This window comes from Streptomyces sp. NBC_00078 (assembly GCF_026343335.1).
Classification (GTDB): domain Bacteria; phylum Actinomycetota; class Actinomycetes; order Streptomycetales; family Streptomycetaceae; genus Streptomyces.
In genome coordinates, this window is sequence record NZ_JAPELX010000001.1 from 6,043,739 (window position 1) to 6,158,045 (window position 114,307).

At 70.6% G+C, this 114,307-nt stretch carries 101 protein-coding genes, 2 tRNA genes, 2 pseudogenes and 1 riboswitch; of the genes and pseudogenes, 63 read left to right on the forward strand and 42 right to left on the reverse strand.

All coding sequences use genetic code 11. The features are described from left to right. The first annotated feature begins 34 nt into the window (after window positions 1-34). The gene (locus OOK07_RS28515; protein WP_266799297.1) at window positions 35-619 is read left to right on the forward strand and encodes a suppressor of fused domain protein; all 585 of its coding nucleotides are present in this window, start codon (window positions 35-37) and stop codon (window positions 617-619) included. Window positions 620-731: 112 nt separating this feature from the next. Here the strand turns inward: OOK07_RS28515 and OOK07_RS28520 are convergent. Further along, window positions 732-1,091: pseudogene (locus OOK07_RS28520) on the reverse strand (MFS transporter); the annotation flags it as partial. A gap of 131 nt (window positions 1,092-1,222) precedes the next feature. On the opposite strand from OOK07_RS28520, the gene OOK07_RS28525 reads away from it, so the two are divergent. The 3 genes from OOK07_RS28525 to OOK07_RS28535 all read left to right on the forward strand — a co-directional run bounded on the left by OOK07_RS28525 (window position 1,223) and on the right by OOK07_RS28535 (window position 3,605). After that, a complete protein-coding gene (locus OOK07_RS28525) occupies window positions 1,223-1,864 on the forward strand; it encodes a DUF6758 family protein (protein ID WP_266684544.1) in 642 nt (213 codons plus the stop codon). A gap of 199 nt (window positions 1,865-2,063) precedes the next feature. Then, on the forward strand, window positions 2,064-2,921 hold the full coding sequence (locus tag OOK07_RS28530; protein WP_266684545.1) for a PHP domain-containing protein: 858 nt from the start codon (window positions 2,064-2,066) through the stop codon (window positions 2,919-2,921). A 78-nt stretch (window positions 2,922-2,999) separates the two neighbouring features. Continuing rightward, window positions 3,000-3,605 (forward strand): MarC family protein, encoded by a 606-nt coding sequence (locus OOK07_RS28535; protein WP_266684547.1) that lies wholly within the window; start codon window positions 3,000-3,002, stop codon window positions 3,603-3,605. A gap of 115 nt (window positions 3,606-3,720) precedes the next feature. Here OOK07_RS28535 and OOK07_RS28540 read toward each other — a convergent pair whose 3' ends face one another. Then, the gene (locus OOK07_RS28540) at window positions 3,721-3,873 is read right to left on the reverse strand and encodes a DUF8834 family protein (protein WP_266521137.1); all 153 of its coding nucleotides are present in this window, start codon (window positions 3,871-3,873) and stop codon (window positions 3,721-3,723) included. A gap of 173 nt (window positions 3,874-4,046) precedes the next feature. Here OOK07_RS28540 and OOK07_RS28545 point away from each other — a divergent pair, with 173 nt between their 5' ends. Beyond that, entirely contained in the window at window positions 4,047-4,940 is an 894-nt protein-coding gene (locus OOK07_RS28545; protein ID WP_266684548.1) for an NYN domain-containing protein, read from the forward strand. 58 nt (window positions 4,941-4,998) lie between these two features. On the opposite strand, the gene OOK07_RS28550 is transcribed toward OOK07_RS28545, so the two are convergent. Both OOK07_RS28550 and OOK07_RS28555 read right to left on the reverse strand, forming a co-directional pair. Further along, on the reverse strand, window positions 4,999-5,877 hold the full coding sequence (locus OOK07_RS28550) for an alpha/beta fold hydrolase (RefSeq protein ID WP_266799299.1): 879 nt from the start codon (window positions 5,875-5,877) through the stop codon (window positions 4,999-5,001). A gap of 280 nt (window positions 5,878-6,157) precedes the next feature. Beyond that, the gene (locus tag OOK07_RS28555) at window positions 6,158-8,953 is read right to left on the reverse strand and encodes a DEAD/DEAH box helicase (protein WP_266802054.1); all 2,796 of its coding nucleotides are present in this window, start codon (window positions 8,951-8,953) and stop codon (window positions 6,158-6,160) included. Between the two features lie 472 nt (window positions 8,954-9,425). On the opposite strand from OOK07_RS28555, the gene OOK07_RS28560 reads away from it, so the two are divergent. Then, window positions 9,426-10,163 (forward strand): ferritin-like fold-containing protein, encoded by a 738-nt coding sequence (locus OOK07_RS28560; protein ID WP_266684552.1) that lies wholly within the window; start codon window positions 9,426-9,428, stop codon window positions 10,161-10,163. A gap of 175 nt (window positions 10,164-10,338) precedes the next feature. On the opposite strand, the gene OOK07_RS28565 is transcribed toward OOK07_RS28560, so the two are convergent. From OOK07_RS28565 to OOK07_RS28580, 4 genes are all read right to left on the reverse strand, one after another. Further along, window positions 10,339-10,608, reverse strand: a complete 270-nt coding sequence (locus OOK07_RS28565) for a hypothetical protein (protein ID WP_266802055.1) — start codon at window positions 10,606-10,608, stop codon at window positions 10,339-10,341. Window positions 10,609-10,802: 194 nt separating this feature from the next. Then, the gene (locus OOK07_RS28570) at window positions 10,803-11,030 is read right to left on the reverse strand and encodes a DUF3107 domain-containing protein (protein ID WP_142142321.1); all 228 of its coding nucleotides are present in this window, start codon (window positions 11,028-11,030) and stop codon (window positions 10,803-10,805) included. Between the two features lie 156 nt (window positions 11,031-11,186). Further along, on the reverse strand, window positions 11,187-11,831 hold the full coding sequence (locus OOK07_RS28575; RefSeq protein ID WP_266684554.1) for a TetR/AcrR family transcriptional regulator: 645 nt from the start codon (window positions 11,829-11,831) through the stop codon (window positions 11,187-11,189). Window positions 11,832-12,036: 205 nt separating this feature from the next. Continuing rightward, the gene (locus tag OOK07_RS28580; protein WP_266684556.1) at window positions 12,037-12,261 is read right to left on the reverse strand and encodes a hypothetical protein; all 225 of its coding nucleotides are present in this window, start codon (window positions 12,259-12,261) and stop codon (window positions 12,037-12,039) included. 164 nt (window positions 12,262-12,425) lie between these two features. Between OOK07_RS28580 and OOK07_RS28585 the strand changes: the two genes are divergently transcribed. The 12 genes from OOK07_RS28585 (at window position 12,426) to moeZ (ending at window position 27,316) form a co-directional block, all read left to right on the forward strand. Then, on the forward strand, window positions 12,426-13,493 hold the full coding sequence (locus OOK07_RS28585) for an alpha/beta fold hydrolase (RefSeq protein ID WP_266799301.1): 1,068 nt from the start codon (window positions 12,426-12,428) through the stop codon (window positions 13,491-13,493). Between the two features lie 518 nt (window positions 13,494-14,011). Then, on the forward strand, window positions 14,012-15,169 hold the full coding sequence (locus OOK07_RS28590) for a DUF3152 domain-containing protein (protein WP_406312494.1): 1,158 nt from the start codon (window positions 14,012-14,014) through the stop codon (window positions 15,167-15,169). 56 nt (window positions 15,170-15,225) lie between these two features. Then, window positions 15,226-15,318: an Ms4533A family Cys-rich leader peptide gene (locus tag OOK07_RS43320; RefSeq protein WP_323178133.1), complete on the forward strand. Its 93-nt coding sequence runs from the start codon at window positions 15,226-15,228 to the stop codon at window positions 15,316-15,318. A gap of 185 nt (window positions 15,319-15,503) precedes the next feature. Beyond that, a complete protein-coding gene (locus tag OOK07_RS28595; RefSeq protein ID WP_266799302.1) occupies window positions 15,504-17,231 on the forward strand; it encodes an ABC transporter substrate-binding protein in 1,728 nt (575 codons plus the stop codon). A gap of 4 nt (window positions 17,232-17,235) precedes the next feature. Next, entirely contained in the window at window positions 17,236-18,252 is a 1,017-nt protein-coding gene (locus OOK07_RS28600; RefSeq protein ID WP_266799304.1) for an ABC transporter permease, read from the forward strand. Continuing rightward, on the forward strand, window positions 18,249-19,247 hold the full coding sequence (locus OOK07_RS28605; protein WP_266799305.1) for an ABC transporter permease: 999 nt from the start codon (window positions 18,249-18,251) through the stop codon (window positions 19,245-19,247). The genes OOK07_RS28600 and OOK07_RS28605 overlap by 4 nt, the downstream gene beginning before the upstream one ends. Next, complete coding sequence (locus tag OOK07_RS28610) at window positions 19,244-20,836, forward strand: dipeptide ABC transporter ATP-binding protein (protein WP_266799306.1); 1,593 nt, start codon at window positions 19,244-19,246, stop codon at window positions 20,834-20,836. Before OOK07_RS28605 ends, OOK07_RS28610 begins: the two co-directional genes overlap by 4 nt. Window positions 20,837-21,026: 190 nt before the next feature. Continuing rightward, window positions 21,027-22,760: a DUF3492 domain-containing protein gene (locus OOK07_RS28615; RefSeq protein ID WP_266799307.1), complete on the forward strand. Its 1,734-nt coding sequence runs from the start codon at window positions 21,027-21,029 to the stop codon at window positions 22,758-22,760. Beyond that, entirely contained in the window at window positions 22,757-24,202 is a 1,446-nt protein-coding gene (locus OOK07_RS28620) for a hypothetical protein (protein ID WP_266799309.1), read from the forward strand. The genes OOK07_RS28615 and OOK07_RS28620 overlap by 4 nt, the downstream gene beginning before the upstream one ends. 175 nt (window positions 24,203-24,377) lie before the next feature. After that, window positions 24,378-25,337 carry an NAD-dependent epimerase/dehydratase family protein gene (locus OOK07_RS28625; RefSeq protein WP_266684572.1) on the forward strand — a complete coding sequence of 320 codons (960 nt, stop codon included), beginning with the start codon at window positions 24,378-24,380 and terminating at the stop codon, window positions 25,335-25,337. Beyond that, window positions 25,325-26,074, forward strand: a complete 750-nt coding sequence (locus OOK07_RS28630) for a spherulation-specific family 4 protein (protein ID WP_266799311.1) — start codon at window positions 25,325-25,327, stop codon at window positions 26,072-26,074. Before OOK07_RS28625 ends, OOK07_RS28630 begins: the two co-directional genes overlap by 13 nt. 63 nt (window positions 26,075-26,137) lie before the next feature. Beyond that, the gene (moeZ, locus tag OOK07_RS28635) at window positions 26,138-27,316 is read left to right on the forward strand and encodes an adenylyltransferase/sulfurtransferase MoeZ (protein ID WP_266684576.1); all 1,179 of its coding nucleotides are present in this window, start codon (window positions 26,138-26,140) and stop codon (window positions 27,314-27,316) included. Window positions 27,317-27,426: 110 nt separating this feature from the next. On the opposite strand, the gene OOK07_RS28640 is transcribed toward moeZ, so the two are convergent. From OOK07_RS28640 to OOK07_RS28650, 3 genes are all read right to left on the reverse strand, one after another. Beyond that, on the reverse strand, window positions 27,427-28,986 hold the full coding sequence (locus tag OOK07_RS28640) for an alpha/beta hydrolase (RefSeq protein ID WP_266684578.1): 1,560 nt from the start codon (window positions 28,984-28,986) through the stop codon (window positions 27,427-27,429). 137 nt (window positions 28,987-29,123) lie between these two features. Then, window positions 29,124-30,674: an alpha/beta hydrolase gene (locus OOK07_RS28645; protein WP_266684580.1), complete on the reverse strand. Its 1,551-nt coding sequence runs from the start codon at window positions 30,672-30,674 to the stop codon at window positions 29,124-29,126. Window positions 30,675-30,853: 179 nt separating this feature from the next. Continuing rightward, window positions 30,854-33,622: a lysylphosphatidylglycerol synthase domain-containing protein gene (locus OOK07_RS28650; protein WP_266799313.1), complete on the reverse strand. Its 2,769-nt coding sequence runs from the start codon at window positions 33,620-33,622 to the stop codon at window positions 30,854-30,856. Between the two features lie 198 nt (window positions 33,623-33,820). Here OOK07_RS28650 and OOK07_RS28655 point away from each other — a divergent pair, with 198 nt between their 5' ends. The 5 genes from OOK07_RS28655 (at window position 33,821) to nudC (ending at window position 44,168) form a co-directional block, all read left to right on the forward strand. Further along, window positions 33,821-34,207, forward strand: coding sequence for an MGMT family protein (locus OOK07_RS28655; protein ID WP_266799314.1), 387 nt, complete (start codon window positions 33,821-33,823; stop codon window positions 34,205-34,207). Between the two features lie 257 nt (window positions 34,208-34,464). After that, window positions 34,465-38,034: an ATP-dependent helicase gene (locus OOK07_RS28660; RefSeq protein ID WP_266799316.1), complete on the forward strand. Its 3,570-nt coding sequence runs from the start codon at window positions 34,465-34,467 to the stop codon at window positions 38,032-38,034. Between the two features lie 100 nt (window positions 38,035-38,134). Then, the gene (locus tag OOK07_RS28665; RefSeq protein ID WP_266799317.1) at window positions 38,135-41,641 is read left to right on the forward strand and encodes an ATP-dependent DNA helicase; all 3,507 of its coding nucleotides are present in this window, start codon (window positions 38,135-38,137) and stop codon (window positions 41,639-41,641) included. A gap of 10 nt (window positions 41,642-41,651) precedes the next feature. Beyond that, window positions 41,652-43,064 carry a dipeptidase gene (locus tag OOK07_RS28670; protein WP_266799319.1) on the forward strand — a complete coding sequence of 471 codons (1,413 nt, stop codon included), beginning with the start codon at window positions 41,652-41,654 and terminating at the stop codon, window positions 43,062-43,064. Between the two features lie 159 nt (window positions 43,065-43,223). Next, a complete protein-coding gene (nudC, locus tag OOK07_RS28675; protein ID WP_266521214.1) occupies window positions 43,224-44,168 on the forward strand; it encodes an NAD(+) diphosphatase in 945 nt (314 codons plus the stop codon). A 130-nt stretch (window positions 44,169-44,298) separates the two neighbouring features. Here the strand turns inward: nudC and OOK07_RS28680 are convergent, their stop codons facing one another. Beyond that, window positions 44,299-44,541, reverse strand: a complete 243-nt coding sequence (locus OOK07_RS28680; RefSeq protein WP_266684595.1) for a mycoredoxin — start codon at window positions 44,539-44,541, stop codon at window positions 44,299-44,301. Window positions 44,542-44,724: 183 nt separating this feature from the next. On the opposite strand from OOK07_RS28680, the gene OOK07_RS28685 reads away from it, so the two are divergent. The 5 genes from OOK07_RS28685 to OOK07_RS28705 all read left to right on the forward strand — a co-directional run bounded on the left by OOK07_RS28685 (window position 44,725) and on the right by OOK07_RS28705 (window position 48,641). Beyond that, window positions 44,725-46,947, forward strand: coding sequence for an ATP-dependent DNA helicase UvrD2 (locus OOK07_RS28685; RefSeq protein WP_406312501.1), 2,223 nt, complete (start codon window positions 44,725-44,727; stop codon window positions 46,945-46,947). 165 nt (window positions 46,948-47,112) lie between these two features. Further along, window positions 47,113-47,430 (forward strand): hypothetical protein, encoded by a 318-nt coding sequence (locus tag OOK07_RS28690; RefSeq protein WP_266799321.1) that lies wholly within the window; start codon window positions 47,113-47,115, stop codon window positions 47,428-47,430. Between the two features lie 176 nt (window positions 47,431-47,606). Continuing rightward, a complete protein-coding gene (locus tag OOK07_RS28695; protein WP_020119791.1) occupies window positions 47,607-47,975 on the forward strand; it encodes a WhiB family transcriptional regulator in 369 nt (122 codons plus the stop codon). Beyond that, the gene (locus OOK07_RS28700; RefSeq protein WP_266684599.1) at window positions 47,972-48,295 is read left to right on the forward strand and encodes a putative WhiB-interacting protein; all 324 of its coding nucleotides are present in this window, start codon (window positions 47,972-47,974) and stop codon (window positions 48,293-48,295) included. The genes OOK07_RS28695 and OOK07_RS28700 overlap by 4 nt, the downstream gene beginning before the upstream one ends. Window positions 48,296-48,431: 136 nt before the next feature. Continuing rightward, window positions 48,432-48,641, forward strand: a complete 210-nt coding sequence (locus tag OOK07_RS28705; protein WP_266684601.1) for a hypothetical protein — start codon at window positions 48,432-48,434, stop codon at window positions 48,639-48,641. An 88-nt stretch (window positions 48,642-48,729) separates the two neighbouring features. On the opposite strand, the gene OOK07_RS28710 is transcribed toward OOK07_RS28705, so the two are convergent. Continuing rightward, the gene (locus OOK07_RS28710) at window positions 48,730-50,097 is read right to left on the reverse strand and encodes an ABC1 kinase family protein (RefSeq protein ID WP_266799323.1); all 1,368 of its coding nucleotides are present in this window, start codon (window positions 50,095-50,097) and stop codon (window positions 48,730-48,732) included. Beyond that, entirely contained in the window at window positions 50,090-51,292 is a 1,203-nt protein-coding gene (locus OOK07_RS28715) for a TOMM precursor leader peptide-binding protein (RefSeq protein WP_266799325.1), read from the reverse strand. The genes OOK07_RS28710 and OOK07_RS28715 overlap by 8 nt, the downstream gene beginning before the upstream one ends. 303 nt (window positions 51,293-51,595) lie before the next feature. On the opposite strand from OOK07_RS28715, the gene OOK07_RS28720 reads away from it, so the two are divergent. The 4 genes from OOK07_RS28720 (at window position 51,596) to OOK07_RS28735 (ending at window position 55,458) form a co-directional block, all read left to right on the forward strand. Further along, a complete protein-coding gene (locus tag OOK07_RS28720; protein ID WP_266684606.1) occupies window positions 51,596-52,192 on the forward strand; it encodes a M48 metallopeptidase family protein in 597 nt (198 codons plus the stop codon). A 117-nt stretch (window positions 52,193-52,309) separates the two neighbouring features. Continuing rightward, window positions 52,310-53,992, forward strand: coding sequence for a TerD family protein (locus tag OOK07_RS28725; RefSeq protein ID WP_266799326.1), 1,683 nt, complete (start codon window positions 52,310-52,312; stop codon window positions 53,990-53,992). 11 nt (window positions 53,993-54,003) lie between these two features. Beyond that, on the forward strand, window positions 54,004-54,684 hold the full coding sequence (locus tag OOK07_RS28730; RefSeq protein WP_266684610.1) for an AIM24 family protein: 681 nt from the start codon (window positions 54,004-54,006) through the stop codon (window positions 54,682-54,684). A gap of 18 nt (window positions 54,685-54,702) precedes the next feature. After that, window positions 54,703-55,458, forward strand: coding sequence for an AIM24 family protein (locus OOK07_RS28735; RefSeq protein WP_266521232.1), 756 nt, complete (start codon window positions 54,703-54,705; stop codon window positions 55,456-55,458). Window positions 55,459-55,522: 64 nt separating this feature from the next. Here the strand turns inward: OOK07_RS28735 and OOK07_RS28740 are convergent, their stop codons facing one another. Next, complete coding sequence (locus OOK07_RS28740; RefSeq protein WP_266799328.1) at window positions 55,523-56,044, reverse strand: NUDIX hydrolase; 522 nt, start codon at window positions 56,042-56,044, stop codon at window positions 55,523-55,525. After that, entirely contained in the window at window positions 56,041-57,525 is a 1,485-nt protein-coding gene (locus tag OOK07_RS28745) for a zinc-dependent metalloprotease (protein WP_266684614.1), read from the reverse strand. Before OOK07_RS28745 ends, OOK07_RS28740 begins: the two co-directional genes overlap by 4 nt. 192 nt (window positions 57,526-57,717) lie before the next feature. Between OOK07_RS28745 and OOK07_RS28750 the strand changes: the two genes are divergently transcribed. The 4 genes from OOK07_RS28750 (at window position 57,718) to OOK07_RS28765 (ending at window position 60,887) form a co-directional block, all read left to right on the forward strand. Further along, on the forward strand, window positions 57,718-58,830 hold the full coding sequence (locus OOK07_RS28750) for an SDR family oxidoreductase (RefSeq protein WP_266684616.1): 1,113 nt from the start codon (window positions 57,718-57,720) through the stop codon (window positions 58,828-58,830). A gap of 143 nt (window positions 58,831-58,973) precedes the next feature. Then, window positions 58,974-59,432, forward strand: coding sequence for a molybdenum cofactor biosynthesis protein MoaE (locus tag OOK07_RS28755; RefSeq protein ID WP_266799329.1), 459 nt, complete (start codon window positions 58,974-58,976; stop codon window positions 59,430-59,432). Between the two features lie 139 nt (window positions 59,433-59,571). Then, on the forward strand, window positions 59,572-59,736 hold the full coding sequence (locus tag OOK07_RS28760; RefSeq protein WP_266684619.1) for a hypothetical protein: 165 nt from the start codon (window positions 59,572-59,574) through the stop codon (window positions 59,734-59,736). Between the two features lie 56 nt (window positions 59,737-59,792). After that, on the forward strand, window positions 59,793-60,887 hold the full coding sequence (locus OOK07_RS28765) for a YlbL family protein (RefSeq protein WP_266799331.1): 1,095 nt from the start codon (window positions 59,793-59,795) through the stop codon (window positions 60,885-60,887). A 28-nt stretch (window positions 60,888-60,915) separates the two neighbouring features. Here OOK07_RS28765 and OOK07_RS28770 read toward each other — a convergent pair whose 3' ends face one another. Continuing rightward, a complete protein-coding gene (locus OOK07_RS28770) occupies window positions 60,916-61,458 on the reverse strand; it encodes a PPA1309 family protein (protein WP_266684623.1) in 543 nt (180 codons plus the stop codon). 161 nt (window positions 61,459-61,619) lie between these two features. On the opposite strand from OOK07_RS28770, the gene OOK07_RS28775 reads away from it, so the two are divergent. The 4 genes from OOK07_RS28775 to OOK07_RS28790 all read left to right on the forward strand — a co-directional run bounded on the left by OOK07_RS28775 (window position 61,620) and on the right by OOK07_RS28790 (window position 66,868). Next, window positions 61,620-64,589 (forward strand): UPF0182 family membrane protein, encoded by a 2,970-nt coding sequence (locus tag OOK07_RS28775; protein ID WP_266802058.1) that lies wholly within the window; start codon window positions 61,620-61,622, stop codon window positions 64,587-64,589. A gap of 41 nt (window positions 64,590-64,630) precedes the next feature. Further along, window positions 64,631-64,704, forward strand: a tRNA-Met gene (locus tag OOK07_RS28780). Window positions 64,705-64,908: 204 nt separating this feature from the next. Beyond that, on the forward strand, window positions 64,909-66,729 hold the full coding sequence (locus OOK07_RS28785; protein ID WP_266684625.1) for a tetratricopeptide repeat protein: 1,821 nt from the start codon (window positions 64,909-64,911) through the stop codon (window positions 66,727-66,729). Between the two features lie 65 nt (window positions 66,730-66,794). After that, window positions 66,795-66,868: transfer RNA gene (locus tag OOK07_RS28790), tRNA-Met, on the forward strand. A 147-nt stretch (window positions 66,869-67,015) separates the two neighbouring features. Here OOK07_RS28790 and OOK07_RS28795 read toward each other — a convergent pair. The 3 genes from OOK07_RS28795 to hisN form a co-directional block, all read right to left on the reverse strand. Continuing rightward, window positions 67,016-67,432 (reverse strand): Fur family transcriptional regulator, encoded by a 417-nt coding sequence (locus OOK07_RS28795; RefSeq protein ID WP_266799333.1) that lies wholly within the window; start codon window positions 67,430-67,432, stop codon window positions 67,016-67,018. Between the two features lie 118 nt (window positions 67,433-67,550). Beyond that, a complete protein-coding gene (locus OOK07_RS28800) occupies window positions 67,551-67,943 on the reverse strand; it encodes a CBS domain-containing protein (RefSeq protein ID WP_266684628.1) in 393 nt (130 codons plus the stop codon). Between the two features lie 145 nt (window positions 67,944-68,088). Then, complete coding sequence (gene hisN, locus OOK07_RS28805; protein WP_266684630.1) at window positions 68,089-68,889, reverse strand: histidinol-phosphatase; 801 nt, start codon at window positions 68,887-68,889, stop codon at window positions 68,089-68,091. Window positions 68,890-69,064: 175 nt separating this feature from the next. Between hisN and OOK07_RS28810 the strand changes: the two genes are divergently transcribed. Beyond that, the gene (locus tag OOK07_RS28810; RefSeq protein ID WP_266684632.1) at window positions 69,065-69,676 is read left to right on the forward strand and encodes a TetR/AcrR family transcriptional regulator; all 612 of its coding nucleotides are present in this window, start codon (window positions 69,065-69,067) and stop codon (window positions 69,674-69,676) included. Window positions 69,677-69,680: 4 nt separating this feature from the next. Here OOK07_RS28810 and OOK07_RS28815 read toward each other — a convergent pair whose 3' ends face one another. The 4 genes from OOK07_RS28815 to OOK07_RS28830 all read right to left on the reverse strand — a co-directional run bounded on the left by OOK07_RS28815 (window position 69,681) and on the right by OOK07_RS28830 (window position 73,265). After that, window positions 69,681-70,004, reverse strand: a complete 324-nt coding sequence (locus OOK07_RS28815; protein ID WP_266521263.1) for a DMT family transporter — start codon at window positions 70,002-70,004, stop codon at window positions 69,681-69,683. 76 nt (window positions 70,005-70,080) lie between these two features. Further along, entirely contained in the window at window positions 70,081-71,091 is a 1,011-nt protein-coding gene (gene rsgA / locus OOK07_RS28820) for a ribosome small subunit-dependent GTPase A (RefSeq protein WP_266799335.1), read from the reverse strand. A gap of 11 nt (window positions 71,092-71,102) precedes the next feature. Next, window positions 71,103-72,419, reverse strand: a complete 1,317-nt coding sequence (gene aroA, locus OOK07_RS28825) for a 3-phosphoshikimate 1-carboxyvinyltransferase (protein ID WP_266799336.1) — start codon at window positions 72,417-72,419, stop codon at window positions 71,103-71,105. Window positions 72,420-72,545: 126 nt separating this feature from the next. Then, a complete protein-coding gene (locus tag OOK07_RS28830) occupies window positions 72,546-73,265 on the reverse strand; it encodes a M50 family metallopeptidase (protein WP_266684637.1) in 720 nt (239 codons plus the stop codon). A gap of 104 nt (window positions 73,266-73,369) precedes the next feature. Between OOK07_RS28830 and OOK07_RS28835 the strand changes: the two genes are divergently transcribed. The 10 genes from OOK07_RS28835 to OOK07_RS28880 all read left to right on the forward strand — a co-directional run bounded on the left by OOK07_RS28835 (window position 73,370) and on the right by OOK07_RS28880 (window position 83,387). Beyond that, window positions 73,370-74,185, forward strand: a complete 816-nt coding sequence (locus tag OOK07_RS28835) for an SOS response-associated peptidase (protein WP_266799338.1) — start codon at window positions 73,370-73,372, stop codon at window positions 74,183-74,185. Window position 74,186: 1 nt separating this feature from the next. Then, window positions 74,187-74,816, forward strand: a complete 630-nt coding sequence (locus OOK07_RS28840) for an alpha/beta hydrolase family protein (RefSeq protein ID WP_266799340.1) — start codon at window positions 74,187-74,189, stop codon at window positions 74,814-74,816. A 258-nt stretch (window positions 74,817-75,074) separates the two neighbouring features. Further along, entirely contained in the window at window positions 75,075-75,758 is a 684-nt protein-coding gene (sigR, locus tag OOK07_RS28845; protein WP_266684643.1) for an RNA polymerase sigma factor SigR, read from the forward strand. After that, window positions 75,755-76,057: a mycothiol system anti-sigma-R factor gene (rsrA, locus tag OOK07_RS28850; RefSeq protein ID WP_266684645.1), complete on the forward strand. Its 303-nt coding sequence runs from the start codon at window positions 75,755-75,757 to the stop codon at window positions 76,055-76,057. The genes sigR and rsrA overlap by 4 nt, the downstream gene beginning before the upstream one ends. A gap of 131 nt (window positions 76,058-76,188) precedes the next feature. Further along, window positions 76,189-77,499: an HD-GYP domain-containing protein gene (locus OOK07_RS28855; RefSeq protein WP_266684647.1), complete on the forward strand. Its 1,311-nt coding sequence runs from the start codon at window positions 76,189-76,191 to the stop codon at window positions 77,497-77,499. After that, window positions 77,496-78,785, forward strand: a complete 1,290-nt coding sequence (locus OOK07_RS28860; protein WP_266684649.1) for an HD-GYP domain-containing protein — start codon at window positions 77,496-77,498, stop codon at window positions 78,783-78,785. Before OOK07_RS28855 ends, OOK07_RS28860 begins: the two co-directional genes overlap by 4 nt. Before the next feature lie 143 nt (window positions 78,786-78,928). Next, entirely contained in the window at window positions 78,929-79,909 is a 981-nt protein-coding gene (locus OOK07_RS28865; RefSeq protein WP_266684651.1) for a tetratricopeptide repeat protein, read from the forward strand. Window positions 79,910-79,984: 75 nt separating this feature from the next. Next, window positions 79,985-80,635: a peptide deformylase gene (gene def, locus OOK07_RS28870; protein ID WP_266684652.1), complete on the forward strand. Its 651-nt coding sequence runs from the start codon at window positions 79,985-79,987 to the stop codon at window positions 80,633-80,635. A gap of 299 nt (window positions 80,636-80,934) precedes the next feature. Beyond that, window positions 80,935-82,014, forward strand: coding sequence for an epi-isozizaene synthase (gene cyc1, locus OOK07_RS28875; RefSeq protein ID WP_406313375.1), 1,080 nt, complete (start codon window positions 80,935-80,937; stop codon window positions 82,012-82,014). After that, complete coding sequence (locus OOK07_RS28880; RefSeq protein WP_266799342.1) at window positions 82,011-83,387, forward strand: bifunctional albaflavenone monooxygenase/terpene synthase; 1,377 nt, start codon at window positions 82,011-82,013, stop codon at window positions 83,385-83,387. The genes cyc1 and OOK07_RS28880 overlap by 4 nt, the downstream gene beginning before the upstream one ends. Window positions 83,388-83,390: 3 nt before the next feature. Here OOK07_RS28880 and OOK07_RS28885 read toward each other — a convergent pair whose 3' ends face one another. After that, a complete protein-coding gene (locus OOK07_RS28885) occupies window positions 83,391-84,353 on the reverse strand; it encodes a GlxA family transcriptional regulator (RefSeq protein WP_266799344.1) in 963 nt (320 codons plus the stop codon). A 93-nt stretch (window positions 84,354-84,446) separates the two neighbouring features. Here OOK07_RS28885 and OOK07_RS28890 point away from each other — a divergent pair, with 93 nt between their 5' ends. Then, window positions 84,447-84,671: a hypothetical protein gene (locus OOK07_RS28890; protein ID WP_266684658.1), complete on the forward strand. Its 225-nt coding sequence runs from the start codon at window positions 84,447-84,449 to the stop codon at window positions 84,669-84,671. On the opposite strand, the gene OOK07_RS28895 is transcribed toward OOK07_RS28890, so the two are convergent. The 8 genes and pseudogenes from OOK07_RS28895 to OOK07_RS28930 form a co-directional block, all read right to left on the reverse strand. Beyond that, on the reverse strand, window positions 84,638-85,120 hold the full coding sequence (locus tag OOK07_RS28895) for a hypothetical protein (protein WP_266684660.1): 483 nt from the start codon (window positions 85,118-85,120) through the stop codon (window positions 84,638-84,640). The two genes, OOK07_RS28890 and OOK07_RS28895, sit on opposite strands and share 34 nt — an antisense overlap. A 160-nt stretch (window positions 85,121-85,280) precedes the next feature. After that, window positions 85,281-85,484: pseudogene (locus OOK07_RS28900) on the reverse strand (nucleotidyltransferase family protein); the annotation flags it as partial. A gap of 28 nt (window positions 85,485-85,512) precedes the next feature. Further along, entirely contained in the window at window positions 85,513-86,469 is a 957-nt protein-coding gene (locus tag OOK07_RS28905) for a ribonucleotide-diphosphate reductase subunit beta (RefSeq protein WP_405673768.1), read from the reverse strand. A gap of 59 nt (window positions 86,470-86,528) precedes the next feature. Then, window positions 86,529-88,910, reverse strand: coding sequence for a ribonucleoside-diphosphate reductase subunit alpha (locus OOK07_RS28910; protein ID WP_266799346.1), 2,382 nt, complete (start codon window positions 88,908-88,910; stop codon window positions 86,529-86,531). A gap of 120 nt (window positions 88,911-89,030) precedes the next feature. Next, window positions 89,031-89,159: riboswitch (cobalamin riboswitch) on the reverse strand. 62 nt (window positions 89,160-89,221) lie between these two features. Then, window positions 89,222-89,728, reverse strand: a complete 507-nt coding sequence (locus OOK07_RS28915) for a GNAT family N-acetyltransferase (protein WP_266684664.1) — start codon at window positions 89,726-89,728, stop codon at window positions 89,222-89,224. A gap of 126 nt (window positions 89,729-89,854) precedes the next feature. Next, window positions 89,855-91,480: a monocarboxylate uptake permease MctP gene (gene mctP, locus OOK07_RS28920; protein WP_266799348.1), complete on the reverse strand. Its 1,626-nt coding sequence runs from the start codon at window positions 91,478-91,480 to the stop codon at window positions 89,855-89,857. Next, window positions 91,477-91,740: a DUF3311 domain-containing protein gene (locus OOK07_RS28925; RefSeq protein WP_266684668.1), complete on the reverse strand. Its 264-nt coding sequence runs from the start codon at window positions 91,738-91,740 to the stop codon at window positions 91,477-91,479. Before OOK07_RS28925 ends, mctP begins: the two co-directional genes overlap by 4 nt. 226 nt (window positions 91,741-91,966) lie before the next feature. Beyond that, on the reverse strand, window positions 91,967-92,731 hold the full coding sequence (locus OOK07_RS28930; protein WP_266799350.1) for a GntR family transcriptional regulator: 765 nt from the start codon (window positions 92,729-92,731) through the stop codon (window positions 91,967-91,969). A 304-nt stretch (window positions 92,732-93,035) separates the two neighbouring features. Between OOK07_RS28930 and OOK07_RS28935 the strand changes: the two genes are divergently transcribed. From OOK07_RS28935 to OOK07_RS28950, 4 genes are all read left to right on the forward strand, one after another. Next, entirely contained in the window at window positions 93,036-94,319 is a 1,284-nt protein-coding gene (locus OOK07_RS28935; RefSeq protein ID WP_266799351.1) for an extracellular solute-binding protein, read from the forward strand. Window positions 94,320-94,420: 101 nt separating this feature from the next. After that, window positions 94,421-95,410: a carbohydrate ABC transporter permease gene (locus tag OOK07_RS28940; RefSeq protein ID WP_266799353.1), complete on the forward strand. Its 990-nt coding sequence runs from the start codon at window positions 94,421-94,423 to the stop codon at window positions 95,408-95,410. A gap of 5 nt (window positions 95,411-95,415) precedes the next feature. After that, window positions 95,416-96,294: a carbohydrate ABC transporter permease gene (locus OOK07_RS28945; protein ID WP_266802060.1), complete on the forward strand. Its 879-nt coding sequence runs from the start codon at window positions 95,416-95,418 to the stop codon at window positions 96,292-96,294. 9 nt (window positions 96,295-96,303) lie between these two features. Then, the gene (locus OOK07_RS28950; protein ID WP_266799355.1) at window positions 96,304-97,812 is read left to right on the forward strand and encodes a glycoside hydrolase family 3 protein; all 1,509 of its coding nucleotides are present in this window, start codon (window positions 96,304-96,306) and stop codon (window positions 97,810-97,812) included. Window positions 97,813-98,131: 319 nt separating this feature from the next. Here the strand turns inward: OOK07_RS28950 and nagB are convergent, their stop codons facing one another. Beyond that, window positions 98,132-98,917, reverse strand: a complete 786-nt coding sequence (gene nagB / locus OOK07_RS28955) for a glucosamine-6-phosphate deaminase (protein WP_266684674.1) — start codon at window positions 98,915-98,917, stop codon at window positions 98,132-98,134. 295 nt (window positions 98,918-99,212) lie between these two features. Here nagB and OOK07_RS28960 point away from each other — a divergent pair, with 295 nt between their 5' ends. Then, window positions 99,213-100,235 carry an SIS domain-containing protein gene (locus OOK07_RS28960; protein ID WP_266802061.1) on the forward strand — a complete coding sequence of 341 codons (1,023 nt, stop codon included), beginning with the start codon at window positions 99,213-99,215 and terminating at the stop codon, window positions 100,233-100,235. Window positions 100,236-100,271: 36 nt separating this feature from the next. Here the strand turns inward: OOK07_RS28960 and OOK07_RS28965 are convergent, their stop codons facing one another. Beyond that, entirely contained in the window at window positions 100,272-101,024 is a 753-nt protein-coding gene (locus OOK07_RS28965; RefSeq protein ID WP_266799356.1) for an SDR family oxidoreductase, read from the reverse strand. Window positions 101,025-101,121: 97 nt separating this feature from the next. Here OOK07_RS28965 and OOK07_RS28970 point away from each other — a divergent pair, with 97 nt between their 5' ends. Both OOK07_RS28970 and OOK07_RS28975 read left to right on the forward strand, forming a co-directional pair. Beyond that, on the forward strand, window positions 101,122-101,754 hold the full coding sequence (locus tag OOK07_RS28970) for a TetR/AcrR family transcriptional regulator (protein ID WP_266799358.1): 633 nt from the start codon (window positions 101,122-101,124) through the stop codon (window positions 101,752-101,754). Window positions 101,755-102,188: 434 nt separating this feature from the next. After that, window positions 102,189-103,655 carry a sensor histidine kinase gene (locus OOK07_RS28975; RefSeq protein WP_266802062.1) on the forward strand — a complete coding sequence of 489 codons (1,467 nt, stop codon included), beginning with the start codon at window positions 102,189-102,191 and terminating at the stop codon, window positions 103,653-103,655. A 168-nt stretch (window positions 103,656-103,823) separates the two neighbouring features. On the opposite strand, the gene OOK07_RS28980 is transcribed toward OOK07_RS28975, so the two are convergent. Both OOK07_RS28980 and OOK07_RS28985 read right to left on the reverse strand, forming a co-directional pair. Beyond that, on the reverse strand, window positions 103,824-104,081 hold the full coding sequence (locus OOK07_RS28980; RefSeq protein WP_006142322.1) for a WhiB family transcriptional regulator: 258 nt from the start codon (window positions 104,079-104,081) through the stop codon (window positions 103,824-103,826). A gap of 320 nt (window positions 104,082-104,401) precedes the next feature. Then, window positions 104,402-105,370, reverse strand: coding sequence for a diacylglycerol/lipid kinase family protein (locus OOK07_RS28985; protein WP_266799360.1), 969 nt, complete (start codon window positions 105,368-105,370; stop codon window positions 104,402-104,404). Window positions 105,371-105,509: 139 nt separating this feature from the next. On the opposite strand from OOK07_RS28985, the gene OOK07_RS28990 reads away from it, so the two are divergent. Next, window positions 105,510-105,959 carry a hypothetical protein gene (locus OOK07_RS28990; protein ID WP_266799362.1) on the forward strand — a complete coding sequence of 150 codons (450 nt, stop codon included), beginning with the start codon at window positions 105,510-105,512 and terminating at the stop codon, window positions 105,957-105,959. 36 nt (window positions 105,960-105,995) lie between these two features. Here the strand turns inward: OOK07_RS28990 and OOK07_RS28995 are convergent, their stop codons facing one another. The 3 genes from OOK07_RS28995 to OOK07_RS29005 all read right to left on the reverse strand — a co-directional run bounded on the left by OOK07_RS28995 (window position 105,996) and on the right by OOK07_RS29005 (window position 108,054). After that, window positions 105,996-107,114: an RNA polymerase sigma factor SigF gene (locus tag OOK07_RS28995; protein WP_266799363.1), complete on the reverse strand. Its 1,119-nt coding sequence runs from the start codon at window positions 107,112-107,114 to the stop codon at window positions 105,996-105,998. Further along, window positions 107,111-107,524, reverse strand: coding sequence for an ATP-binding protein (locus tag OOK07_RS29000; protein WP_019058277.1), 414 nt, complete (start codon window positions 107,522-107,524; stop codon window positions 107,111-107,113). The genes OOK07_RS28995 and OOK07_RS29000 overlap by 4 nt, the downstream gene beginning before the upstream one ends. A 269-nt stretch (window positions 107,525-107,793) precedes the next feature. Further along, a complete protein-coding gene (locus OOK07_RS29005) occupies window positions 107,794-108,054 on the reverse strand; it encodes a UBP-type zinc finger domain-containing protein (protein WP_266684684.1) in 261 nt (86 codons plus the stop codon). Window positions 108,055-108,115: 61 nt separating this feature from the next. Between OOK07_RS29005 and OOK07_RS29010 the strand changes: the two genes are divergently transcribed. Beyond that, complete coding sequence (locus tag OOK07_RS29010; RefSeq protein WP_266684686.1) at window positions 108,116-109,711, forward strand: Na+/H+ antiporter; 1,596 nt, start codon at window positions 108,116-108,118, stop codon at window positions 109,709-109,711. A 25-nt stretch (window positions 109,712-109,736) separates the two neighbouring features. Here OOK07_RS29010 and OOK07_RS29015 read toward each other — a convergent pair whose 3' ends face one another. After that, on the reverse strand, window positions 109,737-110,630 hold the full coding sequence (locus OOK07_RS29015; protein WP_266684687.1) for a 1-aminocyclopropane-1-carboxylate deaminase/D-cysteine desulfhydrase: 894 nt from the start codon (window positions 110,628-110,630) through the stop codon (window positions 109,737-109,739). Between the two features lie 22 nt (window positions 110,631-110,652). Beyond that, on the reverse strand, window positions 110,653-111,243 hold the full coding sequence (locus OOK07_RS29020) for an N-acetylmuramoyl-L-alanine amidase (protein ID WP_266799364.1): 591 nt from the start codon (window positions 111,241-111,243) through the stop codon (window positions 110,653-110,655). A 294-nt stretch (window positions 111,244-111,537) separates the two neighbouring features. Here OOK07_RS29020 and OOK07_RS29025 point away from each other — a divergent pair, with 294 nt between their 5' ends. Beyond that, window positions 111,538-112,944: a family 2B encapsulin nanocompartment shell protein gene (locus OOK07_RS29025; protein ID WP_266684690.1), complete on the forward strand. Its 1,407-nt coding sequence runs from the start codon at window positions 111,538-111,540 to the stop codon at window positions 112,942-112,944. Between the two features lie 113 nt (window positions 112,945-113,057). After that, window positions 113,058-114,143: a family 2 encapsulin nanocompartment cargo protein polyprenyl transferase gene (locus OOK07_RS29030; RefSeq protein ID WP_266799366.1), complete on the forward strand. Its 1,086-nt coding sequence runs from the start codon at window positions 113,058-113,060 to the stop codon at window positions 114,141-114,143. Window positions 114,144-114,307: the final 164 nt, after the last annotated feature.

Sequence of the window (114,307 nt, forward strand, 5' to 3'; positions counted from 1 at the left end):
TTTGCCCGGCGCTGACGAGTTCTATGCTCACCGCATGGTTGATGTTCTCCCTCTGGTCGAGGCCCGGTTGCGCACCGTGCTGGGTGAACCGGATGCCCGCGCGGCGGTCACGTTCCTGGGCACGGACCGCATCGAGGTACTGCGTTTCCAGCAGGGCGACATCGTCCGCTACGCCACGCTCGGCATGTCCGCCCAGCCGATGAGCGATCCCTCCTCGGCGCTCGCCGACCCGGTCAAGGGTCCGCGAGCCGAGCTGATCCTCTCGGTGCGCGGCGGCCTCGCCGACACGGACAAGGTCCTTCGCCCGCTCGCCGTACTCGCCGCGTCCCCGCAGGTCGAAGGTGTCATCGTGGCCCCGGGAGCCTCGCTCGACGTCGGCGAACCCCTGTGGCCCGGCGCCCCGTTCAGCTCGGTACTGGTCGCCGAACCGGGCGGCCTGGCCGAGGACCTCGACCTCGACGAGCCCCTGGACCCCGTGCGGTTCCTGCCCCTGCTCCCCATGACGGCGAACGAGGCCGCCTGGAAGCGCGTGCACGGCGCCCAGGCCCTCCAGGAGCGCTGGCTGACGAACGGGACGGACCTGAGGGACCCCTCCCGCAGGTCCGTCCCGCTGGACTGACCGCGCCGAGTGAGCAAGCTCACCAACACGCCGCTGGAACAGGTCAGTTGGCGCCCTGGCCGAGCGCCTTGACGGGGTCGAGCAGTGAGGTCTTCCCGGCCGGCTTCGGCTACTCCTTCAGGAACGTCGTGATGCCCAGGAAGCCGACTGCCATCAGGAACGCGGTGCCGAAGAAGGGGTGGCGCCAGCTCTGGTTGCCGAGCAGCGCGCCCAGCAGTGGGCCGCACGCCATGCCGAGGCCGAGGGCGGACTCGTACAGCAGGATCGCGGCGGCACTCCCGCCCGTGGCCGCGCCGACGACGACCGCGAGGGCCGTCGAGACGGAAAGGGCGTTGCCGAGGCTCCGGCCGGCGCGGAAGCCGACGACTTCGCCGGCCGAGTTCGAGGTGCCCGCCAGGACCGCGAAGACCATGACGAACGCGAGGCCGAGCAGCAGGGTCTTCGTGCCGCCGATGCGGCTGGAGCCGAAGCCCTAGTGAGTTAGCAAAGCTAATTAATGCAAATAGCATCCACTTTCGCCTGGTGAGGGTTCCGGTGAAGGGTTCCGTCCGGACGGGTGATCGTCCTTGACGTGGGGGAGCGAGGGTAGGACCGTGGGGCCCTATGAGGGGCGAACCCAGTTGCCCGAAGTGTGGTGGCCGGGTCAGGGCTCCCGGACTCTTCGCCGATTCGTGGCAGTGCGATGAGCACGGCACCGTGCATCCGGTGCAGCCTGTGGTCCCGCCCAGCGTCGAGGCCCTCAGTGTCGTGGTGCACCGCACGCAGGTGCCGGTGTGGATGCCGTGGCCCCTGCCGGTCGGCTGGCTGTTCACGGGCGTGGCCTGCGCGGGCGACGACCGCCACGGCGGCCGGGCCACCGCGGTGGCCTGCTCGGGGCCGGGGCCGCTCGGTGGCATGGGGGAGCTGATCCTGGTCGCCGAGGAACTCGGTGTCGGGCTCGGTGCCCGGTACGCGGGTGTCGACGGTCCGGATCCGGGGCCGTATCTGAACGTCGAGAAGCCGCCCGAGGCCAAGGTGCTGGCCGGCGGTCGGCCCACTCCGCTCTGGCATGTCTCCGGCGGCCCGGACGACCGTGCCGTGTTCGCGGGTGAGGCGCGCGGTCTGTGGCTTTGGGCGGTTGTGTGGCCCGAGCAGTCGGGGTTGTTGATGTACGACGAGCTGGTGCTGACCGACTTGCGCGATGCGGGGGCCGAGGTGGAGCTGGTGCCCTGTGGGGCGCTGTCGCCGCGCTTGCTTGAGCCGTAACGCCTGCGCAGTGGCGTGTCCTGGTCTGTGGGCGGCTGTGGGCGGCTGCGGGTGCAGGGGGTCGGCCGCACGGTTCCGCGCACCCCGGGGCGGGCTGGTGTAAAGGTCGCTCACTGGCTGCGGGTGTGACGAGGTGGTGCGAAAAGCTGGTTATCCTTGAGCGTTCCCTTCCGTCCCGTCATCGCCTGGAGTTCGCGTAGTGCGTATCGATCTGCACGCCCACTCCACCGCTTCCGACGGTACGGACACGCCGGCCGGGCTGGTGCGCAACGCCGCCGCGGCCGGGCTGGACGTCGTCGCCCTGACCGACCATGACACGACCCGTGGATACGCCGAGGCGATCGGCGCGCTGCCCGAAGGGCTCACGCTGGTCACCGGTGCGGAGCTGTCCTGTCGTGTCGGCGGTGTCTCCATGCACATGCTCGCCTACCTCTTCGATCCCGAGGAGCCGGCGCTGTTCGCCGAGCGCGAGCTGGTGCGGGACGACCGGGTGCCGCGGGCCCAGGGCATGGTCGCCAAGCTGAACGGGCTGGGCGTGCCGGTCACCTGGGAGCAGGTCGCGCGGATCGCCGGTGACGGTTCGGTCGGGCGCCCGCACGTCGCCACCGCGCTCGTCGAGCTCGGCGTCGTGCCGACCGTGAGCGACGCGTTCACCCCGGACTGGCTGGCCGACGGAGGCCGGGCCTTCGTCGAGAAGCACGAGACGGACCCCTTCGAGGCGATCCGCCTGGTCAAGGCCGCGGGCGGGGTCACCGTCTTCGCGCATCCGGGCGCCAGCAAGCGCGGTCGGACGGTGCCGGAGTCCGCGATCGCCGAGATGGCCGCCGCCGGGCTCGACGGCGTCGAGGTCGACCACATGGACCACGACGAGGAGACGCGGGCACGACTGCGCGGGCTGGCGAAGGAACTGGGGCTGCTGGCCACCGGCTCCAGCGACTACCACGGCAGCCGCAAGACGTGCGTGCTCGGCGAGTACGTCACGGATCCCGAGGTGTACGGGGAGATCACGCGGCGGGCGACAGGGGCGTTCCCGGTGCCGGGGACCGGCGGGGCCTGAGCACGATCCCCTCCCACTCCCGTTCACGCTCACGTCTGTTCCTCACCGTCCCTCTCCTGCAAGGCCAGTAACTCACCCATGTTCGACGTCGCCGTCTTCGGCTCTCTCTTCCTGACCCTTTTTGTCATCATGGATCCCCCCGGGATCACCCCGATCTTCCTCGCGCTGACCGCCGGACGCCCCGGCAAGGTGCAGAAGCGGATGGCCTTCCAGGCCGTCTGTGTCGCCGGCGGCGTGATCACCGTCTTCGGGCTGCTCGGGCATCAGATCCTCGACTATCTGCACGTCTCCGTGCCCGCGCTGATGATCGCGGGTGGACTGCTGCTCCTGCTCATCGCCCTCGACCTGCTGACCGGCAAGACCGACGAGCCGAAGCAGACCAAGGACGTCAACGTGGCGCTCGTACCGCTCGGCATGCCGCTGCTGGCGGGTCCGGGCGCGATCGTCTCGGTGATCCTCGCCGTGCAGAAGGCCGGCAGTGTGGCCACGCAGGTGTCGGTGTGGTGCGCGATCCTCGCCATCCATGTCGTGCTGTGGCTGGTGATGCGGTACTCGCTGCTGATCATCCGGGTCATCAAGGACGGCGGCGTGGTCCTGGTGACGCGGCTCGCGGGCATGATGCTCTCCGCCATCGCCGTGCAGCAGATCATCAACGGCGTCACGCAGGTGATCAAGGGCGCGTGAGCCCGCCCCGCCCTTCGCCGCGACCGGACCGCTCCTTGCCCCGCTGTGCGCAGAGCCCCCGTACGGCATCGACGCCGTACGGGGGCTCTGAAGATTCAGCGGTGATCCGCGTCTGTTACACGGCCGAACTCTCGGCCGGCCGGATCCAGAGCCGCTGCCCGATGGCTGCAGCCTGCTGAACGATCCGGTTGACGGAGGCGGCGTCCACGACAGTGCTGTCCACGGTCGTGCCGTTGACCTCGTCGAGTCGCATGATTTCGAAGCGCATGGCCTCTCCCTTCGTCTCGCTGTGTTCGTAGGAGTCAACGGGCTGCGTGTTACAAACATTCCCTACGCTAAAGAAATTTTTCGAACGGCTAACTACTAGGCGGTAAGCCATCGCGGGGGAGACCGACCGGGACCGGTTGTGTTCGCAGCGTGACCGCCGGGACAATAGAGGCGATGAACGACGACCCCGTGGCCCTCAGCGCCCGCATCGACCGTACGAACGAGCTACTGCAGCGCATGCTCGCCGAGGTGGCGAAGACACCCTCGACGCATGCGATCTTCGTCGACGCGGGATACCTGTACGCGGCCGCGGGCCGGCTGGTGGCGGGCACGGAGGACCGGCGCGCCTTCGACCTGGACGCGGAGGGCCTGATCGAGGCACTCATCGACAAGGCCCGCACGATCTTCGCGGACAGCCGGCTGCTCCGCGTCTACTGGTACGACGGTGCGAGACGCCGTATCCACACCGCCGAGCAGCAGTCGATCGCAGAGCTCCCGGACGTGAAGGTCCGGCTGGGCAATCTCAATGCCAACAACCAGCAGAAGGGCGTCGATTCGCTGATCAGGTCGGATCTGGAGTCCCTGGCCAGACACCGCGCGATCAGCGACGCTGCCCTGCTGGGCGGCGACGAGGACCTGGTGTCGGCGGTCGAGGCGGCGCAGGGGTACGGGGCGCGCGTCCACCTGTGGGGCATCGAAGCCCCTGAGGGACGCAACCAGGCGGAGCCCCTGCTCTGGGAGGTCGACAGTCAGCGCACCCTCGACCTCGACTTCTTCAAGCCGTACGTCGCCCGGCGCACGGCGGCCGCCTACGAGTCCACCGCGGTCCGGCCCACCCGTGAGGGCGTCCGCTTCGTGGGCGCGCAGATCGCGGCGAAGTGGCTGGCCGCGCGGGGCAGGGAGTCCCTGGTGGAACTGCTGCCCGGACACCCCTACCTGCCGGGCTCGGTGGACCAGGACCTGCTGGTGGAGGCGGAGGGCCTGCTGCAGTACTCACTGCGCGGCCAGGCGGATCTGCGGCGCGCGCTGCGGGACGGGTTCTGGGAGCACCTGCAGGCGCAGTACTAGCCGGTGTCCTGCGCCTGAAATCCGTCGGTGGGCATTTCCCCGTTGCGGTGCGGGAGCCCTAGCGGGCCTCTGCCCGGTCCCAGAAGTCCGCGAAAGCGCGGGCCGTTTCGAGTGGGTTGTCCGTGTTCGGTGAGTGTTCGGCGTTCTGGACGATGGTGCGGTGCGCGCGCAGCCGTAGCGCCATGTCGTCGAGCAGGGACACCGCCCAGGTGTCGTCGCGGGAACCCGACAGGACGTGGAACGGCAGTGGCACGGCGGCCAGATCCGCCACCCGGTCCGGTTCGACGCACAACTGGAGGCCCGTGGCCATGAGCTGGGCGGGCTTGTTGCCGAGCCAGCGCCGGCGCAGGTCGTCCTGGTCGTCGAGCCCCGCGTCCAGGTCGCCGGTGTCGGTCTCCTCTGGCGGCTCCATGGCCTGGATCGCTTCCCACACGTCGGCCATGCTCATCACGGCGAGCGCGTCCCGGAGCAGTTTGACGCGCTGCTGCTGGGAGACGGAGATCTGGGCCGGGCCGGAGGCCATGAGCGTGAGCGACAGGAAGGGAGCGCGGTCCAGCAGGACGGCGGCCCGCGCGATCTGGCCGCCCAGGGAGTGGCCGACGAGGTGCACGGGGGCGCCGAGGGCGGCGGCCTGGGCGAGCACGTCCTGCGCCAACTCGGCCTGGGCGTAAGCCGATTCGTCGTCCTGGGGCCCGTCGGACTCGTACTGCCCCCGCCCGTCCACCGCGACGGTCCGGTAACCGCGCGCCGAAAGTGCCTCCTGCAGCGGGTTGAAGTCCTCCTTGCTGCCGGTGAAGCCGGGCAGCAACAGCGCGGTCCCCTTGGGCACGACTCCGTCCGCCACGGGGGAGTCGACGACGGCGAACTCTCCGCGCGCGGTACGCAGCGAGTACGCGCGGGCGCCGGGGGGCGGGGTGAAGCTCGGGGGCCTGCTCATGAGGTGAGGTTATCGGGCGACGGTGACGAGGAAGGGGACGGGCTGGGGCATCCGGGGTGGCTTGCGACTGTCGTGGAGGGGAGTGAGGCGGTCTGTCAGGCGGTCTGTCAGGCGGTCTGTCCGGGCGGCGTCGTGGGAGGGGGACGGCGGTCTGCCCGGGAGGGTGGGGCCACGACCGCCCTCACCGTGAGGCTGGGCCGGGGGCACGTGTGAAGGCAGGTGCCGGAACGCCGACGGCCCGGTCCACACGAGGTGGACCGGGCCGTCGGGGAGGGAGGGATCAGCTCTCCGCGGGCTCCGCTGCGGCCGTGGCCTTCCGCGGACGGCGCGTCCTGGGCTTGACCTCGGCCACGTCCGCGTTGGCCTCGGCGGATGCCGTGGCCTTGCGGGCGCGGGTGCGGGGCTTGGCCTCGGGCTCCTCCGCGGCCTGCGCCGGGATCGCGGCTACGGCGGCGGCAGCCTTGCGGGTGCGGCGCGGCTTGGCCTCGGTGGCCTCGGCCGTGTCGACCGCGGAGGCCGCTGCCTTCCGCGTGCGGCGAGGCTTGGTCTCCTCGGCGGTGTCCGAGGCGGCAGCCGCCGTCGCCTTGCGCGTACGGGTACGCGGCTTGGCTTCCGTGGCCTCGGCCGCGTCCACCGGGGTCTCGGTGGCGGCGGCCGTCTTGCGGGTGCGGGTACGGGGCTTCGCCTCGACCGCTTCGGCGGTGTCGACCGCGGCTTCCGCCGCAGCCGCCGCCTTGCGCGTCCGGCGCGGCTTGGCCTCGGTGGCCTCCGGCGCCGCAGCGACGTCGGCGGACTCGGCGACCTTGCGCGTACGCCGACGGGGAGCTGCTGCCTCGGTGGTTTCCGAGGCGGCCTCAGCCGTCTTGCGGGTGCGGGTGCGCGGCTTGGCCTCGGTGGCCTCGGCCGTGTCGACCGCGGCCTCCGCCGCAGCCGTGGCCTTGCGGGTCCGGGTGCGCGGCTTGGCCACGGGCTCCTCGGCGGCCTGCGCCGGGATCTCGGCGACGGCTGCCGCCTTGCGTGTCCGGGTACGGGGCTTCGCCTCGACCGCTTCGGCGGTGTCGACGGCGGCCTCGGCGGCAGCCGTCGTCTTGCGCGTACGGGTACGGGGCCCGGCTTCCGTGGCCTCGGCCGTGTCGACCGGGGTCTCGGTGGCGGCGGCCGTCTTGCGGGTGCGGGTGCGCGGCTTGGCCTGCGTGGCCTCGGCCGTGTCGACCGTGGCCTCCGCCGCTGCCGTCGCCTTGCGGGTGCGGCGGCGCGGTGTGGTCTCGGCCGGCTCCGGGGCGGACTCGGTCGTTCCCTCGGCCGTGTCGACCGCGGCCTGGGCGGCAGTCGTCGCCTTGCGGGTACGGCGGCGCGGGGTGGCGGCGGGAGCCTCGGGCTCGGAGGCCGCCACGGCTGCCGGAGCTTCCGTGACCGACGGCGTCTCCTGGACGACCGGCTCCGCTGCCGTCGTCTCCGCGGACTTGCGGGTGCGGCGGCGACGCGAAGTCACCGGGGCCTCGGGGGCGGCGTCCAGGGCAGGGCCTTCCGCCGTCGTGACGGCGGCTTCCGCGGCCTCGGGCGCCGCGGCTGCGGCCACCACCGGCTGCGACCCCGAACCGCTGCGGGTGCGGCGACGGCGACGCAGGGTGCGGGGGCCGGAGGCCTCCTCGGGCGCCGAGACCTCCGTGGAGACCTCGGCAGAGATCTCAGGAGCGGCCGTCGCGTCCGCGGTCGACCCGCCGCGCGTACGGCGGCGACGACGCGGCGTACGATCCGGGCGCTCACGCTCGGCGGACCGGGACTCACCCCGGCCCCCTCGCTCGTCCCGGCCACCGCGCTCGTCCCGGCCACCGCGCTCGTCCCGGCCACCGCGACCGCGGCCACCGCGTGCGCCGCGGCCGCCGGTCTCGCCCAGGTCTTCGAGCTCCTCCGCGTCGAGCCCCGCGCGAGTGCGGTCGGCACGCGGCAGGACACCCTTGGTGCCCGTGGGGATGCTCAGCTCCTCGTAGAGGTGCGGGGAGGTGGAGTACGTCTCCGGCGGGTCGTTGAAGCCCAGGTCCAGCGCCTTGTTGATGAGCTGCCAGCGCGGGATGTCGTCCCAGTCGACGAGCGTGATCGCGATGCCCTTCGCACCCGCGCGGCCCGTACGGCCGATGCGGTGCAGGTACGTCTTCTCGTCTTCCGGCGACTGGTAGTTGACGACGTGCGTCACGCCCTCGACGTCGATGCCGCGGGCGGCGACGTCGGTGCAGACGAGGACGTCCACCTTGCCGTTGCGGAAGGCGCGCAGCGCCTGCTCGCGGGCACCCTGGCCGAGGTCGCCGTGGACCGCGCCGGCCGCGAAACCGCGCTGCTTGAGCTGGTCGGCGAGGTCGGCCGCGGTGCGCTTCGTACGGCAGAAGACCATGGCCAGGCCCCGGCCGTCGGCCTGCAGTATGCGGGCGACCAGCTCGGGCTTGTCCATGTTGTGCGCACGGTAGATGTGCTGCTTGGTGTTCGCGACCGTCGCGCCCTCGTCGTCCGGCGAGGTGGCGCGGATGTGCGTGGGCTGCGACATGTAGCGGCGCGCGAGACCGATGACCGCACCCGGCATGGTCGCCGAGAACAGCATCGTCTGGCGGCGGGGCGGCAGCATGTTGATGATCTTCTCGACGTCGGGCAGGAAGCCCAGGTCGAGCATCTCGTCGGCCTCGTCGAGGACGAGTGCCTTGATGTGCTTGAGGTTGAGCTTCTTCTGGCCCGCGAGGTCCAGAAGGCGGCCCGGGGTGCCGACGATCACGTCGACGCCTCGCTTGAGGGCCTCCACCTGGGGCTCGTAGGCCCGGCCGCCGTAGATGGCGAGAACGCGTACGTTGCGCACCTTGCCCGCGGTCAGCAGGTCGTTGGTGACCTGCGTGCACAGCTCGCGGGTGGGGACGACGACGAGCGCCTGCGGGGCGTCGGTGAGGTCGTCGGGCTTCGCGCGGCCCGCCTCCACGTCCGCGGGGACGGTGACGCGCTCCAGGAGCGGAAGACCGAAGCCCAGCGTCTTGCCGGTGCCGGTCTTGGCCTGGCCGATGACGTCCGTGCCCGAGAGGGCGACGGGGAGGGTCATCTCCTGGATGGGGAAGGGGTTGATGATGCCGACGGCTTCGAGGGCCTCGGCGGTCTCGGGAAGGATGCCGAGATCTCTGAACGTGGTAGTCAGGGTGCTGCCTCTTCTGTGTGCGCGGTGCGAGGCGAGCGCGGGGGTCTTTGACGGACCGTGCCGGGGGACGTCGGCTGCCTTACGGGACTTGCCGTAACGCACGGGACCACTGCCGACGCTCTAGCGCTCGTACCGCTGAGGGATGTCCCTCCGGGCGCCGTACGCGATGTGCCGTACGACAAGGAGGGCTGTCGGGTCGGAGCCGATCGGGCCACCGACCGGGCATCCTCATACGTGCGGCCCGTCGAGTAGTCGGCAGGCGCATTACCACCATACCCCGGAATCTCGCACATGCGGTGGCCGATTTGGTCACGTAGCCGCCATCACACTGATTGACCAGGGACTTCCGCGGCCCGGCAAGCGGACTATTGTGCGCTTCATGACGACGCCTGACAACACCTCTGACGCACCCGCCGAGCACACCGCAGTGGCCGCCCAGGACTGGGACCGGTCGTCCGCGGACCCCCAGTACCGCGCCGCGGTCGTCGACCTGCTCGGTGCGCTCGCGTACGGCGAACTCGCGGCATTCGAGCGGCTCGCGGAGGACGCCAAGCTGGCGCCGACGCTGGCCGACAAGGCGGAGCTGGCGAAGATGGCGTCGGCCGAGTTCCACCACTTCGAGAGGCTGCGCGACCGGCTCGCGGAGATCGGCGAGGAGCCCACGCAGGCGATGGAGCCGTTCGTCGCCGCGCTGGACGGCTTCCACAAGCAGACGGCGCCCTCGGACTGGCTGGAGGGGCTGGTCAAGGCGTACGTCGGCGACTCGATCGCCAGTGACTTCTACCGGGAGGTCGCGGCCCGGCTCGACTCGGACTCGCGTGAGCTCGTGCTGGCCGTTCTGGACGACACCGGGCACGCCGGCTTCGCCGTGGAGAAGGTGCGGGCCGCCATCGACGCCGATCCGCGCGTGGGCGGCCGGCTCGCGCTGTGGGCGCGGCGGCTGATGGGCGAGGCACTGTCGCAGTCCCAGCGGGTGGTCGCGGACCGGGACGCGCTGTCGACGATGCTGGTCGGTGGTGTGGCCGACGGGTTCGATCTCGCCGAGGTGGGCCGGATGTTCTCGCGGATCACCGAGGCGCACACGAAGCGGATGGCTGCGCTGGGCCTGGCCGCGTAGCCCCGCGGCGGCTCGGCCGGGTGCGCGGCCGCGGTGGGCGAGGGCCGCGGCGGGGTGAGTGAGGGCTGCGGCGGGATGGTGGCCGGCGCAGCCCCTGCGGCGCAGCCACAGATCGATACAGCCCCGCGCCCCTAGGGGCGTCGTCCACGCCGTCGCTCGAACCGGCGCCGTGTGCCTACGCCGGTGCCGAGCGGCGGCGGAGTCTTCCCGCCGGGCGCAGCAGCAGTGACAGGGAGGCGGTCGAGACGATCGCCGCGCCGATCACGACGAGCAGCGGGTAACCGGGGTCGAAGGCGCTCTCGGTGACGAAGGCACCGAAGAGGGCTCCGGTGACACCCGTCGCCAGCACGAGCGAACGGGCGGGCAGACGGTGGGAGAGACGGCGGTCCGCGCCCCAGGCCAGCACGAGGCCGAGCAGGGCGGAGCCGAGCGCTTCGAACAACATCATGAGGGTCCCTCCCACGGCCACACTGCGCGTCACGGTGCGTATCACGGTCGTAGCCCGTCATACCCGTGACCTGCGGAATGCAATCCTCCCCTGTGCGCGAGTTGTGCTCCAGATGTGGAGAAAAAAACTTGCGGACATCGAGAAGGGGTCCGGCAGCCGATGGCCGCCGGACCCCCTCTCGCGATGTGTGCCTACAGCGCTCCGAAGCCCACCTTGCGCGGGGCCGGCTCGCCGAGCTCGACGTAGGCGAGGCGCTCGGCCGGGACGAGGACCTTGCGGCCGTGCTCGTCCACGAGGGTCAGCAGCTGCGACTTCCCGGCAAGTGCCTCGGCCACGATCCGCTCGACCTCCTCGGCACTCTGACCGCTCTCCAGAACGATCTCGCGGGGCGCGTGCTGCACGCCGATCTTGACCTCCACGGCTAAGTCCCTCCGACGGTCGGTGAAGTGCGCGACCTTTACGCGCCGTACCCAGCACACATTAGCCCGGTGAGGGGACGTACACGCTCCGCCCCGGAACGCCAAGAGCGAACAGGTGACGGGAACAAACGCCCGGCGGAGGGGACCGCCGCGCCGTCAGTGGTGCTGATCGGTGCCGTGCAGCGGGAAGCCCGCGATTCCGCGCCAGGCCAGTGAGGTCAGCAACTGCACCGCCTGGTCGCGCGGCACGCTGCGGTCGCTGTGCAGCCACGAACGGGCCACCACCTGGGCGAGACCGCCGAGGCCGGAGGCCAGCAGCATCGACTCCGCGCGCGAGAGGCCGGTGTCCTCGGCGATGACCTCGCAGATCGCCTCCGCGCACTCGGTCGTGACCTTGTCGACGCGCTCGCGCACTGCGGGCTCGTTCGTCAGGTCCGACTCGAAGACCAGGCGGAAGGCGCCGCCGTCGTCCTCGACGTACGCGAAATAGGCGTCCATCGTCGCCCGTACGCGCTGCTTGTTGTCGGTCGTCGACGCGAGCGCTTCGCGTACCGCCCCGATCAATGACTCGCAGTGCTGGTCCAGCAGGGCGAGATAGAGGTCGAGCTTGCCCGGGAAGTGCTGGTAGAGCACCGGCTTGCTGACGCCGGCGCGCTCGGCGATGTCGTCCATGGCGGCCGCGTGGTAGCCCTGCGCCACGAAGACTTCCTGGGCGGCGCCCAGCAGTTGGTTCCGTCGGGCACGGCGCGGCAGGCGCGTGCCTCGCGGGCGTGCTGCCTCTGTCTGCTCGATGGCTGTCACGCCGCCTCCCAAATTCGTCCACATGCGGTGTGCGCCGCGCCGCCATCGTACTTTTCGGTAACCCTGGTGTGCGCGGTGCGAGCGCAGAATTTCACGGACCGGACGGTGGCGAAAGCAGCGCAGACGGTTTCAAACCGGATCGAAACGGGCAACACGCCGCCTCGTTCCAGCTCAGTGGCGCCCTCCGGCGCTTCCGTATCCCTCGTCAGCGGTAATCGTCCTCGTCGATCGAGACGACGCGGCGCTGCTCGACGATGTCGGCCTCGTTCGCCTTGGCCGGATCCACGTCCTCAAGAGGGTCGTCGCGCTCCGATGTCAGGCCCGCAAGCTGTTCCGCGGTGTCGTTCTCCGGGGCCTCGACGTCGATCTCCTTGGCTTCCTGCGTGTCGTCGACCTCGAACGTCTCGGGATCGGTGGGGTCTACGGCCATGGTTGGGCTCCCTTCCTACGAATGTCCCTGAAAGAAGCAGGGGCCACAGCGGGTGCCCTCAATACGAGCCTAGGAGACACGGCATTCGGACGCTATGCGGTGTGCGCGCGATCTGTGACGGCGAACACACGAGCCACTGCGTGATCGTCTCGTAACATTGCCGCATGTCTTCGACCGAGCTGCCGTCCGTGCCGGCAACCAATGTGCTCCCGAAGGTGGCGCCCGTCAGGGTCGCGGAGGGCGAGCGGCTCAGGTCGGTCGGACTGCCGGGGATCACGCTGACGGTGCGGTCGAGACCACCGACGCGCGAGGGGCTGCCGCCCGCGTTGTACGTCCACGGGCTCGGCGGTTCCTCGCAGAACTGGTCGGCGCTGATGGAGCAGCTGGAGGGGGTCGTCGACGGCGAGGCCGTCGACCTGCCCGGATTCGGCGACTCCCCGCCGCCGGACGACGGCGACTACTCGGTCTCCGGGCACGCGCGCGCGGTGATCCGCTTCCTCGACGCGTCCGGCCGTGGGCCGGTGCACCTCTTCGGCAACTCGCTCGGTGGCGCCGTCACCACCCGCGTCGCGGCACTGCGCCCCGACCTCGTACGGACGCTCACGCTCGTGTCGCCGGCACTGCCGGAGATCCTCGTCCAGCGGACGGCGGTACCGACGGCGCTGCTCGCGCTGCCCGGGGTCACCGGCCTGTTCACCCGGCTCACCAGGGAGTGGACCGCGGAGCAGCGGGTCCACGGGGTGACGGCGCTGTGTTACGGCGACCCGGGACGGGTATCGCCGGAGGGTTTCAGCAACGCCGTGGAGGAGATGGAGCGGCGCCTTCAACTGCCGTACTTCTGGGACGCGATGACACGTTCCGCGCGCGGGATCGTGAACGCGTACACGCTGGGCGGCCAGCACGGGCTGTGGCGCCAGGCCGAGCGCGTCCTCGCCCCGACCCTGCTCGTGTACGGCGGCCGGGACCAGCTCGTCGGCTTCCGCATGGCCCGGAGGGCGGCTCGCACCTTCCGCGACTCCCGCCTGCTCACCCTGCCGGAGGCGGGGCACGTGGCGATGATGGAGTACCCGGAGACGGTGGCCCGGGCCTTCTACGAACTTCTCCGCGATGCAGGCGAGTTGGCGGCGGGCCTTCCATCCGGGGAGCCGGCCGTCAAGGGCTCGGCCTCCGCCGACGGCGGTGACGCGGTCGTCGGCGACGGCGAGACCGCTGCCGAGAGCACGGGGAGCTGAGGGCCGACGTGGGACGCCACAGCCGCCGCGGAGGCCCGGCCTCCGCGAAGAGCGCCGGGGACATGGGCGAGGGGCGGGAAACCGGGGGCTCCGGGGCGCCCGAGGCCGCTGCGGGTCCCGGGAGGGACGGGGCTTCCGCCGGTTCTGCGGGATACGCGGCTCCTGCGGGGCCTGGGGGAGCCGGAGCTTCTACGGCGCCCCGGGCTGCCGGGGGGCGTCGTGACGCCCGGGACTCGGAAGGGCCGGTGCCGCAGGGGCAGGGGCAGGGGCCGCAGGGCGGTGCCGGTGGGCGCCGGGTACCCGGGCCGCCGTCCGGGCAGCAGCCCCCGGCGTACGGGGCGCCGGGGAGGGCGGGGGGCACGCCCGGCCGTGGGGCCCCGCGGCCGGCGGACGGGACGCCGGCACATGGGGTGCCGCGGTTTGCGGACGGGACGCCGGCACATGGGGTGCCGCGGTTTGCGGACGGGACGCCGGCACATGGGGTGCCGCGGTTTGCGGACGGTACGCCCGCGCGTGGGGTGCCGCTTCTTCCTGACGGCACACCCGCACGTGGCGTTCCCCGGCTCGCCGACGGCACCCCCGCCCGTGGCACGCCCCAAGTCCGTGGTGGTCACCCCGAGCAGCGTGAAGGCGGCGGCGGGTGGGGCGAGCTGAGGCAGTCAGGCGTCTCCATACCGCGGCAGCGGCAGGCGCCGCCCGGGGGGCCGCGGCAGGACTACGTCGACGCCTTCGGCGAGGACGACGACGTCTTCGCGCCTCGCAACGCCGCCTCCGCACACGCCTCCCACCCGTACGCCTCCGTCACCGACCGGGATCCCGGCGCCGGTGTCGGTGTATCCGCCGAGACCGACGACGACCCGCCGACCGGCGTGCCGGCGCAGGCCAAGGGCGGCAAGGGGCGGACGTTCACCGGAATCGCGGCCGCCGCCGTCACCACGGTGCTCGCCGTGATCGTCGCCGGGCAGGTCGCGAACGGACGCGAAGACGACGCCGGAGGAACGCGGTCGGCCACCGACCAGGCGCGGGACGCCCGGGGCTCGGACTCGCGGCCGTCCTCGTCGCCGAGCGTGGCGACGTTGACCTATGCGCAGGCGATGGGGGAGAAGTACCCGCTCGGCGCGACGCTCAAGGGGCCGGGGAGGTTCGACGCGGTCCCCGGGTTCGACAAGGCGCCGGGCACGGGACAGAAGTACACCTACCGCGTGGACGTGGAGCAGGGGCTCGGGCTCGACGGCGAACTGTTCGCCCAGGCCGTGCAGAAGACGCTCAACGACAAGCGGAGCTGGGCCCACAACGGCGCCCGCACCTTCGAGCGCATCCATACCGGCAAGCCCGACTTCGTGATCACACTCGCCAGCCCCGGGACCACGGCGAAGTGGTGCGCAAAGTCCGGCCTCGACACCACCGAGGACAACGTCTCGTGCGACTCGGCCTCCACCGAGCGCGTGATGATCAACGCCTACCGATGGGCGCAGGGATCCAAGACCTATGGTGATCAAATTCACGCCTACCGGCAGATGCTGATCAATCACGAGGTCGGTCACCGGCTCGGCCACGGCCATGTCACCTGCAGCAAGAACGGCCAGCTCGCGCCGGTCATGCAGCAGCAGACCAAGTTCCTCGACCATGACGGAATCCACTGTCTGCCCAACCCCTGGCCGTATCCCGGGAGTTGACGGACGCCTCATATGTCACGTTGACATGCGCAGAAAGTTCGTAGATATTTCTGGGCATGTCGACCCCCTACGCCTCCGCACGCGCAGCCATCGAGCTGGCGCTGATCGGCGTGACCCCGCTCTGCGTGGCCGACATCCTCTGTCGCTGACGTTCGCCCTCAGGCGTTCGCGTCGCGATCTTCTTCCTCCTCCGTGACCCGGTCACGGTTTTCGACGACCTGACGCCCGGGCAGACGTCTGTTCACTTTCGTCTCACTCCTCGTCAATCCGTCTCATCATTCGAGCAAGCCCGGTTTCACCGTAGCTCGGACCACTTCGAGAGGTCGTCCATCCGATGCGTCAACCGTCCGTCAGAGTGCGCCGCGTGGCCGCGGCATCCGTAGGCCTGGTTCTGGCGGCGGGTGCCGCCGCCTGCGGGCCGAAGGACAACGATGCCAAGGGCACCGGTGGCGACTCCACCCCCCACAAGGGCGGCACGCTCACGGTCCTGAACTCCGAGGCCCAGACGGACTTCGACCCCGCGCGTCTGTACACCTCCGGCGGCGGCAACGTCCCGTCCCTGGTCTTCCGTACGCTCACCACCCGCAACCGCGAGAACGGCGCGGCCGGCGCCAAGGTCGTCCCGGACCTCGCCACTGACACCGGGCGCCCCAACAAGGACGCGACCGTGTGGACGTACACCCTGAAGAAGGGCCTCAAGTACGAGGACGGCACGCCGATCACCTCCGCCGACATCAAGTACGGCATCGAGCGCTCCTTCGCGCCCGAACTGTCCGGTGGCGCCCCCTACTTGAGGGACTGGCTGGTCGGCGCGGCCGGCTACGAGGGCCCGTACAAGGACAAGAAGGACACGAAGGGCCTGAAGGCGATCGAGACGCCGGACAGCCGGACCGTCGTCTTCCACCTGAACAAGCCCGAGGGCGAGTTCCCGTACCTGGCCACGCAGACGCAGTTCACACCCGTACCCAAGGCCAAGGACACGGGTACGAAGTACGAGGAGCACCCGATCTCGTCCGGCCCGTACAAGGTCGTCAAGAACGAGAACGACGGTGAGCACCTCGTCCTGGAGCGCAACGCGTACTGGTCCACGGCCGTGGACGACGAGCGCAAGGCCTACCCCGACAAGGTCGACGTGCGGTCCGGTCTGGACTCGTCCGTGATCAACCAGCGGCTGTCCGCGTCCCAGGGTGCGGACGCGTCCGCCGTCACGACGGACACCAACCTCGGTCCGGCCGAGCTCGCCAAGGTGTCGGGCGACAAGGCCCTGGCCGCGCGCGTCGGCACGGGCCACTTCGGCTACACGAACTACATAGCGTTCAACCCGACCGTCAAGCCGTTCAACAACGTCAAGGTGCGGCAGGCGATCTCCTACGCCATCGACCGGTCGTCGGTGATCAACGCGGCCGGCGGTTCCGCGCTCGCCGAGGCGGCCACCACCTACCTGCCGAACCAGAAGTCCTTCGGCTACACGCCGTACGACCTCTTCCCTGCGGGCCCGGCCGGCAACGCCGCGAAGGCCAAGCAGCTGCTGGCCCAGGCGGGTTACAGGAACGGGCTCACGATCACCCTGAGCCACTCCAACGCCAAGGACTTCGAGACCAGCCCGGAGATCGCGACCTCGATCCAGGACGCGCTCAAGAAGGCCGGCATCACGGTCAAGCTGCAGGGCCTGGAGGACAACGACTACCGGGACAAGATCCACAACGTGAAGACCGAGCCCGGCTTCTTCCTCGCCCGCTGGGGTGCCGACTGGCCCTCCGGAGGCCCCTTCCTCGCCCCGATCTTCGACGGCCGGCAGATCGTCAAGGACGGCTCGAACTTCAACAACGGCCTGTTGAACGACAAGTCGGTCAATGACGAGATTGACGCGATCAACAAGTTGACCGATCTTGACGCGGCCGCCAAGAGGTGGGGTGCACTGGACAAGAAGATCGGTGAGCAGGCCCTGACCGTGCCGCTGTTCCACCCCGTCTACAAGCGCCTGGTCGGCAGCGACATCAAGAACGTCGTGATCAGTGACTGGACCGGCGTGCTGGACATCTCGCAGGTCGCGGTGAAGTAGCGCCGTGAGCGAGGCACTTGTCGCCACCCAGGTCCCCGAGGTGTCCCCCTCGGGGACCTCGGGGGCCCGTCAGTTCTGGCGGCGGCTGCGTACGCAGCGCGCCGCCCTCGTCGCGGCGGCCGTCGTCGCGCTGCTGGTCCTGCTCGCGCTCGCCGCGCCGCTGCTCACCGCGATCGAGGGGCAGGACCCGACCACGTACCATCCCTCCCTGGTGGACTCCGCGCGCGGTGGCGTGCCGATCGGATCCTTCGGAGGGATGAGCGGGGACCACTGGCTCGGCGTCGAACCGCAGACCGGACGCGACCTGTTCGCGCGGCTGGTCTACGGCGCCAGGGTCTCCCTGGGCGTCGCGCTCGCCGCCACCGCCGTGCAGGTCTTCCTCGGTGTCGTCGTCGGCGTCGCGGCCGCGCTCGGCAGCCGATGGGTTGATCAACTGTTGAGCCGGCTCGCGGACATCATCGTCGCCCTGCCATTGATGATCATGGCGTTGGCTCTGCTGGCCATCGTGCCCAGCAGCTTCCCGAGGCCGGTGCTGGTCGCGCTCATCATCGGCTTCGTCGCCTGGGGCACCATCGCCAAGATCGCGCGCGCCGCGACGCTCAGCCTGAAGGAACTCGACTACGTCTCCGCCGCCCGGCTCAGCGGCTGGAGCACCTGGCGGATCGCCCGCCGGGAACTGCTGCCCGGGCTCGCCGCGCCCGTCATCACCTACGCCGCGCTCATGGTCCCGGCCAACATCGCCATCGAGGCCTCGCTGTCCTTCCTCGGCGTCGGTGTGAAGCCTCCGACGCCGTCCTGGGGACAGATGCTCACCTCCGCCAACGTCTGGTACCAGGCCGCCCCGCAGTACCTGCTGCTGCCGGCAGGCGCGCTGTTCGTGACCGTGCTCGCGCTCACCGTCCTCGGCGACGGCATCCGCACCGCCCTGGACCCGCGCGCGGCCTCCCGCCTGCGCGTGGGCACGGGCCGCAAGCAGGAGGCCAAGGCGGACACGAGCGCCGGGCAGGAGGCGCGCTCATGAGCGGCTTCGCCGGTTTCGCGCTGCGCCGGACCGTGGGCAGCGTGATCACCCTGCTCGTCATCTCGGTGATCATCTACGTCGTCTTCTACGCCACTCCCGGCAACGTCGCCCAGATCACCTGCGGCCCGCGCTGCTCACCGGAACAGGTCCACCAGGTCGCCCAGCAGCTCAAGCTCGGCGATCCGCTGTACCTGCGCTACTGGCACTTCCTGGAAGGCATCGTCGTCGGCCAGGACTACTCGACCGGCACGTCCGTCGAACACTGCTCGGCACCCTGCCTGGGGCTCTCGTACCAGACCGACCAGCAGGTCACCCGGATCATCCTGACGAAGCTGCCCGTCAGCCTGTCACTGGTGGTCGGAGCGATGGTCCTCTGGCTCCTGCTGGGCGTCGGCACCGGGGTGCTCTCCGCCTGGCGGCGCGGCCGGTTCACCGAGCGTGCCCTGACCGGAATCACCCTCGCGGGCATCTCCACACCCGTCTTCGTCATCGGCCTCGTCCTGATGATCGTGGTCTGCGGGCAACTGGAGCTGCTGCCCTTCCCGGAGTACGTCTCCTTCTCCGGCGACCCCGAGCAGTGGGCCTGGGGCCTGCTGCTGCCCTGGTTCACCCTCGCCCTCAGCGAGTCGGCCTACTTCGCCCGGCTCACCCGGGCGTCGATGCTGGAGACGCTCGCCGAGGACCACATCCGCACCTTCCGCGCCTACGGGGTGGGCGAGCGGTCCATCGTGGGCCGGCACGCCCTGCGGGGCGCCATGGCACCGATCATCGCCCTGAACGCCAACGACTTCGGCAGTGCGGTGGGCGGCGCCGTGCTCATCGAGTCGCTCTTCGGGCTGCCCGGCATCGGCCAGGAACTGGTGCATGCCGTGACCGTCGTGGACCTCCCGGTCGTCGTCGGCATGGTCCTGGTGATCGGCTTCTTCGTGGTCCTCGCCAACGCCGTCGCCGACGTGCTGTACGCGGTGGCCGACCGACGGGTGGTACTGACGTGAGTCTCGTCCAAGTCACGGATCTGTCCGTCGAGTTCGGGGACCTCAGGGCCGTCGACGGCCTCTCCTTCAGCCTGGAACAGGGCGGCGCCCTGGCCCTGGTCGGCGAGTCCGGCTCCGGCAAGTCCACGGTCGCCTCGGCCCTGCTGGGGCTGCACCGCGGGACCGGCGCGCGGGTCGGCGGCTCGATCGAGGTCGCGGGCGTCGACGTACAGCAGGCGTCCGAGGACGGCCTGCGGCGGCTGCGCGGCGCGAAGGCGGCCATGGTCTTCCAGGACCCGCTGTCGTCCCTCGACCCGTACTACGCGATCGGCGACCAGATCGCCGAGGTGTACCGCGTGCACACGCGCGTGTCGCGACGAGCGGCACGCGCGCGTGCGACGGAAGTACTGGACCGGGTGGGAATTCCGGACGCACGGCGCCGGTCGCGGTCCCGTCCGAACGAGTTCAGCGGCGGCATGCGGCAGCGCGCGCTCATCGCCATGGCGCTGGCCTGCGAGCCCGGCCTGCTGATCGCCGACGAGCCGACCACCGCGCTCGACGTGACCGTCCAGGCCCAGATCCTCGACCTGCTGCACACACTGCGCGAGGAGACCGGCATGGGGCTGCTGCTCGTCACGCACGACGTGGGCGTGGCCGCCGAGAGCGTCGACGAGGTGCTCGTCATGCGGCACGGGCGCGTGGTCGAACACGGGCCGGTCGGCACCGTACTGGGATCGCCCGCCCAGGCGTACACCCGCGAACTCCTCGGTGCCGTCCCGCGCGTGGACGCGCCGCGCGCGCCCTCGCAGGCGTCCGACGAGGTCGCCCTGGAGGCGAAGGGCCTCAGGCGCGAGTTCGGGCGCGGCAAGCGGGCGTTCGCGGCCGTGGACGACGTGTCGCTGACCATCCACCGGGGCGAGACCCTCGGCGTCGTCGGCGAGAGCGGCAGCGGCAAGACGACCCTGGGGCGCATGCTGGTCGGGCTGCTGGAGCCGACCGCGGGGGCGGTCCGCTACGACGGGCACGCGCGCGTGGGCGTGAACCCGGCCGTGCAGATGGTCTTCCAGGACCCCGTCTCCTCCCTCAACCCCCGCCGCAGCGTGGGCGAGTCGATCGCCGACCCGCTCCGCGCACGTCGGGAGCGGGACGAGAAGCGGATCAGGGGGCGCGTGACGGAACTGCTGGAGCGCGTGGGGCTCGACGGGGCGCACTACGACCGCTACCCGCACGAGTTCAGCGGTGGCCAACGCCAGCGTGTGGGCATCGCGCGGGCGCTCGCGGCCGACCCGCGCGTCATCGTCTGCGACGAGCCCGTCTCCGCGCTGGACGTGACGACGCAGGCCCAGGTCGTCGCCCTCCTCGGTGAACTCCAGCGAGAACTCGGGCTCGCGCTCGTCTTCGTCGCGCACGACCTCGCCGTCGTCCGTCAGGTCAGCGACCGGGTCATGGTGATGCGCGGCGGCCGGATCGTCGAGTCCGGACCCGCCGACGAGGTGTACGACAACCCCCAGGACCCGTACACCAAGCAGCTCCTGGCCGCCGTGCCGGCACTCGACCCCCAGGTCGCGGCCCGGCGCAGGGCGGCACGGCGGGATCTGGCCGCAGCTTGACGTAACGTAACTGCTTGATCTCTTAGCGCGATCGAACGCGGCCCGCACGGGAAAGTTACGAGCGTTCACCCCTTCTGGTGGTGCGACGGACAACCGTCCGCCGCACCACCGCCTTGTCCGCATACGTTCTTCCCGCTGCGAGCCGCCGGGTCAACGGCGGCTCTCCAAACGGGAGATCGGGGGTGCGCTCGTGCGCATCGGACTGCTTACGGAGGGTGGCTATCCGTATGTGAGCGGTGACGCCAGGCTCTGGTGCGACCGGCTCGTGCGCGGGCTCGGGCAGCACGAATTCGACCTCTACGCGCTCAGCCGCACCGAGCGTCAGGAGGACGAGGGCTGGATCCCGCTGCCGCCGCAGGTCAGCCGCGTGCGTACGGCGCCGCTGTGGACGGCCGACGACGACGGGGTCCGGTACGGGCGGCGGGCGCGCCGACGGTTCGCCGAGTGCTACGGCGAGTTGGCGACCGCGCTGTGCGCGGGGAGCGCCGGGGATCCTTCCGAGGCGTCCGGGAAGGCCCCCGCCGCTGAGGCGGACCGTTTCGGCAGCGCGCTGTACGGGCTCGCCGAACTCGCCCGCGACGAAGGCGGGCTGGTGAGAGCACTCCGCTCCGAGACCGCCGTACACGCCCTGGAACGCGCGTGTCGTGCGCCCGGAGCCCTGAGGGCGGCGCGCGAGGCGCGCGTACCGGATCTGCTTGCCGTCGCCGCACATCTCGAACTCGCCCTGCGCCCCCTCTCGCTCGACTGGTACAAGGACGACGGGCTCGGCTCGGTCGACCTGTGCCATGCGACGTCCGGCGGCCCCGCGGCCCTGCCCGGCCTGCTCGCCGGCCACTTCCACGGCGTACCCCTGCTGGTGACCGAGTACGGTGTCCGGCTGCGCACGCACTACCTGGCCGCCACGGACGCTCCGCCCGCCGTACGGTCCCTGCTCGCCTCCTTCCACGGCAGGCTCGCCGCCGAGATCTACGACCGGGCCGAGGTCGTCACGCCCGGCAACGCGCACGCCCGCCGCTGGCAGGAGCGCTGCGGTGCCGACCGCGCGAAGCTCCGCACCGTCTACCCGGGCATGGAGGCCTCCCGTTTCGCGGAGGTGGGCGAGTCCCCGGACTGCGCGGACCCCTTCACCCTGGTCTGGGTCGGCCGCGTCGAACCCGCCAAGGACCTGGTCTCGTTGCTGCACGCCTTCGCGGAGATCCGCAAGGAGGAGCCGAAGGCCCGGCTGCGGATCGTCGGCACACCGGCCGGCGCCGAGGGCGAGGCCTATCTCGGGCACTGCCGGGTGCTGGCCGCGCAGCTCTTCCCCGACGAGGCCGAAGGGCTGCACTCCGTCGGAGACAACCCCGTCTCCTTCCAGGAGGTCGGCGGCCCGGAACTCCCGGACCTCACCGACGCGTACGCCGCCGGCGCCGTCACCGTCCTGTCCAGCGTCGTCGAGGGATTCCCGATCAGCCTGGTCGAGGCCATGTTCTGCGGCCGCGCGACGGTCTCCACGGACGTCGGCGCGGTCGTGGAGATCATCGGAGGCACGGGGCTCGTCGTACCGCCGCGCAACCCGCGGGCGCTCGCCGAGGCGTGCCTGGCGCTCCTGCGCGACCCCGAGCGCCGTGAGCGCCTGGGTGCCGCCGCACGCGCGCGTGCGCTCGAACTGTTCACCGTCGAGCAGAACACCACGGCATTTCACGGCATTTACCTGGAGATCGTCTCGCACGCGCCGGTGCGCCGCGTCGTCCTCGACGCCGCCGGCGAGCCCCTGCCCTTCGCCGCCCCCGCCGAGGCCCATGTGCCCGGCCGCTGGACCGACCCGGCAGCACGTGTCGTGGCCCGCGGCGGACCCGGCTGGGCGGCGGCGGACGCGCCGGGACGCGCGACGCCGCCGACGCCGGCCAGGCCCGCGATGCCGGCCACGGGGGGTGCGCGATGAGCGACTTGGGGGCACTGGACTGTCCCGGCGTGCCGGACAGCCCCGGAGCCTGGCACGAACGGTCGCAGGGGTGGCTCGCCGAGGAGACCTCCACCGTGGAGGGCGCCGGCGGCGAAGCGGCGCCGGGTCTGCCCTACGGCGATGGGACACCGGCGCGCGGGGGCGGCGAGGCGGAGGCCCCGGTGCGCGGGGGCGGGGACGTGGAGACGCCGGTGCGCGTGGGCGCCGGCACCGAAGCGCCCGTACGCACGCGTGCCGACGCCGACGCCGATACCGACGCTCCGGCACTCGCGCGCGCCGATGCCGACGCCCAGGCCGCCCGGCGGCAATCCGCGCCCCGGCGGGCCGGCGCCGACCCGGTGAAGGCGTTGATGCACCGTCACCGTGAGCTGTGCGAGCGGGCGGTGGACTCCTTGGAGATCGCAGCGGGTCTCGAAGCCCACGGCGTCACGGACCGGACCGCCACGCGCTTCCGACACCGGGACGTCTTCTCCCTGGCGGAGGAGATGTACGCGCGCGCGGGCCGCGACGACGCCCCCGCCTACCCCGCACCCCTCAACGCTCCCCGGGCGCGCGCCGACTGGGCCCTGCTCACCCTCCTGCCCGGAGCACTGTGCGCCGCGACCGTGGCCGCCCTGCACCTCACCCACGGACAGTCCCGAGCGATCGCGGCCGGCGTCGGCGTCCTCGCCGTGGCCCTCGCCCTGCGCACCGCGCTCTCCCGCGGCCCCCTCGGCGCCGCGAACCGCACGCCCCCGGGATCCGCCCTGCACGGGTCCGGCAGCCGAGTGTGGACGTACTGTCTCGTCGCCTACGCCGTCCTCGGAGACGGCCTCCTGCGCGCGGCCCTCGCCGGAGGCCCCGACGGCCCGCCCACCGGCAGCGCCGACGGCCCCTGGCCCGTCACCACGGCCCCCGTCCTGGCCCTCACCCTGTCCTGCGCTCCCGCCGCCTGGTGCGCCCACCTGTTCGCCGCACGCGCCCGTCGCAGACTGACCGCGAGCCGCGGCCTGGAGGAGTTCGCCGCCTCCGTACGGCCACTGCTGCTCGGCACGTTCGCCCTGTTCCTGTGCGCCCTGACGGCCCTGCTCGCCCTGTGCGGCACAGCCCTGGGCGAGAGTGCGGCCTACGCCCAGACCGTCACCCTGGGCGCCCTGCTGCTCCTCGCCCGCCTCCTCACCACACACGGCTTCGCCCATGTTCCGGCGCTCGCCCTCACCGCCACGGCCACGGCCGAGGCGACCGCCCTGGCCACGGTCTTCACCGGCCGCCTGCCCGGGTGCGGCTTCCTCGCCGTCCCCGTGGAAACCGTGTCCGACGCCTGGGGCCCCGGCAGCGTCCCCGCGCTCGCCTGCGGGGCGGCCGCCCTGGCCCTGCTGATCCACTCGGCCGGCACCCTTGCCCGGGCTTCGGCCCACGCCCCCGAGGACCGGCCGTGCTGACGCGCCGGACAACCCCGGAGTACCTCCACGAGTCGCCCCCAGCCCGGCGAGCTTCGGTCCGCACCATGCCGCAGCCGCCCGGTCCCGCCGCCCGAGGCAACCGCACCACCCCCTCCGAAGGAGAAGCCCAGATGATCACCTCCCGACCCGACGCCTCGGCCCCGGGAGCCGCCCGATGAGAGTCCTGTTGATCGGAGCCAACGGCTACCTCGGCCGCTTCGTCGCCGACCGTCTGCTCGCCGACCCGGCCGTCCAGCTCACCGCACTCGGCCGCGGGGACGACGCCGACGTCCGCTTCGACCTCGCGTCCGGCAGCCCCGGTGCCCTCACCCGCTTCCTCGACGCGGTCCACCCCGGAGTCGTCGTCAACTGCGCCGGCGCCACCCGGGGCGGCGCCCGCGATCTCACCCGCCACAACACCGTCGCCGTCGCCACCGTCTGCGAAGCCCTGCGGCGCAGCGGCTGCGGCGCCCGCCTGGTGCAGATCGGCTGCGGCGCCGAGTACGGGCCGAGCCAAGCGGGCTCCTCCACGGCCGAGGACGCCGTGCCGCGCCCCGGCGGCCCGTACGGCGTGAGCAAGCTCGCCGCCACCGAACTGGTCCTCGGCTCGGGCCTGGACGCGGTCGTCCTGCGGGTATTCTCACCGGCCGGCCCCGGCACCCCCGCCGGCTCGCCGCTCGGCCGCCTCGCCGAGGCCATGCGCCGCGCCATGCAGTCCGGCGACGGCGAGCTGAAGCTCGGTGGCCTCGGCGTCCAGCGCGACTTCATCGACGTACGGGACGTGGCCCGCGCCGTGCACGCAGCCTCGCTCTCGGCCGCCCAGGGCGTCATCAACATCGGCTCGGGCCGCGCCATCCGCCTGCGCGATGCCGCCGCCGTGCTCGCCCGCGTGGCCGGATACGGCGGCGCCCTCCACGAACTGGACGGCCCGCCCGGCGCCCTGCGGCCGACCATCGGCCACCCGCGCCCCGAACCCGACCACGCCGCCCCGGCGGCGTACCCGTACCCGGACGGCTGCGGCAGCTGGCAGCAGGCAGACGTGCGTACGGCACGCGACCGGCTCGGCTGGCGTCCCAGGATCAACCTCGAAGAGTCCCTCGCCGACATCTGGATGGAGGCGGCATGCCGTATCTGACCAGCACCAGAGCGGGCACCGCGAGCACCGACGTCCGCACCGGCTTCGGCATCCCCGGCTACGCACACCCCCTCGTCGCCCCCACCGAGTGGGCCGAACTCACCCGCCCCAATACACCCTTGCACTGGGTCGTCCTCAACGTGGCCGACGGCCCCGGCTCCCGCCCCGATCCACACTGTCTTGAGGCAGCCGGCCGCCTGCGCAACGCGGGCGTCCGGGTCCTCGGTCATCTCGACTGCGCGTACGGGGCCCGGGCCTTCGGCGAGGTGATCTCCGACGCGTACCGCCACATCGACTGGTACCAGGTCGACGGCTTCCTCCTGGACCGCTGCCCGAGCGAACGCGCCTCGCTCGCCGAGATCCGCCGCACCGTCGGCACGCTGCGCACGATCCGTGACGGTGCCCACATCGTCCTGGGCCACGGCACTCACCCGTACCCCGGCTATGCGGACAGCGCCGACCAGATGGTCACCTTCCGCGGCCCCTGGAGCGACTACCGCTGGTCGCAGGTGGCCGAGTGGACGGCCGGCCATCCGCCCGAGCGCTTCTGCCACTTCGTGCACGGGGTGCCCCGCCCGCATCTGGAGGAGGCACTGCGCATCGCGCGCTGGCAGGGCGCCTCGACCATCTACTTCACCGATCACACCGACCGTGGTGGCCGCAGCGACCCCTGGGCGACCATGCCCGGCTACTGGGACGAAATCGTCTCGCGGATCGGAACGGGTGTCTCGGAATGAAGAAGGCCGTGGCAGTGTTACGGGGAGAACAACTGTAGTGATTGACCGACCAACGGAGTCCCCGTGTCGCTGCCACCCCTGGTCGAGCCCGCTTCTGAGCTCACCGTAGACGAGGTCCGCAGGTACTCCCGCCACCTGATCATCCCCGACGTGGGGATGGACGGGCAGAAGCGGCTGAAGAACGCCAAGGTGCTCTGTGTGGGCGCCGGCGGCCTGGGCTCGCCGGCGCTGATGTACCTGGCCGCCGCGGGCGTCGGCACGCTCGGCATCGTGGAGTTCGACGAGGTCGACGAGTCGAACCTGCAGCGCCAGATCATCCACAGCCAGGCCGACATCGGCCGCTCCAAGGCAGAGTCCGCGCGCGACTCCGTCCTGGGCATCAACCCGTACGTGAACGTGGTCCTTCACGAGGAGCGGCTCGAGGCCGACAACGTGCTGGACATCTTCAGCCAGTACGACCTGATCGTCGACGGCACGGACAACTTCGCGACCCGCTACCTGGTCAACGACGCGGCCGTGCTGCTCAACAAGCCGTACGTGTGGGGTTCGATCTACCGCTTCGACGGCCAGGCCTCCGTCTTCTGGTCCGAGCACGGCCCCTGCTACCGCTGCCTCTACCCGGAGCCCCCGCCGCCGGGCATGGTCCCCTCCTGCGCCGAGGGCGGCGTCCTGGGCGTGCTGTGCGCGTCCATCGGCTCCATCCAGGTCACCGAGGCCATCAAGCTCCTCGCGGGCATCGGCGAACCCCTGGTGGGCCGCCTGATGATCTACGACGCCCTGGAGATGCAGTACCGCCAGGTCAAGGTCCGCAAGGACCCCGACTGCGCGGTCTGCGGCCCGAACGCGACCGTCACCGAACTCATCGACTACGAGGCCTTCTGCGGCGTCGTCTCCGAGGAGGCCCAGGAGGCCGCCGCCGGTTCGACGATCACTCCCAAGCAGCTCAAGGAGTGGATCGACGACGGCGAGAACATCGAGATCATCGACGTCCGCGAGATCAACGAGTACGAGATCGTCGCGATCCCCGGCGCCAAGCTGATCCCGAAGAACGAGTTCCTTATGGGCACCGCCCTGGAGAGCCTCCCGCAGGACAAGAAGATCGTCCTGCACTGCAAGACGGGTGTCCGCAGTGCGGAAGTCCTCGCGGTCCTGAAGTCCGCGGGCTTCTCCGACGCCGTGCACGTCGGCGGCGGCGTGATCGGCTGGGTCAACCAGATCGAGCCCGGCAAGCCGGTGTACTAGCCCGACCAGCCGGCGTACTGGTCGGCGCATCGGGCGCACGCCTTCTCGGCAGGGGCCCGGCACCACGCGTGCCGGGCCCCTCTCCGTTTCCCGGGTCAGGAGCGCCCGGGCTACGAGGCGCAGACCTTGCCGTCCTTGGGCACCGTCCCCTGCAGCAGATACGCGTTCACCGTCGAGTCGACGCAGTCGCTCCCGCTGCCGTACGCGCCGTGTCCCTCGCCCTTCCAGGTCAGCTCCACGCCGACGCCCCTGCCCAGTTCGTCGGCCATCTTCCGGGCGCCCTCGTACGGAGTCGCCGGGTCGCCGGTGTTGCCGACCACCAGGATCGGTGCCGCACCGGGCGCGCTCACCTCCGGGGTGTCGTACTGGCCGGCCACCGGCCAGTCGTGGCACCAGCCGGCCGTGTCCCAGCCGAGGAAGGCCCCGAACACGGGTGAGATCTTCTCGAACGCCGGCAGCAGCTTCTTCGTCTCCTCGGAGGTCGGCCGCTGCTTGTCGTCCAGGCACGATATGACTCGTTGCGAGTGGGTCGCCGTGCCGTAGTGCCCCGATGTGTCGCGGTCGTTGTAACCGTCGGCGAGCGCCAGCAGCTCCGAACCGTCGCCCTGTTCCGCCGAGTTCAGAGCGCTGGTCAGCGTGGGCCAGCCGGCCTTGCTGTACAGCGGCATGACGATGCCGGTCACGGCGAGCGTCTGCGTCAGTTTCCGCCGGGACGAGGTGGGCAGCGGGTTCGTGTCGAGCCGCTTCACCAGGTTCGCGATCTTCTGGGTGCCCTGCTTCGGGTCCTGGCCGGTCGACTTGAGGTAGTCGTCCAGGGCGCGCTGGAAGCCCTTGGTCTGGTTCTCGGCGTGGCCCACGGTGTCGGCGCTCGGGTCGACGACCGCGTCGAGCGTCAGCCGCCCCACGTGCTGGGGGAACAAGTGGGCGTAGACACCGCCGAGTTCGGTGCCGTACGAGATGCCGAAGTAGTGCATCTTCGTGTCGCCCAGCACCTGGCGCATCAGATCCATGTCCCGGGCCGTGTCTGTCGTCGACACGTGCGCCATCAGCTTTCCGGCGGCCTTGTGGCAGCCTTTGCCGAAGTCGACGGCGTCCTGGAAGTACGCCTTCTCCTCGGCCGGAGTGTCCGGGGTGGCATCCACGCCCTCGGCGGCCTGGATGTTCCTGTCGCTGCGGCAGCGCACGCCCTCGCTGGCGGCGACCCCGCGGGGGTCCCAGCTCACCAGGTCGTACCGCTCGCGGAGCACGGACACCGTGGGGGCGTACGAGGGCATCATGGACACGCCCGAGCCGCCGGGGCCGCCGAAGTTGAACAGGAGTGAGCCGATGCGCTTTCCTCCGCGGGCCTTGGCCCGGATGAGCGCGAGGCCGATCGTGCCGCCCTGGGGCCTGGACCAGTCCAGCGGGGCGTTCAGCGTCGCACACTGCCAGTCGTTGCCCGGTGCGGGGGAGCCCGCGGTGCCGTCACAGCGCCCCCAGGCGAGCTTCTGCCCGGTCAGTGAAGAGGGCAACGCGGCGCTCGTATCGGCGGGGGAGCCGGACGACGGCGAGGCGGCCACGCTCGTCCTGTCACCACCCTTGCCGCCGTCGGACGACGAACCGCTGCTGCAGCCGCCCACCAGGAGCGCCGCGGCGGCCCCCAGCGCGGTGAACCGCACCCATCGCGCCATGTCCCTTCCCCCCTCGCAGGCCGTCCGCGTCGGGCAGCAGACGGCGGTCAGGCCATGGTAGGCGGATCAAGTCACATCTGCCCGAGCCTGTGGATAACCTTCTGACCTGCATGTTTACCCAGAATCTGCCGTGTGCTTCAGGCGCAGACGATTCCGGCCGGCGGCACTTTCCCGTCCAGTAGATAGCCGTTCACCGCAGCCTGCACGCACTTGTTCTTGCTGTCGTAGGCGCCGTGCCCCTGGCCCTTGTACGTCAGCTCGACGCCGACGCCCCTGCCCAGCGCGTCCACCATCTTCTTCGCGCCCTCGTACGGCGTGGCCGGGTCGCCGGTGTTGCCCACGACGAGGATCGGTGCGGCCCCCGGCGCGCTCACGTCGGGATGGTCGGCGGCGCCCGCCACCGCCCAGTCGGTGCAGCCGGCCATGCTCCAGGCCAGGAAGTCACCGAACAGGGGCGAGGCGGACCGGAACTCGGGCAGTTTCTGCTGCACGTAGCCGGTGCTGTAGCGGGGCTTGTCGTCTGCGCAGTTGATCGCGATGTTGGCGGCGGTGATGTTGCTGTACTCGCCGTTCTCGCTGCGCCCGTTCAGCGAGTCGGACAGCGCCATGAGGACCTTGCCGTCGCCGTCGTACGCCTGCTGCAGGCCCTCGGTGAGGTACTGCCAGAAGTCCTTCGAGTACAGCGCCTGTGCGATGCCGTTGGTTGCGGCGGTCTGGGTCAGCCGGCGGGGGAAGATACCGGAGATCGGCTTGCTGTCGAGGTCATTCAGCAGTGTGGCGATACGGTCCTTCACGTCCTGGGCGGTGTCGCCGATGGGGCACTCCGTGGTCTTCGACGTGCAGTCCTCGGCGAAGTTGTCGAGCGCGAGCTGGAAGCCCTTGGCCTGTCCGAGCGAGCCCTGTTCGGAGTTCTGCGTGGGGTCGACGACCGCGTCGAAGACGGCACGGCCCACGTGCTTGGGGAACAAGTGGGCGTAGACACCGCCGAGTTCGGTGCCGTAGGAGATGCCGAAGTAGTACAGCTTGTCGTCACCGAGGACCTGGCGCATCAGGTCCATGTCCCGGGCCGCGTCGGTGGTGCGCACATGGGGCAGCACCTTCTTGGAGTTCTTCTCGCAGGCCGAGTTGAACTGCTTGGTGCTGTCCAGGAAATCGGCGCGCTCGGCGGCGTCGTCGGGGGTCGCGTCCTGCTGGAAGTACGCGTCGAGCTGCTGGTCGCTCTCGCACTTCACGGGGGCGCTGCGGCCGACTCCGCGCGGGTCGAAGCTGACCAGGTCGTAGCGGGTGCGCAGTTTCGCGTAATCCTGGCCGAAGGAGGGCAGTGTGGTGACGCCCGAGCCGCCGGGTCCGCCGAAGTTGAAGACGAGTGAGCCGATGCGCCTGCTCTTCTGGCCGCTCGCCTTCGCACGGATCAGCGCGATGCCGATCGTGTCGCCCTTGGGTTCGGCCCAGTCGAGGGGCGCCTTCATCGTGGCGCACTGCCACTGGCCGCCGTTCGGCAGGGCGGAGGGGGCGTCGCCGCCTCCTTCGGCGGCGGACGGGGCCGGGCAGTTCGTCCAGTCCAGCTTCTGGGCCGACAGGTCCTCGTCCTTGGAGTCGCCGCTGCTGCTGCATCCCGCCAGCACGGCGGACAGCAGCACGACGGTGGCGGTCAGAGCGGCGGCGCGCAGGCGGGGAGGATTCGGCATGGTTCCATCCTGCGGTCGCGTCGGCGGGGACGCTCGGGGCGCGCGCCGTAAGAGGTACCGAGAGGCCCGAGAGGTACGCCGTCCACGGTCGTCGTACTACGGCCTTCGCAGTACGGCTTTCGCTGTACCGCCATCGCACTGCAGCCTTGGCACTACGGCCCTCGCTCACAGCCTTCCTGCTACAGCGCGCCCTTGCGTGAGAGTTGGTTGAAGGCCAGCCAGCCCGGCAGCACCGGCAGCCACAGCGTCAGCAGACGGAACAGCAGGACGGCCGGGGCGGCCACCTCCTTGGGCAGGCCCACGGCGATCAGACCGACTGTCAGGGTCGCCTCGACCGCGCCCACACCGCCGGGGGTCGGGGCGGCGGACCCGAGCGCGTTGCCGGCGAGGAAGACGACTGCGACGCTGGCGATGCTGAGGGAGGTGCCCTGGCTGCCGAAGGCACGGATCGAGGCGTCCAGGCACATCACGAAGCAGGCGGTCAGCAGCAGCATGCCGCCGATGCCGGTGACGAGCTTCTGCGGCCGCTGCAGCACGTCCAGCATGCGCGGCACGACACCGGCGAAAAGCGACCGCACGCGCGTGGCGACGAATTTCCGCAGGAAGGGCACCGAGGTGACCACGAGGACGAGCACCGCCACCGTCAGCAGACCCGCGATGACCGTCCGGGACGGCGACAGCGAGGGCGTTTTCTCGGTGCCTGTGAGGTAGCCGAAGGACAGCAGCATCAGGATGTGGCAGCCGAGCCCGAACAGCTGTGAGGCGCCCACGCTCGCCACCGCGAGTCCCGGACGCACCCCCGAGCGCTGCAGGAAGCGGGTGTTGAGGGCGACGCCGCCCACCGCGGCCGGAGCGACGATCTTGACGAACGACCCGGCGACCTGCGCCGCCACGGCCCGAATGAACGGCACCCGTTCGGGCACGAACCCCAGCAGCGCCATCGCCGCCGCGAAGTAGCTGGCCGCCGAGAACGCCGCGGCCGCCAGGACCCAGCCCCACTGCGCGTTCGCGACCAGGGGGCCGAGTTCGATGTGGGTGAGCTGCGTCAGCAGGAAATAGGCACCGATGGCGCCGGCGATGAAACTGATCAGCGTGCGTGGCCGCACCCGCTCCAGGCGGGCCGGTTCCACGGGCGCCTGCGGCCTGATCAACAGCACCTGGTGACGGATCTGCGTGAGCAGATCCTCCTCGCGAGCCTCGTCCAGGGCCTCGTCGATGGCCCTCTTCTCGGCCCGCTGCTCGGCGCGCACGGCCTTCTTGTCGGGCTTTTCGAGTACGAGGGGCCCGGTGTGGTCCGAGGCCTCTTCCAGCCGGGCCTGCTTGGCCTGACGGGACGCCTCCAGGACCGCCTCGCGCTCGCGCTGGGCGCGCTCCCGGGCCAGCTTGCGCAGGGTCGCGCGGGAGGTGCGGCTGAGGGCGATGGGCTGCAGCATCGGCAGACAGTCCGCCACGTCGTCCGGGCCGAGCACACCCACCGCCGACGCCACCGCACGCTCGGCGCCCACCCTCAGTCCGAGCGTCACCAGGAGCTGCGAGATGTCCATGCGCAGCAGCAGGTCGCCGGCCGCGATCTCGCCGACACGCAGATCGGTCAGGATCACCGTGCCGGAACGATCCACCAGAATCGCCTCGCCCACCAGCCTGCGGTGCGCGATGCGCCGGGACTGCAGCGCCCGGACCTGGTGCCAGGTGTCGTGCAGCAGCTCGTCGGTGATCTCGTCGTCTGCCAGGGCGTCGAGCGTGCGCCCGCCCGTGTGCTCGTAGACGAGTATCACGGCGTCCGGGCCGAGCTCCGAGGTCGCGATCAGCTTGGGTGCGTTGGCGCCGGCCGCGATGGCCGCGTAGGCGAGCAGCGCCTCCTGCTCCAGCGCCTGCCGCAGCGACTGGAGGCTGCTGCGCGTGGCGAAGCCGCGCAGCGTCAGATTGCGCCACGCACGGTAGAAGAACCCCTGAGCCTGCTGCTCCCGGTCGACCACCGTCACGTCCAGCGGCGGTCCGTCCTCCAGCGTGACGAAGTAGCGCCGGCCCCGGTCCCCGGCCTCCGGGTTGTCCGAGACCTCCTCGCGGGCAGCGCTCACCGGACGGAAACCGACGTGCCTGAGGCCCGCCATCAGGGTCCGCCCGGTGGGACGGACATTGGGCGAGCCGACCGCGTACAGCGTCCCGTAGGCCACGGTCCAGCCGATCAGCACCGTCAGGATGATCGAGAACGGTGTCGTGTAGCCGGTGACCAGCATCGAGAAGGCATCGAGGAGCAGCACGATCCACAGCACCGCGCGCCAGCGTGGCCGCCGGGACATGCCGACGGCGGTCATGTACGCGATGACCGGCGCGAGATAGCCGTGCACCGGGTCGGTCAGGGCGTGGATGTCGCCGGGGGAGGGCTGGGTGAGCGCCTCCTGGATGGAGTCGGGTGCGGCCTTGGCGACCCACAGGTCTGTGGCCAGAGTCACTCCGTGTGCGAGGACCGCGGCGAGCACACCGTCGGCGATGCGCAGCCCGTCGCGCTTGATCAGCCGCTCGATCGCGAACGCGACCGGCACCAGGAGGATCGCGATGCTGGACGCCAGACCCGCGATCTTGATGAGCAGATCGGGCGCCTGCCCGGTGCCCTTGTTGATGTCCTGTTCGAGGCCCGAGGTGGTGCCGTGGGCGAACGCGGCGATCGCCAGCAGCACGATGACGGCGAGTACGCCCACCAGGAGGCGCATCAGGTCGGACGGACGGTGCACGCGCGCGGGGAGCAGCGGCTCGTCGCCCTCGACCTCGTCGATGTGGGCCTCGTCGCAGAACTCGTCCTCGCCGCTGTCCACGTGGGAAGGAGTGTCCTTACCGCTCGTACCGGCACTGGAACCGGCGTCGGAGTCGGTGCCGGAACCGGTGTGGGGGCGCGGCGAAGAGGCAGAGGTGCTCTCCGCGTCCTCTGGGTGCGCACCCTGCTGCTTCATCTTCTCTTCTTGATCTCGTATCACCGGTCACCGCCCGCATGATGGTGGCATGCCCCACCGACACGCGGGGGTGTCAGGGTGCACATGCGGGGGCGCACAGTCTGCCGGAAGCGCCGCCCGGGGGCGAGGGAGAGGCACAGCCGCACGCACAGTCGCGGGCCCGGCACACTGTCGGAGGCGTGGGGCAGGATGGGCCGGATGAGCGAGGAGAGCCTTCCGCACGACGACCGCCCGGAGCCCCCGGACGCGCTGCCGGAGTACGCCGAGCGCGTCCTGGACGTCGCCGAACTGATCCCGCCCGGGCATGTCATGACATACGGCGACGTTGCCGAATGGCTGGAGGAGGGCGGTCCCCGCCAGGTCGGCCGCGTGATGGCGCTCTACGGGGGAGCCGCCCCCTGGTGGCGCGTCGTGCGCGCGGACGGCGTCCTCCTCCCGGGCCACGAACTGCGCGCCCTCGACCACTACCGCGTCGAGGGCACCCCCCTGAAGGAGGCGAGCAGAGCCACCGAAGGCCACCTGCCGCGCCTCGACATGAAGCGGGCGCGGTGGGACGGCGGCGAACACGCGGACGGTCACACCTGACAGCTTCCGCCATACGAAGGGTCCGCGGGTGGCCCGTGATCCGTACGAGGGAACAGGGGCACGTCCGTGGCATGCCGTACGTTCGTGAGGCGAGGGGCGCGCGGGTCGCGAGTGCCGTACGGGAAGAAGAGGAAGCCCTGCTTCCGCACCGATCGTCGGCGTAGCGTCGGCAGCACGCGTCCCCCTCACCTCCCGATCACCGTCCTCCACGCACGGTGGTCCGACGACCAGCACAACCACCAGGACCGGCGAACCACGTGAGCTCCTCTTCCTCCACCAGGCGCCTGCCGCACCCCCAGGTGCGGCAGGGGAACCGTGGCGCTTACCGACTGGTTCGTACACCACCGGCCACAGCGGCTCCCCCTCGTCTGGACGCGGCACAGCGCTCCGTGGTTGACCACACAGGCGGCCCGCTGCTCGTCCTCGCAGGCCCGGGCACCGGCAAGACCACCACGCTCGTCGAGTCCGTGGCGGCCAGGATCGCCCGCGGCGGCGACCCCGAGCGCATCCTGGTGCTGACGTTCAGCCGCAAGGCGGCCGTCGAACTGCGCGATCGCATGGCGCTGCGCATAGGGGCGGCACGCGCCCCCCGGGCGACCACCTTCCACTCGTTCTGCTACGCCCTGGTCCGCGCCCACCAGGACAGCGAACTGTTCGTCGAGCCGCTGCGCCTGCTCTCCGGCCCCGAGCAGGACGTCACGGTCCGCGAACTGCTCGCGGGACAGGGCGGCCTGGAGCGGCTCGGCCTCGCGCACGTGCGCTGGCCCGACGAGCTGCGGGCCTGCCTCACCACCCGCGGCTTCGCCGACGAGGTCCGCGCGGTCCTCGCCCGCAGCCGGGAACTGGGCCTGGGGCCCGGCGCCCTGGACGCGTTCGCCCGCCGCATCGGCCGCCCCGACTGGCGCGCCGCGGCCGCCTTCCTCGCCGAGTACCTCGACGTGCTCGACATGCAGGGCGTGCTCGACTACGCGGAACTCGTCCACCGCGCGGTCCTCCTCGCCCACCGCCCCGACACCGCCGCGCGGCTCGCCGCGCAGTACGACGCCGTCTTCGTGGACGAGTACCAGGACACCGACGCCGCACAGGTACGGCTGCTGCACGCGCTCGCCGGCGACGGCCGCACCCTCGTCTCCTTCGGCGACCCGGACCAGTCGATCTACGCGTTCCGGGGCGCCGATGTGAACGGCATCCTGGAGTTCCCGGCGGCCTTCCCGCGCGCGGACGGCCGCCCGGCACCCGTCGAGGTCCTGCGCACCTCCCGCCGCTCCGGCGCCGCGCTGCTCGGCGCGACCCGGCTGCTCACCCAGCGCATGCCGCTCACCCGCCTGCCGGCGGAGAAAGTACGCGCGCACCGCGACCTCGCCCCCGTCCGTGACGGAGGCCACGTCGAGGTCTACACGTACCCGACGCCCGGTGCCGAGCTGGACAACATCGCCGACATCCTGCGCCGGGCACACCTGGAGGACGGCGTTCCGTGGCGCGAGATGGCCGTCCTGGTGCGCGCCGGATCCCGCACGATTCCGACGGTCCGCCGCGCCCTCACGGCCGCCGGCGTCCCCCTCGACATCGACGGCGACGACCTGCCCCTGCGCCACGAACCAGCGGTGGCGCCCCTGCTCACGGCACTGAAGGCGGTGGCCGCGGCGGAGGCGGCCCCGGGGGGAGCGGACGGGGACGTACGAGGCGACGCCGGGGGCGAGGGCAAGGGCTACGGAAACGGCTACGACTCGCGCGAGGACGGGCTGAAGGCACCGGAAGACGGCGAGGGCCGACGGGCGGCATCGGAGGACGACGGTGACGAGCCGACCGCACCGGAAGACGGCGAGGAGGAACTCGCCGCACCACAAGACGGCGGAGACGAGCTGACGCCGGCAGAAGACGGCAGGGAACAACTCGCCACACCGGAAGACGGCGAGGCCGACTCGGCCGATGCGCCGGACCCGTGCTGGCTCGACACTGAAACCGCCCTGACGCTGCTCGCCTCCCCCCTCGCCGGCATGGACGCCGCCGATCTGCGCCGCCTCGGTCGTGCCCTGCGCGACGAGGAACGGGCAGCGGGCAACGCCCTGCCGCCGCCCTCGGACGAACTGCTCACAAGGGCGCTGGCCGAGCCGGAGCGCCTGGTCACACACGACGCCACGTACGCGCGCGGCGCACAGCGTCTCGGCGCGCTGCTGCGCAAGGCCCGTGAGCGCCTCGCCGGCGGCGGCACGGCCGAGGAGGCGCTGTGGGACCTGTGGGAGGGCACACCCTGGCCGGCCCGCCTGGAGCGATCCGCGCGGCGCGGTGGCGCCGCCGGACGCAACGCCGACCGTGATCTGGACGCCGTGTGCGCGCTGTTCGCGACCGCCGCGCGCGCGGAGGAACGCACGGGAGGCCGGGGCGCCCTCAACTTCCTGGAGGAGATCGAGGCCGAGGACATCGCCGCAGACACCCTCACGCGGCGTGCCGTACGCCCCGACGCCGTACGCCTGATGACCGCGCACCGCTCCAAGGGCCTGGAGTGGCGGCTCGTCGTCGTCGCGGGCGTCCAGGAGGGCCTGTGGCCGGACCTGCGCCGCCGCGGCTCGCTGCTGGAGGCCGACCGCATCGGCCGCGACGGACTCGCCGAACCGCTCACTCCGGGTGCACTGCTGACGGAGGAGCGACGCCTGTTCTACGTGGCGGCCACACGCGCGCGTGAACGGCTCGTGGTGACCGCCGTGAAGGCCCCCGCGGACGACGGCGACCAGCCCTCCCGCTTCCTCACCGAACTCGGCGTCGAGCCCAGGGACGTCACGGGCCGCCCGCGCCGCCCGCTGTCCGTCGCAGCGCTCGTGGCCGAACTGCGTGCCACGACGGTCGACCCGCGCGTCTCGGACACCCTCAGGGAAGCCGCCGCCCACCGGTTGGCGCGGCTCGCCGCGCTCGCCGACGAGGACGGCCGCCCGCTGGTCCCCTCGGCCCACCCCTACCGTTGGTGGGGCATGTACGAGCCGACCGAGAGCAAGGTGCCACTGCGCAACCGCGACGAGCCCGTCGTGCTCTCGGGCAGCGCCCTCGACCAGCTCGCCAACACCTGCGCCCTGCAGTGGTTCCTGGGCCGCGAGGTCAAGGCCGACGCCCCCGCGTCCGCCGCCCAGGGCTTCGGCAACGTGGTGCACGTCCTCGCCGACGAGGTCGCCTCCGGCCACACCCCCGCCGACCTCGCCGTCCTCATGGAGCGCCTCGACTCCGTGTGGAACGCCCTCGCCTTCGACGCGCCCTGGAAGTCCGTACAGGAGAAGGAGAACGCGCGCGTGGCGCTCGAACGCTTCCTGACATGGCACGTCGACACCAGTGGCGCCCGCTCGGGCCGCGTACCGGTGGCCAGCGAGCACGGCTTCGACGTCACCCTCGAAGCGGGCGACTACGAGGTCCGCATCCGCGGCTCCATGGACCGCGTCGAGACCGACGGCGAGGGCCGCGCCTACGTCGTCGACTTCAAGACCGGCAAACAGGCGCCGACCGCACGCGAGATGGAACACCACCCGCAGCTCGCCGTCTACCAGCTCGCGGTCCGCGAAGGCGCCGTGGACGACGCCTTCGACGGGGTGCGCCCCGAGGCCGCCGGCGCCGAACTCGTCCAGTTGCGCCAGGGTGCCGCCCGACGCGACGGCGGCGAGACCCTGCCCAAGGTGCAGGCCCAGGCACCGCTGGAGGGGGAGTGGGTCGGTGAGCTGCTGGCCAACGCCGCCGGGAAGGTCCTCGACGAGCGGTTCACACCGAGCGCCGGCCAGCACTGCACCCACTGTGCGTTCCAGGCGTCCTGCAGTGCACGGTCCGAGGGACGGCACGTCGTCGAGTGACGTGGGTGACCCACGACACCACCCGTGCTGACCTGCGCTTCTGCCCGCCCCGAAGCGGATCCGTCCGCCACTGTCAGTGGCCGCCGCTAGCCTCTGTGACGTGCCGCCCCGTATCACCGACCCCGATCAGCTCAAGGAGCTCCTGGGGATTCCGTTCACCCCGGAGCAGACGGCCTGCATCGTCGCGCCGCCCGCCCCGCAGGTGATCGTGGCCGGAGCCGGCTCGGGCAAGACGACGGTGATGGCGGCACGCGTCGTGTGGCTCGTCGGCACCGGCCAGGTCGCCCCCGAGCAGGTCCTCGGCCTCACCTTCACCAACAAGGCCGCCGGTGAACTCGCCGAGCGCGTCCGCAAGGCGCTTGTCAGGGCCGGGGTCACCGACCCCGACGTCATCGACCCGGACAACCCGCCCGGCGAGCCCGTGATCTCGACGTACCACGCCTTCGCGGGCCGCCTCCTGACCGACCACGGCCTGCGCATCGGCCTCGAACCGACCGCCCGCCTCCTCGCCGACGCCACCCGCTACCAGCTCGCCGCACGCGTGCTGCGCGAGGCACCAGGCCCCTACCCGGCGCTCACCCGCTCCTTCGCGGACCTGGTCAGCGACCTGCTCACCCTCGACGCCGAACTCGCCGAACACCTCGTACGGCCCGAAGACCTGCGTGCGTACGACGCCGCGCTGCTGCGCACCCTGGAAGGCACCAAGCTCGGCAATGACGCGTTGCGGCAGGCCCCCAAAGCCGCGGCCGCGCGCCGTGACCTCGCCGGCCTCGTGACCCGCTACCGCGCCGCCAAGCGTGAACGCGACCTGCTCGACTTCGGCGACCAGATCGCCCTGTCCGCACAGCTCGCGCAGATCCCGGAAGTCGGCCGCATCCTGCGCGACGAGTTCCGCGTGGTCCTCCTCGACGAGTACCAGGACACCTCGGTGGCCCAGCGCATCCTCCTGGCCGGTCTGTTCGGCGACGGCACCGGCCACCCCGTCACCGCCGTCGGCGACCCCTGCCAGGCGATCTACGGCTGGCGCGGCGCCTCCGTCGCCAACCTGGACGACTTCCCGCAGCACTTCGCGCACCCCGACGGCCACCCCGCCGCCCGCCAGGCGCTCAGCGAGAACCGCCGCAGCGGCGGCCGGCTCCTCGACCTGGCCAACGGCCTCGCTCAGCCCCTGCGCGCCATGCACGCGGGCGTGGAAGCCCTCCGCCCGGCCCCCGGCGCCGAACGCGACGGCACGGTGCGCTGCGCGCTGCTGCCCACCCACGCCGACGAGATCGAGTGGCTCGCCGACTCCGTCGCCCACCTCGTGAACACCGGGAAGGCACCAGGCGAGATCGCCGTCCTGTGCCGTACGGCGACCGACTTCGCCGAGATCCAGGGCGCCCTCGTCGCCCGGGACGTGCCCGTCGAGGTGGTCGGCCTGTCCGGACTGCTGCACCTCCCCGAGATCGCCGACCTGGTCGCCGTCTGCGAGGTCCTTCAGGACCCCGGCGCCAACGCCTCACTGGTCCGCCTCCTGACCGGCCCGCGCTGGCGCATCGGCCCCCGCGACCTCGCCCTCCTGGGACGGCGCGCCCGGCTCCTCGTCGCCCACGCACGCGTGGACGGCGACGACGACCGCGACCGCCGGCTCGCCGAGGCCGTCGAGGGAGTCGACCCCTCCGAGGTGACCTCGCTGGCGGACGCCCTCGAAACCTTCCTGGAGATGCCACTCGACGCCGCACGGGAGGACGACGCACTGCCCTTCTCCCCGGACGCGCGCGTCCGGTTCGCACGCCTTGCCGCCGAACTGCGCGACCTGCGCCGCTCGCTGGCCGACCCCCTCATGGACGTCCTGCACCGCGTCCTCGCCGTCACAGGCCTGGAGGTCGAACTGTCCGCGTCCCCGCACGCCCTGGCCGCCCGCCGCCGCGAGACCCTCTCCAACTTCCTGGACATCGCCGCCTCCTTCGCCGCCGGCGACGGCGAATCCAGCCTGCTCGCCTTCCTGGCCTTCCTGCGAACGGCCGCCCAGTACGAGAAAGGCCTCGACAACGCCCTGCCCGGCGGCGAGAACACCGTCAAGGTCCTCACCGCCCACAAGGCCAAGGGCCTGGAATGGGACGTCGTGGCCGTGCCCGGCCTGGTCACCGGCACTTTTCCCAGCACCAAGGGGCGCGAGAAGTGGACCGCCCAGGGCAAGGTGCTGCCGCACGAACTGCGCGGCGACGCCGACACCCTGCCCGACGTGGACACGTGGGACTCCCGGGGCCTGAAGGCCTTTCAGGACGCCATGAAGGAGCACCAGCACACCGAGGAACTCCGCCTCGGCTACGTCACCTTCACCCGCCCCCGCTCCCTGCTCCTCGGCTCGGGACACTGGTGGGGCCCCGCCCAGAAGAAGCGCCGCGGGCCGTCCGACTTCCTGCAGGCCCTGTACGACCACTGCACGGCCGGACACGGCGAGATCGAGGCATGGGCGGACGAACCCGCCGACGACGAGGAGAACCCGGCCCTGCACGCCGCAACCGCCGACCAGGTCTGGCCACTGCCCCTGGACGACGCGGCCCTCACCCGACGCCGCGCGGCCGCCGAGACAGTCCTGAACCATCTGGCCTCCCACGAGGACGTCCACCCCGCCGCCACGCACGACCCGGACAGCCACGGCGACCCGGACTGGCCACCACCGGACGACGACGCGCCCCACGACGAGGAAGACCCCTTCACGGACGAGGACGCCGCCGACTGGGACACCTGGCCCACGGCCCGCCCCACCGTCCCGCACCAGGCCACGGCCCCGGAAAGCACCGAGCACCACGGCACACCCGACAGCACACACACCCACCCGCAGGACACAGCACGCCAATCCACCCCCGCCCACCCCCGCCTCACCCCTGAGGAAGCCCGCACCCTCGCCTCCTGGGACCGCGACCTCGACGCCCTCACCGGCGAACTCCTGCGCGCCCGGGAAGCCGTCACCGACGTCCCCCTCCCCACCTCGCTCACCGCATCCCAGGTGCTGCACCTGGCCGCCGACCCCGACGGCTTCGCACAGGAACTCGCGCGCCCCATGCCACGCCCCCCGCAACCCGCCGCGCGACAGGGCACCCGCTTCCACGCCTGGGTCGAGGCACGCTTCGAAGAGCTGACCCTGCCCGTCCTGGAGCCGGACGAACTGCCCGGCACCGACGCCGAGATCGCCGACGAACGCGACCTCGAAGCCCTCAAGGACGCCTTCGAACGCACCCCATACGCCCACCGCACACCCCACCGCGTCGAAACCCCCTTCCAGCTCGCCATCGCCGGCCGAGTCGTCCGGGGGCGCATCGACGCCGTCTACAAGGAGTACGACGGCGACGCGACGGCGTACGAGATCGTCGACTGGAAGACCAGCCGCACCCGCACCGCCGACCCCCTCCAGCTCGCCCTGTACCGGCTCGCCTGGGCCGAGCAGCAGGGCGTACCCCTGGAGTCCGTCAACGCCGCGTTCCTCTACGTACGCACTGGTGAGGTTGTACGACCGCAGGGTCTGCCGGACCGGGCGGCACTGGAGCGGCTGCTGCTGGCAGAGCCGGCCGCGCAAGCAAACTGTGAGGAACCGCCCAACGAGGATGTCGGTGCGGGCCGATAGGCTCGTGACCATGAGCCAGCCCGTTGACAGTGCCGTCAGCGCCGTGCGTTCGTACATCGAGCAGCACCGCGCCGTCTTCCTCGACGCCCTCGCGGAATGGCTGCGCATCCCGTCCGTGTCGGCCCAGCCCGACCACGCGCCCGACGTACGCCGCAGCGCCGACTGGCTCGCCGCCAAACTCCAGGAGACCGGCTTCCCGACCGCGCAGGTCTGGGAGACCCCGGGCGCCCCCGCCGTCTTCGCCGAATGGCCCACCGCCGACCCCGACGCGCCCACCGTGCTCGTCTACGGCCATCACGACGTCCAGCCCGCCGCCCGCGAGGACGGCTGGGACACCGATCCCTTCGAGCCCGCCGTCCGCGAAAACCGTCTCCACGCGCGCGGGGCGGCCGACGACAAGGGCCAGGTGTTCTTCCACACACTCGGCGTCCGCGCCCACCTCGCCACCACCGGCCGCACAGCCCCCGCGGTCCACCTCAAAATGCTCATCGAGGGCGAGGAAGAATCCGGCTCGCCGCACTTCCGCACCCTCGTCGAAGAGAACGCGGACAGGCTCGCCGCCGACGCTGTGATCGTCTCGGACACCGGCATGTGGTCCGAGGACACCCCCACCGTGTGCACCGGCATGCGCGGCCTCGCCGAATGCGAGATCCGCCTCCACGGCCCCGACCAGGACATCCACTCCGGCTCCTTCGGCGGCGCCGTCCCCAACCCGGCCACCGCCGCAGCCCGGCTGGTCGCCGCCCTCCACGACGAGCACGCACGCGTGGCGATCCCCGGCTTCTACGACGGCATCGTCGAACTCACCGACCGCGAGCGCGAACTCTTCGCCGAGCTGCCCTTCGACGAGCAGCAGTGGCTGCGCACCGCCAAGTCCCACGCCACCCACGGCGAGGCCGGACACACCACCCTCGAGCGCATCTGGGCGCGCCCCACAGCCGAGGTCAACGGCATCGGCGGCGGCTACCAGGGCCCCGGCAGCAAGACGATCATCCCGTCCTCAGCCATGGTGAAGCTCTCCTTCCGCCTGGTCGCGGGCCAGGACCCCGACCACATCGAGAAGGCCGTCCGCGCCTGGGCCGCCGAGCAGCTGCCCGCCGGGATCCGATGCGAGATCACCTTCGGCGCGGCCACGCGCCCGTGCCTGACACCGCTCGACCACCCCGCCCTGCAGTCGGTGGTCCGCGCGATGGGCCGCGCCTTCGACCAGCCGATCCGCCACACACGCGAAGGCGGCTCCGGACCGGCCGCCGACCTCCAGGAAGTCCTCGGAGCACCCGTGCTCTTCCTGGGCATCTCCGTCCCGTCCGACGGCTGGCACGCTCCGAACGAGAAGGTCGAACTCGACCTGCTCCTCAAAGGCGTCGAAACCAGCGCACATCTGTGGAGCGACCTCGCCGACACCTGGCGCCATGCGCCCTGAGCCCCCCGCACCCACCGGAGAGGCAGCGCCCGCGGGGCACACTGGACGAACCGTCCCGCACCACCCGGCACCACCGGATCCGGCCGCCGCCTCCCGCCCTACGTCCCGCCGAACCGCCCGCCGAAACAACCCGTTCCACTGGGGGAGTTGGAAGCACCCGTGACCACCTGGACCGACCACACCGCCGACCGCCCCATCTCGCTCACCGCCCCCAGCGGCATCGACCGCGCCGCCCACCACCGCCTCGACGAGGCCTGGCTCGCGGCGGCATGGAGCCACCCCACGACCCGCTGCTTCGTGGTCTCCGGCGGCCAGGTCCTCATCGACGAGACGGCCGACGGCCGCACCGAACTCGTCATGACCCCCTCCTTCGAAGCCCCCCTCACCGAAGCACACCGCTACTTCCTCGGCACCGACGACGACGGCGCCAGCTACTTCGCCCTCCAGAAGGACGCACTGCCCGGCCGCATCGACCAGTCCGCGCGCGCCGCCGGCCTGCGCGAGGCCGGACTCCTGCTGTCACCCCGCGACGCAGGCCTGATGGTGCACGCGGTCGGCCTGGAGAACTGGCAGCGCACCCACCGCTTCTGCTCCCGCTGCGGCGAGCGCACCGTCATCGCCGCCGCCGGCCACATCCGCCGCTGCTCCGCCTGCGGCGCCGAGCACTACCCGCGCACCGACCCCGCAGTGATCATGGCCGTCACCGACGACGAGGACCGAATCCTGCTCGGCCGACAGGTGCACTGGCCCGAGGGCCGCTTCTCGACCCTCGCCGGCTTCGTCGAACCCGGCGAATCCATCGAGCAGTCGGTGCGCCGCGAGGTCTTCGAAGAAGCCGGCATCACCGTCGGCGCGGTCGAATACGTCGCCAGCCAGCCCTGGCCCTTCCCCTCCAGCCTCATGCTCGGCTTCATGGCCCACGCGACCTCGACCGAGATCAACGTCGACGGCGACGAGATCCACGAAGCCCGCTGGTTCTCCCGCGACGAACTGGGCGCCGCCTTCGAATCCGGCGACGTACTGCCTCCCTACGGCATCTCCATCGCCGCCCGCCTGATCGAGATGTGGTACGGCAAGCCCCTGCCGACGAGAAGCTTCGTCTGAGGCAGAACACTCCGGGCCCGGCTGTGAGCACAACGCGGCGGCCCAGGACACATCAGGCGTGGCGCACCTCACAAGAAAGCGGTCCCTGAGATACCTCAGGGACCGCCCTGCGCACACCACTGCGCAGCAGTTACGCGCCGATCTTCTGCTTCACCTGCGCCAGCGACGGGTTCGTCAGCGTCGAACCGTCCGGGAACAGCACCGTCGGAACCGTCTGGTTTCCGCCATTCGCCTTCTCCACGAACACCGCGGACTCCGGGTCCTGCTCGATGTTGATCTCGTTGTACGTGATGCCCTCGCGGTCCATCTGGCTCTTCAGCCGACGGCAGTAGCCACACCACGTGGTGCTGTACATCGTCACAGTGCCCGGCATGTGTCTCGCACTCCTCAGCTGCTCGGGAATCCTTGCTCGCAGAGAGGGAACGTACTTGAAAGGGCCACCATTCCCACCCGCCGGGGACCACCCGACGTGACGCCTGCCGCATTAGTACGACTAACAGCGCCTGCCTGTGGACAACCACCGCTCCCGTCTCCGGCGACCTGGCAGCATGGCCATGTGACACCAGCAACGCACTCCACGCTCTTCCCGCACGGCACCGGCAGCTCCCCGTACTCGGCACCGCCCAGCGGCGCCGACGCCGTGCTCGAAGGGCTCGACCCCGAGCAGCGCGAAGTAGCCACCGCCCTGCGCGGACCCGTATGCGTACTGGCAGGCGCAGGCACCGGCAAAACCCGGGCAATCACCCACCGCATCGCCTACGGAGTGCGCGCCGGCATCCTCCAGCCCTCCACCGTGCTGGCCGTCACCTTCACCAACCGCGCCGCCGGCGAGATGCGCGGCCGACTCCGCCAGCTCGGCGCCGCCGGCGTCCAAGCCCGCACCTTCCACTCCGCCGCCCTCCGCCAACTGCAGTACTTCTGGCCGAAAGCAGTCGGTGGCTCCATGCCCCGCATCGTCGACCGCAAGATCAAGCTCATCGCCGACGCAGCCGCCGCCTGCCGCCTCCGCCTCGACCGCGGCGAGCTGCGCGACGCCACCGCCGAGATCGAGTGGGCAAAAGTCACCCAGACCGTCCCCACCGACTACGCAGCCGCAGCAGCCAAAGCCGGCCGCGCCTCCCCCCGCGACCCCGCCGAGATCGCCCAGCTCTACTCCGTCTACGAAGACCTCAAGCGGGACCGCTCCGTCATCGACTTCGAAGACGTCCTCCTGCTCACCATCGCCATCCTCCAGGACCGGCACGACATCGCCGAGCAGGTCCGCGCCCAGTACCAGCACTTCGTCGTCGACGAATACCAGGACGTCAGCCCCCTCCAACAGCGACTCCTGGAACTGTGGCTCGGCGAGCGCGACAACCTCTGCGTCGTCGGCGACGCCAGCCAGACCATCTACTCCTTCACCGGAGCAACCCCCGACCACCTACTCGACTTCCGCACCCGCCACCCCGGAGCCACCGTCGTCAAGCTCGTCCGCGACTACCGCTCCACACCCCAAGTCGTCCACCTCGCCAACGGGCTCCTCGCCCAAGCCCGCGGCCGCGCCGCCGACCACCGCCTGGAGCTCATCTCACAACGCCCGGCCGGCCCCGAACCCGGCTACACCGAATACACCGACGAGCCCGCAGAAGCCGAAGGCGCCGCCCGCCGCATCAGCGAACTCATGACCACAGGCATCCCGGCCAGCGAGATCGCCATCCTCTTCCGCACGAACTCCCAGTCCGAGACCTACGAACAAGCCCTCGCCGACGCCGGAATCCCCTACCAGCTACGAGGCGCCGAGCGGTTCTTCGACCGCCCCGAAGTACGCAAAGCCGGCGTGGCCCTGCGCGGCGCAGCCCGCTTCGGAGGCAACGACTCCCTCCTCGACGACGCCGTGGACCTGCCCTCCCAAGTGCGCGCCGTCCTCTCCGGGGAAGGTTGGACACCTCAGCCCCCAGCAGGCTCCGGCGCGGTACGTGAACGTTGGGAATCCCTCGCCGCACTCGTGAACCTCGCGCACGACTTCACCGCAGCCAAACCCCAGGCCACCCTCGGCGACCTCGTCGCAGAACTGGACGAGCGGGCGAACGCGCAACACGCCCCCACCGTCCAAGGCGTCACCCTGGCCTCCCTGCACTCGGCCAAAGGCCTCGAGTGGGACGTCGTCTTCCTCGTCGGCGTCGCCGAAGGCATGATGCCGATCACCTACGCAAAGACCGACGAACAGATCGAAGAAGAACGCCGCCTCCTCTACGTCGGCGTCACCCGTGCCCGCGAACACCTCCACGTCTCCTGGTCGCTCACCCGCTCACCCGGCGGCCGCCCCAACCGCCGCCCCAGCCGATTCCTCCACGGCCTGCGCCCGGGCTCCACCGCCACCGCCGGCCGAACCGCGGCAGGCGGGCCCGGCGGAGTCGAACGAGGCTTCACCAGCACACCGGACGCCGTACCGCGGCGCACACAGCGCACCCCGGCCCGCTGCCGGGTATGCGGACGCACCCTCACAGACGCCGGCGAAATGAAACTGATGCGCTGTGAGGACTGCCCCTCCGACATGGACGAGGGTCTCTACGAGCGGCTGCGCGAATGGCGCGCGGACCAGGCGCAGCGCAGCGGACAGCCCGCCTTCTGCGTCTTCACCGACAAGACACTCATGGCGATCGCCGAGGCCGTCCCCGACGACGACGGCGAACTGGCACGGATCCCCGGAGTCGGCCTCCGCAAGCTCAACCGCTATGGAGCCGATGTCCTGGCCCTCTGCGCAGGCCAGGAGCTCGGAGAAGACGACAAAAGCGACTGATTCAAACTCATCGAAAAAATAGTTTGCGCATGCCCCAGCAATCCCCATAGGTTCTTGTCCACGGGGACGGAGGCCTTCTCGGAGGCCCCGATTCCGTGTTCTACTTGCATATCCGTCGGACTGGCTCACCCCAGTCCCCCGAGACGCCGAGAGGAGGCGATTGAAGTGATCAGCATCAGCAACAGCTCCATCAGCACCGCCAAACTGACCGATCGCTCGGTCGTCTCCACGTGCATGCTCGGCGCCTCGAACCCGGGCACCGGTCTGTCCGGCATCCCTGCCGTCCGTCCGGCGTCCCCCGTGTCTCTCGCGGGTCTTTCCACCCGTGAGCGCAATGAGCGACCGATCAAGGCACTGGAAGCAGTAGTGGCACAGGCGACGGCCTATGCCTTTACGGCGGCCGGTGCCGGTAGCCGGAAGCAGACGCAGCACCACCTGATGTGGGCCTTCCGTGGGCCAGAACCCTGGAGTGATCCAGCCTGATCGTCGATCAGGCCGGCGCCTTCAGGGCCGCGGAACCCCACCCGGGATCCGCGGCCCTTCTGTTTGTCCTCCAACGGGGATGACGGAGCGAAGGGGCCTCGGGACAAGAAAAGAACCCGGTACCAGCCGCCACCCGGTCCAACAGGACCGGAACGACCAGACGAGGAAGACGACCCGTGCAACTCGAAGCGCACGCCCCGTCCGTACCGCCTTCCGAAACGATCCCCCCGCCCGGCCTCACGGAGGACTCCACCTTGATCCCGCTCACCGCGCTCACCGCGCTCGACGACGCCATCGAGAACCTCGGCGTACCCGTCCCCTGCCGCTCCTACGACCCGGAGGTCTTCTTCGCCGAGTCGCCGGCCGACGTCGAGTACGCCAAGTCCCTCTGCCGCACCTGCCCGCTGATGGAGGCCTGCCTCGCCGGCGCCAAAGAGCGGCGTGAGCCCTGGGGCGTCTGGGGTGGCGAGCTGTTCGTCCAGGGCGTCGTCGTCGCCCGGAAGCGGCCGCGTGGCCGCCCGCGCAAGAACCCGGTCACGGCATGAACACCACAGGAACGATCGACCGTCCCCTCACGAACGACCCCAAGAAGCAGGCCCCGATGAAGCCGTCCGCCAGCGAGCCCACCGGCTCCGCGATCGAAGATTTCACCACCACCGGCGCGACCGACACGCGCCAGAACAGGACCCGAGAGATGCAACTCATCCCAGAAGCCCTGGCTCGTGCGCATATGCGCGAGCGACTGCATGAGGCGGAGCAGGAACGCCGGGCCGTGAGCCTGGTGGCCGCCCGCCGGATGCAGCGCCGGGCCGAGCGCGCCTCCATGCGCGCCCGCCGTGCGCTCGCCATCGCGGTCATGCAGTAGGCAACCACACCTGAAGCGGTGGCCTCCCCGCCCAGGGAGGCAGTAGCTCCCCCGCGGGGGCCGGTCCGTCCGAACGGACCGGCCCCCGCGGTGCGTTCACCCGACGATCCGTCGACCACGGCGTTATCGTCACCGGGTGACGAGTCTTTCCGGAGGCAGTGACGACACAGGCTCCCCGGCGGAGCCCCAGGCCATGGTGTGCGCCCGCTGCGGCGCCCGGGCAGAGGGCCCGCAGCCCACCTGGACCTGCTCGGTCGAGAACGGCGTCCGCCAGTACATCTGCGACACCTGCTCCAGGGAGAACCTCAGGGCTATCGAGGGGCGGTTGGACTCGGCCTGGTGGTGACCACTCGCCAGTCCTCTTGGGGGCTCCCCCCGCCCCCTCGCCCCACCCCCCCCCCGAGCCCCTCAGACACACACCACGGCAGTCCGAATCACGCCTCCACTGCCGGCTCCTCCTCAGCGGCGTCCTCCAGGACGAATCCCGGAAGCCACTCCTCCAGCTCCTCGCGCAGCCGTACCGTCGCCCCCAGCTGGCACAGCACGCCGATGGTGCTCAGTGTCACCCGGTGTATCAGGAGGTAGGCCGGTGGGAGGTTCAGCTGTTTGCCCAGCTGGTAGGCGGGGGAGCGGGGGTCGGCGATGCGGGCCGCCTGGCTGCGCATCCAGCCGCGAGTAAAGGTGAACTCGTCGACCCTGGCCGGTTCGATGATCGGCAGGAGATAGTCGAGAACGGCGCTGGGGTCCAGCTCTATTGAGTCTTTGACGAAGCCCTCCGCGCAGAGGAGGTCGTAGACGGACTCGGCCTCGTCGTCGAGGGTCATGCGCAGGGAGTCGCCGATGGGGGTCGGCAGGCCGCCCGGGAGCCGGTCGACCGTGCCGAAGTCCAGGACGCCCAGGCGCCATTCGTCCGTGCCGTCCGGGTCGCCGGGCAGCAGGCGGAAGTTGCCCGGATGCGGGTCGGCGTGGAGCAGGCCGGTGCGGGCCGGGCCGGAGAAGAGGAAGCGGGCCAGGAGCTGGCCGGCGCGGTCGCGCTGTTCCTGGGTGCCGTCCGCGATGATCTCCGAGAGCGGAATTCCGTCGATCCACTCGGTGATCAGTACCTGGTCGCACTGGTGGACCACGCCGGGCACCAGGACGTCCGGGTCGTCCGCGAACTCGTCGGCGTGGGCCTGCTGGGCCTGGGCCTCCAGGCCGTAGTCCAGCTCCTCCGAGACACGGTCTCTGAGCTCCGCGATCAGGGGCTTGATGTCCATGCCGGGGATCAGCGGCCCCAACAATCGGGCGAAGCGGCTCAATTGGGTCAGGTCGGACAGAAGAGCCTCGCCTGCTCCCGGGTACTGCACCTTGACCGCCACCTCGCGGCCGTCGTGCCACACCCCACGGTGCACCTGCCCGATCGAGGCAGCCGCGGAGGGCTTGTCCTCGAACTCGAGGAACAGGTCGTGCCAGTCCTCACCCAGCATGTCGCCGAGCACCCGGTGCACGGTACTGGTCGGCATCGGCGGCGCTGCCTCCTGCAGCTTCGTCAGCGCCGCACGGTAGGGGCCGGCGACCTCTTCGGGCAGCGCCGACTCGAAGACGGACAGGGCCTGGCCGAACTTCATCGCGCCGCCCTTGAGCTCGCCGAGCACCTTGAACAGTTGATCCGCCGTGCGCTGTTGCAGCTCGCGGCCGACGATCTCCGCGGACTCGCCGACGATTCGCTTGCCGAGTCCCCACGTCGCCCGCCCGGCAAAGCCGAGCGGAAGCGCGGCGAGCTTGGCGGTCCTGGTGACCGCCTTGCGCGGAAGATCAGACATGCGCCCTCCAAGTCCCTGCCGGCCGCGCCGCGTCTGCCTTACGGCACAACTCTTCCGGCGACCGATGCCCTGCCATTGTCTCGTGTGACTCCTCGTCCTCGGAGGTGTGTTCTCCCTTACCTTTCTCCGCGGCACCGCAAGGGCATGCAGGATGTGCCCACACCGGTCGAGCATGCCAGGTCAGACCGGGGAGGGAGACCTCCCAGCGCGCGCCGGCGCTGCTCGGAAGGCGGCCGTCCAGGAAGGCGAGCGCGTGCGCGGCCGCCAGTCCGGCGACGGTTGTGGCCAGCGTCAGATCGCAGGGCCGCGCCTGGCGTGGCGCGCCGGAGCGCCACTGCGCGACCAGCCGGGGCCAGGCCGGATCCCGGTCGGTGCGTCCCTCGTGCAGGCAGCCCGCACAACCCGTCTCACCTGGCAGGACGAGGGGGCCGACGATGCCGGTCGCCTCCACGACGCCGGCGTACAGATGCGGTGTGCCCGAGGCGATGAGGGGTTCCGCGGTGGACGGCGGGGGCGCGTGCACGGCGACGTCGTCGCGTGGGGCGAGGATCACCAGTGAGAAGCCGGGCTCGCCGTCCGGGAGCGGGGCCGCGCGGCTGCGGCGCGGTGGGCGGTCGGGAGCGGAGCGGCGTACGGCCTGCCGGGCGGCCTCGTCGCGGCGGTGGCCGATGGACTCGGCGGGCAGTCCGCCCGGCGCCACGTCCCCCGCCTCGACCCGGCCGACATCCCGCACGTCGACCTCCCCGATGCCCGCGCCGGCCAGCAGTGAGGCCAGCACCACGCCCACCCGTCCCGCGCCCTGCACCTGTACGCGCAGTGAGCGGCGCGCCGCCAGGTGCCTGATCGCGTCGCCCGGTTCGGAGGTGATCAGGGACAGTGAGGCGAGGTCGGGGCGCAGCCGGGCGATGACGTCCTTCTTGCCGCGCAGCGTGTCGGCGGCCGGTCCGCCACCCTTGGCGTCGTCCAGGAGGCCGGCCCGCGCCAGCCGCTCCACCAGCCGGTCGACATGGCCGTCGGGCAGGTCCATGCGGCGTCCCTCCTCGCGCAGGAGGGGCAGCCCCCGGGTGCCGTTGAGCAGGTCGAGGAAGCTGCCCGTCGCCGTGTCCATCGGACCGAGCGTCAGCGCGTGCGCCGGCGCCATTCCGAACTGCACGGTGTTGAGGTCGCGCCAGCCGCGCCTGAGCGCCGGCTTCATGACTGGAGCAACTGGGACAACTGGAACAAGCGGAACCATTGGATCCATGACGGGCCCCCGTATGCCTTCGTCGAACATCCCCGTGCGCCGGTGGAAGTCGGTCGGTGACCGAGTCGACGGTGGGCCGACGGTGGGTCGTGGCTGCCCCGGCGAGAACAAGCATGCCCAAACAGGGCGACGGGTGCGGAAAGTTGTCCACAAGCTGCGAGGATTCGTCGTACAAATCAAGCGCACGGTGGGAGATCGGCGCGGAACCGTCCCGGAGTCGGGACTTCGCCCGTGTGCAGCGGGTAACGTCGGGGCGTGCCCGCCGACCCACTGCACAGCGCCGGAACGCCACAGCGCAGAACGACGAGCCAGCCGCCGAGCGGCTCGGTGGCGCGCGCGATCGAGGTCCGCAGGAGCTCCCGTCGACGCCGGACGGTCTCCGCGTACCGCGAGGGCGATCGCACCGTCGTACTCATCCCTGCTCGGATGTCCGAGGCGGAGGAGCAGCGCTGGGTGACCGTCATGCTCGACAAGCTGGCCGCGCAGGAGAGCAAACGGCTCCTCGGCGACGACGAGCTGGCCGGACGGGCGGAGCGGCTGTCGGCCCAGTACTTCGACGGCCGCGCCCGGCCCGCCTCGGTGCGCTGGGTCACCAACCAGAACACGCGCTGGGGTTCGTGCACCCCCTCGGAAGGCAGTATCCGGCTGTCGCACCGGCTGCAGGGGATGCCCGAGTACGTCGTCGACTACGTCCTCCTCCATGAGCTGGCACATCTGCTCGTGCCCGGACACGGTCCCCGCTTCTGGCGGCTGCTGGAGGCGTATCCGCGGACCGAGAGGGCCCGGGGCTACCTCGAAGGGGTGGTCGCCGCCGAACGGCTGCCGCATCTGCCGGGTGCTCGCGGGGAGTGACGGCCATCCGGGCGCGGTGGTTGTGTACCGGGTCTGTACCGACTTCATCCGGTGTCCGAGTTTGCCGTTAGCCTGGCGCGACGCAATCGCATTCGGGATGGGGGACGGTCGTTACGCATGGCCAGGGAATTCCAACGCGGCCACAAGGCCAGGATCAGTGACCTCACCGCGGGCACCGATCTGTACGTAGGCGTGCAGATCAGCGGTCCCGGACTGACCTTCGACATCAGCTGCTTCGGTCTCGACGCCGACGAACGGCTCTCGGACGACCGCTACTTCGTCTTCTTCAACCAGCCGAAGTCGCCCGAGGAGTCCATTCAGCTCCTGGGCGCGCAGGCCGGCGATTCGGAGTCCTTCCGGATCACGCTCGACAAGGTCCCCGCGCAGATCCGGAAGCTGTCGTTCACGGCGACGCTCGACGGCGCCGGACAAATGTCACAGATCGCCCCCGGACACATCCGCATCGTCGCGGGCGGCGAGGAGGTGGCCCGGTACTCCTTCAACGGCTCGGAGTTCTCCACCGAACGGGCCGTGATGCTGGGCGACTTCTACCTGAAGGACGTGTGGCGGTTCGCGGCCGTCGGACAGGGCTTCGACGGCGGCCTGGGCGCGTTGCTGAAGAACTTCGGCGGCGAGGTCCTCGAGGAGGAGGCTCCCGCGGCACCTGCCCCCCAGCAGCCGCAGTCCGGCGCCGCACCCAGCTTCGCACCCCCCGCGTTCGGCGCCCCGGCGGCACCCGTCCCGGCCCCCGCGCCTGCCCCTCAGGGCTTCGCACCGCCCCCGGGAGCGACTCCGCCCCCGGCACCCGCGCCGGCGCCCGCCCCGAATGTGCACGCTGCGCCCACTCTCATCGCGCCGATGGCCCCGCCCGGTGGCGCCCCGGTGCCGCCTCCGGGGCCGGTGCCCGCACCGTACGGCCAGCCGCCCCAGCAGCAGCCGTACGGCCAGCCCCCCGGTCAGAGCGCCCCGCCGCCGCCCGGCTACGGGCAGCCCCAGGCGCCGCATGCGCCCCAGGCCCCGCCCCCGCCTCCCGGCTACGGTCAGCCCACCCCGCCCCCCGGTTACGGTCAGCAGGCCCCCTTCGGGCAGGCGCCGGGGCAGCAGGCCTACGGAGTTCCGCAGGGAGCTCCTCAGGGCGGCGCCGGTGTCACCGCCGCGCTCCAGAAGTTCAAGGAGACGCCCACCGGGCAGCGCTGGACGCAGCAGAACAAGAAGCTCGTCCGCGTCGACCTCGGCATCGGTGGCCAGCCCGTGCTCGCCCGCCAGGGCAGCATGGTGCTCTACCAGGGCAAGGTCGACTTCAGCTACAAGGGCGCGGGCTTCGCGGGCCGGCTCGTGGGCAACGCCACCGGCCAGGAGATGCAGCTGATGCGCTGCACCGGCCAGGGCCAGGTGTTCCTCGCCGAGAACTCCACCCACCTGCACCCCGTCGAGCTCCAGGGCGACGCGATCTGCGTCTCCGCGGAGAACGTCCTCGCCTTCGACGAGAGCCTCCAGTACGAGGTCCGCCGCATCGAGGGACACGGCATCCCCGGAGGCGCCCTGTTCACCATGCAGTTCCAGGGCACCGGCACGATCGTCGTCAAGACGCACGGCACGCCCGTGGTCCTGCCGGTCACGCCGACCACCTTCGCCGATTGCAACGCGGTCGTGGCCTGGTCGGCCGCCGCCCAGGTGATCGTCTCCAGCCAGGTTCGCATGCGCCGCAACGCCTACCCGGGCGACACCGGCGAGAGCGTCAACCTCCAGTTCCGGGCCGCTCCCGGCAACTTCGTCGTCGTCCAGCCCTACGAGGTCTGAGGGAGCCCGTCATGAACCAGCCGCTCGCGGGCTACGCCCCCGCACCCGTCACCGCGCGCATGGAGAACCACGGCAACAACATGCTGAAGGTCGCCATGCAGACCGGGAACGACCTCCTCGCGCGCGTGGGGTCGATGGTCGCCTACGAAGGATTCATCCAGTACGAGCCCAATCCGCCGGCCGTGCGCCAGATCGCCCGCGACTGGATCACCGGCGAGGGCGCGCCCCTGATGAAGTGCTCCGGCGACGGACTGCTCTACCTCGCTGACTACGGCGCCGACGTCGTCGTCGTGAACCTCAACGGCGACGGCATCTCCGTCAACGCCACCAACCTGCTCGCCTTCGACGCGTCCCTCAGCTGGGGCGTCGAGCGGGTCAAGGGGCTCGCGAAGTTCGCCGGCCAGGGCCTGTGGAACACCAAGATCTCCGGGCAGGGCTGGGTCGCGCTGACCTCCCGGGGCAAGCCCATCGTCGTCGACTGCGGCGGCGGCGAGGACGAGACCTACGTCGACCCGGACGCGCTCGTCGCCTGGTCCCCGAACCTCAAGGTGAAGGGCAAGCGCAGCTTCAAAGCGCAGTCGCTGATCGGCCGCGGCAGCGGCGAGGCCTACCAGATGGCCTTCTCCGGTCAGGGCATCGTCGTCGTCCAGCCCAGCGAGGACAGCACCGACCGTCTCCGGTTCCGGGGCTGAGGGGGAGCCAGAAACGCCATGCAGAGTCCGCTTTTCGCCTTCAACGACTCGCAGTCCCAGGAGCGCTACAGCCTGCAGAACAAGCAGATGCTGCGCGTCACCCTGGAGGGCCACGACGACATCCTGGCCCGCAAGGGCACCATGGTCGCCTACCAGGGCCTCGTTGAGTTCGACGCCGAGTACCAGAACACCCAGCAGGCGTACGCGCGTGCGGCCACCGGCGAGGGCCTCAACCTGATGCGCTGCCACGGGCAGGGCACGGTCTACCTGGCCAACCTCGCCCAGCACGTCCACGTGGTGGAGGTCGAGCAGGACGGGCTGACGGTCGACAGCAGCTATGTGCTCGCGATGGACTCCTCGCTGCACCACGAGGTCATCGCCGTCGACAGCCAGTACGGCATCTCCGGGTCCGGGAAGTACCAGCTCAACATCACCGGCCGCGGCAAGGTCGCCCTGATGACGTCGGGCGCGCCGCTGATGATGCAGGTGACGCCCGACAAGTACGTCAACTGCGACGCCGACGCGATCGTCGCCTGGTCGACGGGGCTGCGCGTCCAGATGCAGGCCCAGACGCACTCCTCGGGGGTGTGGCGGCGCCGCGGCAACACCGGTGAGGGCTGGGAGCTCAGCTTCATGGGCAGCGGCTTCGCGCTCGTCCAGCCGAGCGAGCTGCTGCCGCCCCAGAACGCCCAGGTCGGGCAGGGCCTGGCCGCCCAGTACGGCATGGGGCAGCACGGGGCGCGGGCACAGAACCAGGGCAACGTCTGGAGCTGAGCGTCCAGAAAGCCAACGTAAGGGGCGCCCGCACATGCGGGCGCCCCTTACGCGTGGTCGAGGGTCACAACCTCGCCCGGGTGCCCTCCAGCAGCCGTACGACCGACTCGTCCGCCACCTCCGCCACCGCGTCGTAGGCGAACCAGCGCAGGTCGAGGGACTCGTCGCTGATCTCCTGGATGGCCCCGGACGGTGCCACGACCGCGTACTGCACGTCGAAGTGCCAGTGGCAGGGCGCCGGAATCGGGTGCCGGTCCAGCCGCACCGGTCCGCCCGCGAGCAGCGTCAGCCCCGCGATCCCCGACTCCTCCGTCGCCTCGCGCAGCGCCGCTGCCTCCAGGGCGGCGTCCCCCGGCTCGCAGTGGCCGCCCATCTGGAGCCACATCCGCAGCTTCCTGTGCAGGGTCAGCAGGACCCGGCCGTGCTCCGGATCGATCACCAGGGCGCTCGCGGTGACATGGCCCGCATGGCAGGCCTTCCACATGCCGTCCGGGTGGGCTGCCAAGTGGTCGAGATACGCCTCGCGCAGCTCCTCCTGCTCCCCGTACCCCTTCAGGACGAGGACCGCGTCGTCGTACAGGCTCACTCGGTGTCGTCGCCCTTGCCGTCGCCCTTGTCGTCCCTCTTGGAGTCGTCCTCGGGGGTGTCCTTGGTGTCCTTGCTGTCCTTCGTCAGGTCCGGCTTTCCCGTGGAGCCGCCCGCCGCCTCGCCGAGCATCTTGTCGAGCTCGGAGAAGTCCAGCTGCTCGCGGTGCACGAAGCCGTCCGGGTCGTCCAGGTCGGACGCCGTCGGCAGCATGTCCGGGTGGGCCCACAGGGCATCCCGGCCGTCGACCCCGCGCGCGTCCGTCAGCGACGCCCACAGACGGGACGCGTCCCGCAGCCTTCGCGGACGCAGCTCCAGACCGATCAGCGTGGCGAACGTCTGCTCCGCCGGGCCTCCCGTCGCACGACGGCGGCGCAGGGTCTCGCGCAGCGCGTCCGCTGACGACAGGCGCGGTTTCGCGGCCGCGTGCACCACCGCGTCTACCCAGCCCTCGACGAGCGCCAGAGCAGTCTCCAGACGGGCCAGGGCCGCCTTCTGCTCCGGGGTGTCCTCCGGCTGGAACATGCCCTGCTGCAGGGCGTCCTGCAGCTGCTCCGGATTCTGCGGGTCGAACTGGCCGACCACGTCCTCCAGCTTGGCCGTGTCGACCTTGATCCCGCGCGCGTACCCCTCGACTGCGCCGAACAGGTGGGAGCGCAGCCACGGCACGTGCGCGAACAGGCGCTGGTGGGCGGCCTCGCGCAGGGCGAGATACAGCCGCACCTCCTCCTTCGGCACGCCCAGATCCTTGCCGAACGCCTCGACGTTCACCGGCAGCAGCGCGGCCTTGCCGGACGGGCCCAGCGGCAGGCCGATGTCGGTGGAACCCACGACCTCGCCCGCGAGCACGCCGACGGCCTGCCCGATCTGGGTGCCGAACATCGCGCCGCCCATGGAGCGCATCATGCCGATCAGCGGACCGGCCATGGCCTGCATCTCCTCCGGCAGGACATCGCCCATCGCCGCGCCAACCCGCTCGGCGACCGGGTCGACCAGCTCCTGCCACGCGGGCAGGGTCGCCTCGACCCACTCCGCGCGGGACCAGGCCACAGCGGTGCCGGCGCCGGACGGCAGCGACGTCGCGTCGTCCAGCCACAGGTCGGCGAGGCGCACCGCCTCCTCGACCGCGGTCCGCTCGGCGGGGCCGACACTCGTGTCCTTGGTGCCGTCAGGGGTGCCCTGGGAGACCGTCTGGCGGGCGATCTGTTTGGCCATGTCCCAGTTCACCGGGCCACCCTCGTACGAGAGCATCTGGCCCAGCTGCTGGAAAGCGGCGCCCAGGTCGTTGGGGTTCAGCGAACCGAACATGGCGGCGAGCGGATTGTCCGCACCGGGGGCGCCGAAGCCTCCGGGCAGCCCGCCGAAGCCGAACGGGTTGGCCGGTCCCTGACCACCACCGCTCTCCTGGTCCTTCTTCTTGCCCTCGTCGCCGTCTTCCGGCTCCTCCGGCGGAAGGCCGAATCCGAATGGGGTGTCACTCACGGGATTCCTCGGCTGGTAAGGCCGCCGGTTGTCTCCGACGGCACGACTGCCCGATAACACCACCCAGCGTAGACACCGCGGGCGGTTCGGGCCTCGGTGCTTCGCCGACTCCTGGCCTGCGGCAGGATGGATGCCACCTGGTACGGACGCGTCACTCGCGTTCTTACTGAAGACAACCGCTGGAGACGCCCGGTGAGTTCCCCAGATCCGCAGGTTCGCGCAGCGCGAAACGAGTCAACCCATTCCGCCACCCGCGGACCCGTCGTCGCGGTCACCGGCGCCGCGTCCGGCATCGGCGCCCTGCTCACCGAGCGGCTCGCCGCCTCGGACGAGATCAAGCAGGTCGTCGCCATCGACGAACGGCGCGGCGAGTGCGCGGCGGCACAGTGGCACATCCTGGACGTACGGGATCCGGCCATCGCGGACAAACTGCGGGGCGCGGACGTCGTGGTGCACCTGGCGCTCGATCTCGACCTGGAGACCGACGCCGCCGCCCGAACGGCCTACAACGTACGGGGGACACAGACCGTGCTGACGGCTGCCGCCGCGGCCGGGATCCACCGGGTCGTGCTGTGCACGTCCGCGATGGTGTACGGCGCGCTGCCCGACAACGAGCTCCCGCTGTCCGAGGACGCCGAGCTGCGGGCCACGGCCGAGGCCACCGGAGTGGGGGACCTGCTGGAGATCGAGCGGCTCGCCCGGCGCGCCCCGCGGGCCCATCCGGGACTCAACGTCACCGTCGTACGGCCCGCCGTGCTGATCGGAGGCACGGACACCGCACTGACCAGGTACTTCGAGTCGCCCCGGCTGCTTGTCGTCGCCGGGTCACGGCCGGCCTGGCAGTTCTGCCATGTCGAGGATCTGTGCAGCGCACTGGAGTACGCCGTCCTGGAGAAGGTCGACGGGGAACTCGCGGTGGGCTGCGACGGATGGCTGGAGCAGGAGGAGGTCGAGGAGCTCAGCGGGATCCGGCGGATGGAACTGCCGTCGGCGGTGGCCCTCGGAGCGGCGGCCCGGCTGCACCGGATCGGGCTGACACCATCCCCGGCCGGAGACCTGGCGTACACGATGTACCCCTGGGTGGTGAGCGGAAGCCGGCTGCACGACGCCGGGTGGCGGCCGCAGTGGACCAACGAGGAAGTGCTCGCGGAACTCCTGGAGGAGGTCTCCGGCAGGCACACGGTCGCCGGACGGCGACTGGGCCGCAAGGACGCGACGGCCGCCGGGGCCGCGGGCGCGACGGTGGCTCTGCTCGGTGCCGCGGCCGTGGTGCGGCGGGCACGCAAGGCGCGGCGCCGGATCTGACGCCGGGCCCTGCACGGGGCCTGCGGGCGAACCCTGCTCGGCGGCCTGCGGGCGAGCCCTGTAGGAGACTCCAAGAGCCCACGCGCGCGTGCCGGGCGAAACGTCTATTCCGTGCCGTCAGTGACGTGCGGCACGATGGAGGCATGGCACCCACCAACGACCACCCCGGCGAGCAGGCCGCACAGGACCCCGTCAAGCTGATCGCCGTCCGGGAGACCGCGCTCTCCCTGGACGAGGTCTTCAGGGCCGTCGGCGACGACGCCGCCGGAGGGACCGCGCTCTTCGTGGGGACCGTGCGCAACCACGACGGAGGCGCCGACGTCGATCAGCTCGGCTATTCGTGCCACCCCAGTGCCGAGGCCGAGATGCGGCGGATCGCCGAGAAGGTCGCCGCCGACCATCCGGTGCGGGCCCTGGCCGCCGTACACCGCATCGGTGACCTCCAGGTCGGTGACCTCGCCGTCGTCGTCGCCGTGTCATGCCCGCACCGCGGCGAGGCCTTCGAGGCCTGCCGGAAGCTGATCGACGACCTCAAGCACGAGGTGCCGATCTGGAAGCACCAGACGTTCTCGGACGGCACCGACGAATGGGTCGGCGCGTAGCGCCGTCGGTGAGGGGCTGAACCCCTGTGCCGTACTGGAGTTGCGTAACCGCACCCCTGCCGTGAGCGTTGTCAGTGCGGATGGTTAATCTGCTGATCAGTCAGTTGTTGCGGTCGCTCACCGGGGTCGGGAGGTCGGCATGGGGGCGCTCCTGTGGTTGTTGATTCCGCTCGTCGCGGCGATAGGCGCCGGTCTGTGGGGCAGTTGGGCCAACCGGACCCGAAAGATGCGCGGCGACGGACCCGAGCTCACCGGGTACGCCCGATTCTGTGAGGCCATGGAGAAGTCCGACTCCGGTACATGACAAGACAGAAGCGGGGCTGACGGTGCGCTGACAGGACCGTCCCGTACTGTCTTGGCATGCCACGCCGCACCGCGACGATGCTCGCCTCCACCCTGATGCTGATCGCGCTCCTGTGCGCGGGAGTGTTCATCCCCGTGCCGTATTCGGAGATGTCCCCGGGACCGACGGTGAACACGCTCGGGGACCACGACGGCGAGCCGGTGCTGCAGATCTCCGGACGCAAGACCTACGCGACCAGCGGCCACCTGAACATGACGACCGTGCGGGTCACCAGCGCCGACTACAGGATGAACCTCGTCGAGGCCGTCTACGGCTGGCTCGCCCACGACGGCAAGGTCGTCCCGCACGACACGCTCTACCCGGACGGCAAGACCGAGGAGCAGTCGACCCAGGAGAACGCCGAGGAGTTCAGCGAGTCCCAGGAGAGCGCCAAGGTCGCCGCCCTGAAGGCACTCGACATCCCGGTGAAGGGCTTCGTGATCGTCTCGACGGTGGTCAAGGGCTCCCCGGCCCAGGGCAGACTGCACGCCGGTGACGTGATCAAGGCCGTCGACGGCACGGCCGTGAAGCAGACGACCGACGTCGCCAAGCTCGTGACCAAGCACAAGCCCGGCCAGAACGTCGTCTTCACGATCGTGCCCGCCAAGGACCAGGCCGCCGCCAAGAAGAAGAACACGACGGCGACCAGCACCCGGAACATCACGATCAGGACCGCCACCTCCGACGACCGCGGCGAGAAGCGCGCCATCGTCGGCATCTCCGCAGGGACGGATCACACGTTCCCGTTCGCCATCGACATCAAGCTCGCCGACGTCGGCGGGCCGAGCGCCGGCCTGATGTTCTCGCTCGGCCTCTACGACAGGCTCACACCGGGCAGCCTGACCGGCGGCAAGTTCGTGGCCGGCACCGGGACGATCGACGACGACGGCAAGGTCGGCCCGATCGGCGGCATCGAGATGAAGACGGTGGGCGCGCGCGGCAAGGGCGCCCAGTACTTCCTGACGCCGGCCGACAACTGCGCGGCCGCCGCCAAGGACACCCCCGACGGGCTCACCCTGGTCAAGGTGAACACCATCGGCGACGCCCTCGGCGCGCTCAAGGACATCCGCACCAACAAGACGTCCGACCTGCCGAAGTGCACGACCAAGTAGCCCGCGCGGCCTGCGCGGGCCCGCCCGGCTACTCCTCGAACGTCGCCGACAGCGCCTCCGCCAGGCCCGGCACCAGGCCGGCGCCCGTGAGCACCTCCGTCGGGGCGTCCTTCTCCCGCAGCCGCAGAGCCGAGTCGCGGGCGCCGTCGCGCAGGACCGCGACCGTCATCCGGACCTCCTGACGGCTCGGGTGGTCCGCCACCCACTTCGACAGCGCGGCCTCGTCGAGGCCCTCCGGGACCTGGGCCTCGGCGGACGGCGGCAGCATCAGCCGCTCCACCGTCAGCGCGCAGCCGGCCACAGCGTCCGGCCAGGCGATCGTGGCGAGGAACTCGTCCAGCGGCTTGCCGGCCGGGATCTCGTCCTGCTCGATCGGGGTGAGACCACTGGTCTCGGGCTCGTTTTCCAGACCGAGCTGGGCCGCGAGGGCGGGTTCCTGGGACCGCAGCCGAGCGGTGTCTACGAGGGCGAAGAGGCGGGCGGGCTGGTCCCAGCCGAGGCCGGAGGCGTACTCGTCGATCTCGAGTACGGCCCGGGTGAGCGGGCTCGCTGCCATGGGAGTGTTGGACATGGTCACAATCCTCTCTCGTTCATGGCCGGAATCGGGAACCGAGTAAACGGTGAGTAAGTTGCATAGGTGTGGGCCCACGATCACGGGGCCACGGAAGGTCCACGAACACGCGGGCCTGACGAACCGACAGCGACTTCGAGGTGCGCACCTTGGCTTTCCAGATGCCGGACCGCGGCGGAGGCCCGACGGGGCCACGGATCAGAGTGGGCCGCCCGTCCCGGCGAGTCCGGACCCTGCTCATGACACTGGGCGTCCTTGCCGTACTCGGCATGGCGTTCACCATGTTCGCGGGCTTCTGGACGGACTGGCTCTGGTACCGCTCCGTGAAGTACTCGTCCGTCTTCACCACCACGCTGTGGACGAAGATCGGACTGTTCTTCGTCTTCGGCCTGCTGATGGCCCTCGCGGTCGGCTTCAACATCTGGCTGGCGCACCGGCTGCGACCGCCGCTCAGCGCCATGTCGATGGAGCAGCAGAGCCTCGACCGCTACCGGATGGGCATCGCCCCCTACAAGACCTGGCTGCTGCTCGGCATCACCGCCCTGGTGGGTCTGATCGCCGGCGCCTCGGCGTCCAGCCAGTGGCGCACCTGGCTGATGTGGGTCAACGGCGTGCCCTTCCACCAGAAGGACCCCCAGTTCCACCTCGACGTCTCGTTCTACGCCTTCGACCTGCCCTGGTACCGCTTCCTGCTCGGCTTCGGCTTCGCCGCCGCGATCCTGTCCCTGATCGCAGCCGCGCTCACGCACTACCTGTACGGCGGCCTCAGGATCACCTCCCCGGGCGCGCGTGCCACGGCCGCCGCCACGGGCCATCTGTCGGTGCTGCTCGGCCTCTTCGTCGCCCTCAAGGCGATCGCGTACTGGCTCGACCGGTACGGCCTCGCGGTGAAGTCCAGCGACTTCAAGGCGACGGACGACTGGACCGGCCTCAGGTACGTCGACGCGAACGCCTACCTCCCGGCGAAGACGATCCTGTTCTGCATCGCCGTCATCTGCGCGCTGCTGTTCTTCGCCACCCTGTGGCGGCGCACCTGGCAGCTGCCCGTGATCGGCTTCGGCCTGATGGTGCTCTCGGCGATCCTGATCGGCGGGCTCTACCCGGCGATCGTCCAGAAGTTCCAGGTCCAGCCCAACGAGCAGGCCAAGGAAGCGCCGTACGTCCAGAAGAACCTCAAGGCGACGCGCGAGGCCTACGGCATCGACGACACCAAGGTCAGCGACTACTCGGGGACGGGCACCCACGAGGACAAGAGCAAGCTGCGCGACGACGTCGGTTCCACGGCGAGCATCCGCATCCTGGACCCGAACATCGTCTCGCCCACGTTCCAGCAGCTCCAGCAGATCAGGAACTACTACGCGTTCCCGACCAACCTGGACGTCGACCGGTACAGCAAGGACGGCAAGGACCAGGACACGGTCATCGGTCTGCGCGAGCTGAACCTGAACGGCATCCCGAAGAACAACTGGATCAACGACCACTTCCGCTACACCCACGGCTACGGCGTGGTCGCCGCCAAGGGCACCGCGGCCGACCCCAACGGCCAGCCCGTCTTCACCGAGTCCGACCTGCCCTCCAAGGGAAACCTCGGAACGTACGAACAGCAGGTCTACTACGGCGAGAAGACCACCACCTACTCGATCGTCGGCGGTCCCCAGAAGGAGATCGACTACTCCGACGACAGCGGTGAGAAGACCACCAGCTACCAGGGCAAGAGCGGCGTCAACCTCGCCAACCCGATCAACCGGGCAGCGTACGCGGTGGCGTTCAACGAGCCGCAGATCCTCTACTCCGGTGCGATCGGCGAGGGTTCACGCATCCTGTACAACCGCACTCCCAAGGAGCGCGTCGAAGCGGTGGCGCCCTGGCTGACCATCGACGGCGACGCGTACCCGGCGGTGGTCAACCACCGCATCCAGTGGATCGTGGACGCGTACACCACGACCAACGGATACCCGTACGCCTCCCGTACGACCCTGGGGGACACGACGGCCGACTCGCTCACCGCGACCAACAACTCGCGTGCGGTGGTGGCCCAGCAGAACCAGGTCAACTACATCCGCAACTCGGTGAAGGCGACCGTCGACGCGTACACCGGTGAGGTCAAGCTCTACCAGTGGGACACCAAGGACCCGGTCCTGAAGACGTGGATGAAGGCCTTCCCCGGCACCGTCGAGCCCAGGACCGCCATCTCGAAGTCGCTGATGGACCATCTGCGCTACCCGCAGGACCTGTTCAAGGTCCAGCGCGAGCTGCTGACCCGCTACCACGTCACCAACCCGACGACCTTCCTCAGCGGCAGCGAGGTGTGGCAGGTCCCGGACGACCCGACCAACAAGTCCGGCAACGCGGTACCGCCGTACTACCTGAGCATGAAGATGCCCGACCAGTCGGCGCAGGCGTTCTCACTGACGACGACGTTCACGCCCAACGGCCGGGACAATCTCAGTGCGTTCATGACGGTCGACGCCGAGGCGGGCACCGGCGACTACGGCAAGATCAGAATCCTGAAACTGCCGACCAGTACGACCGTCGACGGACCCAAACAGGTGCAGAGTCAGTTCAACTCCGAACAGGACATCGCCGAGTCGATCAAGCTGCTGAAGGGCGGCGACTCCGACATCGAGTACGGCAACCTGCTGACCGTGCCACTCGACGGAGGACTGCTGTACGTGGAGCCGGTGTACGTACGCGGTGGTGGACTCAAGTACCCGCTGCTGCGGAAGGTGCTGGTCAGCTACGGCGACAAGACCGCCTTCGAGAACACCCTCGACGAGGCCCTCAACAAGGTCTTCGGAGCGGAGAGTTCGACCACGCCACCGCCGGACCAGGGCACGACCCAGCCACCGACGTCCGGCAACCCGACGGTCCAAGCGGCACTGAACGACGCCCAGAAGGCCTTCGACGCCGGCCAGGAAGCCCTCAAGAAGAACGACTGGCAGGCGTACGGCGAGGCGCAGAAGGACCTTGAGGACGCGCTCAAGCGAGCCGAGGACGCGCAGGCCAAGGCCGACAAGACCGGCGGAACCGGCGGAACCGGCGGAAACAGGAGCGGTGGCAGCCCGAGCCCGAGCGGCAGTCCCCGTCCGAGCGGCAGTCCGAGCCCGAGCGGCTCTTCCGGCAGCGGCTGATCAAGAACCCCCCGCGTCGTGGTACGGTTGGCACACAACGACGCGGGGTGGAGCAGCTCGGTAGCTCGCTGGGCTCATAACCCAGAGGTCGCAGGTTCAAATCCTGTCCCCGCTACTGAAGTCGAAGGCCCGGATCCATCAGGATCCGGGCCTTCGTTTTGTGCGAACGGATGTGCCGATCCGTGGGATGGCCGCGCCACCACGGGGAGTTGAGGGAACTGTGTTTGACTTGTCTCTCTGTGGGCATGTCGACAAAACGCTGAAGTGACCTCACTGGCTGCGGTATACCAGGTGTACCCAGGTTGCAGGTGGTGCGACGATGGACGTTATGGGGGACAAGGCAACTCTGTTCGAGACAGGGCGATTTGTGCAGCCTTCCGAACCCGTCGAAGCGGGGGAGGTGGCTGAGGAGGCCGTCGAGGAAGTTCGTCAGCGGCTCGCCGCCGAGGCCGGCGATGTCGAGGCGATGAGCGTCCTCGGGGCCATGCTGCTGCGCCGCGGTGATCTCGACGGAGCCGAGCACCATCTGCGTGCCGCCACCGCCGCGGGCGACCGCGCCGCCGCCAACAATCTCGGAGTTCTTCTTCATCAGCGCGGATACGCCGACGAGGCCGCCGGCTGGTGGCGGATCGCCGCCGTCGCCGGGTCCGCAGCGGCCGCGCACGCCCTGGGCCGGTACCACCGCGAGCGCGGCGACGAGCCCGCCGCCGAGTACTGGCTGCGCCAGTCCGCCGAACAGGGGCACGCCCTGGGCGCCTACGCGCTCGCGGATCTGCTGGAGCACCGTGGGGACGCCGCAGCCGGGGACTGGATGCGGGCCGCGGCGGAGCGCGGGCACCGGGAGGCGGCGTACCGGCTGGCGCGTGCGCTTGACCGCAAGGCCGTGTGCGAGGGCGAGAGCGGCGCTGACAACGGTGTCGCACTGCTGGCCGAGGCCGAGCAGTTCTACCGGCAGGCCGCCGCGCGCGGGCACCGGCGGGCCGCGCTGCACCTCGGGGCGATCCTCGAGAAGCGCGGTGAGCTCAAGGAGGCCGGGCGCTGGTATCTGACGTCTGCCAAGGACGGCGAGGCGCGGGCCGCCTGCGCGCTCGGCTTCCTGCTGCGAGACGCCGGGGACACCGAGAGCGCCGCCGTGTGGTGGCTGAGGGCCGCGCAGGACGGCGACGGCAACGCCGCCAACGCGCTCGGCGCGCTGCACGCCGAGCGCGGGCAGACCCAGACCGCCGAGCGCTGGTACCGGGCGGCCATGGACGCCGGGGACGACAACGGCGCGTACAACCTCGGGCTGCTCTGCGCCGAGCAGGGACGCACCGCACAGGCCGAGCAGTGGTACCGCCGCGCCGCCTACGCCGGGCACCGCGAAGCGGCGAACGCGCTGGCGATCCTGCTGCTGCAGGGCGGCGACACGGCGGGCGCTGAGCCGTGGTTCTCCAAGGCCGCCGAGGCCGGGAGTGTGGACGCCGCGTTCAACCTGGGCATCCTGCACGCCGGGCGCGGCACCGAGGAGGACGCGGGCGTCGCACTGCGGTGGTACGAGCGTGCCGCGGCCGCCGGGCACACGGAGGCGGCGCTGCAGGTCGGCATGGCCCGGCTGCGGGACGGCGACGAGCAGGCGGCCGAGCGGCACCTGCGGTGCGCGGCGGGCGGCGGCAGCGCGGAGGCCGCGTACCGGCTGGCGACCGTGCTGGACGCCCGGCGGCCGCCCGCGCCCGCACACGAGCTGGGGGAGCCCGCGCACGAGAAGACCGAGTGCGAGGAGTGGTACGAGCGCGCGGCGTCCCAGGGGCACCGGCGGGCGCAGGTGCGGGTCGGCATGATGGCCGCGGCCCGGGGTGACGTGGTGCAGGCGGCCCGGTGGTACCGCGCGGCCGCCGAGGCCGGCTCCCGCAACGGCGCCTTCAACCTGGGCCTGCTGCTGGCCCGGGAGGGCAGCGAGCCCGAGGCGGCGGTGTGGTGGACCCGGGCCGCCGACGCAGGCCACGGACGGGCCGCGCTCCGGCTGGCCCTGGTCTACGCGCGTCAGGGCGAGCTTGCGGAGGGGCAGCGCTGGGCGGACCGGGCGGTGAGGCTGGGGCCGGCGGCGGTGTCCGAGCGGGCGGCCCGGCTGCGGGACGCGCTGCGGGAGGAGTTGTCGGCGTGACGCAGGGGGCTGCCGTGAACGATTTGCGTTTGTCGTCACCGCTGACGTAATGTTGCATTCATCGCCGCGGGGTGGAGCAGCTCGGTAGCTCGCTGGGCTCATAACCCAGAGGTCGCAGGTTCAAATCCTGTCCCCGCTACTGAAGGCCGAGGGCCGGAATCCAGAAATGGATTCCGGCCCTCGGTGTTTCTGCGCTCACAGGACGTGACCGGCAGGCCAGGAAGCCTGTATTCAGCGCAAAGCCCCGGCATCCTCAAGGGAATGCCGGGGCTTTTGGCGCAGGCCGCTAGGCCGCCGCGCAGTTCGGACAGATGCCGCGGTACGTCACCTCGACGTCCGAGACGGTGAAACCGAAGCGCTCCGTGTTGGGGAGGTCGGCGAGCGGGTTGCCGCTCGGGTGGACGTCGCGGATCGCGCCGCACTGGGCGCAGACCAGGTGGTGGTGGGGCCGGTGCGCGTTCGGGTCGTACCGCTTGGCGCGCTTGTCCGTGGAGACTTCGAGCACCTCGCCGAGGGAGACCAGCTCGCCCAAGGTGTTGTAGACGGTCGCCCGGGAGATCTCGGGCAGCTTGGCGACGGCCCGGGAGTGGACCTCGTCGGCCGTCAGGTGGACGTGCTCGCCGTCGAGAACCTCGGCCACGACGCGCCGCTGCGCGGTCATTCGCCATCCGCGTCCGCGCAGTCGTTGTAGAAGGTCGCTCATGAAGCCCAGCCTAACAGCAGGGGGACCATTTTCCGAACAGGTGTGAATTTGGATCTCATCTCAACTTGGAATGATTCCAAATCCGGTCCCGGGCCTCCGGTCCCGACCACCTGCGCGCTCAGGCGGGCACGTGCTGTCGTGCGGGTGCCCAGCAGCGGATGATGTCGCGGACCGAGACGATGCCGGCGGGCTCGCCGCGGTCGAGGACGATGAGGTGGCGGAAACCGCCGTGGGCCATGGCGCGGGCCGCCTCCTCCAGCGTCCAGGACGGGGCGGCGAAGACGACGTCGTTGGTGGTGTGGTCGTGGGCGCGCTCCGTGTCGGGGCTCTGGCCGAGGCCGACGGAGTTGAGGATGTCGCGTTCGGTGAGGATGCCGATGCCGCCGGCGTCAGGGTCGAGAACGATGGCCGCGCCGACGCGGCGGGCGGACATCAGGGCGGCGGCCTGACGGAGGGTGTGGGCGGGGCCGATGGTCAGGACCACCGTGCTCATGGCGTCGCGGACGAGCATGACTGGAGCCACCTCCAAGGGAATCCGATGGTTCAAGGATTCACAAGTTCACAAGTGGGGGGACTCTCAGAGTTGCAGGTAAAGCGCGGGTCAACAAGAGGGCGCGTGCGGCCAGTTCAGGGCGTGCGGGGTCACCTCGTGCTGCTCAGTAGCGCTCGTTGAGATACCCCAGGAACTCGTCGTGCAGCAGGCCGTTCGACGCGGCCGCGTTGCCGCTGTGCGGGCCCGGGCGGCCGTCGAGGCCGGTGAAGGTGCCGCCGGCCTCGGTGACGATGATCGCGTTGGCGGCCATGTCCCACAGGGAGAGTTCCGGCTCGGCGCAGATGTCGACCGCGCCCTCGGCGACCAGCATGTAGGGCCAGAAGTCCCCGTACGCGCGCGTGCGCCACACCTCGCGGGTCAGGTCCAGGAACCCGCCCAGCCGGCCCTGGTCCTCCCAGCCGGTCAGGGAGGAGTACGCGAACGAGGCGTCCGACAGCTTCGCGACCCCGGAGACCTGCAGGCGGGAGGCCGAGGAGAGGCTGCGGCCGGTGAAGGCGCCGTGGCCCTTCGCGGCCCACCAGCGGCGGCCCAGCGCCGGGGCGGACACGACGCCCACGACGGGCTGGAAGCCGGTCTCGCCCGCCTCCATCAGGGAGATCAGCGTGGCCCACACCGGGACGCCGCGTACGTAGTTCTTGGTGCCGTCGATCGGGTCGACCACCCAGCGGCGGGGACCGGTGCCCTCCAGGCCGTACTCCTCACCGAGGACCGCGTCGCGCGGGCGGCCGCGCTGGAGCTGGCCGCGGATGAGCTCTTCCGCCGCCTTGTCCGCATCGCTCACCGGGGTCATGTCCGGCTTCGTCTCGACCTTGAGGTCGAGGGCCTTGAAGCGGGACATCGTTGCCGCGTCGGCGGCGTCCGCGAGGACGTGAGCGAAGCGGAGGTCGTCGTGGTAGTCCGGCATGGAACGAACGCTATCTGCCGTGGTCGGGATGGGGCTACCGGGCCTTGCTCACGGTTTGGCGGCACATTGCGGGCACGCGGCGGCCCAAGGGCGCCCCCGCGTGCGCCCGCGAACCCTTGACAGTGCCGCCGGGCGCGTCAAATCTGGGCGCAGAGCCGCTCGGCCCAGGGAGGCGATGATGCCTGCAGCGCGGGAATCCCTGCTGGACGCCGCGTACACGGCGCTGGCCCGCCGACCGTGGTCCACCGTGCGGATGGTGGACGTCGCGGCGGTGGCCGGAGTGTCCCGGCAGACCCTCTACAACGAGTTCGGCAGCAAGGAGGGGCTCGCCCGGGCACTCGTGAGAAGGGAGGCGGACACCTACCTCGCCGGGGTCGAACGGGCGCTCGCCACCCACAGTGACGCCCGCGAGCGGCTGGCCGCGACCGCCGAGTGGACCGCGTCCACGGCCCGCGGCAACGCGATCGTGCGGGCCATGCTCACCGGCTGCTGGAGCGAGCGGCTGCCCGCGCCGACGCTGTCCGCGGTGCCGTCCTCCTCTGCGGTGCCCGCGCAGCGGCGGGCGGACGGGCCGCTGCCGTCGCCGGGCGACTTCGTGGCGATGGTGCGCGACCGGGCCGTGGCCGTGCTCGCGGGACCCGGCCCGGCCAGGCCGGACACGGCGGAACTCGCCAGGTCCTGCGAGCTGGTCGTCCGCCTCGCGCTGTCCTGCGTGGCGGCCCCGCCGGGCGAGGGCGGGGTGGCGGATCTCGTACGGGCCGCGCTGCACCGCCAGTTGACCGCCTGACGGGTCAGTGCGCCGAGCCCGACAGCTGCAGGCCGATCACGCCCACGATGACGAAGCTGATCGAGACGAGCTTCAGGGTCGACACCAGGTCGCCCAGGAAGATCATGCCGTAGATGGCGGTGCCGGCCGCGCCGATGCCCGTCCACACGGCGTAGGCGGGGCCCACGTCCAGCTTTTTCAGGGAGAGGGTGAGCAGGCCGAAACTGCCCAGGGCGAAGACGCAGAACGCGATCGTCGGCCACAGCCGGGTGAAACCGTGGGAGAGCTTGAGGCACACGGCGAAGCCGGTCTCGAGTATTCCGGCCACGACGACCAGCAGCCACGCCATGTGGTGTCCTCCCGTATGTCCGGCTCGGTGCGATTATGCACTTGCCGGACTCGCGTCCCCACAAACAACGCGGAGGTCAGTCGCCTTCCTTGCGCTCCCTCGTCGCCAGCAGCCGCCGCAGCGAGTAGAGCCGGGCCGGGTCCGCGTGCCCCGCGGCCACCCACTCGTCCAGCGCGCAGTCCGGCTCGTCGTGGCTGCACGCGCGCGGGCAGCCCTCGGTGCCCGCTTCCAGGTCCGGGAAGGCGTTGATGACGCGGGACGGGTCGATGTGGGCGAGCCCGAAGGAACGAATGCCCGGGGTGTCGACCACCCAGCCGTCGTCGCCGGCCAGCGGAAGGGCCAGCGCCGAGGTCGTGGTGTGGCGGCCGCGGCCCGTCACCGCGTTGACATGGCCCGTCAGACGGCGGCGGTCCTCGGGGACCAGCGCGTTCACCAGGGTCGTCTTGCCGACGCCCGAGTGGCCGACGAACGCGGTGATCCTGCCGTCCAGTTGCTCGCGCACCGAAGCGACCGCGTCCCCGCTCTCCAGTTCATCGCGGCTGGTGACGACATACGGGATGCCGAGGTCGCCGTACAGCTCCAGGAGCTTGTCGGGCGGGGCGAGGTCCGACTTGGTCATGACCAGGAGCGGGGTCAGGCCGCCGTCGTACGCCGCGACCAGGCAGCGGTCGATGAGGCGCGGGCGGGGCTCCGGGTCGGCGAGGGCCGTGACGATCGCGAGCTGGTCGGCGTTGGCGACGACGACGCGCTCGTACGGGTCGTCGTCGTCCGCGGTGCGGCGCAGCACCGACGTGCGTTCCCCGATGCGGACGATGCGCGCGAGGGTGTCCTTCGTGCCGGACAGGTCACCGACCAGGGCCACCCGGTCGCCGACGATCGCCGCCTTGCGGCCCAGTTCGCGGGCCTTCATCGCCATGACGATCCGGTCGTCGACCAGGATGGTCAGCCGGCCGCGGTCGACGGTGAGGACCATGCCCTCGGCCGCGTCCTCGTGCTTGGGGCGGATGTGCGTACGCGGCCGGTTGCCCTTGCGGTTCGGGCGGGAGCGGATGTCGTCCTCGTCGGTGTGCTTGCCGTAGCGGCGCATGGCGTGAGTCCCTACGCCCCGAGCATCCCGGTCCACATATCGGGGAAGTCCGGCAGGGTCTTCGCCGTTGTCGCCACGTCCTCGATCTGCACGCCTTCCACCGCGAGGCCGATGATCGCGCCTGCCGTCGCCATGCGGTGGTCCTCGTACGTGTGGAAGATCCCGCCGTGCAGGCGGCGCGGGCGGATGTGCAGGCCGTCGGCGGTCTCGGTGACGTCACCGCCGAGTTCGTTGATCTCCTTGGTGAGCGCGGCCAGGCGGTCCGTCTCGTGCAGCCGCAGATGGGCCACGCCCCGCAGGGTGGAGGGGGAGTCCGCGAGGGCCGCGACCGCCGCGATGCCCGGGGTCAGCTCGCCGACCTCGCCCAGGTCCACGTCGATACCGTGGATCGCACCCGTACCGGTGAACTCAAGGCCGTATTCGGTCAGTTCGCAGGAACCGCCCATGTCGGTGAAGATCTCCCTCAGCCTGTCGCCGGGCTGCGTGGTGCGGGCCGGCCAGTCGGGTACGACGACCCTGCCGCCCGTCACCAGGGCCGCCGCCAGAAACGGCTGCGCGTTGGACAGGTCCGGCTCGATGGTGAGGTCCCGGCCGAGCAGCGCGCCCGGCGTCACCCGCCACACGTTCGGCTCGCCGCCCGACTCCGGCGTGTCCACCTGCGCGCCGACCGCGCGCAGCATGTCGACGGTCATGCGGATGTGCGGGAGGGAGGGAAGGGAGGAGCCGATGTGGCGGACCTCCACGCCCTGGTTGAAGCGCGGGCCGGACAGGAGCAGGGCCGACACGAACTGGGACGACGAGGACGCGTCGATCTCCACCGGGCCGCCGTCCAGCGCCCCGCCCCCGTGGACCGTCAGCGGCAGCGTGCCGCGGCCGTCGTCGTCGATCCGGGCGCCGAGCACGCGCAGCGCGTCGATCACGCCGGTCAGGGGGCGCTCGTACGACCTCGGGTCGCCGTCGAAGCGGATGGGGCCGTCGGCGAGCGCGGCGACCGGGGGCAGGAAGCGCATCACCGTGCCGGCGTTGCCCACGTCGACTGTGGCCGGGCCTTGTAGGCCCGTGGGCAGCACCCGCCAGGTCTCGCCCGTGCCGTCCGGGCCCACGCCCTCCTCGATGCCGACGCCCATCGCGCGCAGGGCGCCCGCCATCAGCAGTGTGTCCCGGGAACGCAGGGGGCGGCGCAGCCAGCCGGGTTCCGAGGCGAGGGCGGCGAGCACGAGGGCGCGGTTGGTGACGGACTTGGACCCCGGCACGTGGACCGTCGCGTCGACGGCCCCGCTCGCGTGGGGGGCGGGCCAGAGAGCGGTGGATGCGGGGTTCGGGGCCATGGCCCCACTTTATAAGCAGGCGGTCGGTCGAGTGCCGCGCCGTGAGGCCGGTCGCGTCCCGCGCGGCCGACCCGCTCGTCGGCGCCGCCCCACCCCCTTGCGACCCGCGGCCCCCTCGGGCCCCGCTCACACCTCCAGCAGCCACCTGCCTCCGCCTATCAGCGAACACAGCGACACCGCGTGGAAAAGAAAGAGCCACAACCCGGCCGGTACGTGGGTCAGTCGCGAGAGTTGGTCCGCGTCCGAGTCGCGCGCGCCGCCCCGTGACCTCTTCGCCTGGAGTTCGAAGGCCGGGCGTACTCCGCCCACCAGCAGGAACCAGACCACCGCGTACGCGAACGCCGCCTGGACCTGGGGGCCGGCCAGCCAGGACACCAGCAGGAACGTGCCGCCGGTGACGACGACCGTCAGGGCGCCGTACGCGTTGCGGATCATCACCAGCATCGCCACCAGCAGGACCGTCGCCAGCCACAGCAGCAGCGTGATGTGACCGGCGGCCAGCAGCGCGGCGCCGCCGAGACCGAGCAACGGGGGAGCGGTGTAGCCGGCGGCCGCGGTGAGAACCATGCCGAGGCCGTGCGGCTTGCCGCGGCTGACGGTGAGGCCGCTGGTGTCGGAGTGCAGGCGTATGCCCGTGAGCTGCCGGCCGGTGAGCAGAGCGATCAGGCCGTGGCCGCCCTCGTGGGCGATGGTGATCGTGTTGCGCGCGACGCGCCAGACGCCGTGCGGGACGGTCACGGCGACGGCGGCGACGAGGGTCGCGAGCACCACCCAGAGGTCGGGGTCGGGCTGGGTGCCGAAGACCCGGTCCCAGAGGGAGGCGAGCGAGGATGCGGTGCTGTCCATGGGTGGCGGTGGCTCCCGTTGGTCGGCAGAAGGGGCTGGCGGCGCAGCGTCATCGTGTGCGGGGTGGTGGCAGGGCGACGGGCGGGCCTGGCAGTGTGGCACGTATGTGCGGACGGTATGCAGCGAGTCGTGGGCCCGAGGATCTCGCAGGAATCTTTGAGATCGAGAAGTGGGAGCCGGAGGAGACTCTGGCCCCCGACTACAACGTGGCCCCCACCAAGGAGGTGTACGCCGTCCTCGACCGCCCTGTTAAGGACGTGGCGGACCCTCGGCCGGTTCGCCAGCTGCGGAAGCTCAAGTGGGGCCTCGTTCCGTCCTGGTCGAAGACCCCCGAGGGCGGCGCCCGGATGATCAACGCCCGCGCGGAGACCGTTCACGAGAAGCCGTCGTACAAGCGGGCGTTCATGTCGAGGCGCTGCATCATTCCCGCCGACGGCTACTACGAGTGGGTCACCGGCACGCAGGAGCGGGACCTGGAGGTCGAGGGGAAGAAGAAGCGGCCGCGCAAGCAGCCGTACTTCGTGCTGCCCGCCGACGGTTCGGTCTTCGCGATGGCCGGGCTGTACGAGTTCTGGCGGGACAAGACCCTCCCGGACGACCACCCGCAGGCCTGGTGGGTGACCTGTTCCGTCATCACCACGGAGGCGGAGGCGACCCCCCTTGCGGTGGCCCCGGCCGAGGGCCCGCACGCGCTCGCCGACATCCACCCCCGGATGCCGCTGATGCTCACCCCGGACCGCTGGGACACCTGGCTGGACCCCTCCCGCACCGAACTCGACGACCTGCGCACCCTGCTGGAGGCGCCGCCCGCCGGCCTGATGCGCGCCTACCCCGTGTCCACGGCCGTCAGCAACGTCCGCAACAACGGACCGGAGCTGCTGAAGGAGCTGGAGGGGCCCGAGGAGGGCACACTCTTCTGATGTGACGACCGAGATCATTGGTACGGATGCGGGGGACGCCCGCATCACCTGGCACCGGGCGACGAAGGCGCGGCTCGTGCTGGCCGTCAGCCATGGTGCGGGCGGCGGCATCGAGGCGCGGGACCTGCGGGCGCTGGCCCAGGTCCTGCCGGGCCACGGTGTGAGCGTCGCCCTCGTGGAGCAGCCCTGGCGGGTGGCCGGCAAGAAGGTGGCACCCGCGCCCCGGACGCTCGACGTCGGGTGGCGCGGGATCTGGCCGGCGCTGGCCGGGCCCGGGCTGCCGGTGATCTCGGGCGGGCGCAGTGCGGGCGCCCGGGTCGCCTGCCGGACCGCCACCGAACTCGGCGCCCATGCCGTGCTCGCCCTCAGCTTTCCGCTCCACCCGCCGGGACGGCCGGAGAAGTCCCGGGCCGGGGAACTGCTCGGGGCCGGGGTGCCCACCCTCGTCGTCCAGGGAGGCAACGACCCGTTCGGGAAGCCGGACGAGTTCCCCCACGGTGTATACGAACTGGTCGAGGTGCCGTACGGCGATCACGGGTTCGCCGTGCCCAAGCGGGCGCAGACCAGCCAGGAGGAGGCCGTGGCGATCATCACGGACGCGGTCGTGAAGTGGGCCGGATCACTGGGGTAAAGGCTCGGGAATGTTGCGGACGGGCCCTGGCGTTGAGCCGGACAGAAGTGCTGAACCACCAGCACCGACGTCGTGGGAGAGGAAGTCCGCCGCATGGGTTCGACCGTATGTCCGAGCCGCAGCAGCCGCACTGACCTGGACTGGACGGTGCTGTCTGCGGCCAAGACCACCCCTATTCGAGGGGCGGCGGGGACGGGTCGTCGTCTATCCTCCGATTCTGGTGGTACCGGTCTCGGTGCTGCCCGCAATCTTGAGGAGGTGGGTCCGGTCACTGGGATCGACGCAGGGACCGACAACGGCCAGGCGGAGCTGCCCGAGGGCCAGGGCGTCAGCGCGGAGTCGACCTCGGAGCGCAGTGCGCGCTTCGAGCGGGACGCGCTCGAATTCCTCGACCAGATGTACTCGGCCGCGCTGCGCATGACGCGCAACCCCGCCGACGCGGAGGACCTGGTGCAGGAGACGTACGCGAAGGCGTACGCGTCCTTCCACCAGTTCCGTGAGGGCACCAACCTCAAGGCGTGGCTGTACCGGATCCTCACGAACACGTTCATCAACTCGTACCGCAAGAAGCAGCGTGAACCCCAGCGCTCGGCGGCCGAGGAGATCGAGGACTGGCAGCTCGCCCGTGCCGAGTCGCACATGTCGACCGGTCTGCGCTCCGCCGAGTCGCAGGCGCTCGACCACCTGCCCGACTCGGACGTGAAGGCAGCCCTCCAGGCGATCCCCGAGGAATTCCGCATCGCCGTCTACCTCGCCGACGTCGAGGGCTTTGCGTACAAGGAGATCGCGGACATCATGGGGACACCCATCGGTACGGTGATGTCCCGGCTGCACCGGGGCCGCCGTCAACTGCGCGGCATGCTCGAGGACTACGCCCGTGAGCGCGGACTGGTCCCGGCCGGCGCGGGAGAGTCGAACGAAGCGAAAGGCTCGGGCTCATGAGCTGCGGAGAGCCGCACGAGACGGACTGCAGTGAGGTCCTCGACCATCTCTACGAGTTCCTCGACAGCGAGATGCCGGACGTCGACCGCGACAAGTTCAGGCAGCACTTCACGGAGTGCTCACCGTGCCTCGAGAAGTACGGCCTGGAGCAGGCCGTGAAGAAGCTGGTCAAGCGGTGCTGCGGGCATGACGACGTGCCGAGCGACCTGCGCGCCAAGGTCATGGGGCGGCTCGACCTGATCCGCTCCGGGCAGGCCGTCCCCGAGCACGACGTCACCGCGACCCCGCAGGAGTCCTGACCCCACCGGACCCGTCCGGGAACGGGCTGTCGTCACTCGTACGTGCTAATCCGCGGTTCATAAGCCCGCGAACTCCCCTGATGCCGTCCTAGGCTCCTCAGCCAGAGCTGGCCGGCCGGGGGAGGGGCGCGATGGAGGCGGTTCCGGCACGGGCACGCGCGTACATCGCCTGCGCGGCCCTCGGCGCCCTGTTCTGTGTGCTCCCACTGCCCGGCACACGTACGCCCTGGTGGGCGATCGCCCTGCTCGCCGTGCTGTACGCCGCCTGCGAGCAGGCGGCCGCGCGATGGCGCTTTGCCGGAACGTTCTACCCCGTCCTGCTCGCCGCCGCCTTCCTGCTGCCGCCGCCCGCCGCCGCCCTGGTCGCGCTGCCGGGTGCGCTGCTCTCCCGGGTCGACCGGCGGCCGCGCCGCCTGCGGCGGGCCTGGCGGGCGGCTCAGCTGGTCCTCGGCGTGTGGGCCGCGAGCCGGGTGCACTGGGCGCTGGGCGGCCGGGACGCGGTCGTCGCCAGCGAGTTCCCGTACGCGCTGGTGCCCGCCGGTGCCGCGGTGCTCGCGTTCTGCCTGGTGCTGACCGCCCTGGACGGCGGGATCCGCGCACTGGCGGACCGTCTGCCGGTACGACACGCCTGGCGGGGCCTGCTCGTACGATCCCTCGCGCCCGTCGCCGTGCACGGGCTCGCCGGGCTGATGATGGCCGTCCTGTGGCGCAGCCCGTACGGGCCCGTCGCCGCCCTGCTCGTCCTGCTGCCGATGTGCGTGTCCTGGTGGGTCTTCGCGCAGTACCACCGCGAGCGCGCCGCCCATCAGGCGACGATCCGCGCGCTCGTCCAGGCCGTCGACATCAAGGACGAGTACACGCGCGGCCACAGCGAACGGGTCGGCCAGGCCTCGATGATGATCGCCCGTGAACTCGGCATGGACGACGAGCGCGTCGAGGTGCTGAGGTTCGCCGGAATCCTGCACGACGTGGGCAAACTCGGCGTCCCCACACGGCTGTTGCGCAAGGACGGCCCGCTCACCCCCGAGGAACGGCGGGTGATCGAGCTGCATCCGGAGTACGGGCACGAGATGGTGCGCGGCATCGGCTTCCTCGGCGAGGCCCGGGCCGCCGTACTCCACCATCACGAGCGGCTGGACGGCAGCGGCTACCCGTACGGACTGAGGGGAGCCCAGATCCCAGAATCGGCACGGGTGGTGGCCGTGGCGGACGCTTTCGACGCGATGACGTCCACACGCTCCTACCGGCGGTCCCGGCCCGTGCCGGCCGCTCTGCAGGAGCTGGAGCGGTGCGCGGGCTCGCAGTTCGACCCGCGGATGGTCACGGCACTGATGCGGGCGCTGGGCAGGAACGGCTGGCATCCCGCGGTCACCGCGCAGGAGCAGCCACGCCCGCCCGCACCGGCCACGCCCGTCCCCGCCCGCCCGAGAACCCACCGATGAGTGCCCCACCACCCCTGACGGCCCTCATCCACGGCTGCGCCGCCCTCCTCGCCGTCGGCTGTCTCGCCGTCACCCGCGTGGGCGGCCTGCAGGAGCGCCCCACCGCGCTCGCCTTCGGCCTGCTCGTCACCGTCGGCGAGCTCCACCGGTGGACCGGCGCCCGGGTCAGGGAGGCCGCGCCGCTCGGGGCCGCCGGAGCCCTCTCGTACGCCCTGCTCGGAGGGGACGCCGGGCAGCCCACCCACCACGGTGCCGCCCAGGTCGTCGCTGTCGTCCTCGGCGCCGCCCTGATCGGCAGCGTGCCGCACATCGCGCGCGGACAGGGACCCGTGCTCGACCATCTCGCGCGGCGCGTGCTCACCGTCGCGTTCGCCGCCGCCTGCTTCCAGCCCCTGTACGACCGGGGGACGTTCGGACAGTGGAGCGGTCCCGCGTACGCGCTGCTGCTGCTCGCGATCCTCGGCCTCACCGCGCTGTGCGACGCCGTGCTCGCCGCCGCTCTCGCGCACTCCCGGACCCGCTGGCCCTTCGGGCCGCTCCTGCGGGACGAACTGCACGCCCTCCTCGGCATCGGCTCGGCCGTGTGCGCCACGGGCGCGGTGATGGCGCTCGCTGTCGCCGTCGTCGGGCTGTGGGCGCTGCCCGTGTTCTCGCTCCCGCTGCTGCTGACCCAGCTGTCCCTGCGCCGGTACGCCGCCGTGCGGACCACCTACCGGCAGACCATCACCTCCCTCGCCCGGGCCACCGAGATCGCCGGGTACACCCCCGCCGGGCACGCCCTGCGCGTGGCGACCCTCAGCCGCGCCGTCGGGCGGGACCTGGGGCTCACCCGGCCCGCGCTGACCGTTCTGGAGTACGCGGCCCTGATGCACGACATCGGGCAGCTCAGCCTTCTCGACCCGGTGCCGGCCGGCGCCACCGCCGTGCTGCCCGCGCCCGAGCAGCGCCGGATCGCCCTGCTGGGCGGCGCCGTCGTACGCCAGACCGGGGTGGACGCGGCGGTCGCCGTGGTCGTCGAGCGGCAGGCCGACCCCTACCGGGAGCAGCCGGTCGCCGCGCGGATCGTGCGGGCCGTCAACGCCTACGAGGAGAAGGCACGCGACGCCGGGCCCGGTGGCCCCCTGACGGCGCTGGAGGAGCTGCGGCTGGCCACCGCGGAGGACTACGCGCCCGAGGTGGTGGAGTCGCTGGCCCGGGTCCTCGCCCAGTCCGGGGGGTGGCGCGGCGGGGGTGCCGCCCAGGCGTTCGGCTCCGGGGGAGCTTCGGTGGAGGGTCGTGGCGGGTGACGGGCAGGCTGTCTGACCCTGCCCGCACCTGGGTAACCCATGGGTAATGAGCGCCCTTCCAGCCGTACGTGGTTGGATGCGAATGAGAGGGTGTGTCCGGGGGCAGCACTAGCCAGCCCACTCCACGGAACTGGCAGGGAATCGTGAGGATCTTCGGCAAGGGACGGCACCGGCCCTCCGCCTCCTGGCGGCAGGCCACCGATCGGGCCTTCACACTGATCGGGGACGGCCGGTACGAGGACGCGGGCGCGTTGCTGACACGTGCCGCCGATCTGGAGCCCTGGCTGTCCGAGTCCTGGTTCAACCTCGCCCTGCTGCACAAGTTCCGGCACGACTGGGAGCAGGCCCGTGCGGCGGGCCTGAGGGCTGTCGCACTGCTCGACCGGGAGAGCGGGGCGCCCGACTGGTGGAACGTCGGCATCGCGGCCACCGCCCTGCAGGACTGGCCGCTCGCCCGGCGGGCCTGGCAGGCGTACGGGCTGCGGGTACCGGGCACGGCCACCGCGTCCGGGGAGCCCCTCGGGATGGACCTCGGCAGCGCCGCCGTACGGCTGTCCCCGGAGGGGGAGGCCGAGGTGGTGTGGGGGCGGCGGCTGGACCCCGCCCGTATCGAGGTGCTGTCGATCCCCCTGCCGTCCTCCGGGCGGCGCTGGGGCGAGGTCGTGCTGCACGACGGGGTGCCGCACGGCGAGCGGACCACGGCGGCCGGCCACTCCTACCCCGTCTTCGACGAGATCGAGCTGTGGGCGCCGTCGCCCGTGCCGACCTGGGTGGTGCTGCTTGAGGCGGCCACCGAGGCCGACCGGGACGCGCTGGAGCAGCTGGCCGCGGACGCGGGCTTCGCCGCCGAGGACTGGTCGTCCTCCGTGCGGCTGCTGTGCCGTATGTGCTCCGAGTCGCAGATGCCGTCCGACGAGGGTGACGGAGAGCACCTGGATCCGCACGACCACAGTGAGCCGGGACACCCCGGGCCGCTCGGGCACCGGACCGACGGGCAGCTGTGGGTACCCGAGCGGGAGTGCGGCGTCGCCGCCCCGGCCTCGCTGGTGCGGGGCCTGCTCGACGGGTGGGTTGCCGACAGCCCGGACTCGAGGGACTGGCGGGACCTCGAAGAGGTCTGCTGACCAGACCTCCCTTCAAAACTCCCCTTAGGCTGTAGTCGCAGAATTCTCATGGTTGCAGGAAGGCATACGTCGGTCATGGCGCAGCAGGACACCGATCAGCAGCACGCGGGCGTGCTCCCCGTGGACGACGAGGGCTTCGTCATCGACACCGAGGAGGCCGAGGAGCGGGAGCAGGCCTGGCGGGAGGCCGGGACGTCGCGGCCCATCACGGTCGTCGGGAACCCGGTGCTGCACAAGGAGTGCAGGGACGTCACCGACTTCGGGGAGGAGCTGCAGCAGCTGGTCGCGGACATGTTCGCCAGCCAGCGCACCGCCGAGGGCGTGGGCCTGGCCGCCAACCAGATCGGCGTCGACCTGAAGGTCTTCGTCTACGACTGCGGTGACGACGAGGGCGCGCGGCACGTGGGCGTCATCTGCAACCCCAAAGTGGTCGACCTGCCCGCCGAGCGGCGCCGCCTGGACGACAGCAACGAGGGCTGCCTGTCGGTGCCCACCGCGTACGCGCCGCTCGCCCGTCCGGACTACGCCGAGGTGACCGGGCAGGACGAGAAGGGCAACCCGGTCAGGGTTCGCGGCACCGGCTACTTCGCCCGGTGTTTGCAGCACGAGACCGACCACCTGTACGGCTACCTGTACATCGACCGCCTGTCCAAGCGCGAGCGCAAGGACGCGCTGCGGCAGATGGCCGAGAACGAGCCCCGCTACCCCGTGGTGGCGAACGACTGAGGTCTCACGACCCTCACCACCGATCACAACTCCCATACGCACGGCGCCTGTTCACGTCCACCTCCCTGACCAGGCGCCGTTCGTGTGTCCGTCGCACGCTCGATCGGATGTGTGCCGGTAGCGATCCATATTCAGTCACACAAGGGGAGATTCTCGGCATGTTGGGGTAGTGAGTGGAGCAAATCCGTTCCCAGAACGGTCAGTTGTAGTGCTGAATGGGATGTGCGGGGATACGCAACGGCGCACGCCCGGCATCGCGGGAGGCGCGTGCGCAACTGGCGGCTGAGAGGGGTTTGTTCGTGCCTGTTTTCTCACGCAGCACCACAGCGACTGCGATCGCGGTCCCACCGTCACTCTCACTTCCAGTGATCGAGGCAGCGTTTCCCCGACAACTGCATCCGTATTGGCCTCGATTGCAGGACAAGACACGCACCTGGCTGCTGGAGAAACGGCTCATGCCGGCGGACAAGGTGGAGGAATATGCCGACCGACTTTGCTACACCGATCTCATGGCGGGGTACTACCTCGGCGCCCCGGACGAGGTCCTCCAGGCGATCGCGGACTACAGCGCGTGGTTCTTCGTCTGGGACGACCGCCATGACCGCGACATCGTGTTCGGCCGGCCGGCCGCCTGGCGACGGCTCAGGTTCAGCCTGCACAAGGCTCTTGACTCACCCGAGCACCACCGGCATCACGAGGACCCCCTGGTCGGGGCGTTCGCGGACAGCATGGTGCGTCTGTACTCGTTCCTGCCTCAGTCCTGGAACGCCCGATTCGCCCGGCACTTCCACGCGGTGATCGAGGCGTACGACCGGGAGTTCCGCAACCGCACCGAAGGGATCATCCCCACGGTCGAGGAATACCTCGCACTGCGCCGCCTCACTTTCGCGCACTGGATCTGGACCGATCTGCTGGAGCCGAGTGCGGGCTGTGAACTCCCGGACTTCGTGCGCAAGCACCCGGCATATCGACGCGCGGCGCTGCTGAGCCAGGAATTCGCCGCGTGGTACAACGACCTCTGCTCGCTTCCCAAGGAAATCGCGGGCGACGAGGTGCACAATCTCGGAATCAGTCTCATCAAACACCAGGGGCTGACCCTTGAAGAAGCCGTCGCCGAAATGAAGAGGCGCGTCGAGAAATGCATCTCCGAATTCCTTGTCGCCGAACGCGGCGCCTTACGGTTCGCCGACAGCCTCGCCGACGGCACCGTGCGCGGAAAAGAACTCAGTGCCGCCGTGAGTGCCTGCGTCCGCAATATGCGGAACTGGTTCTCGACCGTCTACTGGTTCCACCACGAGTCCGGCCGTTACATGGTCGACAGCTGGGACGACCGGTCCACGCCCCCGTACGTCAACAACGAAGCGGCAGGTGAGAAATGACCGTCGAGTCTGTGAAGCCCGAACCGCAGATATATGCGGAATCGGAACTGCGTGAGCCGCCCCTCGCCGGCGGCGCGGTGCCGGTCCTCGGCCACGGCCTGAAGCTGGTGCGCGACCCGCTCGCCTTCATGTCCGGACTGCGCGAGCACGGCGACGTCGTACGGCTCAAGCTCGGCCCCAAGACGGTGTACGCGCCCACCACTCCGGAGCTGACCGGGGCCCTGGCGCTCAACCCCGACTTCAAGATCGACGGCCCGCTGTGGGAGTCCCTGGAAGGGCTGCTCGGCAAGGAGGGCGTCGCGACCGCCAACGGCCCCCGCCACCGGCGTCAACGGCGCACCATCCAGCCCGCGTTCCGGCTCGACGCGATCCCCGCGTACGGTCCGATCATGGAGGAGGAGGCGCATGCGCTGACCGAGCGCTGGCAGTCCGGCGAGACGATCGACTGCACCTCCGAGTCCTTCCGTGTCGCCGTGCGCATCGCGGCCCGCTGTCTGCTGCGCGGCGACTACATGGACGAGCGGGCCGAGCGGCTGTGCGTCGCCCTCGCCACCGTCTTCCGCGGGATGTACCGGCGCATGGTGGTCCCGCTCGGACCGCTGTACAAGCTGCCGCTGCCGCCCAACCGCAAATTCAACCGGGCGCTGGCCGATTTGCATCTCCTCGTCGATGAGATCGTCGCCGAACGCCGCGCATCTAGTCAAAAGCCGGACGATTTGCTGACGGCATTGCTGGAGGCGAAGGACGAGAATGGCGACCCCATCGGGGAACAGGAGATCCACGACCAGGTCGTCGCGATTGTCACCCCCGGCAGCGAAACCGTCGCGTCCACGATCATGTGGCTGCTGCAGGTCCTCGCGGAACACCCGGAACACGCCGACAGGGTGCACGACGAAGTCGAATCGGTCACCGGCGGCCGACCGGTTGCATTCGAGGACGTCCGCAAGCTCAGGCACACCAACAATGTCGTGGTCGAGGCCATGCGTTTGCGGCCAGCCGTATGGATATTGACCCGGCGGGCGGTGACCGACACGGAACTCGGTGGCTATCGCATTCCGGCCGGGGCCGACATCGTCTACAGCCCGTACGCGATCCAGCGCGATCCGAAGTCGTACACCGGCAACCTGGAGTTCGACCCCGACCGCTGGCTTCCCGAGCGGGTCAAGGACGTGCCGAAACACGCCATGAGTCCGTTCAGCACGGGTAATCGCAAATGCCCCAGCGACCACTTCTCGATGGCCCAGCTGTCCCTGATCACGGCGGCGGTGGCGAGCAGGTACCGCTTCGAGCAGGTGGCCGGGTCCGACGACCGGACCCGCGTGGGCATCACGCTGCGCCCGCAGAAGCTGCTGCTGAAGCCGGTGCCGAGGTGAGGGTCAGGCCGCTTCCGGTCCTCTGAACGTGCGGCGGTAGGCATTCGGGGTGGTCCCGATCGCCTGGACGAACTGGTGACGCAGCGCGGCCGCGTTGCCGAACCCCGTTCGGCCGGCGATCGAGTCCACCGTCTCGTCCGTCGCCTCCAGCAACCGCTGGGCCTGCAGCACGCGTTGGCGCAGGATCCAGCGGTAGGGAGTGGTTCCCGTCTCCTGCTGGAAGCGGCGGGCGAAGGTGCGCGGTGACATGTGCGCGCGCTCGGCCAGCTGCTCGACGGTGACCTCCTCGTCGAGGTGCCGCTCCATCCACACCAGCACCTCGGCGACCGTGTCGGCGTGCGAGCGGGGCAGCGGGCGCTCGATGTACTGCGCCTGCCCGCCGTCCCGGTGCGGCGGCACCACCATGCGCCGGGCGATCTTGTTGGCGACGTCCGGGCCCTGCTCCTTGCGCACGATGTGCAGGCAGGCGTCGATGCCGGCGGCGGTGCCCGCGGAGGTGATCACCGGGTCCTCGTCGACGTACAGGACGTCGGGCTCGACGGTCAGGCGCGGGTACGCCAGCGCCAGCTGGTCCGCGTCGTGCCAGTGCACGGCGCAGCGCCGGCCGTCCAGCAGCCCGGCCGCGGCGAGCACGAAGACACCGGAGCAGACGCTGAGGACCCGGGCCCCGCGCTCGGCACCGCGCCGCAGCGCCTTGAGCAGCTCGGGCGGAAACTCCCTGGTCCCGTAGCAGGCGCCGGCCGGTACCGCGATGAGGTCGGCCTCCTCCAGCCGCTCCAGGCCGTGCTCGACCTGCATGGAGAAGCCTGCCCTCGTGCTCAGCACCGGCCCCTCGGCCGAGGCGACCGCGAAGTCGTACACGGGCAGTCCGTCGTCACTGCGGTCGGTGCCGAACACCTCGCACACGACGGCCAGCTCGAAGGGATTCACGCCGTCCAGCACGACGGCGGCAACGTTGTGCAGCATCTCTCCACTATGCCTCGACATTGGCAGCATTTCGAGGGTCTACGGCAGTCCTGCCACTGTTTGTAAGGAGTGAACGGGACGACAGTGGTGTCTATGGATACGGCACACATCGAAGGACTGATCGGAATGCTGACCGTTCTCGCCATTCTCGTCGTCCTGGTCCTCCCGTCAGTGATCGGCATCGCGCACGACCGTCGTATCGACCGTCAGATCCGCGAGGCCGACCGCGCCCGCCGGGAGGCCGCGGGCCACGGGACCACGGAGCGCCCCGCGCCGAGGCGGCACTACCTCACCACGACAGTGACCCACCACTCCTGAATCCCCAGGCAGGAGACCCGGCCCGTCCGGGCGGCGCACAGCGGCCGCGTGGACGTGAGCCGGGTCTTTCCCGTCGACACCGCCTTGAAGGCGGCGCTCGCGTCGCCGCGCTGCAGGACGATCCCGCTGTTGGCGGGTTCGAGCCCGGAGCCGTCGGCGGACAGGGGCTTCCAGGGCCGCTCGGCGGTTCCGTCCAAGGTGATGCGCAGGGTGTCGCCCACCGCCAGGCACACACTCCGGCCGCTGTCCGAGGCGCCGAGCGTCGAGACCTGCGTGCAGCCCGTGGGGCTCGTCGTCGGGCTCGGCGGCCGGGTCCCCGTGGAGGTGGGGGAGGACGACACGTCGGTGCTGTCGCCGCCCTTGCCGCTGTCGCTCTGGCTGCCGCAGCCGGCGAGGACAAGGGTGAGTGCCGCGATGGCGAGGGTCGTGCGGCGGATCGTTCGACTCATGGGGGGCCTCCTCTCCCTTCTGACGTGTCACCCGCTCTCCTGGATCCAAGCCGGGCCCCGGCCGCGAAGACGGCGACCGGGCCCCGGGGTCGTGCGGGGCGGTGCGGGGTCGAGCGGGATCAGCCGGTCGTCACGGCGGTGTCGTCGAAGACGAAGCGTTGACGTCGTAGTCCTTGATACAGCTGTCCGGCGGCCTGCCCGTGGCGACGTTCCAGACGGTCTGGAACAGGCACCCCGCCGTCAGGTACCACCCGGGCAGATCGAGCGACGCGGTCCGCGACAGGACTTTGGTCAGTACGTCGTTGCGGGAGAGCACCGTGCGCAGGGACTCGAGTTGCTGGTCGAGAGGGAGACGGCTGATCACCCTCTCGATTTACCACAGCCGGGCGTCGTCAGAAGTCCTCCTCCAGGTCGACCGTGCCCTCCACCGCCACCTGGTAGGCCGACGCGCGGCGCTCGAAGAAGTTGGTCAGTTCCTGCACTCCCTGCAACTCCATGAAGGAGAAGGGGTTTTCGGAGCCGTAGACCGGGGCGAAGCCGAGGCGGGTGAGGCGCTGGTCGGCGACGCATTCGAGGTACTGGCGCATCGAGTCGGTGTTCATGCCCGGGAGGCCGTCGCCGCACAGGTCGCGGGCGAACTGGAGTTCCGCCTCGACGGCCTCGCGCAGCATGTCCGTCACCTGCTGCTGGAGCTGGTCGTCGAAAAGGTCCGGCTCCTCCTTGCGGACCGTGTCGACCACGTCGAAGGCGAAGCTCATGTGCATCGTCTCGTCCCGGAACACCCAGTTGGTGCCGGTCGCCAGCCCGTGCAGCAGGCCCCGGCTGCGGAACCAGTACACGTAGGCGAAGGCGCCGTAGAAGAACAGGCCCTCGATGCAGGCGGCGAAGCAGATCAGGTTGAGGAGGAAGCGGCGGCGGTCGGACCTGGACTCCAGTCGGTCCAGTTTGTCGACCGAGTCCATCCACTTGAAGCAGAAGCCGGCCTTCTCGCGGATGGAGGGGATGTTCTCCACCGCCGCGAAGGCCGCCGTGCGGTCCTCCGGGTCGGGAAGGTACGTGTCCAGAAGCGTCAGGTAGAACTGGACGTGGACTGCCTCCTCGAAGAGCTGGCGCGACAGGTACAGGCGCGCCTCCGGGGAGTTGATGTGCTTGTAGAGGGTCAGCACGAGGTTGTTCGCGACGATCGAGTCGCCCGTCGCGAAGAACGCCACCAGGCGGCCGATCAGATGCTGCTCGGCGGGCGTGAGCTTGGCGAGGTCTGTCACGTCCGAGTGGAGGTCGACCTCCTCCACCGTCCAGGTGTTCTTGATGGCGTCCCGGTAGCGCTCGTAGAAGTCCGGGTAGCGCATGGGGCGCAGGGTCAGCTCGAAGCCCGGGTCGAGGAGCTGGGTGTTACGGGTGGGGCTGGTCACTGGCAGGCCTCGCAGGACTCGGGGTTCTCAAGGGAGCAGGCGACCGCATCGGGTTCGGCCGGCTGCTGTACGGGGAGGGTGGCTCGGGCCGCGCGGGCGATCCTCGTCGCCGGGCGGGAGCGCAGGTAGTACGTCGTCTTCAGGCCCTGCTTCCAGGCGTACGCGTACATCGAGGAGAGCTTGCCGATGGTCGGCGTCTCCAGGAACAGGTTCAGGGACTGGGACTGGTCCAGGTACGGGGTGCGGGCCGCTGCCATGTCGATCAGACCGCGCTGCGGGAGCTCCCACGCCGTGCGGTACAGCGCCCGCACCTCGTCCGGGATCCAGGCGAAGTCCTGTACCGAGCCGTTGGCGTCGCGCAGGGCCTCGCGGGTGCGGGCGTCCCAGACGCCGAGTTCCTTCAGGTCGTTCACCAGGTACGAGTTCACCTGCAGGAACTCGCCCGACAGCGTCTCGCGCTTGAAGAGGTTCGACACCTGCGGCTCGATGCACTCGTACACGCCCGCGATCGAGGCGATGGTCGCGGTGGGGGCGATCGCGAGGAGGAGGGAGTTGCGCAGGCCGACCTTCGCGATGCGCTCGCGCAGGGCGGCCCAGCGCTCCGGCCAGGCGTGCTCAGTGTCGTAGTGGTCGGGGTGCAGGACCCCCCTGGCCGTACGGGTCTTCTCCCAGGCCGGCAGCGGGCCGTTGCGCTCGGCGAGGTCGGCGGAGGCCTCGTACGCGGCGAGCATGATGCGCTCGGCGATGCGAGTGGAGAGCCGGCGGGCCTCGGGCGAGTCGAAGGGCAGGCGCAGCTTGAAGAAGACGTCCTGGAGGCCCATGGCGCCGAGGCCGACGGGGCGCCAGCGCGCGTTCGACCGGCCGGCCTGCTCGGTGGGGTAGAAGTTGATGTCGACGACGCGGTCGAGGAAGGTGACGGCCGTGCGGACGGTCTCGTCGAGCCGTTCCCAGTCGATGTCCTGACCGGCCACGAACGCCGCCAGGTTCACCGAACCCAGGTTGCACACCGCCGTCTCGCCGTCCTCGGTGACCTCCAGGATCTCCGTGCAGAGGTTGGAGGAGTGGACGACGTGGCCCGGCTCGGCCGTCTGGTTGGCGGTGCGGTTGGAGGCGTCCTTGAAGGTCATCCAGCCGTTGCCGGTCTGGGCCAGGGTGCGCATCATGCGGCCGTAGAGTTCGCGGGCCGGGATGGTCCTGCGGGCGAGGCCCGCCGCCTCCGCCCTGCGGTACGCGGCGTCGAACTCCGCACCCCACAGGTCGACCAGCTCGGGCACGTCGGCGGGGGAGAACAGGCTCCACGGCTCGTCGGCGTTCACCCGGCGCATGAACTCGTCGGGGATCCAGTGCGCGAGGTTCAGGTTGTGCGTACGGCGGGCGTCCTCACCGGTGTTGTCGCGCAGCTCCAGGAACTCCTCGATGTCGGAGTGCCAGGTCTCCAGGTAGACGGCGGCCGCACCCTTGCGCCGGCCGCCCTGGTTCACGGCGGCGACCGAGGCGTCGAGGGTCTTCAGGAACGGGACGATGCCGTTGGAGTGCCCGTTGGTGCCGCGGATCAGTGAACCCCGGCTGCGGACACGGGAGTAGGCGAGTCCGATTCCGCCGGCGTGCTTGGAGAGGCGGGCGACCTGGTGGTAGCGGTCGTAGATGGAGTCCAGCTCGTCGAGCGGGGAGTCCAGGAGGTAGCAGGACGACATCTGGGGGTGCCGGGTGCCGGAGTTGAAGAGCGTGGGGGAGGAGGGCAGGTAGTCGAGGCGGCTCATCAGGCCGTAGAGCGCGGCGACTTCGTCCAGCGGGCGGGCGCCCGTTTCCGAAGGGGGCGCGGTGTCGTCGGCGAGACCGGCGGCGACGCGCAGCATGAAGTGCTGGGGTGTCTCGATCACCCGGCGGGTGATCGGGTGCCGGAGCAGGTAGCGGCTGTGGAGGGTGCGCAGGCCGAAGTAGCCGAAGCGGTCGTCCGCCCGGGGGTCGACGAGTGCGTCGAGGCGCGTGGCGTGGACGCGGACGAACTCCGCGGTGCGGTCGGCGACGAGCCCTTCCCGGTGGCCCACGGCGACCGACTCGGTGAAGGAGGTGACGCCCTGTGAGGCGGCCTCCGCGGCGATGCTGATGGTGAGCAGACGTGCGGCCAGCCGCGAGTACACGGGGTCCTCCGAGATGAGACCGGCGGCCGCCTCCGTGGCCAGCTCGCGCAGCTCCGTCTCGTCCGCCTGCGCCGAGCGGCCGCGCAGCGCGGCGGCGGCGACCCGGCCGGGGTCGGCTCCGGGGAGGCCGGCGGTCAGCTCGGTCAGGGTCCGCAGCAGTGCGGTTCCCGGGCCGTCCGTTGTCGCCGCTGTCGCGGACGGTGTCGCTGAAGCCGGTTCGGCTGGCGCGATGGTCACGTGGGGCTCTCCCTCGCTCGGCACGGGGCCTTGCGGAGGGCAGGGGGATCACGAGCGCGCACGGCGTCGCGTCCACCGGCCCATTCCACGAGGCCCGGACGTCTGGGCACCCGGACGGTTCGGCCGGGCGCACTGTCGGCAGGTCCTCGGACTGACGCCCATACGTGTGCGAACACGCATGGGTACACCGTTGCGGGACAGTTCCGGATTCGCACCGGATTCCCCTGCGACGACAGCGAGCATGAGCATACATCTTGTGCCGGGCAGGAAAAGCGACCCCATATGTTGTGTCGTAGCGACTTCGGAGCGTGTCAGAGCGTCAACTCATAGGTGTGCAGGGTGAGGTCGGGGTGGTCCGGAAGGGGATTCCAGTCCCGCTCCGGGGCGCGGACGAAGCCCAGGCGCCGGTAGATGCGGTGGGCGGTGTGCATCAGCTGCTGGGTCGACAGGACGATGCCCGTGCAGTCCTCCGCGGCCCGCGCCCGCTCGATGCACGCCCGCACGAGAGCCTCGCCGGTCCCGCGTCCCCGCGCCCCCTGCGCGACCGCGAGCATCCGTATCTCCGCCTCCCCCGGCCGGGCCACGTCGGCCATGGGTCCGCCGGACGGGACGTAGGTGACTCCGCCGAGCAGCTTCCCGTCCGCCATGGCGACCAGTACGTCGGCCGAGGCCGCCCGCTTGGCCACGTTCCGCAGTTCGCCGAGGTATCGGTCGCTCTCGCCGAACGTCAGTAGGCCGTCCTGGAGGTAGGCCTGGGCGGTGATCTCGCCGAGAGTCTCGTACTCGCCGGGGTCCGCCTGCCGGATCACGATGTCCATGGGTCGAGTGTGGCGGACGGGTACGACAACGGGCCGCCGGATTTCTCCGACGGCCCGTCCGGTCCCCGTAGTTCCTACCGGCAGTGGTCCCGGTGGTTCCCAGCCAGTCCCTCGTGGATGTGGCCCCTAGTGGGACGTCCCCGCGGTCGCCGGCGGCAGCTCCACCTGAACGCCGGCGTCGCCCGCGTCCGCCGTGTAGTCCTCCGGCCTGGTCTCGTCGATGCCCTCAGGGGCCTTCACGGCCTTGAGGACGAAGGTCAGGACCACCGTCACCACCACGTTCAGGACGAACGCCGTCAGGCCGATGTAGCCGATCTCCCCGATGCCGGGGATCTCCTTGGCCGAGCCTCCGAAGTGCTTCTGCGTGGGGGAGGCGACGCCGTATGCGGCGAGGGTGCCGTAGACCATGCCGACCGCCCAGCCCGCGAGCAGCGCCCAGCGGTGGAACCAGCGGGTGAACAGACCGCCGACCAGCGCCGGGAAGGTCTGCAGGATCCAGATGCCGCCCAGGAGCTGGAAGTTGATCGCGACCGTCTTGTCCATGGTGAGGACGAAGACGAGCGCGCCCACCTTCACCAGCAGCGAGACCAGCTTGGAGACCTTGGTCTCCTGCGCCGGCGTCGCGTCCGGCCTGATGAAGTCCTTGTAGATGTTGCGGGTGAACAGGTTCGCGGCCGCGATCGACATGATGGCCGCCGGGACGAGGGCACCGATGCCGATCGCCGCGAAGGCCACGCCCGCGAACCAGTCGGGGAACATGTTCTCGAACAGCTGCGGGATGGCCAGCTGCCCGTTGGTGACCTTGACCCCCGCCGCGATCGCCATGAAGCCCAGCAGGGCGAGGAGGCCCAGCATCAGGGAGTACAGCGGCAGAATCGTGGTGTTGCGGCGGATCACGTTGCGGCTCTTCGAGGACAGCGTCGCCGTGATCGAGTGCGGGTACATGAAGAGCGCGAGCGCGGAGCCCAACGCCAGTGTGGCGTACGTCCACTGGCCCGGCTCGGCCGGCGCCAGCGCACCGCGCGGCTTGCCCGTCGCCGGGTTGGTCTGCGTGAACGCGTGACCCGCCTTCGCGAAGATGTCGTCGAAGCCGCCCAGCTTGATCGGGATGTAGATGATGGCCACCGCGATGACGAGGTAGATCAGCCCGTCCTTCACGAACGCGATCAGCGCGGGGGCCCGCAGACCCGAGGAGTACGTGTAGGCCGCCAGCACGCCGAACGCGATCAGCAGCGGCAGGTCCTTCACGAACCAGTTGGTGTTCTCGCCGCCGCCCACTCCCATCACGTCAAGGACGGCCTGGATGCCGACCAGCTGGAGCGCGATGTACGGCATGGTGGCCAGGATGCCGGTGACGGCGACCGCCAGCGACAGCCCCTTCGAGCCGAAGCGGCCGCGTACGAAGTCCGAGGTCGTCACGTATCCGTGCCGGTGCGAGACCGACCACAGGCGGGGCAGGAACGTGAAGATCAGCGGGTAGACGAGGATGGTGTACGGCACCGCGAAGAAGCCGGCCGCGCCCGCCGCGTAGATCGCCGCCGGGACCGCCACGAAGGTGTAGGCGGTGTACAGGTCGCCGCCGAGCAGGAACCAGGTGACCCAGGTGCCGAACGACCGTCCGCCCAGGCCCCATTCGTCCAGGCTCTCGTTCTCGGCCTTGCGCCAGCGGGCGGCCAGGAAGCCCATGGCCGTGACGGCCAGGAAGAAGAAGATGAAGACGCCGAGTGCGACGCCGTTCACGCCGTCGTTCATTCCGGCGCACCGCCCTTCTGCGAGGCGCGGGCGCGCTGGTCACGCTGCCACAGCTTGTACGCGGTCATGGTCAGCGCCGTGGAGATGAGCACCCACAGCATCTGGTACCAGTAGAAGAACGGGATCCCGATGAACGCCGGGTCCGTCTTGGCGTAGGAGCCGACCCACAGCATCGCCACGAACGGTGCGATCAGGCACAGGGCGATGACCACACGGACCGGTGTCACCACCGGTGGTCTCACTTCGGGCACTTCGGACATGTTGCGGCTCCGTCCCCTCACGATCACCTGTGATCACCTGTGTAATGCGCAGGCAATCTAGGTCACCGTGTCACGGGAACGGAAGGCCTCGTCCGCATATCGGTATGTCGATTCGGTGAAGGCCCGGCATCGGCGTCAGCGGCGGCGTGCCGGCAGCAGCGGAAGCCCTGTCGCGGGTCTCCTTGCTGACGGCACATCCGCATTGGCTCGAACTGGTTCAGGGCGCTCAGTCGACAGGCCTCTTCAGTCGTGCCACGAACTTGTAGCGGTCCCCCCGGTACACCGACCGCACCCACTCCACCGGCTGGCTCCCCCGGTCCAGTGAGTGCCGGGAGAGCATCAGCATGGGCAGGCCCACGTCGGTGCCGAGCAGGCCCGCCTCGCGCGGGGTGGCCAGTGAGGTCTCGATGGTCTCCTCGGCCTCGGCGAGATGGACGTCGTAGACCTCGGCGAGTGCGGTGTAGAGGGACGTGTACTTGACCAGTGACCTGCGCAGGGCCGGGAAGCGCTTGGCGCTCAGGTGCGTGGTCTCGATGGCCATCGGTTCGGAGTTGGCCATCCGGAGGCGTTCGATCCGCAGTACCCGGCCGCCGGCCGTGATGTCGAGCAGCTCGGCGAGGCGGTCGTCGGCGGTGATGTAGCCGATGTCCAGCAGCTGCGAGGTGGGTTCGAGTCCCTGGGCGCGCATGTCCTCGGTGTACGAGGTGAGTTGTAGCGCCTGCGACACCTTCGGCTTGGCCACGAACGTGCCCTTGCCCTGGATCCGCTCCAGGCGGCCCTCGACCACCAGCTCCTGGAGGGCCTGGCGCACCGTCGTGCGGGAGGTGTCGAACTCGGCGGCCAGTGTGCGCTCGGGCGGTACCGGCGTGCCGGGCGACTGCGTCTCCGTCATGTCGAGCAGGTGCTTCTTCAGGCGGTAGTACTTGGGGACGCGCGCGGTACGGACACTCGCCCCGCCCTCGTTCTCCGCACTGCTGACATCGGTGGTCATGCTCTGCCTTCCCGGCTCCGGATGCGGCTCACGTCGTGATCCCTTCTGTATACCGTCGCCGCCTCTTCTGGTCTAGTCCACAACGCCAAGTGGTCTAGCGGAAGAGGCTACTCCGGCCTCATGTTTTCGCTGGCTTCTTACTTAAAGGTTCCTGCATATATAGGTCGCATAACAGCTGGTCAGAGCCGTTTCCTTCACTCTTGACAGGCGTTTTGGTCTGGTCCAAGCTCCCGGTACTGGTCTACACCATTGGTCCAGGTCCCGGCCCATGGGCGGGGGGTGTGGCATCCCTGAGGAGGGTGGCGTGAAGCGCAAGCTGACAGTCGCGATCGGCATCGCGGGCATGATGGTCTCCATCGCCGCGTGCGGCGGCAATGACGACAACGGCTCTTCCCACAGCGGCGCGGACGCCAAGGAACTGACCGTCTGGCTCACCGTCGACGCCCAGAACAACTGGCCCGACCTGGTGAAGGCCGCCGACGCCGCGGTCAAGAAGGCGCATCCCGGCATCAAGATCAACCACGAGTACTACGGCTGGCCGGACAAGAACACCAAGCTCGACGCCGTCCTCGCCACCGACAAGGCGCCGGACGTGGTCGAGATGGGCAACACCGAGATGCTCGGCTACATGGTCAAGGGCGCCTTCGCCCCCGTCGACGCCGCGAAGTTCACCAACTCCGCCGCCTGGCTCGACGGCCTCAAGGCCTCGGTGACGTACGGCGGCAAGACCTACGGCGTCCCGTACTACGCGGGTGGCCGCGTCGCCAACTGGCGCAAGGACGTGTTCGCCGCGGCCGGCGTCAAGACCCCGCCGAAGACGTACGCCGAACTCACCGCCGCCCTCGACAAGGTGCAGAAGAAGGAGGGCGACAAGTTCTCCGCCTGGTACCAGCCCACCCGGGACTGGTACGCGGCCATGTCCTTCGTCTACGACGCCGGCGGCTCCATCGCCAAGGAGTCGGGCGGCCAGTGGAAGGCGACCCTCTCCTCGCCGGAGTCCGTCAAGGGCCTCACCGCGTTCAAGAACGTCGTCGACAAGTACATGCACGGCGACAAGACCAAGGACGAGTCCGACCGTTACATCGTCTACGGCCAGGGCAAGTCCGGCATGATCTTCGGCGCAGCGTGGGAGGGCGCGACCTCCGCCGACCCGAAGAACGACAAGACCGGCAAGCTCAAGAACAACCTCGAGAACTTCGTCATGCCGGGTCCGTCCGGCAAGAACATGCCCGTCTTCCTGGGCGGCTCCGACCTCGCCATCCCGGTGAAGTCCAAGGCGCAGGCCGTCGCCGCCGAGTGGATCAACGCCTTCACCGGCCCCTCCGGCCAGAAGGGCCTGATCGCCAAGGGCAACCTGCCCAACAACAAGACCGACCTCGCGACCCTGAAGAGCGACCCCGCGACGGCGGTCCCGGCCACCGCTGCCGAGTCCAACTGGTTCGTCCCGATGGCGCCGGGCTGGGGTCAGGTCGAGAAGGCCCAGGTCCTGCAGACCATGCTGCAGAACATCGGCACCGGCAAGAAGTCGGTCGAGGCAGCCGCGAAGGAAGCGGACGCCGCGATCGACAAGGTCATCAACACCAAGTGACCTTCGGAGCAGGGCTCTGTTGCACCGACAGGGCCCTGCTGCCCGCACACCCGTGCGGGCTTCGCTTTCGTACGACCTGAGGGACCGCTGAGGAGCGCGCCATGAGTGCCGCAGACACGACCACCCCCGCCAAGGTGCCGCCGCCGCGGCAGGCGCCGCCACCGGCGCCGGTCACCAAGTACCCACGCAGAGCCCGGACTTCGGGCGGCTCGGCCACGCCGTGGCTGCTGCTCGCACCCTGCCTGCTGATCCTGGCGCTGGTCCTCGGCTATCCCCTGGTCCGCCTGGTCACCCTCTCCTTGCAGAAGTTCGGGCAGTCCCAGCTGTGGGGCTTCCAGCCGGCCGACTGGGTCGGGTTCGACAACTTCAGCGGCGTACTGGGCGACGGCGAGTTCTGGCAGGTCGTGGTGCGCACGATCGTCTTCGCGGCCGGCTCGGTCGTCTTCACCATGGTGCTGGGCATGCTGATCGCCCTGCTCCTGCAGCGGGTCTCCGGCTGGGTGAAGACGCTCGTCAACATCGTCCTCGTGGCCAGCTGGGGCATGCCCATCATCGTCGCCACCACGGTCTTCAAGTGGCTGTTCGACGCCGACTACGGCATCCTCAACGCGCTGCTCAGCAAGCTGCCCGGGGTCGACCTGATCGGCCACAACTGGTTCGCGAGCGGACCGCAGGGCCTGGCCGTGATCATGCTGCTGGTGGTCTGGGGAGCCGTCCCCTTCGTCGTCATCACCCTCAGCGCCGGCCTCACCCAGGTCCCCGCCGAACTGGAAGAAGCGGCCAGGCTGGACGGCGCCGGCTCTTGGGGCGTCTTCCGCCACGTCACCCTGCCCATCCTCAAGCCGATCATCGTGATGCTCACGACCCTGTCGGTCATCTGGGACATGGGCGTCTTCCCGCAGGTCTTCGTGATGCGCAACGGCCACCCCGAGCAGGAGTTCCAGCTCCTGACCACCTACTCGTACGACCGTGCCTTCGTCGTCAACGACTACGCGCAGGGCTCGGCGATCGCCCTGATCACCGTGGTGCTGATGCTCGGTGTGGTCGCCGTGTACATGCGCCAGATGCTGAAGATCGGAGAGGTCGAATGACCACCATGGACGCCGTCGCCACCGCGGGGAGCGGGGCAGGGCGCGGACGGGGGAGCACTCCGCGGCCCCGCAGGTCCAAGCTCGGCTGGAACCTCCTCGGTCTCCTCGTCTTCCTCACCGCCGGCTTCCCCGTCTACTGGATGCTCAACACGGCCATCAAGCCGGCCAAGGACACCATCGACCCCGACCCGAGCCTGCTGCCGACCGGCTTCACGCTCGACAACTTCCGCCGGGCGCTGGCCATCGCGGACTTCTGGGGCCCGGTCGGCCGCAGCCTGATCGTCTCCCTCACCGTGGTGGCGATCGGCATCGTCGTCGGCATGCTGGCCGCGCTCGCCATCTCCCGGTTCGCCTTCCGCGGCCGCAAGATCGTCATCGTCGGCATCCTCGCGGTCCAGATGGTCCCGCTGGTCGCCATGATCATCCCGATCTTCCTGCTCCTGAACGACCTGGAGCAGTACGACAAGCTCTCCGGCCTGATCATCACGTACCTGACCTTCATCCTCCCCTTCACGGTGTGGACGCTGCGCGGCTTCATCGTCAACATCCCCAAGGAGCTGGAGGAGGCGGCGATGGTGGACGGCTGTTCCCGCACGGGCGCCTTCATCCGGGTCGTCTTCCCGCTCCTGGCCCCGGGCATGGTCGCCACCTCGGTCTACGGCTTCATCCAGGCCTGGAACGAGTACCTCTACGCCCTGATGCTGCTCAGCCAGAAGAACCAGACCGCGACGGTCTGGCTCGGCAACTTCACCACCAAGCACGGCACCGAATACGCGCCGATGATGGCCGGAGCCACGATGATGGCCGTGCCGATCGTCGTGCTGTTCCTCCTCGTCCAGCGCAAGATGGCCGCGGGCCTGACCGCGGGCGCAGTGAAGGGATAACGCCCCCCGATGACGACATTCGCCAGCGGTACAGCCGCATCCAATCCAGAAAAGGACGGCCTGACCCGCGACGCCCTGTCCGTCCTGCAACCGGGCTTCACCGGCACCACCGCCCCCGACTGGCTGCTGCGCCGCCTCGGGGAGGGCCTCGCCTCGGTCGGCCTGTTCGGCCGCAACATCGCCTCGCCCGGACAACTGGCAGCCCTGACCGCCCAGTTGCGCGCCGAACGCGACGACGTCCTCGTCGCCATCGACGAGGAGGGCGGGGACGTGACCCGCCTGGAGGTGCGGACCGGTTCCAGCTTCCCCGGCAACCTCGCGCTGGGAGCGGTGGACGACGTGGAACTGACCCGGGAGGTGGCCACCGAGCTGGGCCGCCGCCTGGCCGCCTGCGGGGTGAACCTCAACTGGGCCCCGTCGGCCGACGTGAACTCCAATCCGGACAACCCCGTGATCGGCGTACGCTCCTTCGGCGCCGACACCGGCCTGGTCGCCCGGCACACCGCCGCCTACGTCACCGGCCTGCAGTCCGCCGGGGTCGCCGCCTGCACCAAGCACTTCCCGGGCCACGGTGACACGGCCGTCGACTCCCACCACGCCCTGCCCCGCATCGAAGCCGACACGGCGGTACTGAACTCCCGCGAACTGGTGCCCTTCCGCGCGGCCATCGCCGCCGGCACCCGCGCCATCATGAGCGCCCACATCCTGGTCCCCGCCCTGGACCCGGACCGCCCGGCCACGCTCTCACGCACCGTCCTCACCGATCTCCTGCGCGGCGAACTCGGCTACGACGGCCTGATCGTCACCGACGGCATGGAGATGCAGGCCATCGCCGGGACGTACGGCATCGAGCGGGGCAGCGTCCTCGCCCTGGCCGCCGGCGCCGACGCGATCTGCGTGGGCGGCGGCCTCGCCGACGACGAGACCGTGCGACGCCTGCGCGACGCCCTCGTCTCGGCGGTGCACACCGGTGAACTCGCCGAGGAACGCCTGGCGGACGCGGCGCAACGGGTCCGGGCGCTGGCCCGCTGGACCGCCGCCGCGGGACCGGCCGACGCGGAACGCACCGCCGACCCGGAGGTCGGCCTGCGTGCGGCCCGCCGCGCCCTGAAGGTGACCGGCGCCGAACGCTTCACCCCGCTCACCGAACCGCCCTACGTCGCCGCCCTCACCCCCGTCGCCAACATCGCGGTCGGCGACGAGACACCCTGGGGCGTCGCAGCGGAACTGTTCCGCCTTCTCCCCGGCACCGAGACGGGCAGCTTCGCCGGCGAGCACGCGGGCCGCACGGCCCTGGCCGCGGCCGGCCCCCGCCGCATCGTGGCCGTAGTCCGCGACGAACACCGCCACCCCTGGATGGCCACGGCCCTCGACACGCTGCTTGCCGCCCGCCCCGACACGATCGTGGTCGAGATGGGCCTCCCGCAGGCGCCGGCCCGTGGCGCCCTCCACATCGCCACCCACGGCGCAGCCCGGGTCTGCGGCCGCGCGGCGGCAGAGGTCATCGCGGGAGAGTAGCCCCTACGACGACGAAGGCGCCGGTCCCCGAACAGGAGGGTGGCGCCTTCGCCGCCCTGAGGGGCGCGGGCCCGGGCCCGCGCCCGGGGCCGAACCGATATGCGGCTCCACCGCGCGGCGCGGACAATCCACGCGGTCGGCGTTCGGCGGTCGGCAGTCAGTTATTGGTTGTCGGCAGAGGGCAGAGGGCAGAGGGCAGAGGGCAGAGGGCAGAGGGCAGAGGGCAGAGGGCAGACGGCAGACGGCAGACGGCAGACGGCAGACGGCAGACGGCAGACGGCAGAGGGCAGCCAACCGAACCGACAGACGAAACCCGCCTCTAAATCCCCTGCCAGTCAGGCTTGTTGACGTAGGTGTGCCTGAAGTAGTCGGCCAACTTCAGCTTGGACGCCGCGCCCTCGTCTACCACAACCGTCGCATGCGGATGCAGTTGCAGAGCCGACGCCGGGCACACCGCGGCCACCGGCCCCTCGACCGTCGCAGCGACCGCGTCCGCCTTGCCCTCTCCCGTCGCGAGGAGCACCAGGTGCCGCGCCTCCAGGATCGTCCCGATGCCCTGCGTGATCACGTGGTGCGGCACCTGCTCGATGTCGCCCTCGAAGAAACGCGCGTTGTCGATCCGGGTCTGCTCGGTCAGCGTCTTGATCCGGGTGCGCGAGGCGAGGGACGAGCACGGCTCGTTGAACCCGATGTGTCCGTCGGTCCCGATCCCGAGCACCTGCAGATCGACCCCGCCGGCCTCGGCCAGCGTCGCGTCGTACGCCTCGCACGCCCCCAACACGTCCTCGGCCGTACCGTCGGGCCCCATGAAGGCGTCCATCCCTATCCCGAGCGGCTCCAGCACCTCGCGCCTGAGCACGGAACGGTACGACTCCGGATGCTCGGCCGGCAGCCCCACATACTCGTCGAGCTGCGCGATCCGCGCCCGCGAGGCATCCGCGGCACCCGATCGGACCTTGGCCGCGAGCGCCTCGTAGATGGGCAGCGGGGTCGAGCCGGTGGCCACGCCGAGCAGCGCCTCGGGCTTGCGCCGCAGGAGCTGGGCCATGGCCTCGGCGATGAGCTCGCCGCCCGACTTGGCGTCCGGAACGATGACAACTTCCACGCTGGGCCTGCCGTTCTGAAGGGCTGTGTGGTTTAGACCAATCTAACAGAATCGGCCTCTGCGCCCCAGGGCGAAAACGGGGACATCGCCATTCCACGTGGAGGACGGGCGCCGTTGGGCACAGGGGAGTGGAATGGGTGCGGTGCTGCCGGTGTGCAGCGCCGCGCACGGCGATGAGCGACACCCGGGAGGAATCCACATGACCGCCACGACACCGGACCCGGCACCCGCTTCGACACCGGACCCGGCATCCGCCTCGGCTCCCGGCTCTCGGCGCGACGTCCCGGGCCGGATCATGGCCCGTGAAATGGCCGAGCAGCCCACCGTGCTGCGCCGCATCCTCGAGCAGGGCGCCCCCGTCATCCGCCAGGTGGCCCAGGACGTCGCCGCCCGCAAACCCCGCTTCGTGATGCTGACCGCCCGCGGCACCTCCGACAACGCCGCCCTCTACGCCAAGTACCTCCTGGAGATCCGTCTCGGCCTGCCCTGCGGCCTCACCTCGATGTCCACCACCACGGCGTACGGCGCCCGCCCCGACCTCACCGACGTCCTCGTCGTCGCCGTCAGCCAGTCCGGCGGTTCCCCGGACCTGGTGGCCTCGACCCGTGCCGCCCGTGAGGCCGGCGCGATCACCCTCGCCGTCACCAACAACGCCGACTCACCGCTGGCCGGAGTCTCCGAGTACCACGTCGACATGATGGCCGGACCGGAGAAGGCCCTTCCCGCGACCAAGACCTATACGGCCTCCCTCCTCGCCCTCTACCTCTTCGTCGAAGGCCTGCGCGGCGGCGACGGTGCTCCCGCGAAGGTGCTGCCGGACCTCGCCGAGCAGCTGCTCGCCCGGCAGGATGAGGTCCGCGCCCTCGCCGCCCGCTACCGGTTCGCCGAACGCATGGTCATCACCTCCCGCGGCTACGGCTATCCCACGGCCAAGGAAGCCGCTCTCAAGCTCATGGAAACCAGCTACATCCCCGCCCTCTCCTACTCCGGCGCCGATCTGCTGCACGGCCCGCTCGCCATGGTCGACAACGTCTCCCCGGTCATCGCCGTCGTCACCGACGGCAGGGGCGGCGAAGCCCTGCAACCCGTCCTGGACCGGCTGCGCGGCCGCGGCGCCGACCTGTTCGTCGTCGGTCCCAGGAGCCAGGTCGAGCAGGCCTCGGCCGGCTTCGTCCTGCCCACCGACGGCGTGGCCGAGGAGGTTCAGCCGATCCTGGAGATCATTCCGCTGCAGCTGCTGGCCCACGAGATCACCATCGCCCGCGGCCAGGACCCGGACGCCCCCCGTGCACTGGCGAAGGTAACGGAGACGCACTGAGCCGGCCCGGCGGACAGCCCGCGCCCCGGGGAAGCCCTACGTGAGCGAACCCCCGGTCGCGTCCACCCAGCTCCCCGTCACCCACCGGCCGGCGTCCGACGCCAGGAACGCCACCACGTCCGCTATGTCGGCCGGCTCGCCCACCCGCCCCAGCGCCGAGACCGCGGCCGCCTGTGCCCAGCCGCCCTCGGTGGCGTGCAGCAACTCGTAGGTGTTGTCGGTGTCCACGAACCCCGGCGCCACCGAGTTCACCGTGATGCCCCGCGCGCCCAGCACCTTCGACAGGTCCCGGGAGAACACGTCCAGCGCGCCCTTGGTCATCGCGTACGCCATGTTCCCCGGCATGACGGCGGTCCGGGCGAGGCCGGACGAGATGTTGATGACCCGGCCGCCGTCCCGCAGCCGCTCCGCGCCCTTCTTGACGAGGAAGAACGGCGCCTTCACATTCACCGCGAAGACCCTGTCGTACTCCTGCTCGTCTACTTCCTCGATCGGCCGCGTGCTCCCGATCCCGGCGTTGTTCACCAGGATGTCCAGTCCCTCCGCATGCCGGTCGAACTCCGTCCAGAGGGCCTGCGCGTCCCCGGGCCGCCCCAGCTCGACGCCGATCGCGAACGCGGAACCGCCCGCGGCCTCGATCGCGGTCACCGTCTCCTTCGCAGCCCGCTCGTTCCTCCCGTAGTGCACTGCGACCCGGGCACCCTCGCGCCCCAGCCGCTCGGCGATCCCCCGTCCGATCCCCCTGCTCGCTCCCGTGACCAGTGCCGTCCTGCCGGCAAGCATGCCCATGTCGACGCCCCCTTCGTAATTCCATAGCGGTCGCTACAGAAAAGACCGTACAGCGTCCTGCCGACATTTCTCTAGCACCCGCTATACAATTCACTCCATGGTGGGCAGCGAGGAGACCGGCGCGAAGGTGGACGTCACGTCGAAGCCGCGTGGCCGGCCCCGTTCCTTCGACCGTGAGACCGCGTTGGAGAAGGCGGTCATGGCCTTCTGGGAGCACGGGTACGAGGCGACCTCCGTCTCCGACCTCACCCGCGTCATGGGCATCGGCGCGCCGAGTCTGTACGCGGCGTTCGGTGACAAGCGAGCCCTGTTCGAGGAGGTCGTGACCTCGTACGGCACGCGCTACGGCTCCTTCGGTGACCGGGCCCTCGCCGAGGAGCCCACGGCCCGGGCTGCCGTGGAGCGGATGCTGCGGGAGGCCGCCGCCGAGTACACGGCTCCCGGCCGCCCGCACGGCTGCCTGGTCATCCACGCGGCGACGAACTGCACGACCCCCGAGGTCGAGGTCTCCCTGCGCGACCGGCGCAACGCCAACATCGCCGCGTTCCAGAGTCGCATCAAGGACGGCGTCGCGGCGGGGGAGATGCCGGCCGGCACCGACGCCGCCGCGCTCGCCCGGCACACGGGGGCGGTCATCCAGGGCATGTCCCAGCAGGCGCGGGACGGAGCGAGCCGGGAGCAACTCGAGGCGCTCGCGGAAATTGCCATGACCATCTGGCCCCGCACATGAACCGACACGGGTTAGGCTGCGTGAGGGATACCAGGGCGTCCGAGTAGTCGCTCCGGCCCCGGAACTGACAACAACAAACAGGCTCCAACGCATGGACACACAGAGTGGTCTAGTCCACAATGCGTAGGGAGCGTGCGTTGTAAGCATGCGAAGCAAGCGAGCTTCCGTCCTCCCCGCACAGGAGGACGGACGGAGGAACCGGAGCTCTCTGCCCTGACTGCCCCGGCTCCTCATCCTTCGGCCATCCGGGACCGCACACCCCGCGGCCGATGTTGCTCCGGGCTGCGGTGCCGGGAGGGCTGAGGGTCCCTCTCAGGCGCCGCGGCCCGCGGGTGTTTTCAGGGCTTGTACGCATCCCCGTCGACGGAGCCCGTCGGCCGCCTGTTTTTTAGGACCTGCACATACCCCCAGGTACGCTCACACACGTGCCCTCCATGAACGAACTGGTCCGCCAGCACACCGCCCTCGACGACTCCGACCTCGAGTGGCTCCATCTGCTGGTCTCGGAGTGGCAGCTGCTGTCCGACCTCTCCTTCGCCGACCTCGTCCTGTGGGTCCCCACCCGCGACGGCACCCGGTACGTCTCGGTCGCCCAGATGCGCCCCAACACCGGCCCCACCTCCTACCAGGACGACATGGTCGGCCACCTCGTCCCACGCGGCCGCCGCCCCATGCTGGACGCGGCGCTCGACGAGGGCCGTATCGTGCGTGAGGGCGACCCCGAGTGGCGCGAGGAGGTCCCCGTCCGGGTCGAGTCGATCCCCGTACGACGGGAGGGGCGCGTCCTCGGCGTGATCGCGCGCAACACCAACCTGCTGACCGTGCGCACCCCGAGCCGTCTGGAACTGACGTACCTTCAAAGCGCCTCGGACCTCGCGCAGATGATCGCGGCCGGCTCGTTCCCGTTCGCGAACCAGCAGATGGACATGGACGCCGCACCGCGCGTCGGCGACGGCCTGATCCGTCTCGACGCGGACGGCCTCGTCCAGTACGCCTCCCCGAACGCCCTGTCCGCCTACCACCGCATGGGACTCGCCTCCGACCTCGTCGGCCAGCACCTCGGCAGGACCACCGCCGAACTCGCCCCGAGCCGCGGGCCGGTGGACGAGGCGCTCGCCAAGGTCGCCAGCGGATGGGCGCCGCGCGAGTTCGAGATCGAGGCCCACGACGGGGTCATCCAGTTCCGTGCGATCCCGCTCAAACCCAAGGGCACCCGCATCGGTTCACTGGTCCTGCTCCGGGACGTCACCGAACTGCGCCGCCGCGAGCGCGAGTTGATCACCAAGGATGCGACCATCCGGGAGATCCACCACCGGGTGAAGAACAACCTCCAGACGGTTGCCGCCCTGTTGCGCCTTCAGGCCCGGCGCATCGAGTCCGACCGCGGCCGGGAGGCCCTCGAAGAGGCGGTCCGCCGGGTCGGATCGATTGCGATCGTGCATGAGACGCTGTCCCAGAACCTGGACGAGCGCGTGGAGTTCGACGAGATCGCCGACCGCGTCCTGTCGATGGTCGCCGAGATCTCGCCGGGGAAGGTCACCGGCCGGCGCAGCGGCCGCTTCGGAATCCTGGACGCCGAGGTGGCCACCCCGCTGTCCATGGTCCTGACGGAGATCCTCCAGAACGCCCTCGAACACGGATTCCGTGAAGGCGACACCGGCACGGTCGAGGTGTCGGCCGTGCGTGGTGGCACGGCGAAGGAGGCCCGCCTCCTGGTCACCGTCCAGGACGACGGCGTCGGCCTCCCCGAGGGCTTCGACCCGCACACCTCCGGCAACCTGGGTCTGCAGATCGTACGGACCCTGGTGGAAGGGGAGTTGGGCGGCACGTTCGACATGGTTCCGGCGCCGGAGCGCGGGACGCGGGTGATCCTGGACGTTCCGGTGCAGACGCACAAGTAAGGCGGCGGGCCGGTACACAGCAAAAAGCCCCGGACCTCAAGGTCCGGGGCTGAAATGCTCGTTGCCAGCTTGTGCTGCGCATCGGGGGTACTGCGCGCTGCGGCTCGGGGGCGGGAGATGCGTACTCGCTGTACGCGCCGCCAAGCTCAGGCTGTCGCGGGGCGGGTGTCAGGCGGAGGCCTGACGGGCCCGGTTGCGGGCGGCACGGCGCTTCATCGCGCGACGCTCGTCCTCGCTGAGACCACCCCAGACGCCGGAGTCCTGGCCGGACTCGAGCGCCCACTGCAGACACTGATCCATAACGGGGCAGCGACGGCAGACGGCCTTGGCTTCCTCGATCTGCAGCAGCGCAGGACCGGTGTTGCCGATGGGGAAGAAGAGCTCGGGGTCTTCCTCGCGGCAAACGGCGTTGTGACGCCAGTCCATGGCTGCTACCTCTCCTTGGTATTACATGCAAGTTGCTTGTGAATGTGAACGCTTTCACGAATCCCTCAACAAGTGAAGGGCCGTCCAACAGGTTTCCCTGTTGTGGTCCTGTGGTTTGAAGAGGGGTTCCGGTGATCTGTGGACGCCGGTGTTGCGGGCTGTCCCGACCGCCACGTAGAGACTCGCAAACCTCAGCGGCGGATACAACCCCTTCCGGAAAGTTTTTTTTGATTCCTCGGTGTCGACTAGGTCACAGCCGTACTTCCATGGGGTGGATCCTGGCCTAAACGTTCGAGTGAAAGGACTTCAGCCCTTTCTGCTCACACAATCACACGCAGTGCACGGCGTACGCCTGTGAACGTCACGCTCGTACGCAGCCCCAGGTGGTCGCCGTCCATCTGAAGGGGTAGAGGCACCTTCGAATGCAAGGTGAACTGGTCCAGGTCGTGCAGGGACACGGCGTGCTTGCCATGGGGTCCGCGCTCGGGGGACGAAGTGAGCAACTGGGTGGCATACCGGGCAGCCGAGACCGTGGACATACGGCTGAGACCGAGCAGGTCGAGCCCGGTGTCGAACGAGGCCTTAGGCGACGCGTACACCGGACGATTGCCCAAATAGGTCCACGGCGAGGTGTTGCAGATTATGGACAGCACCAGATCGGTCATCGGTTCCCGACCGGGCCGCTCCAGCGTGATGGAGCCATGCCGCCGATTGGGCTCCTGCAGGAACTGGCGTACGACCTGGCGCAGATAGAGGGCGTGTGTGGATCTACGGCCCTGCTCGCGCTGCTGTTCGACCCGTCCGACCACGCCCGCGTCGAAGCCGAGTCCCGCGCAGAAGGTGAACCAGCGGGCCGGCACCGCCTCGTCCTCGGTACCCGGCGTGCCCTCGGCGACCCCCATGCCGACCGTGCGTTCGCTGCCCTCGCGCAGGGCGTCCAGCAGTGCCCCGGTCGCCTCGACGGCGTCGTTGGGCAGGCCCAGGGCACGGGCGAAGACGTTCGTGGAGCCGCCGGGGACCACCGCGAGGCGCGGGAGGCGCTCGGGGTCGGGGCCGGCGTGCAGCAGTCCGTTGACGACCTCGTTGACCGTGCCGTCGCCGCCGAGGGCCACGACCAGGTCGATGTCGTCGCTCTCCGCCGCCTGCCGGCCCAGGTCGCGCGCGTGGCCGCGGTACTCGGTGGTGACCGCCTCAAGCTTCATCTCGCTCGCGAGCGCGTGGATCAGCACATCGCGCGTACGTGCGCTTGTGGTGGTTGCCGCCGGGTTGACCACGAGAAGTGCACGCATGAGTTGCAGCGTACCTACTGGGAAGTACCGGGCACAGGCCGAGGTAGGGATCAGGTAAGAGGGAGGGCGTGAGCCTCGCCACGGGTGCCCGGCTCAACCTCGCCGAGGAGGCCCGCGTCCCCGGGGCTACCCTTCTGGGGTGACCAGTGAGCAGACCCCCGCCACCCAGGAAGACACCGGCCCGCGCCCGCGCCGGCTGACGTACGCCGCGGCGCTCGCGGCGCTGGAGGGGCTCGCGTTGGTCGCCGGGGGCGTCTGGATGCTCGTGGAGGGTCTGACCGGCGACCCGGACGACAGTCGGTCCGCCGTCACCGGCGGCATCACGCTCGTCGTCCTCGCCCTGCTGCCGCTGGTGGCCGCACGCGGTCTGCTCGGCCGGCGCAGCTGGAGTCGCGGCCCCGCCGTCATCACCCAGATCATGGCGCTTCCGGTGGCGTACAACCTGCTGCAGGCCGACAGTGTGGCCATCCCGGCGGGCATCGCCCTCGCGGTCGTCGCCCTCGCCGCGCTGATCCTGCTGATCAATCCGGCCACGACCCAGGCCCTCGGAATCCGGGGCCCGGGCCGCGCGCAGGACGGCAAGCGGTAGTCGTACGGCGCGCGGCAGCAGTCGTTCGGAGGAGTCCTACTCCTCCACCAGCAGCTTCTCGCGCAGCTGTGCCAGCGTGCGCGCCAGCAGGCGCGAGACGTGCATCTGCGAGATGCCGACCTCCTGCGCGATCTGCGACTGGGTCATGTTGCCGAAGAAGCGCAGCAGCAGGATCCGCTTCTCCCTGGGGGCCAGGTCCTCCAGGAGCGGCTTGAGGGACTCGCGGTACTCGACCCCCTCCAGGGCCTCGTCCTCGGCGCCCAGCGTGTCCGCCACGGCAGGGGACTCGTCGTCCGTGTCGGGGACGTCCAGGGACAGCGTGGAGTACGCGTTGGCGGACTCCAGGCCCTCCAGGACCTCCTCCTCCGAGATCGCCAGCTTCTCGGCGAGCTCGTGGACCGTGGGGGAGCGGCCGTGCTGTTGCGAGAGCTCCGCGGTCGCCGTCGTCAGCGAGAGACGCAGCTCCTGCAGGCGCCGCGGCACGCGCACCGCCCAGCCCTTGTCGCGGAAGTGCCGCTTGATCTCGCCGACGACCGTCGGGGTCGCGTACGTCGAGAACTCGACGCCGCGTTCCGGGTCGAACCGGTCGACCGACTTGATCAGGCCGATGGTGGCGACCTGGGTGAGGTCGTCCAGCGGCTCGCCGCGGTTGCGGAAGCGGCGGGCGAGATGCTCGACAAGCGGCAGGTGCATACGGACCAGCCTGTTGCGCAGCTCCGCGTACTCCGCGCTGCCGTCCTTCAGCTCGCGCAGTTCGATGAACATGGCGCGCGCCGCGCTGCGGTCCTGCGGGTCGTGCTGCGTGGCGTGCTGCACGCTCTGTGCGCCCTGCCCGTCGCCCTCGGCGTTTCGCTCGTGCTCGCTCATCGTCCCGCCCGTCGCCCTTCTCCGAGCCCTCGCCTCCGCTCGGACCGGGGTGACCCCGTTCCGCCCGTCCAGAGGCGTGCCCTGCACGGCACCTTCCCGATTCGGCTGCCCGTCGTCCAGGAGACCGAGCTCCGCGGAGTCGTCCTCCGGATGTGGCCGGGCCTGCTCGGGGATGCCGTCGGAGCCGCTCACCGCGTCCCCCGTGCGCCGGGATCCGCCTGTGCCCTCGGCCGGCAGCTCTCGTGTGCCGCGCTCTTCGTCACGCACCGGCCCGTCCCCTGTCCTCACGCCGGCCCGGGTCCCGCGCCGCGCTGTTTGTAGAGGCTGATCGAAACGGTTTTGTCCTCGTCCACGGCGGAGGAGACCTTGCCCGCGAGTGCGGACAGAACGGTCCAGGCGAAGGTGTCACGCGCGGGGGCGTGGCCGTCCGTGGTCGGGGCCGAAACGGTGACCTCAAGGGAGTCGTCGACGAGCCGGAAGACGCAGCTGAGCACCGAGCCGGGCACGGCCTGCTGCAGCAGGATCGCGCAGGCCTCGTCCACCGCGATGCGAAGGTCCTCGATCTCGTCCAGGGTGAAGTCCAAACGGGCCGCGAGGCCGGCAGTGGCCGTACGCAGCACCGACAGGTAGGCACCCGCAGCCGGCAGCCGGACTTCCACGAAGTCCTGGGTCGCGGGCTCGCCTGCGATCTGGGACACCCTCACCTCCAAGGTGGTACAAGCTGATCGGGGCCGAGGGTCGCCCCCCGGGATAACGCGACGTGTGGTTCAGCGGTGACGCTATCGCGCTCTCAAGTTTCCTGTCCCCGGGACCCCGACCCTTGTCGTTACTCACAGTAAAACTGTGGACACGCTCCGTGTCTAGGGGTCTGCGGCTCCAAATGGGAAGAACGCGCGCCGGGTTGACGTACCCAGACGTCAGACGGTCGAACCGTCCGGATCGTGGGTCGTCCTCCGGTCTTCCAGGGTCACACGAGAACGTGGTCCACGAAGCACCAACGCCAATCCTCACCCGGCTCGAATGTGCGCATGACCGGATGGCCGGAGTCCTTGTGGTGCTCCGTCGCGTGCCGGTTCGGTGAGGAATCGCAGCAGCCGACATGGCCGCAGGTGAGGCACAGCCGCAGCTGGACCGGGTGTGTGCCGTCCCGCAGACACTCCGGGCACGTCTCGCTGAGCGGACCGGGTTGCGGTTCTGGCAGCGCGTCGGCGTGCGTGCACTGTTTCATGATTGCCAGATTACGACGGGTGTGCGGATGACCGCGCGAAAAACGAGGGCGGGCGAGGACGATGGACGTGATGCCACTGCTGTTGCTGGTGGCGGGCAGTGCTGCGGTCGCCGCGGCCGGCCGGCGCACCCCGGTGCCGGCTCCTCTGCTGCTCGTCGCGGTGGGGCTCGCGGTCTCCTACGTCCCCGGAGTGCCGGACTACACCCTCGATCCGGACATCGTGCTGCCGCTGGTGCTGCCGCCGCTGCTGCACAAGGAGGCCGTCGAGAGCTCGTACCTCGACCTGCGGGCGACGATGCGGCCGGTGGCCCTGCTTTCGGTGGGATACGTGCTCTTCGCGACCTTCGCCGTCGGCTGGGTCGCCTATCTGATCGTGCCGGGGCTGCCGCTGCCCGCGGCGCTCGTGCTGGGCGCGGTGGTGGCGCCGACGGACGCCGTCGCGGCGGCGGCGGTCGCCCGCCGGGTGGGGCTGCCCTCCCGGATCACCACGATCCTGCAGGGCGAGTCCCTGCTGAACGACGCGACCGCGATCACCGCCTACCGCGTGGCCGTCGCGGCCGCGGTCGGCGCGGGTGCCTCCTGGATCGGCGGGATCGGCGAGTTCCTGCTGGCCGCGGTCGGCGGGGTCGTGGTCGGCCTGGTGCTGATGCTGCCGATCCACTGGCTGCGCACGCACATGAAGGAGGCGCTGCTGCAGAACACCATGTCCCTGCTGATCCCGTTCGTCGCCTACGCCGTCGCCGAGCAGGTGCACGCCTCCGGAGTCCTCGCGGTCGTCGTCGTCGCCCTCTACCTCGGACACCGCGCGTGGGAGGTCGACTTCGCCACCCGGCTGCAGGAGGAGGCGGTGTGGAAGGTGGTCGCGTTCGTCCTGGAGTCGGCGGTGTTCGCCCTCATCGGACTGCAGCTGCCGATCGTGCTCAGGGGCCTGGGGGAGTACCGGGGTGTGGACGCCGCCTGGTACGCGGTCGTCCTGTTCCTGGTGGTCGTCGCGGCCCGTTTCCTCTGGGTGTACCCGGGGACGTTCGTCCCCCGCATGCTGTCCGCGCGGATCAGGGAACGCGAGGACAACCCCACCTGGAGAGGGCCGATCGTCACGTCGTGGGCCGCCATGCGGGGCGTCGTCTCGCTGGCGATCGCCTTCTCGATCCCGCTCACGGTGCACGGCGGTGGCCCGTTCCCGCAGCGCAACCTGATCCTCTTCCTGACCTTCACGACGGTCATCGGGACCCTGGTGGTGCAGGGCCTCACCCTGGCCCCGCTGATCCGCCTGGTGAACTTCCCCGCCCGGGACGCGCAGGCCGAGACCCTCGCGGAGGCCAACGCCCAGGCGCAGGCCTCCCGGGTCGCCGAGCAGCGCCTGGACGCGCTCCTCGCCGACGAGCGCAACGCCCTCCCGCCGCCCCTCGCCGACCGTCTCCGTCGGGTCCTGGAGAGCCGGCGCAACGCCGTCTGGGAGCGTCTCGGGCAGGTCAATCCGGTCACCGGCGAATCCGTCGACGACACCTACCGTCGGCTGTCGCGGGAGATGATCGGCGCCGAGCGTGCGATGTTCGTGCGATTGCGGGACGGCCGCTACATCGACGACGAGATGCTGCGGACACTGCTGCGCAGGCTGGACCTTGAGGAGGCGGCGGCCTACCGGGAGACGGCGTAGCCCTGTGCCGCGCAGGACCGCGGGCCTACGGGAAGGGCCGGCCGGTGACCACGGCGGCCACCGTCGTCCCGTGCGGGAAAGCGCCTTCCCGGGCCAGGGTGACAAGTCCGTACAGCAACTTGGCGACATAGAGACGCTCGACCGGCACGTCGTGGCGCTGCTCGAAGTCCTCGGCGAAGGTGTCGAGTTCGGCGGCGGTGCGGGCGTAGCCACCGAAGTGGAAGCGGTCGTCGAGCGTCCATGCGCCGCGCCGGCCGCCGAACGCGCGTTCCTGGAGGCCCTCCGTGTCGGCGGCCAGGAAACCTCCTCTGAGCACGGGTATGCCGAGCGCGCGCTGACCGGGGGCCAGTCCGGCGGCCAGCCCGGCCAGTGTGCCGCCGGTGCCGCAGGCGATGGCGACGACTTCCGCCCGCCCGCGCAGCTCCTCACCCAGGGCCCGGCAGCCGCGTACGGCTTCGGCGTTGCTCCCGCCCTCCGGGACGACGTACGCGTCTTCGGCGCCGGCCGTGCGCAGCACGCGCGCGAGGGTGGCCGGTTCTGCCTTGCGGCGGTACGTCGACCTGTCGACGAAGTGCAGTCGCATACCGTCGGCCGCACACCGGGCCAGGGAGGGGTTGAGGGGGCGGTCGGCCAGCTCCTGGCCGCGGACCACGCCGACCGTGGGCAGCCCGAGGAGACGGCCCGCGGCGGCCGTGGCGCGCAGATGGTTGGAGTAGGCCCCGCCGAAGGTGGCGACGGTGCGACCGGTCGCGGCCGCGAGGTTCGGCGCGAGTTTGCGCCACTTGTTGCCGATCAGCTCCGGGTGGATCAGGTCATCGCGCTTGAGGACGAGCCGCAGGCCATGGCGGGTGAAACGGTCGTCGGGCAGTTCCTGCAGGGGGGAGGGGATGCTCGGGTGCAGGAGGTCGAGGCCGGTCACGGAACCATTGTGACGTGGTGACTCACTTGAGGCGCTCCCGGATCCGCTCCCGCAGCCAGGCCATCGTGAACCCTCGGGGATCGACCTTCCCCGGCTGCCACTCCAGGTGGCCGATCACCGACCGTTCCGTCCACCCGTGGTGCCGGCACACGGCTGCCGCGGCCTTCTCGATGGCCTCCAGCTGGGCAGCGGGCCAAGGATCCTTTCCGTCGCCGAGGTTCTCGCACTCGAAGCCGTAGAAGTGGCGGTTGCCGTCGGTGTTCGCCTCGTTGTCCGGAGGGAGCGTCTTCCCGGCGATCACCGCGCGCAGCACGTCGTCGTCGCCGAGGCCGGCGTGGTTGGCGCGGCCGTAGCCGACGAGGTGGACCCTGCCGTCCTTGGTGATCACGCCGTGGCACAGCGGTCCGGGAAGCCCGGCGTGGCCGTCCCGGCAGATCTCCACGGTGTGTTCGCTGCCGCTCGTCACCGTGTGGTGGATCATCACGCCGTTGACCGGGCCCCAGGGGCCCTTGTGGTTGCGGTTGTGATGCTTCCAGTACCCGACCTCCACGACCGTGAGGCCTTCCGCTCTGAGGCCGCTCAGGAAACCGTCCGCGGACATGGGTGAGGCCATGACCGTCTCCTTCTTGCCGTGCCGACGGCCGCCCGATGCGACCCTCTGTGAGGGGTGTTGTACCGAAAGTAAGCGCCGGGTCACACGTGGTGCCCACGGGGAGGGATCGGATCCGGCCAGCCCGGAAAGCGTCGGCGAGGGGCGGAGCCCCATGTATGCCCCGTCCGGCGAAGATCCAACCCCGCTCTTTCGGGTAATAGCACAGGCACGTTCCGTGATGAAAGGCTGGTCCGCGGAGATCGACGCAGCGGCGCAGATCGGCGTCGGCTGTATGAGCGGGAGGGCAATTCTCATATGTCGGTAGGCGAAGAGGTCCGTTCGGAGCAGGGCAAGCCGCAGCAGAGCCTCGGCACGGCAGCCGCGCGGAACCTGGCCACCACGACCAAGTCCGCGCCCCAGATGCAGGAGATCAGCTCGCGCTGGCTGCTGCGCACGCTGCCGTGGGTGAATGTCCAGGGTGGTACGTACCGGGTCAACCGGCGACTGAGCTACGCCGTGGGGGACGGCCGCATCACGTTCGTGAAGACCGGCGACCGAGTCGAGGTCATCCCCGCGGAGCTGGGTGAACTGCCCGCGCTGCGTGACTACGAGGACGACGAGGTGCTCTCGGAACTCGCCCAGCGCTGCCGGCAGCAGGAGTTCGCGGCGGGGTCCGTGATCGCCTCGTTCGGCAGCCAGGCCGACGAGGTCTATCTGCTGGCGCACGGCAGGGTGGAGAAGGTCGGCACCGGCCCGTACGGCGACGACGCGGTCCTCGGTGTACTCGCCGACGGCGCCTACATGGGCGAAGCGGCGCTGCTCGACCCGGACGCGATCTGGGAGTACACGGCCCGCGCGGCCACCGCGTGCACGGTGCTGATCCTGTCCCGCCAGGACGTCGACCAGGTCGCGGAGCGCGCCGACTCCCTGCGGGAGCACCTCCGGCAGCTGCACGCGATTCCCGAGCAGCGCACCAACAAGTACGGCGAGAAGGAGGTCGACCTCGCCGCAGGCCACAGCGGCGAGCCCGACATCCCGCACACCTTCGTGGACTACGACGCAAGGCCCCGCGAGTACGAACTGAGCATCGCCCAGACCGTGCTGCGCATCCACTCGCGCGTCGCCGACCTCTACAATCAGCCGATGAACCAGACCGAGCAGCAACTGAGGCTGACGGTCGAGGCGTTGAAGGAGCGCCAGGAGCACGAGCTGGTCAACAACCGCGAGTTCGGCCTGCTGAACAACTGCGAGTACGACCAGCGGCTCCAGCCGCACGACGGTGTGCCCAGCCCCGACGACCTGGACGAGCTGCTCAGCCGGCGGCGCGGCACCAAGCTGCTGCTCGCCCACCCGCGCGCGATCTCCGCGATCGGCCGCGAGCTCAACAAGCGGGGGCTCGTCCCCGAGACGATCGAGGTGGGCGGCAACCGCATCCCGACCTGGCGCGGTGTGCCGATCTACCCGTGCAACAAGATCCCGGTCTCCGAGGCCCGCACGACCTCGATCATCGCGATGCGTACCGGCGAGGCCGAGCAGGGGGTCATCGGACTGCAGCAGGCCGGCATCCCGGACGAGATCGAGCCGAGCCTGTCCGTGCGGTTCATGGGCATCAACGAACAGGCGATCATCAAGTACCTGGTGACGGCCTACTACTCGGCCGCGGTCCTCGTCCCCGACGCGCTCGGTGTCCTGGAGAACGTCGAGATCGGCCGGTGGAGGTGACGTTTCTGTACCCGGGAGCCGTGTCCCCGCCCACTGCGGCGGGTACATCCCGGTGGTATGCGCCCAGCCGCAGCGGAAGCGCCACCGTCCGCGGACTGACCGAGGGAGATCCCATGGCCGAGTTCATGACGGAGGCGAAACAGCGCACCCCGGACGCGCAGCCGTTCGACGGGCACGAGGCGTCGGTGATCCTGGAGCGCAGCCGGGCGTCTGTCGATCCCGAACTGCGCGCCGCCATCGACTCGTTGCCCGGCTCGATGCGCCGGATCGCGCTCTACCACTTCGGCTGGGAGCACGCGGACGGCACCCCGGCGGCGGGTAACGCGGGCAAGGCGATCCGTCCCGCGCTCGTTCTCACCGCGGCCGCCGCGCTGGGCGGTGCGAGGGCCCGGGAGGCAGCCGTCCGGGCGGCCGCGGCGGTGGAACTGGTGCACAACTTCACGCTGCTGCACGACGACGTGATGGACCGGGACACCACCCGCAGGCACCGGCCCACCGCATGGACCGTGTTCGGTGACGCCGACGCGATCCTGGCCGGGGACGCCCTGCAGGCGCTGGCCCTCGGGCTGCTCGCCGAGGACCCGCACCCGGCGTCCGGGCCGGCCGCCGCCCGGCTCGCGGCCTGTGTCGTCGAGCTGTGCGCGGGCCAGCACGCGGACACGGCGATGGAGCGGCGCGGTCCCGGCGAGGTCACCCTCGACGAGGTGCTGACCATGGCCGAGGCCAAGACGGGCGCGTTGCTCGGCTGCGCCTGCGCCCTGGGCGCGCTGTACGCGGAGGCGTCCGCCGAGGAGGTCGAGGCGCTGGACGCGTTCGGCCGCGAGGCCGGGCTCGCCTTCCAGCTCATCGACGACGTCATCGGCATATGGGGCGATCCGCGGCGCACCGGCAAACCGGTCGGCGCGGATCTGGCGGCCCGCAAGAAGTCCCTGCCGGTGGTCGCCGCGCTCACCTCGGGCACCCCGGCGGCCGTGGAACTGGCCGCGCTGTACGAAGTGCCGTACGACAAGGGGGGCGAGGCCGGCATCGCGCGGACTGCTCTCGCCGTCGAGCAGGCCGGCGGGCGCGACTGGGCGCAGGCCCAGGCCGCCGACCGCATGGCCCGCGCGATGCACGAGCTGTCCCGGGCGGTCGCCGACCCGGCGGAGGCGGGCGGCCTGCTCGCCCTGCTGGAGTTCGTGACACGGCGCAGCAGCTGACCTTCGCCCTTGCAGGCCCCGGGGCCCACCGGGACGGTCGCGCGGCTCCTGACCCCGCACGGCCGCCGAGGCTCCGGCCCGGCGGGTCCCGCACATCCCCACGGTGTGCGGGGCCCGTCTTTTTGTGGAGGCCCGGTTGCCCCCTTCAGCTCATGTTTACCCGG

Bases quoted from the DNA above. Each gene is read 5' to 3' on its own strand.
- OOK07_RS28515 (WP_266799297.1), top strand. From the start codon at position 35: ATGGTTGATGTTCTCCCTCTGGTCGAGGCCCGGTTGCGCACCGTGCTG.
- OOK07_RS28525 (WP_266684544.1), top strand. From the start codon at position 1,223: ATGAGGGGCGAACCCAGTTGCCCGAAGTGTGGTGGCCGGGTCAGGGCT.
- OOK07_RS28535 (WP_266684547.1), top strand. From the start codon at position 3,000: ATGTTCGACGTCGCCGTCTTCGGCTCTCTCTTCCTGACCCTTTTTGTC.
- OOK07_RS28540 (WP_266521137.1), bottom strand. From the start codon at position 3,873: ATGCGCTTCGAAATCATGCGACTCGACGAGGTCAACGGCACGACCGTG.
- OOK07_RS28545 (WP_266684548.1), top strand. From the start codon at position 4,047: ATGAACGACGACCCCGTGGCCCTCAGCGCCCGCATCGACCGTACGAAC.
- OOK07_RS28550 (WP_266799299.1), bottom strand. From the start codon at position 5,877: ATGAGCAGGCCCCCGAGCTTCACCCCGCCCCCCGGCGCCCGCGCGTAC.
- OOK07_RS28555 (WP_266802054.1), bottom strand. From the start codon at position 8,953: ATGACCCTCCCCGTCGCCCTCTCGGGCACGGACGTCATCGGCCAGGCC.
- OOK07_RS28560 (WP_266684552.1), top strand. From the start codon at position 9,426: ATGACGACGCCTGACAACACCTCTGACGCACCCGCCGAGCACACCGCA.
- OOK07_RS28565 (WP_266802055.1), bottom strand. From the start codon at position 10,608: ATGTTGTTCGAAGCGCTCGGCTCCGCCCTGCTCGGCCTCGTGCTGGCC.
- OOK07_RS28580 (WP_266684556.1), bottom strand. From the start codon at position 12,261: ATGGCCGTAGACCCCACCGATCCCGAGACGTTCGAGGTCGACGACACG.
- OOK07_RS28585 (WP_266799301.1), top strand. From the start codon at position 12,426: ATGTCTTCGACCGAGCTGCCGTCCGTGCCGGCAACCAATGTGCTCCCG.
- OOK07_RS43320 (WP_323178133.1), top strand. From the start codon at position 15,226: ATGTCGACCCCCTACGCCTCCGCACGCGCAGCCATCGAGCTGGCGCTG.
- OOK07_RS28595 (WP_266799302.1), top strand. From the start codon at position 15,504: ATGCGTCAACCGTCCGTCAGAGTGCGCCGCGTGGCCGCGGCATCCGTA.
- OOK07_RS28605 (WP_266799305.1), top strand. From the start codon at position 18,249: ATGAGCGGCTTCGCCGGTTTCGCGCTGCGCCGGACCGTGGGCAGCGTG.
- OOK07_RS28620 (WP_266799309.1), top strand. From the start codon at position 22,757: ATGAGCGACTTGGGGGCACTGGACTGTCCCGGCGTGCCGGACAGCCCC.
- OOK07_RS28625 (WP_266684572.1), top strand. From the start codon at position 24,378: ATGAGAGTCCTGTTGATCGGAGCCAACGGCTACCTCGGCCGCTTCGTC.
- OOK07_RS28630 (WP_266799311.1), top strand. From the start codon at position 25,325: ATGCCGTATCTGACCAGCACCAGAGCGGGCACCGCGAGCACCGACGTC.
- OOK07_RS28640 (WP_266684578.1), bottom strand. From the start codon at position 28,986: ATGGCGCGATGGGTGCGGTTCACCGCGCTGGGGGCCGCCGCGGCGCTC.
- OOK07_RS28645 (WP_266684580.1), bottom strand. From the start codon at position 30,674: ATGCCGAATCCTCCCCGCCTGCGCGCCGCCGCTCTGACCGCCACCGTC.
- OOK07_RS28650 (WP_266799313.1), bottom strand. From the start codon at position 33,622: ATGAAGCAGCAGGGTGCGCACCCAGAGGACGCGGAGAGCACCTCTGCC.
- OOK07_RS28655 (WP_266799314.1), top strand. From the start codon at position 33,821: ATGAGCGAGGAGAGCCTTCCGCACGACGACCGCCCGGAGCCCCCGGAC.
- OOK07_RS28670 (WP_266799319.1), top strand. From the start codon at position 41,652: ATGAGCCAGCCCGTTGACAGTGCCGTCAGCGCCGTGCGTTCGTACATC.
- OOK07_RS28680 (WP_266684595.1), bottom strand. From the start codon at position 44,541: ATGCCGGGCACTGTGACGATGTACAGCACCACGTGGTGTGGCTACTGC.
- OOK07_RS28700 (WP_266684599.1), top strand. From the start codon at position 47,972: ATGAACACCACAGGAACGATCGACCGTCCCCTCACGAACGACCCCAAG.
- OOK07_RS28710 (WP_266799323.1), bottom strand. From the start codon at position 50,097: ATGTCTGATCTTCCGCGCAAGGCGGTCACCAGGACCGCCAAGCTCGCC.
- OOK07_RS28715 (WP_266799325.1), bottom strand. From the start codon at position 51,292: ATGAAGCCGGCGCTCAGGCGCGGCTGGCGCGACCTCAACACCGTGCAG.
- OOK07_RS28725 (WP_266799326.1), top strand. From the start codon at position 52,310: ATGGCCAGGGAATTCCAACGCGGCCACAAGGCCAGGATCAGTGACCTC.
- OOK07_RS28730 (WP_266684610.1), top strand. From the start codon at position 54,004: ATGAACCAGCCGCTCGCGGGCTACGCCCCCGCACCCGTCACCGCGCGC.
- OOK07_RS28735 (WP_266521232.1), top strand. From the start codon at position 54,703: ATGCAGAGTCCGCTTTTCGCCTTCAACGACTCGCAGTCCCAGGAGCGC.
- OOK07_RS28755 (WP_266799329.1), top strand. From the start codon at position 58,974: ATGGCACCCACCAACGACCACCCCGGCGAGCAGGCCGCACAGGACCCC.
- OOK07_RS28760 (WP_266684619.1), top strand. From the start codon at position 59,572: ATGGGGGCGCTCCTGTGGTTGTTGATTCCGCTCGTCGCGGCGATAGGC.
- OOK07_RS28765 (WP_266799331.1), top strand. From the start codon at position 59,793: ATGCCACGCCGCACCGCGACGATGCTCGCCTCCACCCTGATGCTGATC.
- OOK07_RS28770 (WP_266684623.1), bottom strand. From the start codon at position 61,458: ATGTCCAACACTCCCATGGCAGCGAGCCCGCTCACCCGGGCCGTACTC.
- OOK07_RS28775 (WP_266802058.1), top strand. From the start codon at position 61,620: ATGCCGGACCGCGGCGGAGGCCCGACGGGGCCACGGATCAGAGTGGGC.
- OOK07_RS28785 (WP_266684625.1), top strand. From the start codon at position 64,909: ATGGACGTTATGGGGGACAAGGCAACTCTGTTCGAGACAGGGCGATTT.
- OOK07_RS28795 (WP_266799333.1), bottom strand. From the start codon at position 67,432: ATGAGCGACCTTCTACAACGACTGCGCGGACGCGGATGGCGAATGACC.
- OOK07_RS28800 (WP_266684628.1), bottom strand. From the start codon at position 67,943: ATGCTCGTCCGCGACGCCATGAGCACGGTGGTCCTGACCATCGGCCCC.
- hisN (WP_266684630.1), bottom strand. From the start codon at position 68,889: ATGCCGGACTACCACGACGACCTCCGCTTCGCTCACGTCCTCGCGGAC.
- OOK07_RS28810 (WP_266684632.1), top strand. From the start codon at position 69,065: ATGATGCCTGCAGCGCGGGAATCCCTGCTGGACGCCGCGTACACGGCG.
- OOK07_RS28815 (WP_266521263.1), bottom strand. From the start codon at position 70,004: ATGGCGTGGCTGCTGGTCGTCGTGGCCGGAATACTCGAGACCGGCTTC.
- rsgA (WP_266799335.1), bottom strand. From the start codon at position 71,091: ATGCGCCGCTACGGCAAGCACACCGACGAGGACGACATCCGCTCCCGC.
- aroA (WP_266799336.1), bottom strand. From the start codon at position 72,419: ATGGCCCCGAACCCCGCATCCACCGCTCTCTGGCCCGCCCCCCACGCG.
- OOK07_RS28830 (WP_266684637.1), bottom strand. From the start codon at position 73,265: ATGGACAGCACCGCATCCTCGCTCGCCTCCCTCTGGGACCGGGTCTTC.
- OOK07_RS28835 (WP_266799338.1), top strand. From the start codon at position 73,370: ATGTGCGGACGGTATGCAGCGAGTCGTGGGCCCGAGGATCTCGCAGGA.
- rsrA (WP_266684645.1), top strand. From the start codon at position 75,755: ATGAGCTGCGGAGAGCCGCACGAGACGGACTGCAGTGAGGTCCTCGAC.
- OOK07_RS28855 (WP_266684647.1), top strand. From the start codon at position 76,189: ATGGAGGCGGTTCCGGCACGGGCACGCGCGTACATCGCCTGCGCGGCC.
- OOK07_RS28860 (WP_266684649.1), top strand. From the start codon at position 77,496: ATGAGTGCCCCACCACCCCTGACGGCCCTCATCCACGGCTGCGCCGCC.
- def (WP_266684652.1), top strand. From the start codon at position 79,985: ATGGCGCAGCAGGACACCGATCAGCAGCACGCGGGCGTGCTCCCCGTG.
- OOK07_RS28880 (WP_266799342.1), top strand. From the start codon at position 82,011: ATGACCGTCGAGTCTGTGAAGCCCGAACCGCAGATATATGCGGAATCG.
- OOK07_RS28885 (WP_266799344.1), bottom strand. From the start codon at position 84,353: ATGCTGCACAACGTTGCCGCCGTCGTGCTGGACGGCGTGAATCCCTTC.
- OOK07_RS28890 (WP_266684658.1), top strand. From the start codon at position 84,447: ATGGATACGGCACACATCGAAGGACTGATCGGAATGCTGACCGTTCTC.
- OOK07_RS28895 (WP_266684660.1), bottom strand. From the start codon at position 85,120: ATGAGTCGAACGATCCGCCGCACGACCCTCGCCATCGCGGCACTCACC.
- OOK07_RS28905 (WP_405673768.1), bottom strand. From the start codon at position 86,469: ATGCGCTACCCGGACTTCTACGAGCGCTACCGGGACGCCATCAAGAAC.
- OOK07_RS28915 (WP_266684664.1), bottom strand. From the start codon at position 89,728: ATGGACATCGTGATCCGGCAGGCGGACCCCGGCGAGTACGAGACTCTC.
- mctP (WP_266799348.1), bottom strand. From the start codon at position 91,480: ATGAACGACGGCGTGAACGGCGTCGCACTCGGCGTCTTCATCTTCTTC.
- OOK07_RS28925 (WP_266684668.1), bottom strand. From the start codon at position 91,740: ATGTCCGAAGTGCCCGAAGTGAGACCACCGGTGGTGACACCGGTCCGT.
- OOK07_RS28930 (WP_266799350.1), bottom strand. From the start codon at position 92,731: ATGACCACCGATGTCAGCAGTGCGGAGAACGAGGGCGGGGCGAGTGTC.
- OOK07_RS28940 (WP_266799353.1), top strand. From the start codon at position 94,421: ATGAGTGCCGCAGACACGACCACCCCCGCCAAGGTGCCGCCGCCGCGG.
- OOK07_RS28945 (WP_266802060.1), top strand. From the start codon at position 95,416: ATGGACGCCGTCGCCACCGCGGGGAGCGGGGCAGGGCGCGGACGGGGG.
- OOK07_RS28950 (WP_266799355.1), top strand. From the start codon at position 96,304: ATGACGACATTCGCCAGCGGTACAGCCGCATCCAATCCAGAAAAGGAC.
- OOK07_RS28960 (WP_266802061.1), top strand. From the start codon at position 99,213: ATGGCCCGTGAAATGGCCGAGCAGCCCACCGTGCTGCGCCGCATCCTC.
- OOK07_RS28965 (WP_266799356.1), bottom strand. From the start codon at position 101,024: ATGGGCATGCTTGCCGGCAGGACGGCACTGGTCACGGGAGCGAGCAGG.
- OOK07_RS28970 (WP_266799358.1), top strand. From the start codon at position 101,122: ATGGTGGGCAGCGAGGAGACCGGCGCGAAGGTGGACGTCACGTCGAAG.
- OOK07_RS28975 (WP_266802062.1), top strand. From the start codon at position 102,189: ATGAACGAACTGGTCCGCCAGCACACCGCCCTCGACGACTCCGACCTC.
- OOK07_RS28980 (WP_006142322.1), bottom strand. From the start codon at position 104,081: ATGGACTGGCGTCACAACGCCGTTTGCCGCGAGGAAGACCCCGAGCTC.
- OOK07_RS28985 (WP_266799360.1), bottom strand. From the start codon at position 105,370: ATGCGTGCACTTCTCGTGGTCAACCCGGCGGCAACCACCACAAGCGCA.
- OOK07_RS29005 (WP_266684684.1), bottom strand. From the start codon at position 108,054: ATGAAACAGTGCACGCACGCCGACGCGCTGCCAGAACCGCAACCCGGT.
- OOK07_RS29010 (WP_266684686.1), top strand. From the start codon at position 108,116: ATGGACGTGATGCCACTGCTGTTGCTGGTGGCGGGCAGTGCTGCGGTC.
- OOK07_RS29020 (WP_266799364.1), bottom strand. From the start codon at position 111,243: ATGGCCTCACCCATGTCCGCGGACGGTTTCCTGAGCGGCCTCAGAGCG.
- OOK07_RS29025 (WP_266684690.1), top strand. From the start codon at position 111,538: ATGTCGGTAGGCGAAGAGGTCCGTTCGGAGCAGGGCAAGCCGCAGCAG.
- OOK07_RS29030 (WP_266799366.1), top strand. From the start codon at position 113,058: ATGGCCGAGTTCATGACGGAGGCGAAACAGCGCACCCCGGACGCGCAG.